We start from the raw sequence: 112,270 nt of genomic DNA on the forward strand, positions 1-112,270 counted from the left end.
CGTGATGGCCCGGTCTTTGTGAGTCTCTGTCATTGGTCTGCTCCGCTACCTTGGTTGACGATGGGTTCTCATCATCGCTTATTGTGCCCGCTCGGGGTGTGTTGGAGGAGCGGGGCGGACCATTCCATTACCGTTCAGATCAAGAACCGCGCCCACGAACGTCAGGGTGCCGCCGTCACAAACTTCTCCACTACACTGCCGCAGCTCCACGCCGCGCTTGCTCAGGGGCTGCTCAAAGACCCCTACCTCTTCGACTTTCTGACGCTGGACGAACCCTTCCGCGAGCGCGAACTCGAAACCGGGCTGCTGACCCACATTCAGAAATTTCTGATCGAACTCGGACGCGGCTTTGCCTTCGTCGGCCGCCAATATCGGCTGGAGGTCAGCGACCGCGAGTTCTATCTCGATCTGCTGTTTTTTCACCTGCACCTGCGCTGCTTCGTCGTGGTGGATCTCAAGAAGGGTGACTTCAAGCCCGAATATGCGGGGAAGATGAATTTCTACTGTTCGGTCGTCGACGACCAGCTTCGTCACCAAGAGGACGCGCCAACCATCGGGCTCATCCTGTGTCAGACGAAAGACCGAATCCTCGCGGAATATGCCCTGCGCGACATTAATAAGCCGATTGGTGTTGCTGACTACGAGCTGACGCGGGCGTTGCCAGCGGAATTGGAGAGCAGCTTGCCGAGTATTGATGATATTGAGACGGAGCTGTCTTCAAGTATGAAAGATGAAGGTTGAAGGTTGAAGGATGAAAACAGATTGCGCTGACCCTTCAACCCTTATCCTTCAATCTTCATGCTTCTTCGAGAGGTTCGACCCCTTCGCCGACGCTCCCGGTGCGTTGGAGAAGACACCCATCGCCGAACAACGCCGCATCGTCGCCAAAGTGGACCAACTGATGGCTCTGGTCGACCAACTGGAAGCTCAACTCGACGCCTCCCGCACCAGCGCAGCGAATCTTCTCTCCGCCCTCGTCGCCGAACTCACCGCCGCCTGACCGCCCATGCCGCAATTTGAACGCTACCTCGGCATCGACTATTCCGGCGCGCAGACTCCCAGCAGCAGCCTCAAGGGCCTGCGCCTCTACGCAGCGACGCGCACGGAGCCGCCGGTCGAGATCCCACCGCCGCCGAGCCCGCGCAAGTATTGGACACGCAGCGGCCTCGCGCAGTACCTGGCGGAGCGACTGGCAGAAGACCGACCCACACTGGTCGGCATCGATCACGCCTTCTCGTTTCCATTGGCCTATTTCGAGGCTCACCAGCTGCCGCTCGACTGGCCGACCTTCCTCGAAGACTTCCAACGGCATTGGCCAACCGATCAGGACATCTATGTCGACTTCGTCCGCGACGGCGATGTCGGCCAAGGGGCGCTGCGTACCGGCAATCCCCGTTGGCGACGGCTGACGGAGGTGCGTGCCGGCACGGCCAAGTCGGTCTTCCACTTCGACGTCCAGGGTCAGGTTGCCAAGTCCACGCACGCTGGCTTGCCTTGGCTGCTGTCTCTGCGTCGGCAGCTCGGCGATCGACTGCACTGCTGGCCCTTCGACGGTTGGGAGATCCCGGAAGGTCGGTCAGCGGTGACTGAGGTCTACCCAGCCCTCTGGAAGCATGACTTCCCCACCGAGGGCGGCACCCCGGATCAGCACGACGCCTATGCCGTCGCCGCCTGGCTTCGTCAAGCCGACCTCGATGATCGCCTTGCAGGATTCCTCGCACCCTCCCTGACCCCTCCTGACCGCACCAAAGCCGAGATAGAAGGATGGATTCTCGGGGTGGGATAGGCATGATTATCCTGACATCTGTATCCATCCGCCGCTGACTCGATGTCTGCATTGATGTCTGCATTGATGCATGATGTCATCATCATCGACGCCAACATCAGGAGCTTCGCCATGCGTACCACCGTCACAATCGATGACACCTTGTATCAACAGGCGCTCGAACTTGCCGACCCGGACATGGACAAGGCCGAGCTGTTCCGCGAGGCCATCCGTACCTTCATTCGCGTGCAAGCCGCACAGCGGCTGGCTGCATTGGGTGGCGCGACGCCCGAGGTGTACACAGATGACGAGGCGGCTCGGCAAATGGTCGCCGTTCACGACACGCTGACGCTTTCTCGACAGGCATTCACTGACTTCGTGGCCGAATGCGAAGCAGCCAAGGAGCCTACCGAAGCCTTGCGTGCCTTGATGGCGCGAAACTGAATGGCGCCACCTATCCAGTTGCTGGATCGCCAGCATCGGCGTGACAGTTTCGATTGCGGCCACCCGTCACTAAACGACTTTTTGCAACGGCAGGCCGGACAGCAACATCGCCGTGGCTTTGGCAAGACCTATGTCGCACTGGCCGATGATGGACTCAGCGTGATCGGATTTGTAACGTGATGCGCCGCTCCAACTGCGCCAGCGCCTTGCAGTATGTCTTTCATACCCCAGTCCAGAACCGATCCAAGGCATCAAACAGCGCCTCCGGCTGCTCCCACTGCGGCAGCCCCAGATGCGGGGCGAGCGTTTCGTGCTGCCAGTTGGGCTGACGCGAGACCAGGTCGTCGAGTTCTTCAAAGGTGACGTAGGGATCGCGGTCGGCGATCGCCAACACCGGTAGCTTGGTCAGGCGGGCGTAGAGCTTGTCGACGGCGTTGCGGGTGAACAGCTGGGTCGAGAGGAAGATCAGCGGTGCGTAGCGGGCGCCTGGCTGGTGGGAGGTGGCGTAGGCGTAGTCGAGGAACGCCTGCGGTGGCTGGCCGCGGAAGGACTTGCCGAGGTAGTAGCGGATGCTGCGTTTGGAGGCGACCAGATCATAGAGTCCTTGGCTCCAGAGCGGTGCACCGAGCACGCCATGCAGGCCGCGACCGAGGCCCATCGGCGGTAGCGGCCGGCGGGAGAAGCCGGTGGGCGAGATCAGCACCAACGAGGCGACGCTGGCCGGCGAGCCGAGTGCAGCGCGCGCGGCGAACTCGGTGCTCAGTGACAGGGCGAGCAGATCCGCCGGCGCTTGCACCACGTCTTCGAGCAGGACGCGGATGGCGTTGGCATACAGCTCGGCGGAGTAGGGGCGATCGGCGCGCTCGGAATGGCCGAAGCCGGGCAGTTCGATGCTGTAGACCGGGCGGTGGCCGGCGTAATGCTCAAAGATCGGTTTGACCTCGTAGCTGCTCGGCGCGGCGTTGATGCTGTGCACCAAGACCAGCGGTCGACCCTCGCCCGCTGGGTCATGGTAGTAGGCGATGCGTCCGGCCTGGGCGGTGCGTAGCTCGGCCCGTTGGGCGTTGAGCGCCTCCGGTAAAGGCGGGATCTGGGGCGATTGGCTCATAAGGTATAGGCGCCTGTGCGCGGTTAGCGAGCGGCGAGCGGCGAGCGGCGAGCGTAGGACGGCGCTCAGCGCTGAAGCCCGCGGCACCAAATCGGTATAGGATACGCGCCTGACCTACGACTGTCCGCGCTGTACGAGGAGAACCGCATGAATCCCGAGAAGGTCGTCTTTGGATTCTTCATCCTGCTTGCCCTGACGCTGAACTTTGGCTTCGTCTACGGCGAGATCGACAATCCGGATCATCATCATGCGCTCGAGCTTGCTGTGGTGTTGGTGGTGAATCTGATCGCCACCGTGCTCAAGCTCGGCGATCGTTCTCAGATGGGCGCCGTGCTGCTGGCGACCAGTTTGGTGGCGATCCTGCAGTTGATTGCCGGGGCGGTGATCTGGACCATCGCCGCGCATGCCTCGGCGGACGGCTTCACCCCAGCCGTGCTGTCCAGTGTCGTCTCGCTTGCCGCGGGCGCCATGGTGGCCAACATCGTCTCGGTGATCCTGCTGATCATCGAAACCACCATGCTGCGACGCTAAGCGGCTGAGACGAGAACTCAGCCAGCGGGGTTTGCGCTTGGATAGCGTCATCTTTCTCATCCTCCGGCGCATGCGTGCGCCGCTGCTCACGCTGATCGTGCTCTATTCGGTCGCGATCATCGGGCTCGTGCTGATCCCTGGACAACATCCGGACGGTAGCCGCTGGCATCTGAGCATCTTCCATGCCTTCTACTTCGTCAGCTACATGTCGACGACGATCGGCTTTGGTGAGCTGCCGGAGGCATTTAGTGATGCGCAGCGCATCTGGGTCACGGTCTGTATCTACGCTACGGTCACCGGCTGGCTGTATTCGGTCGGCTCGATGATCGCGCTGCTGCAGGACAAGGCGCTGCGCCGGACCATGGAGGAGCACCGTTTTGCCGGCCATGTGCGACGTATCAAGGAGGACTTCTATCTGGTCTGCGGTTATGGGCAGACCGGCAGCGGCCTGGTGCGGGCGCTGACTGAGCGCAGTCAACGGGCCGTGGTGCTCGACAATAATCCGGAGCGGATCGATCTGCTCAAGCTTGAATCGCTGCAAGAGTTCGTGCCCGCGCTGCGTGCCGATGTGCGCCGCCCCGATTCTTTGCTCTTGGCTGGGCTACGCAGCCCGTACTGTGCCGGCGTGTTGGCGCTGACCTCATCCAACGAGGTGAATCTGAAGGTGGCGCTGGCGGCCAAGCTGATGCATCCCGATGCCAAGGTGATTTGCCGCGCGGACTCGCATGATGTCGAGGCCAACATGGCCTCGTTCGGCACCGACCATATCTATGACCCCTTTGATATCTTCGCCCGCTATCTCAGTACCGCGATCGACTCGCCCTGCCTGACATCCTTGCAGGACTGGCTCGGCCAGCTGCACAGTTCGATGTTGCCTGAGCCCATCTACCCGCCGGCCGAGGGGCTGTGGATCATCTGTGGCTATGGTCGCTTTGGCAAGGCGCTGTATTCCCAACTCGCCGCGCAGGGGGTGGAGCTGATTGTGGTCGAGATGGAGCCGGAACGCACCGGCCTGCCGCCGGGGGCTCTGATCAAGGGGCGCGGCACCGAGGCCGTCACCTTGGAGCAAGCCGATATCCATCGCGCGGTCGGCATCATTGCCGGCACCGATAATGATGCCAACAATCTGTCCATCATCATGACCGCAAAGGAGCTGAACCCGAACCTGTTCACCGTGGTGCGGGAGAATCAGCTGATGAATGAGGAGCTGTTCCGAGCGGTGGATGCGGATATCCTGATGCATCCGAGCCTGATCGTGGCGCAGCGGATTCGTATCCTGCTGAGCGCCCCGCTGCTGACCGAATTCGTGAGTCAGGCAGACAGGGAGCCTGATAGCTGGTCTTGCGAGCTGTTTAGTCGCATCGTCGCGCTAGCGGACGAACGTCCGCCGATCCTTTGGGAGCTCAAGGTGGGCGAGACCTTCGGGCCGGTTGCCAACCAGCTGACGGGCCAAGGTCAGGAGCCGAGCTTGCAAGACCTGATCCGCGATCCGCGCAACCGCGATGATCCGTTGGCGGCGATCTGTTTGATGCACACCCGCGGCTCGCACTGCTGTGTGCTGCCCGACCTCAGCCAGCGCTTACGCGTCGGCGATCAACTGCTACTCTGCGGTCGGCCTGAGGCGCGTGACTGGATGCAGTGGACGCTCAACAACCCCGACGTGCTGACCTATGTGGTGACCGGTGTCAGCCTGCCGCGGGGTAGCCTGTGGCGCTGGCTGCAGCGGCGCCAGTCCTGATTGCAACGCATCACCGAGAGGTGGCCGGAATGAACGAGCTATTGCAGCGTCTCGATCAAGATCATCGCCGACTCGAGCAGCTGCTTGGGCTGCTCGAGGGGTTGCTCGATGAGTTTCGCGATGGGCTCGAGCCTGACTACGAGCTGATGTGCGAGCTGATGGAGTACCTGATCGACTATGCCGATCAGGTGCATCATCCCAGCGAAGACCTGATCTTTGCCCGCGTACTGGCGCAGCAAGGCCCCGGACACGCGCTGTTGCAGCAGCTGATGCAGCAGCATCAGGGGTTGGGGCAGCTCAACCGGCGATTTAAGGAATCGCTGGAGGGGATCGTGCACGAGGCGGTGTTGCGCCGTGAGGATGTCGAGCGTCGCGGGCGCGAGCTCATCACGCAACTGCGCGAGCACTTGCGGCTTGAGGACGAGCAGGCGTTTCCATTAGCCCTGGCCTGTTTGTCGGCGGCTGATTGGGATGAGCTGCTGGCGGCGGCGCCGGATGTGCAGGACCCGGTCTTTGGGCAGGATGATCCGCTGCGATTTCGGGCGATTCTGCGTCAGCTCAAGGGCTCGCAGGAGGCCTGACAGCCCAGTAGCGCAGCCCCTTGTGGGTTGCGCAGTGGCTGAGGGCTTTGACGATAATTGCGCAATCCGGTTGAAACCCGGCTCGGCGCGCGCCAATCTGTGGACTTGGTGATAGAGATCAGGGAAAACGCGCACAACCCATGGGACCCCGATGAAATATAAGAGCGTCGTCGGCTTTGAACACGACATGTCAGAGCACCTGGGCGTGCTCATGTTGAACCTTGGTACCCCGGAGGCGCCAACCCCGACGGCCGTCCGCCGTTATTTGGCTGAATTTCTCAAAGATCCGCGTGTTGTCGAGATACCGCGGCCGATCTGGTGGTTGATCCTGCATGGGGTGATTTTGCGCGTGCGCCCGAGCCGTTCAGCCAAGGCCTATCAAGCGGTTTGGACCGACAAAGGCTCGCCCCTGCTCGATGTCGCTCGGCGGCAGGCTGCTGGGCTGCAGCCCCTCCTCAGTGAGCGACTCGGTGGCCGGGTGCATGTCGAGCTTGGTATGCGCTACGGCAAGCCATCGGTGCCCGAGGCCCTCAGTCGGTTGAAGAGCCTGAACGTGCGTCGGTTGCTGGTACTGCCGCTGTATCCCCAATACTCGGCCACCACCACGGCCTCGACCTTCGATGCGGTCACCAATGAGCTGACCACATGGCGTTGGCTGCCCGAGCTGCGCTTTATCAACCATTACCATGACGAGCCAGGCTACATCGACGCGCTGTGCGATAGCATTCGTGCTGCCAGGGCCGAGCATGGCGAGCCGGAGCGACTGCTGTTCTCGTTCCATGGCATCCCCAAGCGCTACTTCATGGCTGGTGATCCCTACCACTGCCATTGTCATAAGACCGCGCGCCTGGTCGCCGAGCGCCTGGGGCTAGAGGATGACCGCTGGATGGTCTCGTTCCAGTCGCGGGTGGGTCGCGATGAGTGGCTGCAGCCCTACACCGACGAGACGCTGAAGCTCTGGGGGGCGGATGGCGTCGAGAGCGTGCATGTGATCGCGCCTGGGTTTTCGGCGGATTGCCTGGAGACCCTGGAGGAGATCGATGTCGAGAATCGCGGTTACTTTATCGATGCCGGTGGTAAGGAGTATCACTACATCCCCTGCCTGAACGATGATCCGGCGCATCTGGAGATGCTGGCCGGACTGATCGAACGGCATTGCGGCGGTTGGCCGGAGGTCGAACGGCTTGCTCGGGCCGAGGCGGCCTGAGGCCAGATCGCCTCGATCTCTCGGCGCGGCAACATTGCAAACCCGGTTGGCGTCCGCACCTGAATCGGCAGACTAAAGCCGTTACGGAGTTGCCGACCGATGGAACAGCATCCGCTGCCGACCGAGATCAACCTGCACCAGAAATCCCGCATCCTCGAGATCGCCTACGACGACGGTGCGCGCTTTCGACTGCCCTGTGAATACCTGCGCGTCTATTCGCCCTCCGCCGAGGTGCGTGGCCATACGCCCGACCAAGCGAAACTGCAGGTCGGCAAGGAGGAGGTCAACATCACCGATCTGCAGCAGATCGGCAGCTACGCGGTGAAGATCGTCTTCGACGATAAACACCGCTCTGGCCTCTACGACTGGCAGTACTTGTATAAGCTCGGCCGCGGCTGGCAACCATTGTGGTTGGATTATCTGAGCCGACTCAGTGATGTTGGCCGCAAGCGCAGCGCGCCGGACCCGTTCGAGGTCTTGCGCGAGCGTGGCGAGGTGCCCTCCGAGCTGCCTGCAGCGAACCAGGTCAGCCAGCCGTCAGGGGCCTGATGGCGCTGTCAGCGCAGCGGAATCTGTTGGACATGCGTGCATTGTGGGTACAAATCGGCAAGCATGCGCACGAGCCGCGGTGACAGATTGTGATCAAGCAGGAGCCTCACAGGCTCGGTATCGCCATGAGGCGACGCTCGAAGTCCGCGGCGAACGCCAGCGCCGCGCGGATGTCTGCCGGCTCCAGCACCGGAAAATCCGCAAGAATCTCAGCCTCGCTCATCCCTGATGCTAGATAACCCAAAATATCGTATACGGTAATCCGCAGGCTGCGGATGCATGGCTTGCCACCGCGCTTGTCCGGCTCGATCGTGATGCGATCCCGGTAATCCATGATGCGCCTCCTGCAACAGTGTAATGATTAGCGCGTATTAGGTGCTTGCGCCATCCCTAGCCTGACAGCATTAGGGCCAGAAGCCCTGATGACGCAGCGATCGCCAATCGCTGGGCTGGAACTGAGACCGATGCCAGCGCTCGAGGATACAAGCCGCTCAGCGCCCGCGACGACGCCCAGCCACCCGCAACCGCAGAGCATTCAGCTTGATGAAGCCGGTGGCGTCGCTCTGGTCGTAGGCACCGGCGTCATCCTCGAAGGTCGCGATCGACTCATCGAACAGGCTGTCGCTGTCTGACTGGCGGCCGACCACCAGCACATTCCCCTTGTAGAGCTTGAGCCGGACCTGGCCGTTGACCACGCGCTGGCTCTCATCGATGGCGGCCTGCAGCATCATCCGCTCGGGGCTGAACCAATAGCCGTTGTAGATCAGCGTGGCATAGCGCGGCATCAGCTCGTCTTTCAGGTGCGCGGCCTCGCGGTCGAGAGTCAGGGATTCCATGGCCCGATGCGCTTTGAGCATGATGGTGCCGCCTGGGGTCTCGTAGCAGCCGCGTGACTTCATGCCGACGTAGCGATTCTCGACGATGTCGGCGCGGCCGATGCCGTGCTCGCCGCCGATGCGATTGAGCTCGGCGAGGACCTCAGCGGGGGACATCGGCTTGCCATCGATGGCGGTGATGTCGCCGGCGCGATAGGTCAGCTCGATCTCCTGCGGGGTGTTGGGCGCATCGACGGGGTCGCGGGTCCAGCGCCACATGCCCGAGCCCGGCTCGACCCAGGGGTCTTCCAGGTCGTAGCCCTCGTAGGAGATGTGCAGCAGGTTGGCATCCATCGAATAGGGCGACTTGGTGCCGTCGCGCTTCTGCTCGACCGGTACGCCGTGCTCGGCAGCATAGGCCATCAGCTTCTCGCGTGAGAGCAGAACCCATTCACGCCAGGGGGCGATGATCTTGATGTCGGGCCTCAGCGCCAGCGCATTGATCTCGAAGCGGACCTGATCGTTGCCCTTGCCGGTGGCGCCGTGGCTGATCGTGTCGGCGCCGGTCTCGCTGGCGATTTCGACCAGGCGCTTGGCGATCAGTGGCCGCGCGATCGAGGTGCCGAGCAGGTATTCGCCCTCGTAGATGGCGTTGGCGCGGAACATCGGATAGACGAAGTCGCGCACGAACTCTTCGCGCAGGTCTTCGATGTAGATCTCTTTGATGCCGGCGGCTTCGGCCTTGGCGCGGGCCGGCTCGACCTCTTCGCCCTGACCGATGTCGGCGGTGAAGGTGACCACCTCGCAGTCGTATTCCTCCTGCAGCCAGGTCAGGATCACCGAGGTATCGAGCCCGCCGGAGTAGGCGAGGACGACCTTGTTCACGGATTCGCGTGCCATGGAAAAACGCCTCGTTTCAGTTTTAAGTCTGCGGTTAAAGGGGGTGCGCCGATGCTGTCCTGACCTGAGGGCATGGGTCGGCAAGTATTGGCAAGTATCGGCAAGTCGGACATCGATCGCCACTGAACCTGAATCTCACGCGATTTGAATCGCATGCGATTCAGTATCCGGGGTGGCGCCGCGCCATGAGCGTTAGGGCGCCAGTATACGCGTGCGCGGCGGCTTGCCGCAGGCAGCAAGGTGCCTCGGCGGTGCGACCGCGGCGCGGGCATGTTCACTAGATCTTCATCGCATGTGCATCCTCTCGCAACAAACACGCGAGACCATGGCCGCTACGTCATTTTACTGGGGCCTGAGCAGCATGAGCCAGGTAACACATCTACGGCCGTTGAAGTACCGGAGCATCTGGATCTCGGACGTCCATCTCGGGTTTCGCGGCTGCCAAGCCGAATTCTTGCTCGATTTTTTGCAAGCGACCGACTGCAAGCAACTGTACCTGGTCGGCGACATCATCGATGTCTGGGCGATGAAGAGCGGTCTGTTCTGGCCGCAGTCGCACAACAATGTGGTGCGGGCGATCTTGGACAAGGCGCGCGATGGCACCGAGGTGGTCTATGTGCCGGGCAATCACGACGAGATCCTGCGCGATCACCTGGGCTCGGAGTACGGTCAGGTGAAGCTGCGCGATGAGCTGGTGCATACCACCGCCGATGGTCGGCAGTTCCTGATCATGCACGGCGATAAGTTCGATCAGGTGGTGCAGAACGGGCGCTGGCTGGCGATGCTCGGTTCGCGGCTCTACGATCTGCTGCTCTCGGCCAATCATCGGTTGAATGCGTTACGGCGCCGGTTCGGCTTCGGCTACTGGTCGCTGGCGGCCTATTTGAAGCACCGGGTCAAGGATGCGGTCAACTATATCGGTAACTTTGAAGAGGCGGTGGCCGAGGAGGCCCGGCGGCGCGATGTCGACGGCATGATCTGTGGTCATATCCATCATGCCGAGATTCGCGACATCGATGGCGTGACCTACTGCAACTGTGGCGATTGGGTCGAGAGCTGCACGGCGCTGGTCGAGCATCACGACGGCACCATCGAGCTGCTGCGCTGGACCGACGCGCAGCAGGTGCTGACCTCGGAGCAGCCGCTGGCTCAGCCGCAGCCGGTCTCTCGTCCTGCTGCCGCTGCCGCCGCGGCTGCCATTATCGCGCGCGCCGGCTAGTCTTGATCTTCCGGGAGCATCAGTCGGTCTTCCGGCACTGGAGCGTCTGAAGTGGCCGCGGCAGCCACTCGGCTGCATCAATTGCATCAATTGCATTAAGGCGTCGCGCTGCGCTTAGCGACTGTCGCGGATTCAGCCCGGCAGGCTGTTGAGATAACGCTGCCAGTCGAATGCGGGGCCAGGGTCGGTTTTGCGCCCCGGAGCAATCTGCTCATGACCGGTGATCCGGTCGCGGGTGATGGCGGGATACCGAGTGCGGATCAGGCTTGTCGCCTCCGCGAGCCGTTCGTACTGGGCGTCCGAAAAAGCGACATCATCCGCTCCCTCTAGCTCGATGCCGATGCTGTAGTCGTTGCACTCTGGGCGCCCTCGGAACGACGAGCGTCCTGCATGCCAAGCGCGGCGTCCAAGCTCCACAAATTGCAGCAGCTCGCCATCCCGGCGGATCAGCAGATGCGCCGAGACCTGCAGTCCGGCAATGCTGGCAAAGAAGGGGTCGGCGCTGGGGTCGAGCTGGTTCAAGAACAGCTGCTCGATCCAGGGGCCGCCAAACTGCCCTGGTGGCAGGCTGATGTTATGGATGACCAGCAGGTCGGGCCCGATGCCTTCTGGGCGCTCGTTGGCGTTCGGAGAAGCGATCCAGCGTGCGATGCTCAGTCGGCCGGCCGCATCAAGCTTGGGGTCGGTCACATCGATCATCCGCTCATCACCCAGGTCCCAGGTTCATTACCCACCTTCATCACCCACCTTCATCACCAGCCTGCACTGAATCAATCGTTCTGCGCGGTCGCATTTAGTGATTCCAAAGTCCCGACTATAGGCGACAATTGAGGCCGCGCGCATGCCTCGGGCACGAGCGCAATAAGGACGCTGACCTACCTCAGTGCGCTCTGCCTGATCTCCTTGTTGCCCGTGCTTTTGATCCATGTGCTTGTTATTTCTACATGCCGAGGATCTGATCTCATGCCTACTGTTGTCCCTGTCTCCGACCCGAGTGCAGCGTCGTTGTCGCGATATCTGCCACCGCCAGCGCTGATCGAGGCGCAAGTCCGCGATGCCTTGGCCGAGGATGTTGGCGATGGGGATCTTACCGCCCAGCTGCTGCCGGTGGATGCGGTGGCGCGCGCAGAGGTCATGACTCGGGACGACGCCGTGCTCTGTGGCGTGGCCTGGTTCGATCAGGTGTTCCGTCAGCTCGATCCGTTGGTCGAGATCGAATGGCACGCGCGCGATGGTGAGCGGGTGTTGCCGGGGCAACTGCTCTGTTCATTGCGTGGGAATTTGCGCCAACTTCTGACCGGTGAGCGCACCGCGCTCAACTACCTGCAGCTGCTGTCTGGTACCGCGACCCGCGCCCGACGCTATGCCGATATGGTGGCGGGGCTGCCGGTGCGCATCCTCGACACCCGCAAAACGCTACCCGGTTTGCGGCGGCAGCAGAAATATGCGGTTGTCTGCGGCGGTTGCGACAATCACCGGATGGGCCTCTTCGACGCGATCCTGATTAAAGAGAACCACATCAGTGCGGCGGGATCGATCCGTGCGGCGATCGCTGCAGCAAGGCGACTGGCTGGGGATGCGCCGGTCGAGATCGAGGTCGAATCGCTGGATGAGTTGAGCGAGGCCTTGGACGCTGGGGTCGAGCGTGTGCTGTTGGATAACTTCGGCTTGCCCGAGCTGCGACGGGCAGTGGAGTTGACGGCGGGGCGTTCGAGGTTGGAGGCCTCTGGTGGCATCACCCGGGATCGGCTGCGGGTGATCGCGGAGACCGGGGTCGACGATATCTCGGTTGGAGGTCTGACTAAGCACGTTGAGGCGGTCGACCTTTCCATGCGTTTACGCTCAGCACCGTTAGCCTGAGCCATGTTGTCGGGGGCGCGTGATGGTGTGTCGGCTGTCCCGGTGTGCCGCTGCGCAATGTTGGGCGTGCGAGCCCTCTATTTGTCATGTCTATCGAGGTGGGGAATGTGATAGGCATTACTGAATATCAATTTTAGAAAACGCTAATATAATTAACTCCGTTGTCGCAGCACATGCGGCGACGCTTGCAACCCAGACAAAATCGAATTCGGAGAAATTAGATGAAAAAGCTTGCTACTGCCGCAGCCGTTGCCGTGCTTCTTGGTGTGTCCGCTTCTGCCAGCGCATGGTGGGGTGGTCCTGGTTACGGTGACCGTGGATACGGCAATGGTTGGGGTGACGGCATGGGCGACATGTTTAGCGACATGTTCGGCGATGGCTACGGCGACTTCAACATGAGCATGAGTGGCGGTGGTCGTGGATATGGTCGTGGGCGTGGTTACGGCTATGGCCGCGGCGACGGCTACGGCTACGGTAGCGGCTACGGCAACCCCTACTACGGCGGCTACGGCGCTCCTTACTATGGCGCCCCTTACGGCGGTGCTCCTTACGCAGCCCCGTATGGTGCCGCGCCATATGGTGCGCCAGTCGCTCCTGCTGCGCCTGAAGCCAAGTAAGCTGAGCGTTAAGCCAACTTAACGGCCCCGAATCCGGCGGCCGGCCTCAAGGTTGAGGTCGGCTGCCGGATTTTTTGCGTCTGACGCTCAGGCCCGCAGATGCGAATTTGGTTTGCCTGGCCGCGGCCCGTTTAAGCGACCAACAACAGGCTGCTGTAGGCAAGCGCGAGTCCGATGGCGGATGCAACGATGACGTCGCTCGGATAGTGCAAGCCGAGCACAACTCGTGATGCCGCCACCAGTAGGGTGAACGGGATCAAGAGCCAACCCAACTTCGGATAGTAGAAGAGCGCGATGGTCGAGTAGTTGACCGCGTGCAGCGTATGCCCGGATGGAAAGCTGAAGCGATCTAGCGGTGGGACGCTGGCAGCAATGTCGGCCGCGTAATGGCAGGGCCGAACTCGTCGGGTATAGCCCTTAAGGCTTTTGTAGAGGACGAGCGCAACCCCGCTCGTTAACAGCATGTGCAAAGCCGCTTTGAGTCCGTCGATGCCGTCAACGATTGGCAGTATGGCCATCAAGCTGTACCAGAAGACACCGTTCCCGAGCCGGCTGATCAGCGCAAAGGGATGTAACAGCCAAGGGCGTTGATGGGCCTTGCTCCAACGTCGACAGACGGGAGTTTCTAACTCATTCAGCAGTCGCAGGAATGGGTTCATGGCGCTCACCCTGGTTGCTGGCGCAGTCGATCACTGAGTATAGATGGTGTTCAAGGTCTCTGATCACACGGTCCCAGCTCAGCGATTCCGCTGTTCGCCGGGCTTCTTGTCCAAACAGCCGCAGTCGCGTGCGATCACTGGCGGCCTGTTCTGCGCGCAGAAGAAAGGCCGCGCGATCGCCCATCACCACACTATAGCCGTTTCGGTCATCGTGCAGGTGCTCGCGAGCAGCCGCATAGTCGAATGCGAGTGCTGCGACGCCGCTGGCTAGCGCTTCGGTGAGGACGTTGCCGAAGGTTTCGGTGAGACTCGGGAAGACGAACAAGTCGGCCGAGGCATAGTGCGTGGCCAGTTCTTCCCCCACCTTGGCGCCGGTGTAGACATGGTGGCCATGCTGGCGGCGCAGATGCGCGAGTTCCGGCCCATCGCCGACCAGGACACACCGACTGTTGGGCTGAACACGCTGAATGCGCTCGAAGGCCTCGATCGCAAGGTCGATGTGCTTTTCTGCGGCGATTCGCCCGACATAGAGCGCAACCAGCGTCTCCTCACTGCAGCCCCAGGATGTGCGCAGCCTCTCGCTGCGATAATGTGGCGAAAAACGCTCGGTGTCGACGCCACGGCTGAGCACATGCAAGTTCTTGAATCCGGCAACGGCAAGGTCGTCCCGCAGCGCTTGAGTTGGCACCAGCGTCGCTCCGGATCGGTTGTGGAAGCGCCTCAGGATATCGATGATCGGCCGCATCAGCAGGCCAACACCGTAATGGCTGCAGTACTGCTGAAACTGGGTATGGAAGCCGGTGAGCGTGGGGATGCCTTGACGTGCAGCGACCTGGAGGGCTGCGTGACCGAGCGGGCCTTCGGTGGCAATGTAGACCGCGTCCGGTCGCGCGTCGCGCCACCGACGATGAATCTTGCCCAGTGCTGGGAGGCCGAAGCGCAGCCCGCGGTAGCCAGGCAATGGCAGGCCGCCGACGAGCAGTTCGGTAGGCCCTGGTAGCCGACTGCGCTCGGTATTGCCGGCGCCTGATCGCTGTCGATCGGCGGGCTGACGTGGTCTGACCAAGCTGACCCGATGCCCTCGGCGCTCGAGCCCGCGTGCGATCTGCGCCAAGGTATTGGCGACGCCGTTGATCTCTGGCGGGTAGGTCTCTGTGACCAGCGCGACGTGCAGTTTCGGCTGCGCGATTGGCGGCTGTGGGCTCTGGGCGTCGGCTTTGGGCGTCGTCATCGGCGTTTTTCCTCGCCGGCACGCCGCCGGGCGTTGGAGCGATCTGCGGCGACTGTGATGCCAAGGGCCTGCGCAATCTGGGACTCGCAGTTGGCGGCGAGCGTGCGCCGGTCCATGTTCGCGCCGGCGATGATCTCGAGGAAGTGCACCTCGACCTCAGTCTGAGGTTGGCAGAGAACGCGCCACAGATGTCCGATCAGTGTGTCGTCATCGATAAAGGGTGCGATGAGGTCAGGGCTGTGATTCGAACCGTAACGGATCGCAACCGGCTGCACATCGATCCCGGGTTGTTGCGCTGCGGCAAGCAGCCGCGGGTGAAAGCGCCGCAGTTGGTGGCCATCGCTGGTGGTTCCTTCCGGAAAGATGGCGACCGCCTGTCGCTCGCGGACCTGTTCAGCGATGCGTGCGATCAGATCAGCGGTTTGGTTGCCGCCGCGCTTGATGAAGAGTGTTCCGATCTGAGCCGACATCCAACCGATCATCGGCCAGCGGCGCACCTCTGACTTGGAGAGGAAATTGATCGGCGCGATTGACCCGAGAACCGGGACATCGAGCCAGGAAATGTGGTTGGCGACCAGCAAGGCGTGTTTCGCTGAGTATCCCTGAACGCGGATCTTGAGTCCGAGCATCGGCGTGAGCCGCTGGAACCACCAGCGAACGATGATCGGACGTGTGTTGTTAATGCTGCCGATGCCAATCGTACGCCAGAGTGCCAATCCGAGAACGATGAGTGCGCCAAACAGCAGATGCCCGCCGATTCCGACGGCGCGAACCGTCGCTCGTAGGCTGCCCGGGTTTGGTCGAGCCATCTGCGATTCCTAGATGCGCTCCAGAAAGTGCCGAGCGTAGCTCGGGTTGAGCGAGCGCATATCGAGCAGCATCAAGACATCGGCGACCTCAAAATCGGGGTCGCGGCAGGGCTCGCCGCAGGCAACGGCGCCAAGGCGTACGTAGCCCTTGAGCAATGCCGGGAGGGGTGCGTCTAGCACATCGGTAGCGCCGACACCTGTCAGAAGCGGGACTCGGGGAATGACTTGCATGGTTTTCGGTGCCATTGCCTGGCGACGTAGGCGGTTCATGATGGCGGCGGCTTGGCAGTCGTTCTCGCCGAGGGGAACGCTGGCGCAGCCAAACAGGTAGTCGACCTGGTGTTGCTGAATATACTGGGCAACGCCTGACCAGAGTACCGCAATGACGGAGCCGTGGCGGCATTCATGAGAGACGCAGGTGCGGCCAAGCTCTAACAGGCGGCCGGGCAACGACGGGATGATGCCAAGCTCGAACTCGCTCTCGGAATAGAAAGTGCCGATCCGTTCAGCGCCCTGGTTACTGAGCAAGCGCGTGCAGCCGACGACGCGGTTGGTTTTGGTCTCGCGGACCAAGAGATGCTCGCAGAAAGCGTCGAATTCATCGATATCGAGCCCATTTTCGCCGGCTTTGAGCTTAGCGCCAAGCTCTTCGCCAAAGACTTGGTAGCGCAGTGCTTGTGCTTCTCGAACGGCCTCCGGGGAATCGGCTAGCTCGACGAAAAGACGCTCACCGCGTTTGAAACTAAGCGCAGGTGCACTTGCTCCCATGTTCGCTCCGACCATCACTACGGGGTAACTTATCAGTCTAGCGGAGGCAGATGTCGATCCAATGGCGCCAGGATGACAGGTCGATGACAGCACGGATCTGGCCGTGCTCTGCTGGCCGTGCTCTGCTGGCAGCGCTTTGCCGTCAGTTGCGCAGTGATCGGATCGGCCAACCACGCTCACGGGCGATGGCGGCCAGGCGCTCGTCAGGATCGATCGCGACCGGGAAGTCCACCGTCTCGAGCAATGGCAGATCATTGATCGAGTCGCTGTAGAAGACGCTGCCGCTCAAGCTTGCCGCATGCGCATCCAGCCACTGACGGAGGCGCTCAACCTTGCCTTCGCGAAACGCCGGTGTGCCGACGGTTTGGCCGCTATAGTGTCCGTCAACCAGGGCGGGCTCGGTTGCAATCAGGTGTTCGATGCCGAACCGCTCGGCAATGGGCGCGGTGACAAAGGCGTTGGTCGCGGTAATGATCATGAGCGTATCACCGTTGCTTCGGTGCTGCTCAACCAGGGCATGTGCCGCTGGCAGCATGATCGGCTCGATGCGCTCGCGGATGAAGGCTTCGCGCCAGCGCTCGAGCTGTTCGCGAGGGTGTTGGCTCAGGGGCGCGAGCGAGAAGCGCAGAAAAGCGTCAATATCAAGCCGTCCAGCGCGGTAGTCGTCGTAGAACTGCTGGTTGGCTCGCTCGTACTGTTCGCCGTCGACGACGCCGAGGTCGATGAGGTGACGCCCCCACAGGTAATCGGAATCCCCGCCGAGCAGTGTATTGTCAAGATCGAAGATGGCAAGAGGCATGGCTTGGCCTTAGAGACAGCTTGGCTGATGAGGCTGCGATTATCTCGGATTTGGCCATACTCTCGCCTGGCTTTGGCGCCGGCATGGCCCGGAATGGTCTGCGCTGAGTCTGAATCAGGGTCTGAATGGGGGGCAGAATCGGGTGGTAAATGCGTTAGCAGGTGTGGGCTAGGGAGGAAATGGAGTCTCTGTGGCCCTTCGCGGGATTTGAAGCTGCTAGGCAGATTGTGGAAGAATGCCAACGAAACTCAAAAAGGTACAGCAACTTGATCGACGGGGACGGTTTCCGGCCAAACGTCGGCATCATCTTGAGCAACGCAGACCGTCGCCTGTTCTGGGGGCGCCGTGTCGGGCAAAACGCGTGGCAGTTTCCACAGGGTGGGATCAAGTCCGACGAGACACCGCTCGAGGCGATGTATCGCGAACTGGAGGAGGAGGTCGGCCTGTTGCCAGGACATGTCAAGGTCCTTGGCTGCACGCGAGGCTGGCTTCGCTACCGCTTGCCCAAGCGCTTTATCCGGCGTCACTGCGGTCCGATCTGCATTGGCCAAAAGCAGGTGTGGTACTTGCTGAGGGTCCAATGCGGGGAAGGTGACTTTTGCCTAGATCGCAGTGAAAAGCCTGAGTTCGATGCCTGGCGCTGGGTCCGCTACTGGTATCCGGTACAGGATGTCGTCTACTTCAAGCGCCGCGTCTACGAACGTGCGTTGCACGAGCTGGCGCCGCTGCTCTATCCGGATGGCGTTCCGGCAGTCGATACCATGGCTCCGCAGGTCCAACAGGGTAGCCGCGGCTATTTGCGCCAGCGCCGGCGTTAGCTGAGGTTCTTACAGGCCGCCTGCCTCATTACTCGGGCGCGATCTCGGGCGCGATGAGCGGGAGCCCCTTGCCGGGGTTGAGGATGCCGTTTGGATCAAACTGCGCCTTGATGGCGCGCATCAGAGCGAGTGCGGGTGGGTCGATCTCGCGGTCGATGAAGTCCCGCTTCTCGAGCCCGACCCCGTGCTCACCGGAGAGGGTGCCGCCAAGCGCGACGACGCAATCGAAGACGCCGGCCAGGCAGTCGGCTGCGCGTGCCATCTCATCAACGTCGTCTGGATTGACCAGCAGGTTGACATGGATGTTGCCGTTACCCGCATGGCCGAAGTTGACGATGCGGATGCGATACTGGTGCGCGAGCTGCTCGAGGGTATCGATAAAGGTCGCGATCCGGGAGACCGGCACCACCACGTCTTCATTGATCTTCTTGGGTGCGACATGCCTCAGCGCCGGAGAGAGGGCCTTGCGGGTGCGCCAGAGTGCGGCGATTTGTTCGCGATCGCGGGCGACGCTGAGGTCGAGCAGGCCGGGATTGCGGGCCGCTGAGGCGACGGCATCGGCGGTGGCCGAAACGCAGTCAGCCGGTCCGTCGACCTCGATCATCAAGAGCGCACCCGTGTCGGCGCTGACGCCGAGGTCGGAGTATTGGCGCACCATGTCGATCGCCGCGGCGTCCATGAATTCCAGGGCGCAAGGTGTGATCGGCTGCGCCATGATGGCCGCCACCGCGTCCGCTGCGGCGTGGATATCGCGATAGGTTGCCCGCAGGGTTTGCTTCGCCTCCGCCACAGGGGTGAGCTTGAGCGTCGCTTCAGTGATCAGCGCGAGAGTGCCCTCGGAGCCGATGATCAGGCGGGTCAGGTCATAGCCGACCACGCCCTTGGTGGTGAGGACGCCAGCGCGAATGCGCTGGCCGCTGCCGGTGACTGCCGCTAAGCCTAGGGTGTTCTCGCGCGGGGTGCCGTATTTGACTGCGCGCGGGCCGGCTGAGTTGTAGGCCAGGTTGCCGCCAATGGTGCAGATCGCGGCACTGGTGGGGTCGGGCGGCCAAAAGAAGCCGTGCTCGCCCAAGGCGCGCTGCAGGGTCTCGTTGACGACCCCTGGCTCGACCACGGCGAGTCGGTTGGCCGGGTCGATGCGCAGGATACGGTTCATGCGCTCGAAGGCGATGACGATGCCGTTGCGCTCCGGCACCGTGGCCCCGGTGGTTCCGGTGCCGAGCCCGCGCGCGGTAACGGGAAAGCTGTGTTGGTTGGCGAGTTGAACCAGCGCCTCGACTTGCTCCGCGTTGCTGACGAAGGCAACCGCTGCGGGCAGACCCTGGCGGCGACTATTGTCGTAGCCGTAAGGCCAGCAGTCGCCTGGGTCAGTCAGAAGAGACTTTGGGCCAACAATCGCGGCCAGGCCCTGGATGGCGGACTGATTAAGCGCCATCAGTGTGTGTCTGCGCTGTCGAATCGGTTGCTGATGGGCTGCTCGATAGCGATTTCGGCTCGATATATTCGAACAACTTGACGACGCGGACGACGCCGGGCAGTCGGCGTACGACCTCGGTCGTGGTATCAGCCTCTTCACGCGTGACCAGGCCCATCAGATAGACAATGCCGTCTTCGGTGACGACCTTGACGCGGGTTGCGTCGAACCCCTTGACGCCTCTGCCACCGCCGATCGCGATCTTGGCGCGTGAGGTGATTAATGCATCCTGGCTCTCTTGCGTGAGCGAGATCGGCGGTCCGATGTGAACCTCATCGTAGACCTTGGTGACCTTTGGTAGCTGACTCACGATCTCGGCGAAGCGCCGCTTCACCTCAGCGCTGTCGGCTTGGCCGGTCAGGAGCACCTGGAAGTTGTAGCTGGTGATCGAGATACGGCTCGCCTGCTCGACCTCCGGGGTCTGGTAGAAGAGGTGTTTCGCCTTGATCTCGATCATCTCGTCGTCGAGCACGGTACTTGCTGACCGGCGCTCATGCAGGACCGAGGCGCCGTATGCGGTTCCGACCACTGCCGCCGGCGCGCAGCCCTGGAGTAGCGGGGTTAGGCCGATGGCTGAGGCGATCAGGAGCACTCGAATCAGATTAGGAGCTGGCAGCAAAGGCATGACGAATCCATTGAATGGCGCCGGCGCCATCGATGGCGATGACGTCAAACCGGCATGGCAGATTGATCGAGTGGCGTTGAAGATAATAGGCCGCAGCCGCGGTGAGGCGCGCTTGTTTGCGTGGGTCGACACTTGCCGCAGCGCCGCCGAAACGAGCGGATGCACGAAAGCGGACTTCAACAAACACCAGTGTCTCGCCATCGCGCATCACCAGGTCCAGCTCACCGCGCTTGCAACGCACATTGCTGGCGACATGGTCGAGGCCTTCCCGCTCCAAATAACTACGGGCTTGCTGCTCCTGATAGTCGCCGAGCCGTTTGCGCCAGGGTGTTGCCTTAGTGGTCAAGATGGCGGTCAAGATCGAGCGCTTGACGTGCGGGCTGGTTGATGACCGTGCATGCGTTCAATCGCCACTGGCTTCAGGTTCGACAGCGTCGATGCGCTCTGCAGTGGCCACCCCCGAACTGGTGAAGCGCGCCAGCGTCAACTGTCGCTGCACATGGCCGCGCGAGTCGACGCTCAGGCCACCGGTCTCGCCGGGAAAGAAGGTCCCAGGCTGGCGGCCCATCTCGCTAATGCGCGGGCTGAGCCGATAGGCGTCGATGCCCATCGCATAGAGTCTCGCAAGAGGACCGCTGACGTCGCCCAGAGTTCCTTGCAGGGCTTGACGTGAGAGTCTATCGGAGCGTTGCTGGTCGAGCAGCCAGGGGATGTCGACGAAGTAGAGGCCGGCCAAGGTTTGATCTCGCGAGGGATTGAATGCGCCATCGTAGACGTGCGAGGTCGCGATGACGGGGACCTCGACCCCCGTGAGCCGCAGTGCTTGCCAAAGTGAGGCGACATTCTCAGTTGTGGCGACAAGGAACACCACCTGCGCCTCGCTGTTGGCCACAGCTTCGGCCGCGTTGCTGACTGAGCCATAGGTTGGCTGTGCGACGAGGGTGCCGCCGAGCGCCCGCCACTGGCTGCGGAATGCATCGGCCATGCGTGAGCCCCAGGGGCTCTGGGGATAGACCAGTGCCGCGCGCTTCAGCCCCCCTGAGAAGGCGTAGTTGGCGGCGTTCATGGCCTCGTCTTCCGGGGCGAGCGAGAGTTGGTAAAGGTTCGGCGTCGTCGCACCGCTGGCGCGGTTGAGGGCCAGAGTCGGTACCGGCAGTGCGCCTTGGCGGGCAAGCGCGGTCACGGATGATTTCTGTAGCGGCCCAATCACCAGGCTGGCGCCGGCGTCGACATCCTTTGCGTATGCTGAGGCGCTATCTGTCCCAAAGCTTAGGCTGGGGCGGGTGCCGCTGCGATCGGCTTCGTAGGCGGCCATGATGCCGTCTTTAATGGCTCCGCCTGCAGCGCCAAATTGTCCGCTGGTTGGCAGTAGAACCAGTGCGTTGGTGCCAGCAGCGTAGCCGCCTGCGAGCGTCGCGAAGTAGGCATCATCAAGTCCGGCAAGCGCGGGATGGCTCGAGCGGTTCTTGCCCCACCAGGATTTGAGGCTGGCATTGAGCTCCGGGGTGGCTGTGCTCTGCCCAGCGAGTAACTGTGCGAGTTCAATCCAGCCGCGCATGCGTCCTTTGGCGGTTTTTTCGGCCTGCGCGAGACTCGTCTTACTGAGACTGCTCAGGGTGAAGAGTAGCGAGACTTGGTTGTCCATGCGTGCATCGGACGAGGTGAGCAGCCGGTCGAGCTGATCGAGCTTCTCGGCGGCCCGCACGGGCGCTTTGTTGAGTCGATAAGCCGCTGCTAGGGAGCCGAAGTATTGCGTTTTCAGCTCCGTTGTCAGTGCGCCCGGGTTGACGCGATCGAGGGTGCTGATCGCCTCGGCCGCGCGGCCTCGGCTGAGTGCGACATCGGCCTGCAGCAGCAGTGCGGCCTGGCGTTGCGAGGCGGTTAATGCCGCTTGATCGAGTGCCAACAGGATGCGGCTTGCGCGCTGTGCGTCACCGGCCCGCAGCAGTGCTTTCGCTGCTTCGATCTCGAGCTGTTGGCGCGCTGGCGGTGCGGTGGTCTTGGCTAGGGCGAGATAGGCGTCAGCCGCCGCGCCAGGTTGGTCGTCGCGCTCCAATTTGCGGGCTTCCGCGAGCGCATTTGGCGGTAGGCTGTCGAGTAAGCGGTTGGCGTCTTTGACGGGGTCTATCGCGCAGCCAGCGATCAGGCTGGCACCGATGATCAAGGCTAGGACGGCAAACCGCGCGGTTGAGCTGATTTTCGCGTGCAGCGATCGCGGCAGCGTCCGGGGTTGCGAGGCGCGATGCACATGAGCCTTCGCCTTTGCTTGGGGACTCGAGCGGTCTTGACGCATCGTTGTTGGGGTGAGTTGCTGGGACTGTCGACCGAGGTGATGAGCGGGCATCATTGACTCCGAAGATGAAACCGATGGGGTCGAGCCGAAGCGAGAGACTGCGCTTCGGCAGCATACGTCGTGTTCATGGTGATCAGCCATCGCGTGCACTGACCTCCATGGGTAGGGCGAAATGGTTTGAGCTAAATGGCCTGAGCAAGGGATAATCACCAGCCCTTTTCGTCGAGCATCGCGCGCAGATTATTGTCGAGGGGCAAGCTGAGGTCGGCTGTCGCTAACACCATGGAATCCTTGGTATTGACGACGCGCGCGCTGATGTAGACGCGATTTGAGCCTACGGCATAAGTGCCCATCAAAATCGAGTTGGCGGAATAGGCGGCATTGAGACGTTGAACCTCGCGCGTCAGAATCAGCTCGCCGAGCTTCTCCTCAACAAAAAGACTGTCGCGCATCTTGACCTCGCGCATGCGAATGCCAGCCTGAGAGAGTGCGGAGGCAAAGAGCTCTGAGCTGATGCGCCCGAAGGTGGAGGAGGCTCTCAGGTTATTGATATCGACAAAGGTTGACGCGATCATCGGGCTATATTGCGCCAATTCGGGCTGGACGCTGATCAGGCGTTTCGCGGCGTCAGTGATCTCGGCAGAGAGATTGGCTGGCTGTACGTTTTGATAGTAGGTGACCGGAGGGTTTCTGTTGGTGCTCGGGATGCAGCCTATCAGCAGCAGGCCGAGCAGGATCGCCAGTAGGCTCATCCACGCTCGGTGAGGGGTCAGGAGCGATGCTTGGCTCATTGTTGATCCCTTACCATTGGTTGTCTAAGGGTATACGGGGTATTGGCTTGGGTTTTGGGGCCCGCGGTGGATCATAATGTCGACGGTCGCCCTGATTGATGTAGTAGATGTTAGATGAGGAGTAGAGGACGCGTTCGTTATCCGTGATCTTGGTGGTAATGATGACCTCTTCTTGACTCACGGAGGTCCAGCTGCCGCTGGTGACATCGGCGCCCGCGACCGGTGGTACCAATGCCAGTGCGGCATTGCTCGAGGGGGCTACGAGCACAGAGATGCCGGTGGCAAGGGCGGCTAAGGTGAGCGTCCCGGGGTATGGACGAATGAAGCCACGGTCGCTGTGGTTGATCACCTCGACGTCGAAATCGACCGTGGCGGCGCCTCCTGGCTCCTTCTGAACGATCGCTCCGCCTGAAACGAGCTCACTGGTGAGGAGCGAGCGGTATCCGCGGGCGAACTCACCGCGGCTGTGATCGGTGTGCTTTGGCAGGTATAGGGGTGTCGATCGCAGATGAGGCTGTTGCAGTATGCCCGTCGCTTCATATTCGGCAAGCACCTGCCAATGGTGAGCGGCTTGCATGCGCTGTTGCTCGCTGTACGGGTAGGTCTTAGCCATCGGAACCTGAGCGGCGTTGGTGTAAAAGCAGCCGCTCAGGTTCAGACTGATCGTGCTAACGATCGTATTAACGATGGCAAGATGGGCGAGTCGCGATAAGGCCACCAGCATCTCCTGTTGGCTGGGTCGAGTGCCCAGGCTTCCATACCTGGATTCCTAGGCCCCTAGTGAAGAACATACAGTGTGCAGGCTGCGTGTACGCTTGTCAGATAAAAACCACGAGGCCGACGACTAGGGGGATGATTTGACTGGAATACTATACGTGGTAGCGACACCGATCGGCAATCGAGAGGACCTGAGTCCGCGGGCCCAGGCGGTTCTGGCCGAGGCCGATGTGATCGCCTGTGAGGACACCCGGCACAGTCGTCCACTGCTCGCGGCATTCGGCATTGCTGGCGAGCTGTTGTCCTATCATGAGCATAACGAGGATCAGGTGGCTCCGCGCCTGCTGAGGCGACTGCGAGCGGGTGAGACGATCGCCTTGATCAGCGATGCCGGCACGCCGCTGATCAGTGATCCCGGGTTCTTGTTGGTGCGAGCGGCGCGTGAAGAGGGCGTTCGGGTTGAGCCGATCCCGGGTCCCTGTGCGGCGATCTGCGCCTTGTCGGCGGCCGGCTTGCCGAGCGACCGCTTCTTGTTTGTTGGCTTCCCGCCACGTACGCGTCCTCAACGTCTGGTCTGGTGCCAAGGTTTCGCCAAAGAGCCGGGTACCCTGATCTGTTACGAGAGTGCTCGCCGTGCCGCAGCGACCCTCAGCGATCTCGCCGAGGGCTTGGGCTCAGAGCGGCGCGCCGTGGTCGCGCGGGAGCTGACCAAGCGCTTCGAGACCTTTCTGATGGGGCGCATCGCTGAGCTTGCTGAGCAGGTGGCCGCAAGCCCTGAGCACCAGCTTGGCGAGATGGTGATCATGATCGAAGGCGATCCGCGCGTTGACGATGAGCGTGATCGCGCTGAGCAAGCGCGGGTGTTGGGCATCTTGGCGGCGGAGCTGCCGTTGAAGCAGGCGGCGGCACTCGCCGCGTCGATCACCGGGGGGGCGCGGAATCAGTTGTATAAAGCGGCCTTGAGGACGCGAGATCAAGCTGATTAGCCACTTGAAAATGGACATCAACTTTTTCGATTTGAGCAACACTGTAGGGCGATGATTGGGAGGTAGGAAGTTAGAGAGCGACTTAAGGTGACCTCCTGAGGCAGCGACTTGCACGGACTGGCCAGGTTGATTTGGGCAATGGCCAGTTCGGGCGCAAAACGCTAGACTGTCAATTGGGAGTCGGCTGGACAGTCGCGGCTTGGCGCATGCGTCAGGCGGAGGAAAGTCCGGGCTCAACAGGGCAGGGTGCCAGGTAACGCCTGGGGGGCGAGAGCCTACGGAAAGTGCCGCAGAAAACAAACCGCCAACCCCGCGCGAGCGGGCGGTAAGGGTGAAAAGGTGCGGTAAGAGCGCACCGCGTCCGTGGCAACACGCGACGGCAGGGTAAACCCCACCCGGAGCAAGACCAAATAGGGGAGCGAGCAGCTTTGGCTGCGACATGCGGCCCGCATGGGCTCCCGGGTAGGTCGCTTGAGGCGCGGGGTGACCCGCGTCCCAGATGAATGACTGTCCACGACAGAACCCGGCTTACAGGCCGGCTCCCTACTTTACTGCGAACAGCGCATGCGGCTTAAAATCGAGCGTGCTGAGGCATGGCGTCATTTCCGTGCGCCGTCGTGTCGGCCTTCGACGAGCTGCCACGACGCAAAGGGGCTTTTCGGCTGTTGCGTGCTCAGGTATAATGGTGTGTTACGTCACGTGGAAATCGCGTCGTGCTTTGTCTCGATGCGCCACGACATCGGTTTTCTCAACGCGAGCATTTTGGATCAATAGCGATGGTCAAGATTCGACTCACCCGTGGTGGCGCCAAGAAGCGTCCCTTCTATCAGATCGTCGTCACCGACATGCGTAAGCCACGGGATGGCGGCTGCATCGAGCGTCTGGGCTTTTTCAATCCCTGCGCGACTGGAGGTGAAAGTCGCTTGCGCGTCGACCGAGCGCGTGCTCAGCACTGGCTCGATCAAGGTGCGCAGCCGTCTGAGCGTGTTGCCAAGCTCCTGAAGGACGCGGCTAAGCAGGCTGAGGCTGCCGTTGCGGCCTGAGTATTGACGTCGATTGCTGACGTGCCGGTTGCCAACAGGCAATGACAGGTAGCGCTGAAGCCTCGGACCCCGCTGCACCCAACAAGATCGTCCTTGGTCGTATCCTCGGCGTCTATGGTGTGCGCGGATGGCTGAAGATTTTTTCCGAGACCAGCCCACTCGAAAACATCTTCAGCTACTCGCCCTGGCTGATTGATGGTGACGAGCAGCAGGTTGTGACTTGGCGAAACCAGGGTAAAGGTCTCGTTGCGCAGCTTCAGGGCTATGACGATCGCGATCATGCGCGGACCCTGACCGGTAAAGCGATCGCGATTCGACGTGATCAGCTGCCGCCGCCATCGCCGGATGAATTCTATTGGATCGATCTGCAGGGGCTGCAGGTTGAGACGCGTGAGGGGGTTGCGCTCGGGCAGGTGAGCCATCTGATCGAGACCGGCTCCAATGATGTGATGGTCGTGCGCGGGGAGCGCGAGCGCCTACTGCCGTTCGTCTGGGGACAGTTCGTGCTCGATGTCGATTTCGAGGCAGGGCGTTTGTTGGTCGATTGGGACCCCGAGTTTTAACGGCCAAGCCAGCGAATCGGCCCGGCTGAGCGGAAGCGATGCGGTTTGATGTCATCACTCTGTTTCCGGCGCAGTTCGCCGCCCTGACCGAGGAGGGAGTCGTGGCGCGGGCGCTGCAGCGGCAGCTTGCCCAAATCCACCTACACACGCCGCGCGATTACACCACGGACGTCCATCGTACCGTCGACGATCGCCCGTACGGCGGTGGGCCGGGCATGGTGATGCGCTATACCCCACTGCGGTTGGCGATTGAGGCGGCCCAGGCGGAGGCTGCCGCTGAGGGTGTGCAGAGTCGCGTCGCCTACCTGTCGCCGCAGGGCGAGCGCCTTGATCAGCGGCAAATCGAGCGGATCAGCGCGGCCCCAGGCTGGGTGTTGGTGGCGGGTCGCTATGAAGGTGTGGATGAGCGGCTGATTGAAGATTGTGTCGATGAGGAATGGTCGATTGGCGACTATGTCCTCAGCGGTGGCGAGCTTGCGGCCATGGTGGTGATGGATGCGGCGATTCGGCTTCTGCCAGGCGTGCTCGGGCATGCGGATTCGGCGCGCCAGGACTCACACTCCAGCGGACTGCTCGACTGTCCCCACTACACCCGGCCGGAGACGATCGGCGATCGCAGCGTGCCAGAGGTGCTGCTGAGCGGCGATCATCAGGCGATTGAACGTTGGCGATTGCAGCAGGCATTGGGTCGCACCCGGCAGCGGCGCCCTGACCTGCTACAAGGGCGAGGCATCAGTGAGGTCGAGCAGCGACTGCTCGACGACTATCTTCTGGAGGCGGCACGGTCGCGGCCGCGCGTCGGATCGGAACAGAGTGAGTAATGACATGAGCAATATCATTCAGCAAATCGAGCAAGAGCAACTGCGCCCATCGGTGCCTGAATTCGCGCCAGGTGACACCGTGGTGGTGCAGGTGCGTGTCAAGGAAGGCGAGCGCGAGCGTCTGCAGGCATTTGAGGGCGTCTGCATTGCCAAGCGCAACCGCGGCCTCAACTCCGCGTTCACGGTGCGCAAGATCTCGCATGGCGAAGGCGTGGAGCGCGTCTTCCAGACCCACAGCCCGTCTATCGCTGACATCAAGGTCAAGCGGCGTGGTGACGTGCGTCGCGCAAAGCTTTATTACCTGCGCGGCCTCACCGGCAAGGCCGCTCGAATCAAAGAGAAGGTCTGAGTCGCGCTCGGCGATGGTTCTCGCAGCGCGGCAAGCGGTGTCGGGCGATTGCGGGCGGCTGCGGTTAGCATCCGTCGTCGTTTGACCGATGGCGGCGAGCTTTTACTGGTACGACTACGAGACCTGGGGCAGCGACCCGGCGCTCGATCGGCCCTGTCAGTTTGCGGGTCTTCGAACCGATGCTGACCTCAATGTGGTCGGTGAGCCGTTATTGCTGTTCGCCCGGCCGGCGGCTGATCTGCTGCCGCAGCCGGAGGCCTGCTTCGTCACGGGTATGACGCCGGATCAGGCGCTCGAGCAGGGTCTCCCTGAGGCTGAGTTCGCCCGCTTGATCCAGCAGGCGCTGGCCACGCCTGGCAGCTGTTCGGTCGGCTATAACAGCCTGCGGTTCGATGATCGAGTCAATAACTGGTTGTTCTACAGGAACCTGCTCGATCCCTATGCGCATGCATGGCAAAACGGGAATTCGCGCTGGGACTTGATCGACGTCTTGCGGCTGGCGCACGCGTTGCGGCCGCAAGGCATCCAGTGGCCGGAGCGTGAGCCCGGCGTGACCTCCTTCAAGCTCGAGGCGCTGACTGCCGCCAATGCCATCGAGCATGTCGGTGCTCATGATGCGCTGGCTGATGTGCGGGCGACTCTGGCGCTGGCGCGGCGGCTGAAGGCAGCGCAGCCGCGGCTTTTTGCCTACGCGCTAAATCTGCGAGACAAGGCCTATGTTGCCGAGCTGTTGGCCAGCGGTGCGCCATTGCTGCATGTTTCGGCGCGCTACGCGGCAGCGCAAGGCTGTATTGCGCCCGTGCTCAAGGTTGCGACGAACCCCAGCCAAAAGAACCAGGTGATCTGTTTCGACCTACGCCAAGACCCGGCGCAACTGCTGGATCTGTCGGCCGAGGCGCTGCAGCAGCGCTTGTTCACGCGCCGCGAAGATCTCCCCACCGGGGTCGAGCGGTTGCCGGCCAAAGGGGTGAAGATCAACGCCTCGCCCATGCTGGCGCCGCTGAAGACCTTGACCCCTGACGCCGCCGCACGCTGGCAGATCGATCTAGAGCAGGTTGCCGTGCATGCGGCTCGCGCTGACCAACATCGGCGCGAGATTGCTGAGCGTCTGGGTCGAGCCTTCTCGGCTCAGCCGGCGCTACAATCTTCGGCTGATCCTGAGCGCATGCTCTACACGGGCGGATTTTTTTCGGATCAGGATCGGCGGCTGATGGATCAGCTCGGACGCCTGACGCCGTCTGAGCTGGCTCAGGCGCAGCCGCGTTTCGAGGACTCGCGCTTGCCGACGCTGCTGTTTCGGATGCGGGCGCGCAGTTGGCCTGAGACGCTGAGCGAGGATGAGCGCGAAGATTGGGATGCCTGGCGTTTCGAGCGCTTGACCGAGCCGCACGCCGGCGCCTCGATCACGATCGATGACTATGAGGCCAAGCTTGCCAGCCTGCGCGCAGAACGCGTCGGCGATGAAAACGCCCTTGCTCTTCTCGACCGGCTCGAGCGTTGGGGCGAGCATGTGATGACGGCTGAGGGGGATTGAGCTTCATTCAGCCCTCGAGAGGCTTGCGGGGGCCGCTAGGATTGTTTATCCTAGGCGGTCTATCTTTTTACTGACGACTCGCTGGGAGCGACCGTGATGACAACCCAAAGCGCAAAGCCGGCTGAAGTTCGGCGAGCTTGGTACTTAATTGATGCCGAGGGCAAGACACTTGGTCGGCTCGCCAGCGAATGTGCACGCAGGCTCCGCGGCAAGCATAAGCCCACCTATACCCCGCACGTCGATACCGGTGACTTTCTCGTGATTGTCAATGCCGAAAAGGTGCGGGTGACCGGCAATAAGATGAGCGACAAGATGTACTACCGGCATACCGGATACATCGGAAACCTCCGCTCGGCGAGCCTGGAACAGATGCTGGACAAGCACCCAGAGCGGGTCATCCAGTTTGCTGTTAAAGGCATGCTGCCGCGTAATCCGCTTGGCCGCGCGATGATCAAGAAGATGAAGGTCTTTGCTGGTCCAACGCATCGCCATGCGGCACAGCAGCCTCAGCCCCTCGAGATCTAACGCCACCGGGTTGCGCTCGCTGGCGTCTGGCCGCGCTACCCTGAAGCACTCACTTTGATCTTCTGGGTGGCAGAGCAACAGGATCGCTCGCTCGAGCGGATATCAGACACTCAAAAATAAGACTCTCGGAAACCTGAACCATGGAAAAACAGTACGCCACAGGGCGTCGCAAAAGCTCCTCGGCGCGCGTGTTCCTGAGCACGGGCTCCGGGCAGATCAACGTCAACGGCCGACCGCTTGATGAATACTTTGGTCGCGAAACCGCTCGGATGCTCGTGCGACAAGCGCTCGAAGCCGTCGACATGGTTGATCGCGTCGACATCAAAGCGACGGTGACGGGTGGAGGCTCGAGTGGTCAGGCCGGCGCAATCCGGCACGGTATCTCACGCGCTCTGGTCGGTCATGACGAGCGCCTGCGCTCGCCGCTGCGCCGCGCCGGCTTCCTGACTCGCGATGCTCGTGAAGTAGAGCGGAAGAAGGTTGGTCTGCACAAGGCACGTAAGCGTCCGCAGTTCTCCAAGCGTTAAGCAAGGTCATACCCTGAAGCAATTCCTTCATCAGTGGGGATTGCTACAGGTGATGAGCATGACGGTAAAGCAAGTGCTTGACCTACAAAGTTTGCGACAGGCGATAAGCGGTAGCAACATCTGCGGTGAGTTTCGCCACATTCGTTAATTCATCCAACGTCTTTTGGGGGATCGTCTAGCGGCAGGACTACGGACTCTGACTCCGTCAACCAAGGTTCGAATCCTTGTCCCCCAGCCATATTTAGCCCGCGGTAATGCGGGCTTTTTTGTGTTTATGCCATGCGCACAAAAATGCCCAGCGTGATGCTGGGCATGAGTTGCTGTCAGGATCAACCTCTTTCCCGGGTGATCCTTAGGCGGTGGGCCGCGTTGGCGTTTAACCTGCGAAGTTCTCAGTAACAAAATCCCAGTTGATCTTGTCCCAGATGGCTTCGAGGTACTTCGGCCGCGCGTTGCGGTAGTCGACGTAGTAGGCGTGCTCCCACACATCAACGGTTAGCAGCGCGGTCTTGCCGTCTGTCATCGGCGTGCCGGCGTTGGAGGTGTTCATGATCTCGACGCTGCCGTCGCTGTTCTTGACCAGCCAGGTCCAGCCGGAGCCGAAGTTGGTGGCGGCTGACTGGCTGAACTGCTTCTTGAATTCGTCGAAGCTGCCGAATTTGGCGTTGATTGCATCGGCAACTGGGCCCTTAGGCTCGCCGCCACCGTTGGGGCTTAAGCAGTTCCAGTAGAAGCTGTGGTTCCAGACCTGTGCCGCGTTGTTGAAGACGCCGCCGGACGAGGACTTGATGATCTCTTCGAGTGACTTGCCGTCGAACTCGGTCCCTGGAACCAGATTGTTGAGGTTGTTGACGTAGGTCTGGTGATGCTTGCCGTAGTGATAGTCGATGGTCTCGGCAGAGATCACCGGCTCGAGGGCGTTCTTCTCGTACGGAAGGGGTGGAAGTTCGTGTGCCATACTGACTCTCCTGGCTCGTTTTGCTAGGGATGGGTGAATGAAGTGCTTGCGGTGAAAACGTAGGCCCGAGATGGGGGATATCAAGGAGAGAAACTTGATGGCGGAGGTAACAAGCTGATGTGTGGCATCTGTGGAGAACTGCGTTTCGACGGTGTGCCGGCGGATCTGGGCGCCATCGCTCGGATGATGGAGCGGCTACAACCGCGCGGACCCGATCATGGCGGTAGCTATGGCGATGGCGCGGTCGCGCTCGGGCATCGGCGGCTTTCGATCATCGATCTCTCGGCACGCTCTAACCAACCGATGGTCGATCAGGGACTCGGGCTCGCGCTGGTGTTCAACGGCACTATCTATAATCATCCCGAGCTGCGCCGCGAGCTGCGCGACAAGGGCTATAGCTTTTTCTCCGACGGTGATACCGAAGTCATCCTCAAGGCCTGGCATGCTTGGGGTGAAGGCTGCGTCGAGCGGCTGCATGGGATGTTCGCGTTCGCGATCTGGGATACCAACCGCCGCCAGCTCTTCCTCGCGCGCGATCGCTTTGGGATTAAACCGCTCTATTGGTGCGAGGCCAATGGTCGGCTGCGTTTCGCCTCGACCACCCAGGCGCTGGTTGCGGCGGGTGGGGTTGGCGCCGGGATCGATCCGGTGGCGCTCCACAATCTGTTCACGCTGCATGCGGTGGTGCCGGCACCGCGCACCATCCTCAATGATGTGCGCAAGTTGCCGCCGGCGCACTGGTTGCGCATCGACGCCGATGGGCGCCGCACAGAGCGGCGTTACTGGCAGCTGGACGCGACCCGAGGCGCGAGCGGATCGGGACTACCGAGCAGTGATGCCGAATGGATCGAGGCCATCCATGAGGCGCTCGAGCAGGCAGTGCGCAAGCGCCGCGAGATCGCTGACGTGCCGGTTGGCGTGCTGCTCTCGGGGGGGCTCGACTCCAGCCTGCTGGTCGCATTGCTCGCTGAGCATGGCGTCAGCGATCTGCACACCTTCTCGGTCGGTTTTGAGGACACTCCGGAGGAGGCTGGCAGCGAGTTCGAATACTCTGATCAAGTCGTCGAGCGTTTTGGGACCCACCACCATCGCTTCCAGGTGCCGAACGATGAGGTCCTGCGTCGCTTGCCCGAGGCGGTCGATGCGATGACCGAGCCGATGTTCGGCCAGGATGCGGTCGCCTTCTATCTGCTCGCCGAGCAGGTCTCGCGCGAGATCAAGGTGGTGCAGTCGGGGCAAGGGGCCGACGAGGTCTTCGGCGGTTACTTCTGGTACTCGCGGATCGCCGCTGAGACCGAGGGTAGCCCGACCGATCGCGTGCGTCGGCACTACTTCGATCGCGATCACGATGAGTACTTGCAGATGGTCGCTCCGGCTTATGCGGGGGCGGATCATACTGCTGCCTTGGTGGCTGAGCGCCTCGCCGAGTCCGGCGCCGATGAGCTCATCGATGCGGTCCTGCGGCTCGATGTCACCACCCTCATCGTTGATGACCCGGTGAAGCGGGTCGACAACATGACCATGGCCTGGGGGCTTGAGGCGCGTGTGCCCTTCCTTGACCATCAGCTCGTCGAGCTTGCTGCCCGTTGCCCACCGGAGCTAAGACTGCGCGATGGCGGCAAGTATCCGCTCAAGGCCATCGCGCGCGGGCGGTTGCCGGATGCTGTGATCGATCGGCCCAAGGGCTATTTCCCGATGCCGGCGCTCAAATATGTGCGCGGGGCCTTTCTGGACTTCATGCGCGACATCCTCAACTCCCAAGCCTGCCGCGAACGTGGGCTTTACCGCCGCAGCTACATCGAGCGGCTTCTGGATGAGCCCGACCAGCATCACACCCGCATCCAGGGCAGTAAGCTCTGGCATGTCGCCTTGCTCGAGTACTGGCTGCAGCGTCACATCGATGGGTGCTAGTGCCCCCTTGCCCACCGGTCATGGGCCTCTGAGTGCGTCCATCCGAGTCGGCGCTGGAGATGGTTTGACTGCAGTTTGCCCTGAGCAGAAACGCGGGCGACCTCAAGATTGCGGCTTCGCATGGCGCAGGCCTCTGCGCCTTGATAAGCGCGGCAGCTATCCCGACCTTGGCCAGACCTAACACCCAGTATTCGACGAGGTATTGCGATGGATGTCATCGAGCGTATCGACCAGCAGGTCAAGGGCCATCCGGCTGTCATCTACATGAAGGGAACCCCGCAGATGCCGCAGTGCGGTTTCTCGATGCGCGCTTCACAGGCACTCGGTGACACCGGGGTCCCCTTTGCTTATGTGAATGTGCTTCAAGATCCAGAGATCTTCGAGAACCTTCCGCGATACGCGGACTGGCCGACCTTCCCACAGATCTACATCGACGGCGAATTGGTCGGTGGCTGCGATATTACCCTAGAGCTAGCGGCCAGCGGCGAGCTGAAGACCATGATGGAATCGGCCGCTTTGAAGCAAGAGCAGACGGCAAGCTAGACTGCCACCTAGGCAAGTAACGGTCTGAACACTAGCTGCACAGGTGGAGCATGCGCAGCGGTTCCAACAATCGCGCGGGCCAGCAGTTCAGCTGGTTTGTGAGCCGTTCCCAAGGTAGCCCGCTGCGCTCGAGTGATCCATCTGCATGGGATCTAAGATTTCGCGTTGATCAGGCCTAGACCATCAAGCCCCCGCTGAAGGGGGCTTTCAGATTGAGCGCATCAGGATCGCATCAGGATATGGTTGCCGCTCGCCAGCGATTGACGATGGTGCAAAACAACCGCGCCGTCTGCTCGGCATCATAGATCGCGGAATGGGCGGCACTGTTATCCCAACCAAGCCCAGCGGCCTGAGCGGCCTTTGCGAGGACGGTCTGTCCGTAGGCCAAACCGGCGAGTGAGACCGTATCGAACACGCTAAAGGCATGGAACGGGTTGCGCTTATAGTCGTTCCGATCCACTGCCGCTTTGACGAAGCCGAGGTCGAAATGTGCGTTGTGTCCGACCAAGATGGCGCGATTGCAGCCATGCGATGCAACGGCCTTGCGAATCGGGTCGAGAATCTTTGGTAGGGCGTGCCGCTCGGCTAGGGCATCCCGCAACGGATGCTCCGGGTCGATCTTGTTGAATGCCAGGGCACTTTGGTCGAGCTCGGAGCCGAGGAAGGGTAGGACATGACAGGCGTGGGTTGCGCCTGGCGCCAACCAGCCGTCGGCGTCCATCCGAATCATCACCGCGGCAATCTCGAGCAACGCGTGACGCTGGGGGTCAAAACCCGCGGTCTCGACGTCGACAACGACTGGTAAAAAACCGCGGAAGCGGCCGGCGATCCCCTTCTGCGCTGTATCTTGGTCTTGGTTTTCCATACTGGCAGCATAAGAGGGTTGCCGGCAAAAGCCAAACGTTGGAAGACTTGGGTCTGGTGGATGAGGTGAAGACGAGCAGGTGAGGAGAGCAGGTGAGGAGAGCAGGTGAGGAGAGCAGGATGCGCGAAAATATGAACGGCTCGGCTTTGGTGATGATCATGGAGAGCGGTGCGCAGTTGAGGCGCGGCCTGCTGAGCCGGCTCGGGCGTTGGCTGGTGCTGGTGATCCTCTGCGGATTCCTCGCTGAGACCGCCCTCGCTGAGCCTTGTTGCGAGCAGGGACTCCTGTTTCGTCTAGACCCAGAGGCGAGTGTCCAGCCGTCGAGCTGGTTGTTCGGGACCATGCATAGTGATGATCCGCGCGTAACGCGCTTGCCGGCGCCGGTGCTTGCCGCCTTCGATTCGGCGCTAGGGGTGGTGTTAGAGGTGGTCCCTGACGCAGCGATGCAAGAGGCGTCGCGTGCAGCCATGCTGTTGAGTCCAGACGAGCGCCTCTCCGAACAGTTGCCACCTGCGCTCTATCAGGAGATCCTCACCGCGCTGGCCGAGCGTGGCATACCACAGGCAGCGGCTGAGCGGCTCGCGCCTTGGGCGATCTTGCTGGTCCTCAGTATGCCTCCGGCGAGTACCGCTCCGGTCCTTGATCTCGTGCTGTATCAACGTGCAGTCGAGTCGGGCAAGCCGGTCGTGGGGCTCGAGACCATCGCGGAACAGCTGTCCGTGTTCCAGGCGCTCAGTCTCGAGGATCAAATTGTATTGCTCGAATCGACCCTTCGTGACCGCGCACAGCTACCGCAAGTCTTTGCGGCATTGCTGAATGCCTATCTTGACGGCGATCTTGCGACCTTGATGAAGCTTGGGCAGACCCTGGCGGCCGAAGATCCCGAGATCGACGCGCGTCTGCGCCGAGCGCTGATTGACGATCGCAATCGGCGCATGTTCGAGCGGCTGGCTCCCATCCTCCAACAGGGAGGTCGGTTCATTGCCGTGGGCGCGTTGCATTTGCCTGGTCCCGGTGGATTGTTGCAGCGCCTGCAGGCGGCAGGCGTAGAGGTTACGCGCGTTTACTGATGCTCAGCTGAGCCGGAGCGCTGTGCTAACATCGCATTCGAGTCATCGCGGTGTTCGATGAGATGCGGGAGTCCGGTCTATGCATAGAGTGCGCCTTCTTCGCCCCCTGTTCCTGGCGCTCTTGGCGGCGTCATTGGTGGGGGGCTGTAGCTCGATCCCAAAGGAGCAGCGCGATCCACGCGATCCTTGGCAGCCCTATAACCGGGCGATGTTCAAGTTCAACACCGACTTCGATAATGCCTTCTTCAAGCCAGTGGCTCAGGGCTATCAGGCCATCATCCCCGAGCCAGTGAACCACGGCATCACCAACTTTTTCAACAACATCGCCGATGTGACCTCGGCGGTGAACAATGCGCTCCAGTTCAAGCTCTCGCGTGCTGGGAGCGATGTCGGCCGCGTGGTGGTGAATACCACCGTGGGCCTGGTCGGCTTCATCGATGTCGCCACCAATGTCGGCATCCCGAGCTACAAGGAAGACTTCGGTCAGACACTGGGCTACTGGGGGATCGGCGACGGCCCCTACTTCGTGATGCCGATCTTGGGTCCCAGCTCGGTGCGCGACACCGTTGGCTTTGCCGGCGATGTGGTGATCGACCCGTTCTTTAGTCTGGAGGCGGATGAGATCTACTGGGGCTTCGTGGTGGTGCGGGCAATTGACGTTCGGGCCGGACTGCTTGCCGCCGGCGATCTGATGGATGAAGCCGCGCTCGATCGCTACGTTTTCGTGCGCGATGCCTATCTGCAGCGACGCCGTAACCTCGTCCATGATGGCAATCCGCCAGAGGACCAAGACTACGATCTGTTCTGGGACGAGGACCTCATCGACGAGTAATCGCAGGGGCGTATCGGCTCGGCGATCTCTGTGCGCTGCGCGCGCGATGTTCAGTCAGGAGCAGCCGCTGACCAAGCGAGATCGGGTACTCCGTATCGGCAATCCGATCCGCTCGGCAAGCCGCTGGTCGAGTTAGTTCGAGCTACTCGAGCTTGACGACTTCTTCCCACCCTTGCCTCGACAATAGCCGTTGACCTGTACGCCATCCTTGCGCTTATAACTGTCTACCCAGGTACAGGCGTCTTGACCTTCGCAGGTGGATTTTTCCATCCCTTTGCATTCGGCTGAGAGTGCCGATTGGGAGGCCAGCGTTAGCGCTCCCGTTATCGTGAGCATTGCAAATAAACTGACGGGGCGACTGGGCCTTTTCATCACTTCGTCTCCTCTCTATCCACTGAGTCCACGCTTGGCGGACGTTATCAGACAGGTTCCTAGGGCGGCCTCGGGAGCCACAATACCGAGGATAACCAGCCTCTAGGCGCATGCGCAACTCATCAATGGCCTATGAGTCCTGAAGTGACTGCGGTTGTCTTCTCTGCTCGACGGTACTCCTGTGCGCTTGGACGGTCATCATGACACCGAAAATCGGCCGCTGCGGACTGAGCAATCGCTCGTAATCTCACGGCCGATTCGTCACCGGTGATGGTGAGTATGTCGGCCAGGATCGTGTTCGCGCGAGATGCTATCGCGACTGGCTGGCGAGGTCGGCGGGCGAACAGTCGGCATGCGGCTGCGCGAGCCTAAGGTAGGCCTGGTGCAGGCGCTCGACCTGTGGCCAAAGGCTGGATGGATCGCCGCTGTTATCAATCCAGTCATCAGCCGCAGCAAGGCGCTCGGCGCGACTGACCTGGCTGGCGATAATGCGTTGAATCTGATCGGGCGCCAGACCGCTGCGCTCCTGCACACGCGCGATCTGCATCGCTTCCGGCAGATCGACGACCAGCACCCGGTCGACCAATGATTGCTGGCCGGTCTCCAGTAGGAGCGGGATCATCAGCAGAGCGTAGGGGCCGCTGATCGCTGCGGTCTCGGCAAGCATGTCGGCGCGGATCAAGGGATGCAGGATGCCCTCTAGGCACTGGCGCGCGGCCGGGTCGGCGAAGACCTGCTGTCGCATCCGCGCGCGATCGAGGGCGCCTGTCGCATCGACCATGTCGGCGCCGAATGCGGCGGCGATGGCCGGTAGTGCCTCGCCACCCGGCCCGGTCAGACGATGCGATATTGCGTCGGCATCACTGACTGTGACCCCAAAGGATGCAAATTGATCGGCAACGGTACTTTTCCCGCTGCCGATTCCGCCTGTGAGCGCAACCCGATAGGTCATGGGTGTCAGGCCAACCCCGACCAGCGCAGATAAGCGCCTGTGATGGCATCGCCCCAGAGTAGGCTGACCCAGCCGGCAATAGCCAGGAATGGCCCATAGGGAATCGGTTGTCCAGCCTGCTGGCGTCCGCTTGCAATCAGTAAAACACCGACAATCGCGCCTGGCAGCGCCGAGAGCAGGATGATCTGCGGCACGGCTTGCCAGCCGAGCCAGGCACCAAAGAGCGCCAACAGCTTGAAGTCCCCGCGCCCCATACCCTCCTTGCCGGTCGTGATTCGGAAGGCCTGGAACACCAGCCACAGCAGCAAGTAGCCTGCCGCAGCGCCGAGAATCGCCGAGGTTGGATCGGTGAAGGTGCCGCCCAGACTCAGCAGCAGGCCGAGCCACAGTAGCGGCAGGGTCAAGCTGTCCGGCAACAGTTGCGTATCGAAGTCGATGATCGCGAGTGCGATCAGTCCCCAGGTCAGGATCAAGGCGGCGAGCGCCGCAGGGGTCGGGCCGAGCTGCCAGACCACCACCACCGACAGCACGGCGGTGAGTGCCTCGACCAGTGGATAGCGGATCGAGATCCTCGCCTCGCAGGCGCGACAACGGCCACGCAAGCGCAGCCAGCTGAGGATCGGGATGTTATCGAGCGGTCTGATGGCGGTGCCGCAAGACGGGCAGTGCGAGCCAGGCCGTGAGAGGCCGAGGCGGGGCGCCGTGGCCCTCTCTGCGGTCGGCGGCGGCTGCGATGTCGCGGCTGCAGGCGCGGGAGCAGGCGCGGGAGCAGGTGTGGGAGCAGGTGTGGAAGCATCTGGCCGCGACGTGGCTAGGCTGTCCATGGCTAGGAGTTCGGCGCATTCCTCGCGCCATTCTTGCTCCATGATGCGCGGGAGACGCAAGATCAGCACGTTGAGAAAGCTGCCGACGGCGAGACCAAATAGCGCCGTGGTCAAGTAGAGCAGCGCAGGTGCTTGCTCGAAGAGGCTGATGAGCTCGCTCAAGTGAACGCCCCCCCGGCTTCGCTTGCTTGTTCCAACACGCGCTTGAGATGCATCGCTCAGACCACGGCCGCGAGCTTGAAGATGGGCAGGTACATCGCGACCACGAGGCTACCGACGAGGCCGCCAATCACCACCATGATGAGCGGCTCGAGCAGGCTGCTGAGGGCGTCGACCGCATTGTCGACCTGTTCCTCGTAGAAATCAGCGGCCTTGCCAAGCATGGCGTCTAGCGCTCCGGACTCTTCACCAATCGCCGTCATCTGGATCACCATGTGTGGGAAAACATTGGCCTGACGCATCGCCAGTTGCAGGCTTTGGCCGGTGGCGACTTCGTCGCGCATCTTGCTGACTGCGTTGGCGTAGACCACGCTGCCAGTGGCGCCTGAGACCGAGTCCAGCGCGTCCACCAGGGGAACACCGGCGGCGAACATGGTCGACAGTGTGCGTGCATAACGGGCGACAGCGGCCTTATGCAGGATGGGACCGATCACCGGCAGTCGCAGCGCAGTCCGGTCGACGGCATCGCGGAACGCCTTCGAGCGTTTGAAGGCGTAAATCATCGCATAGACCAGCGCGGCGATCCCGGCCGCAATGAGCCACCAGTAGTCGCGCAAGAAGTCGGACATCGCGATGACCAGCAAGGTGAACGCCGGCAGGTCGGCGCCGAAGCTCGAGAACAGGTCTTTGAACTGCGGGATCACGAAGAGCATGATCACCACGGTGACGATGATCGCGACCAAGATCACCGCTGCCGGGTAAAACATCGCCTTCTTGATCTTGCCTTTGATCGATTCGGTCTTCTCCTTGTAGGTCGCGATCTTATCCAGCAAGACATCGAGGACGCCGGCTTGCTCGCCGGCCGCGACCAGGTTGCAGACCAGGTCGTCGAATTGGAGTGGAAACTTACGCAGTGCCGCCGCCATGCTTGTGCCGCTTTCGATATCGCCCTTGATGGTCAGCAAGAGCTCCTGCATCGATGGGTTATCGTGTCCGCGACCGACGATATCGAACGACTGCACCAATGGCACGCCGGCGGCCATCATGGTCGCGAGCTGGCGGCTAAAGACGCTGATATCGGCGGCAGTGATCTTCCTTTTGCCGCTGCCGAACAGCGGTTGCGGCTTCTTGCGGACCTTGGTCGGGCTGACACCCTGACGCCGGAGATCGGCGCGGGCTAAGGCGAGACTCGATGCGCGCAGATCACCTTTGACGCGGGCGCCGCGACGATCGATGCCCTCCCACAAAAAGACGGCGGCCCTCTCCGGCTCATTTTTTTGCGGCTTCTGTCTCTGCTTTTGTTTCTGCTTCTGTTTCTGCTGCTGTGCCGTCGTAGCAACCATCGCGTTCAGTCTCGGGTAATGCGGTTTAGCTCGAGTAGGCTAGTGATGCCGTTTTTGACCTGGCGGAGTCCCGATTGGCGCAGGTCCAGATAACCTTCCTGAGCGGCTTGTCGGGCAAGATCGAGCGAATTGCCGCCTTCCATAATGGTGCGCCCCATCGCCTCGGAAACCTCGACCACTTGGAAAATGCCGACGCGTCCTTTATAGCCCTCGGTACAGCGTTCACAGCCGACCGCTTTGTAGAGCGTGAGACCGTCATTGATCTCTTGCTCGGTGAAACCCTCCGCCAGGAGCGCCTCACGCGGGAGCTCCTCAGCTTCTCGGCAATGGAGGCAGAGCTTCCGCGCAAGTCTCTGCGCCATGATAACCAGCACGGAGGAGGCGATATTGAAAGGCGCGACACCCATGTTCGCGAGTCGGGTCAGCGACTGCGGCGCATCGTTGGTGTGCAGCGTTGAGAGGACGAGGTGGCCCGTCTGAGCGGCCTTGACCGCAATTTCAGCGGTCTCGAGATCTCGGATCTCGCCCACCATCAGAATGTCCGGGTCCTGGCGAAGAAAGGCGCGCAACGCGGCTGCGAAGGTCAGGCCCGTCTTGGCGTTCATGTTGACCTGGTTGATGCCAGGGACTTGGATCTCGACGGGGTCTTCAACGGTCGAGATGTTGACGCCGATCTCATTGAGGATGTTGAGTGCCGAGTAGAGGGTCACGGTCTTGCCAGACCCCGTGGGTCCCGTCACCAGTATCATCCCGTAGGGCCGGGCGATGGCACGCAAGAAGATCTCTTGCTGCTTCGGCGACATGCCGAGGTTGTCGACGCCAACGGTGCTACCGGCCGAGTCGAGAATACGCAGCACGACCTTCTCGCCGTAGAGTGTCGGTAAGGTGTTAACGCGGAAATCGATGTCGTGCGAATAGCCAAGCTTGAGCTTGAGTCTGCCGTCCTGCGGTATTCGGCGCTCGGCAATATTCATGCGCGACATCACCTTCAGGCGTGCGATCAGCCGGTTGGCGATGTTCAGCGGCGGATTGGCGACTTCGTGCAGCACGCCATCCTGGCGAAAACGGATACGGAAGTAGCGTTCGTAAGGCTCGAAATGGACGTCTGAGGCGGCGGCATTGATGGCATCAAGCAGGATCTTATTGACGTATCGCACCACGGGTGCGTCATCGACGTTCGGGTCCGCGTCATTGTTTTCGGCGTCATTGTCGGCACCATCGGCCTTGCCAAGATCGGCATCGATGAGGTCAGAGAGCGTTGTGTCCTGAGCTTGTAGCGTTTTGTTGATCGCGTTGGCGAGTTTGTCGTCTTCGACGAGTATGGCGCTGACGCTGAGGTCGGTATTGAACCGGATCTCGTCCAGTGCCCGATCGTTGGTCGGATCGGAGACGGCGACGAACAGACGGTTGCCACGGCGGAACAACGGTAATGCGCGATGCTTGCGAACGAGGCGCGCATCAACCAGGTCCATTGGCACGTTGAGCAGGTCGACCGCGAGGAGGTCGACCAGCGGCACGCCAAATTCCTCAGAGGCGGCAACGGCGATTCGATGGCTATCGAGGACCTTTTGCTCGACGAGGTATTGAACGAAGGGTTGGCGTCGGCCATTGGCTTCAGCCTGCGCCGTCTGCGCCCGTTTTTCCGATAAGAGCCCATCCTGCACCAGACGTCGCGCCAGCCCGGCGGGATTGATGGTGGGCGCTTCGGTCGCCATGGTGCAGTGCAGGCTGGTCCCTATGTTTGCTTGGTCAACGGCTAATATTGAAAGCGAGTCTCACGTTGTTAGCAACCAGACCGTTATCCTTTTGCTCGCTCTCATTGAGATAGAATTCGAGGATGGTCTCGCGATTCATCAGCATCTCCTCGGTCACCTCCTCCGCAATCTCATTGGCGTGACAGAAGACGCTGACATAGGGCGACTCAGGCTCGCGCGGATCGGTGATCCACAGGTCCGGAGAGATATCTTGGATGAAGCGGAGGAAGCCGTAGCCCTTGTCCGGGAACCATTTCGTGCAGACGCCGCGCACGCAAGAACCAGACTTGCCCCACTCATTGCGCGGCTCATAGGTAACCGGCAGTAGATCAGGGATCAGGAAGCCGGGCCAGAAGGCGTCGACCTCTTGCTGCAGGGCACGCGAGACATTCTTGAATCCAATCAGCTCGACGCGGCAGCCGCGATTCTGCAAGGCCTCGACCACCTGGAGGAAGTCGCCGTCTCCAGTGACGAGGATCACCTGATCGAGCTTCTCGGCCTGGAGCATCGCATCGACGGCCATGTCGAGGTCGGCATTGGCCTTCATCGAGACGTTGCCGGCCTCATCCGTGTAGCGGCGCACGTACTTGACAGTGATCTTCCAGCCGAAGTCACGCACCATCTGCTGGTAGCCGCGGCTCTTCTTGGCGTATTCGGGGTCTTCGCGCGCGCGCTCGGAATCGTAAGAGATATAGGTATTGAGGCGTTGCAAGATGCCGCCCTCACGCCCTGCGAAGCGTCGCAGGATGTCGTAGCGCATCTGATAGCCACCGTTGTAACGGACATTCTCGGCGTCGACATAGACGCCAACTCGCTGACATAAAGGCAAGGAGGTTAACCTCGTGGGGGCTGAGCGCCCAACTGGAGTCCGTTCGGGATGGGAAGCGTAAGTGAAAATGAGGATTGGTGATGGATGACTGCCAGGAGCGGTGCTTTGCACCGCCCCTGTTCTCGGACTCTGTGTTACAGATTGGCTCGGTTGTCGATCAGTTCTTCTACCACAGCCGGATCGGCGAGGGTTGAGGTATCGCCAAGCGTGCTGATCTCATTGGCGGCGATCTTGCGCAGGATGCGGCGCATGATCTTACCGGAGCGGGTCTTTGGTAGCCCCGGTGACCACTGGATGATGTCGACGGTGGCGATCGGGCCGATCTCGGTGCGCACCAGCTTGACCAGCTCTTTCTTCAACTCATCGCTCGGCTCGACGCCGGCCATGGTGGTGACATAGGCGTAGATGCCCTGGCCCTTGATGTCGTGCGGATAGCCCACCACCGCGGCCTCGGCGACGGCATCGTGCAAGACCAGCGCGGATTCGATCTCGGCGGTGCCGAGCCGGTGACCGGAGACGTTGAGCACGTCATCGATACGACCGGTGATCCAGTAGTAGCCATCGGCATCGCGCTTGGCGCCATCGCCGGAGAAATAGTAGCCGGGATACTGCTTGAAGTAGGTGTCGATGAAGCGTTGGTGATCGCCATAGACGGTGCGCATCTGGCCGGGCCAGGGCCGGGTGATGACCAGCGCGCCCTCAGCCTCGCCTTCGAGGATGGTGCCAGTAGTGGCATCAACCAGCGCGGGCACCACACCGAAGAAGGGTTTGGTCGCCGAGCCAGGCTTGGTCGGCGTGGCGCCGGGCAGCGGTGTGATCAGATGGCCACCCGTCTCGGTCTGCCACCAGGTATCGACGATTGGGCAGCGCTCGTCGCCGACCACCCGGTGATACCACTCCCAGGCCTCGGGATTGATCGGCTCGCCAACGGTGCCGAGGATGCGCAGGCTCTTGCGCGAGGTCTTCTTGACCGGCTCCTCGCCGGCACGCATCAGCGCGCGGATTGCCGTGGGCGCGGTGTAGAAGGTGGCGACATTGTGCTTGTCGATCACCTGCCAGAAGCGTGACATATCCGGATAGTTCGGGATGCCCTCGAACATCAGCGAGATGGCGCCATTGGCCAGCGGGCCGTAGACGATGTAGGTGTGCCCAGTGACCCAGCCGACATCGGCGGTGCACCAATAGACCTCACCCTCGCGATAGTCGAAGGTGTACTTGTGCGTCATCGCCGCATAGACCAGATAGCCGCCGGTGGTGTGTAGCACGCCCTTCGGCTTGCCGGTCGAGCCTGAGGTATAGAGGATGAACAGCGGGTCCTCGGCGTCCATCGGCTCCGGCTCGCACTCGGCGGAGGCATCGGCCATGGCGTCGTGATACCAGAGGTCACGACCCTCATGCCAAGCCACCTCGCCGCCGGTGCGACGCACGACGATGCAAGTATCGATACTCGGACATTCCTCGAGCGCCTTATCGGCATTCTTCTTCAGCGGCACGTGGCGGCCACCGCGTACGCTCTCATCCGAGGTGATCAGCAGCCGGCATTCCGAGTCCTGGATGCGATCGCGCAACGAATCCGGCGAGAAACCACCGAAGACGATCGAATGCACCGCACCGATGCGGGTGCAGGCCAGCATCGCAACTGCGGCTTCCGGGATCATCGGCAGGTAGATGCAGACCCGATCGCCCTTGCTGACGCCGCGCGCCTTCATCACGTTGGCGAGCTTGCAGACCTCGGCATGCAGTTCGCGATAGGTGACCTTGCGATCTTCCTCCGGGTTGTCGCCTTCCCAGATGATCGCAACCTGATCGCCACGGGTGGCCAGGTGTCGATCCAAGCAGTTCTGCGACACATTGAGCTTGCCGCCCTCGAACCAGCGGATATGCACCTCGTCCGGGCCATAGCTGTAATCCATGACCTTGTTCCACTTCTCGAGCCAGGTCACATGCTTCTCCGCATGCTCGGCCCAAAAGCCCTCGGGATCATCGACCGAGCGCTGATACATGCTGCGATAGCTTTCTTCGTCGATTAGCGCTTCGGCGGCGATTTCGGCGGGGACAGGGTAGATCTTGGAATCCGACATAATGTTGAGTCCTCCTCTGGGCGGCTCTGCGGTGTCCGTTCCGCTTGTTTGGGGTTGATTTGTTTTGGCTGGATGGTTGACCGAATACTTAACCGATGGAGTCTAAACCCTCAGCCGCAGCGCTGCCAGATCAGCGGTCAGTGCGCTCGGCTAGGGCCACGGTGTAATGGGCACCCTGCTTGAGCTTGTCGTAGTTGCCGAAGACCTCTTGTAGATTGCGCTTGATGAACGCGCGCAAGCCGCTGATCGTAACCAGATAAAGCTGGCCGCCGGGGCGGAGACGGGCGTGGGCATCGTGCAGCAGGATCGAGAGCAGCTCCTTGCCGACCTTGGCGGGTATGTTGCTCGCGATGAGGTCGAAGCGGGCCTTAGGTGGTACCTGATCGAAACCGTTGCTCAGTAGGCTGCTGGCGTTCGCCAGATGGTTCAGCGTCGCGTTGCGCTGGGCATAGTCGACCGCGACGAAGTCCTTGTCGACCATCAGGGTCTGGCCTTGGGGTGTCAATGCCGCGAGGGTCAGCCCGATCGGACCATAGCCGCAGCCGAGATCGAGGCAGTCTGCAGTCGGCTCGACCTTTAGATGCTGCAGCAGCAGGCGGGTGCCCTCGTCGATCTCGCGCGGCGAGAACAGACCCCAGGTCGATTCGAACCTCAGCCGGTGTCCGCGCAGCTCGGCCTCGAACTGGATTGGGGTGCGGAGGGCTGCGAGTTGGTCAGGGGCAAGCATCTGGCGGACGATCCAATCAGTGAAAAGCGCCTAGTCTACAGGGCTATGTCGCGTGGGCGTTGGTTAGACTAGGGGATTGGCTTGTTCAATTCGGAGGGGTTCGATGTCCGATCTCGCTGGCCAGCTCGAGATCCGTCTTGACCAACGCAGTGGCGCTGTCGCGATCGGCTCGAGCCGCCCGGTCACTGCCGCGCGAGTCTTTGCAGGTAAGTCGCCCGCCGAGGTGGTGCGTCAGCTGCCTACGCTGTTTAGTCTTTGTGGCACCGCGCAGGCAGCGGCCTGTACAGCGGCCTGCGAGCAAGCACTTGGGCGGCAGCCGAGCGCCGCGGTCTTGGCTCGACGTCGGGCATTGGTGCAGGCTGAGACGATTAAAGAGCACCTGTGGCGGTTATTGCTGGACTGGCCAAAGATGCTTGAGTGTAAAGCTGAAGCAATGGGAAATATCAACGCCAACGCCAACGCCAACGCCAACGCCAACGGAAGCAGTAAAAGCAGAGGCAACGGCAAGGGCAACGCCGGCGCTGGAGCCAACGCTCGAGCATCGACCTTGGCCTTGCCGACTGCGGCGTCTGCGATGCCGCGGGTCATGCAGGCCTTCATGGCGCTCCGTCAGGCCCAGCAGGCGGTAGGCGACCCATTTTCATTGGACGAGCAACAGGCTGAGCGGGGCGCTGCCGCCGAGATTGATTCCAGCAGGCTGCTGGACTTGGTTGCCGATCAGGCGCTAGAGGCGGCGCCTGCCGATTGGCTGCACGCGGTGGATCGTCTAGCCACCTTGCAACGCTGGTCGGAGCAGACCGGGACGCCGGCCGCTGGCCTGGTGCGTGCCTTAGTGGCACAGGGGCTGGCTGGCTGTGGTGCGAACTCAGTTCTAAGGCTGCCGGACTCGCCTTGGCAACAGCTCGCCTGGTCACTGGCGAGTGTTGAGGCCGATGCCTTTATCGCCGCGCCACAGTGGCGGCAGGAATGCGCGGAGACTGGCCCCTTAGCGCGCGTTGCTGCGCAGCCGCTGATTGCTGACCTGCTCGCGAGGCATGGCAACGGCTTGCTCACCCGGCTAGCAGCGCTTTTGGTCGATTTAGCGCAGAGCGCCTGCAGGCTGGAGGTGATGCTCAGCACGACGGTCGAAGGTGCCAGCAACACGGCTCGGTCATGGGTCGCAAACTCAGCAACCCTAGAGCCACAGGCCGAAGCTATTTCAAACGTCGATCCGGAAAACTCGCGGTTGCAAGACCTTGGTCGAACGGCAATGTCGGCAAGCTTTACCGCTTCCGGTGAGCCTAAATCAGTGCTAGCAAACAAGGTGATGGCGGGCGATACCGGAATCGATGTTGGCGCGGATGTCGGTATGAACGATGGCACTAGTCCAGACCGAGACCCCAGACTCGGCATCGGCACTGGCACTGGCACTGGCGTTGGCTCCGCCGAAGCCGCCCGTGGCTTGCTCGTGCACCGGGTCACCATGATCAATGGACGCGTGGAGCAATATCAGATTCTGGCGCCGACAGAGTGGAATTTTCACCCGCAGGGCGTCGTCGCCCAGGGGCTCACTGCGATCGCGCGCAGCGGTGCCGAGGGGGCGGAGCTGGAGCGGCTGGCGCGACTCTATATCACCGCGGTCGATCCCTGTGTCGACTACAAACTTTATGTATCCTGATCACCACTCACCACTCACCACTCACCACTCACCACTCACCACTCGTCACTCAGCCCGCATCGGAGCACCGCTTATGTGTCTTGCCATACCCGCCCAGATCCTCGAGATCGATCAGGCTGCCGATACCGGCATCGTGTCGCTCGGTGGCGTCCGTCGGCCGGTCTCTCTAGCGCTGATCGACGATGCCGATATCGGTGACTTCGTGCTTGTTCACGTTGGCTATGCCTTGAATAAGATCAGTGCCGAGGAGGCCGAGCGCACCCTGGCCATGATGCGCGAGATTGGCGAGCTCGCGGAACAGGCGGAAGAGCTCTCCGCGGCTCAATCGGAGATCAACCGATGAAATATATTGACGAGTTCCGCGATGGCGCACTCGCCAAGGGGCTTGCAAGGAGCATCGCCGCCGCAGCCGATACTGGTCGCACCTATCGCCTGATGGAATTCTGTGGTGGGCACACCCATGCCATCTATCGCTATGGGGTGCAGGATCTGATGCCAGCGAATGTGCGCTTTGTGCACGGCCCCGGCTGTCCGGTCTGCGTGCTGCCGATGGCGCGCATCGATCAGGCGATTGCGATGGCCGTCGAACATGGCGTCACGCTCTGCACCTATGGCGATCTGATGCGCGTGCCAGCCAGCGAGCGCAACAGTCTGCTCAAGGCCAAGGCGGGCGGGGCCGACATTCGGATGATCTATTCGACGCAGGATGCGCTGGCGATTGCGCGCAAGGCGCCGGAGCGTCAAGTCGTGCTGTTCGCGATCGGCTTCGAGACGACGACGCCGCCGACCGCTGTCGCGATCAAGAGCGCGCGCGCTGAAAGGCTCGAGAACTTCTCGGTGTTCTGCAACCACGTGCTGACGCCGCCGGCGCTGGCGACGATTCTGACTGCGGCGGGTGAGGGGGTGGTGCAGCTCGACGGTATCCTCGGTCCTTCACACGTCAGCACCGTCATCGGCAGCCGGCCGTATGAGTTCGTGCCGGCGGCGTTCGGCAAGCCGGTGGTGATCGCCGGCTTCGAGCCCCTGGATGTGATGCAGAGCGCACTGATGCTGATCCGCCAGATCAACGCTGGCCAGGCGTCGGTCGAGAACCAATACACTCGCGCCGTGACCCGCGACGGCAACCCGAAGGCCCAGGCCCTGATGGCCGAGGTCTTCAGCCCACGCGAGACCTTCGAATGGCGCGGGTTGGGTTTCTTGCCGGCGAGTGCGCTACGGATTGCCGGTGCCTATGCTGAACTCGATGCCGAGCAGCGCTTTCCGGTCGCGCCCAGCACTGGCCGCGAGATCAAGGGCTGCGAATGCCCGAGCGTGTTGCGCGGCGTGATGGAGCCGACCGATTGCAAGCTCTTTGGCAGCGTTTGTACACCGGAGAATCCAATGGGGGCCTGTATGGTGTCGTCAGAAGGGGCCTGTGCGGCCTATTGGAGCTACGGACGCTTCAGGGCGCCAGCCAGTCAGTCTGCCGTCGGGACTGGCGCCGGATCGAGCGTGGCTGCAACGATGGCGGCGCCGGCGAACCTGCCTACCGCGAGTGCTCCAACCCGACGTGATTCGGCGGTGAGCGCCTAATGACTGCTCCGCTCAATCCATCCTCGGCTCAGGGCCAATCGGTTCAGGACCCATCTGCTGAGCAGTCCAGCACCTCCGTCTCGGCCTTGACGCCAGCACAGGCATCAGCGCCAGCAGCGCGCCGTTTCGCCGGCCGGCTCGACATCAAGCACGGCACCATCGACATGAGCCACGGCAGTGGTGGCCGCGCCATGGCGCAGCTGATTGACGAGCTGTTTCGTGTGCATCTGGATAACCCGCTGCTCGCGCAAGGCAACGATCAAGCGCTGTTCACCCCGCCGCCCGGGCGCTTGGTCGCCAGCACCGACGGCCATGTCATCTCGCCGCTGTTCTTCCCCGGCGGAGATATCGGCGCGCTGGCGGTGCATGGCACCGTCAACGATGTTGCCATGGCCGGCGCCCGCCCGCTCTATCTGACCGCGAGCTTCATCCTCGAGGAAGGGCTACCGCTGGCGGATCTCGAACGCATCGTCGCCAGCATGGGTGCGGCGGCGCGCGCGGCCGGTGTGCAGGTCGTCGCCGGTGATACCAAGGTGGTTGAGCGCGGCAAGGGCGACGGCTGCTTCATCTCCACCACCGGTATCGGCGTCGTGCCGGACGGCATCCAGATCTCCGGTGATCTGGCGCGACCTGGCGATGCCATCCTGGTCAGCGGCAGCATCGGCGATCATGGCGTGGCCATCCTATCGAAACGCGAGAACCTCGGCTTCGAGACCGAGATCGTCTCCGACTGTCAGGCCTTGAACGATCTGGTCGCGGTGATGATCGAGGCGGTGCCGAGCATCCACTGCCTGCGCGATCCGACCCGCGGCGGGCTGGCGACGACGCTGAATGAGCTGGCGTTGCAGTCGCGGGTTGGTATGCAGATCCGCGAGCCGCTGATCCCGGTCCGGCCTGAGGTCAGTGCTGCCTGCGAGCTGCTTGGGCTCGATCCGCTCTATGTGGCCAATGAGGGCAAGCTGATTGCGATCTGCCCTGGGGATCAGGCCGAAACGCTACTCGCCGCGATGCGCGCCCATCCGAAGGGGCGCGACGCGGCGATCATCGGGCAGGTGGTCGAGGACGCGCATCATTTCGTGCAGATGGAGACGGCCTTTGGTGGCAGTCGCATCGTCGACTGGCTAGCGGGCGAGCAGTTGCCGAGAATCTGCTGAGCCAAAGCTGCTAGACGCCACGTCGTGGCGCAAAACCTCCGCGAACCTCCGCTCGCCTTGTCGGGCCTTAGAAACTGTCCATCAACTTCTTCCCGATTTGAGGATCAGTGTTGGGCGATCATCGGGAAGTAGAAAATGGACGGCCACTTAGTCATTCTTGAGTCCAAACACCCGGCGAAGCTCTTTTAGGGCGTTGGTGTTGTTCTCAATCTCGATGATCCCCTGGCCTTCCTCCGGAATCGAGAGCTTCAACACCTCGAATGCGGGTACCTCGCTGGCCGGCGGATGCGCAAGGCCTTCCTCGCGGGCGGTGGCCCAGCGCGCAACCAGCGCGATGCTGGCATAGTCGGGCTCTGCGGCGCGATAAGACCAGTTGTTGCTGTTTTCGGCCACCTTGATCATGTCCGCGCCCAAGCCCCAATAGCTGATGACGAGCACGCCAATAATGCCGCGCAGCTTTGCCACCATTTCATTCAGCTGCACCGTACCGGCGTATTCTGGTCGCTTGTCGATAAAGCGAATGATCGGCACTGCGCCGATGTTGGAGATCAGGCCGGCGAGCAGCGCCCGTTCCGGATTCAACAGTTTGAGCTCACTGGAGATGAGCTGACTGAACACCGCGCAATGAACGCTCTCAGACCAAACCGCGAGCATGGCGTCACGGCTCTGCTTGCGTCGTGCGGTGAAGGCTTGACGAAGGGCGAGGTTCGTCGTCAGCTTGCGTGTATTGTCGAAGCCAATGCGGATAACCGCATCGCGCACCGAGGAGATCTCCTTTGTGGCGCGAAAAATCGGGCTATTGGTGGTATGCAGGAGTGCGCCGGCGACGGTGCCATCGCTTTGAATGAGCTTGGTCAGCTCCTCAATGCCGACGTCAGGGTCTCGGGTCAGCTGCTGGATCTGCAAGGCGACTTCCGGGCGCGCCGGCAGCTCGAGGCAATTGGCGTCGATCAGCTCATAGAGCTCGCCGAGAAAATCGCTCTCGACATCGTCGAGCTCGATGTCGCTGACCTCGAGTGCGGTATCCACCTCGAGTGCCTCAAGTGCCTCGAGTGCATAGACCGGCAAACGCAGTAATAAACAGGTGGTATCTGCTAGCACCAAATCGTCGTCGCTGCCCGCGTGCTCGAACAGCTCGACGGGTGCACTCAGGCCGAGGCAGCTATCGATCTGACGCTCAACGCCATCGTAGCGGCAAAGCGCATGGCCATCGGCCAGGAAGAGCCTGAGCGCATGCAGATCGCGCCGATAGATCCGCCAGTTCGGCTCGACCGGAATCAGCTGGCATTGATCGGCGAGCTGCTGCAGCTGTATCTCCGACAGCTCGCTTGGCAGGCTGAGCTGAGCCAGCAGCTCAACAATGTCCGGATGTTTCGGCATAGAGGTCTCCTAAGCAACGGTGCAAAAACAACCTGAGCAGTGGGTTGGCCCCCGGCGACTGGCCCAGCCACCATTGTTCAGTCCGACCTGTGTAGCCGACCTGTGTCGGTCGTTTTTGCAGCGTTACGAACGATCATGGCGCGACGCCACAGCGGAAGATGACGTGCGTGAGATTCAGGTCAACGCAGTGAGCTCAGCACGCGCACCAAATTCATGCTGGCCGTAAAGAAGTCGTCGCTGGGATGGGCTTTGCAATGGTTTAGGGTGCGCCGCATCAGGGTTTCGATGCCGGAGCCGCTGAGCACATCTTCATCGAGTGCGAGGCTCAGCCCGGAGACGAAGCCTGCTGCCCAATCTTGGTAGCGCTGGTACTCGGCTGGGTTGCCAGCATCGGCTGCAGCACTGGCTTGCTCATACTCGGTGCAGCTGCGGACGCCGTAACCCCAGAGCGCAGGATTCAGGGCGAACGCGTTCGGGCTGATGCAGGCAACCAGCAGAGCCAGCGCGATGGCACGTGCATGTTTATTTCTAGGGCGGCTTGAATCATGCCGAGCTGCTAATATTTGGCCCTTTGCGCCTGCATCCTGCGGGCCCCGCAGAGGTCGGCACCCTCGATGCGCCTGTTGATGATCTCGGATGTCTACTTTCCTCGCGTCAACGGAGTCTCGACGTCGATCCAGACGGTTGGGCGCGAGCTCGTCCAAAAGGGGCATCAGGTCACGCTGATCACGCCCAGCTATGGCGCTGAGCGCGACGTTGTTTCGGACCCGTTTGAGGTCATCCGCATCCCCTCGCGCTACCTGCCGTTCGACCCCGAAGATCGCATCATGCGTTGGGGGCGGCTGCCGCAGCATCGAGCGGGATTGCGCGCGCAGCGCTTCGACTTGGTTCACATCCACACCCCTTTCATTGCCCACTACGCAGGTCTTGCATTAGCCCGTTGGCTCAAGCTTCCAGTGGTGGAAAGCTACCATACCTTCTTCGAGCAATACCTGGATAAGTACATCCCGCTGGTGCCCGGGGCCTGGCTGGGCTACATCGCGCGGCGCTTCTCCGCTGCTCAATGCAACGACGTCGATGCGCTGGCGGTGCCCTCCCAGGTCATGCTCGAGGTACTCAAGCGCTACGGCATCCAGGCCCCTGCCGAGGTGGTGCCGACCGGGATCGATCTCGAGCAATTCGGACAGGGCGATGGCGCGCGCTTTCGCCAGCGCTGGGGCATCGCCCCCGACCGGCCGCTGCTGGTGCATGTCGGGCGCCTCGCGTTCGAGAAGAACTGCGACTTTTTGCTGCGCATGCTGGTCCAGGTCAAGGCCGAGATTCCCGACATCCTCTTGGTCATCGCTGGCGACGGCCCCGCGCTCAAGCGCCTGCAGCGCCTGCGCGACCAGCTCGGGCTGCAGCAGCAAGTCCTATTCACCGGCTACCTCGCCCGCGATGGCTCGCTCGAAGACTGCTATCGTGCCGGAGACGCCTTTGTCTTCTCTTCGTGCACCGAGACCCAAGGCCTGGTGCTACTGGAATCCATGGCCCTGGGTACGCCCGTGGTCGCGCTCGCCGAGATGGGCGCAGGCGAGGTGCTGTGCGACGGTGAAGGCTGCCTGATTGCCAAGCATGACGAGCGCCATTTTGCCCAGCAGTGCTTGCGCCTGCTGCGCGAGCCGACGCTACGCGCGCAGCTCTCAACGCGGGCCCACACCTATGCCCGCAGCTGGTCGGCGCCGGTGCTCACCGAGCGCCTGATCGCGTTTTATGCGCGTACCTTGCATCGGGCTGAGGTCGCAAATCAGCCAGTGAACTGTGACGAAGAACCTGTTGTCGATCTCGGGGACGGTTGAAGGGTAGACGCCGCCGGCATGTAGGCTTACGTAGAAGCGCCGGAACGGCGATGAGCTGCTAATATTTAACGTTTTGCGCCTGCGATCTGCGGGCCCCGTAGAGGTCGAAACCCTCGATGCGCCTGTTGATGATCTCGGATGTCTACTTTCCTCGCGTCAACGGGGTCTCGACGTCGATCCAGACGGTTGGGCGCGAGCTCGTCCAAAAGGGCCATCAGGTCACCCTGATCGCGCCCAGCTATGGCGAGGCGACGCAAGACCCGTTTGAGGTCATCCGCATTCCCTCGCGCTACCTGCCGTTCGACCCCGAAGACCGCATCATGCGCTGGGGCCTGCTGCCAGCGCATCGAGCCGCCTTGCGCGCACAGCGCTTCGACCTGGTTCACATCCACACCCCCTTCGTGGCCCATTACGCCGGGCTCGCGCTGGCCCGCTGGCTCGCGTTGCCGGTGGTCGAAAGCTATCACACGTTCTTCGAGCAATACCTGGATAAGTACATCCCGCTGGTGCCCAGTGCCTGGCTGCGCTACGCTGCGCGGCGCTTCTCCGCCGCCCAATGCAACGACGTCGATGCGCTGGCCGTGCCCTCGCAAGCGATGCTCGATGTGCTGACCCGCTACGGCATCCAGACCCCCGCCGAGGTGGTGCCGACCGGGATCGACCTCGGCCAGTTCAGCCAAGGCGACGGCGCACGCTTTCGCCAGCGCTGGGGCATTGCCCCCAGCCGCCCACTGCTGGTGCATGTCGGGCGCCTCGCGTTCGAGAAGAACTGCGACTTTTTGTTGCGCATGCTGGTCCAGGTCAAGGCCGAGATTCCCGACATCCTCCTGGTCATTGCCGGTGATGGCCCCGCGCTCAAACGCCTGCAGCGCCTTCGCGACCGACTCGGGCTGCACGAGCAGATCTTGTTCACCGGCTACCTCGCGCGTGACGGCGCGCTCGAAGACTGCTACAGCGCCGGTGCCGGCTTCGTCTTCTCCTCATGCACCGAGACTCAAGGGCTGGTGCTGCTCGAGGCCCTGGCGCTCGGCACGCCGGTCGTTGCGATTGCCGAGATGGGCACCCGCGAGGTGCTGCGCGATGGCGCAGGTTGCCTGATCGCCGCACATGAAGAGACCGACTTTGCCCAGCAATGCGTGCGGCTGCTGCGCGAGCCTGGACTGCGCGCCGAGCTCTCAGCGCGCGCCCGCGCTTATGCCCGCAGCTGGTCGGCGCCAGTGCTCACCGAACGCCTGCTCGCGTTCTATGCGCGTACCCTGCATCGCGCTGAGATCGCCAACGAGCGCGCAGGCTGTCGCTCGAGGAACATCGCTGATGCAGCGCCGGTGCACGCTGCCGGACTTGAGCCGTTAGACTCAGAACCCGAACCTAAGCGGAGCCCTTCATGACGACCAATGATGTGATCGACGCCTTTGAGCTGCTTGACGATTGGGATGCGCGCTATGAGTTTATCGGTGATCTCGCGCGCCAACTCGTGCCACTGGCCGACGAAGAGCACCGCGATAGCAATCTGGTCCCAGGGTGCAACACGCGCACATGGCTTACGGCCGACCCTGAGCCTGCTGACCCGGCGCACATCGAATACCGCGCCGATGCTGAGACCTCGCTGGTGCGGGGGCTAGTGGCACTGCTGCTGGTGCCGTTTCAGCATCAGACGCCCGCGCAGGTGCTGGAAACCGACCCCAGCGACTACATCGCCCACCTCGGCCTCGCTGAGCATCTCAGCGCAAACCGGCGTGCGGGCATGGAGCATTTTCTCGAGCGTGTCTACCAACTTGCGCGTGCTCAGCAAGCGGCCAACAGTGCCTGAAGGCCCAGCCAGGCGGCTGATATTTAACCGCTGATGGCCGCGAGCACGCGGTCGAGCCGCTCGCGAACCTCGCTTGCAAGCTCCTGAACCTTGGGATTGTCAACCAGTGTTAGGACCGTCATCGGGTCCATGAACAGCACATGAACAGTGCCATCTGGGTCCTGCCTCACGACGACATTGCAGGGCAGCAGCGCACCAATGTCAGGCTCGGCGCTAACGGCCTGGTGTGCGAGCTGCGGGTTACAGGCGCCGAGGATTCGATAGGGCGGCTGCTCGACGCCGAGCTTGGCGTTCAGGGTCTTGGCGACATCGATATCGCTGAGCACGCCAAAGCCCTCAGTCTTCAGCGCCTCGGTCACGCGTGCGATGCTGTCGTCGAAGCTGGTACTGACCTTGGCTGAAACGCTGTACATGGCGGAAGTTCCTCTGGGTGTTGGGTTGCGGTGCTACTGACTCGGCACCTGTTTTTAACACAGAGAGTTGGTGACGGCGCTCGGCAATTCCGAGGCTGAAGGCGTTCAGTTTGCCGGGAGCGGGGCGAGGCGCCTCCCGAGTGGTCCCCGAACCCAGCGCGGATCGAAGCCGCAGCGAAGTATTGATGCAGTCAGTGTGCCGAGTTTGGCCGGCAAGGGTTGCGAGGTGCTGCCGACTTGACGCACATTGCGCTCGAGCACCTGCTAATCGTCTATTTCCGGCGTCGCGGAGTGCGCGCCGGTCCACATCCAGAGCTACCCTGAGGGGAATCTATGTCACCTGAGCGCTCAGGTTCGATCTCTGCACGATCCCATCTTGCCGCGCCGGCTGGCCTGATCTGGGGTTTGCTGCGTCCGCTCTTGTTCCGTCTTGACGCGGAGCAGGCGCATGGGATTGCACTGGCACTGGCGGCGCGTTGGTCGAAGGCGTTCAGCGGCCAACTTGCCGCGTCGGACCTGGCACGGGCGCCGGCCTTCAATGTCGACGCGATGGGGCTGAGTTTTCCAAACCCGGTTGGGCTTGCGGCTGGGCTGGATAAGGATGCCGAGGCGGTTCCCTTGTGGCAGCGGCTGGGCTTCGGCTTCGTTGAGGTCGGTACGGTCACGGCCTTGCCGCAGCCTGGTAATCCGCGGCCCCGCCTGTTCCGGCTCCCTGGCGATGCGGCGTTGATCAACCGCATGGGGTTCAATAATGCGGGTGCGGAGGCGATGGCGGTGCGCCTGACCCGGCTGCGCGAGCGGGCGTTGCTGCAGGTTCCGCTTGGGGTCAACCTGGGGAAGTCGAAGGTGACGCCTTCAGAGCAGGCTGCCGCGGATTACCAGCGCAGCAGTGCCTTACTCGCCGAGCTGGCGGATTATCTGGTCGTCAATATCTCAAGTCCGAATACACCGGGGCTGCGGGATCTCCAAACCGTGGAGCAGGTGCAGGCGCTGGTGGAGGCGGTGCAGGGGCCGAATCAGCGGCTCAGCCAGCCGCGCCCAGTGCTGCTGAAACTGGCGCCGGATCTGGCCGATGCCGACGCGATCGCCTGTGCCGAGGCCGCGATTGCAGCCGGATGTGCGGGGCTGATCCTGACCAATACGACGATCCGCTTCGACGGCCTCAGCGGTTCGACCGAGGGCATGAGTGGTGGCCTCTCTGGGCGGCCAGTCTTTGCCCGCAGTACCCAGCTCTTGGCCCTGGTGCGCCAAGCCCTCGGCCCCGATCCGGTCTTGATTGGCACGGGCGGCATCTTTACGCCAGAGGATGTGGTCGCGAAGCTCGAGGCGGGGGCCAATCTCGTGCAGCTCTACACGGGATTGATCTATGGTGGGCCGGGTCTTGTGCGGCACTTGCTGCGCACGCTCGAAGTGCGCCCTCGGTGACAGCCTGATACTGGAGGCGAGTGCGCTTCGTCCCTACATCCACCGTAACGCCGGAAGATGACGATGCCCCGACCATCGGCAGCGGTTGCTTCCCTGTGACCACTGGCTTGATGAGGAACCTTTGAACCGATGACACAAACATCCGGAGACGCACAGGATGCAGGATCGACCACAAATCAAGACCGCGCTGCCTAAGCGGCGCTACCAGATTGGTGACCACACGGCGACCATACTGGGCGAGATCGAGACTGATGATGATCACCGCTATCGGTTCATCTTGGCGCTGGTGCCGATGGGTGAGCAGGAGCCGGTGCTCTACGTCACCAGTCAGCAAGCGCCGGCGGATCGTCGTGGAGAGGGCGCCTATGATTTGCGCGTGATCAGCGCGAGCCTGACCGACGTGCTCGATACGGCAGACCGCTGGGAAAGCTTGGATCAGTTCGCAGACCAGGCCATCGATCTCGCGCAGCAGGTGCTCGGGTTGCGCAATCAACAGGTGATCAAGCTCATGTGAGTTCGGCGAATGCCTGTCGATCGGGCTGCAGTGATCGCTCAGCTCGTCTGATGGCCCGTCGCAGTAACGCCGCACACCGGCCTAAGCGACAAAAACCGCCAAACGCCCCCCGGCTGCGGCGCGTTCTTTTGCGCGCATCCTTCCGCTGCGGTTCTAGGGTATGTCGATTCAATTGGATACCGGTGTTGTCTGCATGATACTCAAGCCTTGTGACGGCTGTACTCGATGGCGCGCTCGCCCGCGCGCTCGCCCGCGCTTGCTACTCCAAGCATCAGCGCGCTGGCTCCTGCTCGGGGTGGCCCTACTACTCGTCGGCTGCGGCCCAGGCTCGGAGCAGCGCGTGCTCGCCTTGCGTGGCGCGACCATGGGGACGACCTATAGCCTGCAGATCGTCGAGCCACCCGCGGGTCTTGATCGTGACGCCCTTGCGCAGCAGGTCAGCACACAGTTATCAGACATTAATGGCCTGATGTCGACCTATCAGCCGACCTCGGAGCTCTCGCGCTTCAATGCGAGCAGCGTGACCGACTGGTTCCTTGTCTCGCCGGAGCTGGTGGCTGTGGTCGGCGCGGCGCAGGCGGTCAGCGAGGCGAGTGCTGGGGCCTTCGATATCACCGTTGGGCCACTGGTGAACCTCTGGGGCTTCGGGCCGACATTGACGGCTGATGTCCTGCCAAGCGCGGCTGAGCTTCAGGCCGCCAGGGCGCGCGTCGGCTGGCAGCAGCTCGATGTCCAGCTGCAGCCTCCCGCGTTGCGCAAGGCGCGACCGGATCTCTATGTGGATCTCTCCGCCATTGCTAAGGGCTATGCGGTGGACCGAGTGGCTGCGCTGATCGAATCGGTGGGCGTCGACAACTACCTGGTCGAGATCGGAGGCGAGCTGCGCGGGCGCGGCATCAATGGTCGTGGTGAGCCCTGGCAGATCGCGATCGAGCGCCCTGAGACCAGTAAACGGGCGATGTTCCGCGTTGTGGCGTTGCGCGACATTGGGATGGCGACCTCTGGCGACTATCGCAACTTCTTTGAGGTCGATGGCGCGCGCTATTCCCACACGATCGATCCAGCGACCGGACGCCCCGTCGGCCATCGACTGGCCTCGGTGACGGTCCTGGCCGATCAGGCCATGGAGGCCGATGCCTGGGCGACGGCGCTGCTGGTGCTCGGCCCCGAGCGCGGCTTTGAGCTGGCCGAGCGGTTGGGGCTGGCTGCGTTTTTTATCGAGCACGCCCAAGATGCGCCTGGTGAGGAGTCCTTCGTCACCCAGGCGACCACAGCCTTTAACCGGCTGAGCACTGCACCTTGATCGCCTCATCCCGATCGCCTCATCCTGATCGCCTCACCCTGAGCGCCGTATCCGCGTCTCGGGTGTCTGTTTGCTCGTACAGCCCTTCTTCCGCTGCATGCTTCGGTCTACACTCTCGGGCAGTGTTCGGTGGCATTGTTCGGTAGCGATTAGGAGAGGGCGATGGTATTTCGGCTCGGCAAGATCTCTGCGTTGCTTGCGCGAGGACTCGCGCTGTCGATGATGGTTGCCTCGATGGCGATGGCGCTACAGACCTCTGCCACGACAGGCGATCACGCCGCTGATTCGACCCTAAGGATTGCGCAGGCTGGTGCCCAGGCGGAACTGGCTCATGAGGCTGCCACCCAGACTGCCGCCCAGCCCCAGCCGCCCGCCACCCAGACTGCCGCCAAGCCCGCCGTCAAGCAGAACGGCGACGAGCCTCAGCGCCGACTGGTCGTGATCCGCGGAGCCGACTACTTCGGCCACGACTACGACACCCTGCAGGAGGTTGGCCTCGATGACTGCGAGGCCGCCTGCCTAGCCGATGAGCGCTGCCGGGCGTTTACCTTCAATCGCAATGCCGGTTGGTGTTTCCTGAAGTCGAGCTTCGGCGAGCTGCGCGCCTTCGATGGCGCGGTCTCGGGCTATATCCAGACGGGTCCGCTCGAGACCGGTGACCAGCGCGCTCAACGTCGCTCGGAGCTGGCGTTTCTGCCGATCGGCTATCGCGACGAGGCCGATGAGCTGCGCCGACGTATTGCCGATGCTGAAGATCAGAGCGGCGCGGGCGGCGGCCTCGACGAGATCCGGGGCCAGGCCGAACAAGCCCTAGCGGACAACGACCCGCGCGCGGCAACCGCCCGCTACCGGATCGCGCTGCGGCTCGCCCCCGATGACGTTGGTCTCTGGCAGCGCCTGTCCGAAGCGGCAATGGCCGTCCAGACCAACGATTGGTCCGAGCGCCGGCAGGTCCAGCAGGAGGCCACCGCAGCTGCAATCAACGCCTACCTGAGCGCGACCGAGGTCGGCGAGCGCGCACGCACGCTGGCGCTGATCGGGCGCTCGCTCGAGGCGCGCTCGGCCTGGCGCCCGGCGATCCGTGCCGAGCGCGCCTCCCTCGCGCTCGTCGATGATCCGGCCTTGCGCGCGCGGCTCGACCAGCTGGTGGCCGAGCACGGCTTTCGCATCATCGACCATCAGGTCTCGTCCGATGCACGCAACCCGCGCATCTGCATCCGGTTCTCCGATCCACTCGCGCGCGACGGCGTCGAGCTGGCCGATTATCTCGAGCTTGATGTCCCAGGGCTGGCGATCGAGCCCGAGGCCGAGCAGCTCTGTATCGACGGTGTCGAGCATGGCGAGCGTTACCGGATCAGGGTGCGCGCCGGGCTGCCGGCCAACGATGGTGAGCGCCTGGCCAAGCCGGTGACGCTCGAGGTCTATGTGCGCGACCGCTCGCCCTCGGTGCGCTTCCCCGGCCGAGCCTATGTCTTGCCGAGCGGCGGTGCGGCGGCGCTGCCGGTGGTCACCGTCAACACCCGCCTGCTGGACGCCGCGCTCTATCGGGTGGGAGATCGCGCCCTCGGCGGTTTCCTGAACGATGAGACCCTGCTCGCCCAGCTCAGCGCGTATCAGACCGATGACATCGCGGAGACCAGCGGCGAGCGGCTTTGGAAAGGCCAGATCGAGACCCGCTCGGAGCTGAATCAAGAGGTCACCACCTCGGTGCCAGTAGCCGAACTACTCGCGGGGCTGAGCGATGGTACACAGACAGGGTCGGCCACTCAGGGACTCAGGCCCGGCGCCTATATCCTGACCGCGCGCCCAGCCGATGCCCTCGCGAGCGATGATCAGGCAACGCAATGGTTTGTCGTCTCCGACCTAGGGCTGACGGCGCTCTCGGCTGATGATGGCCTGCATGCCTTCGTGCGCTCACTCTCAAGCGCCGAGCCGCTGGCGGATGTGCGGCTCCAGCTGCTGGCGCGGAATCAGCAAGTCCTTGGCGAGGCCAAGACCGACGCCCAGGGCCATGCCCGCTTCGAGCCGGGTCTGCTGCGTGGTCAAGGGGGTAACCGGCCAGCTCTGTTAGTCGCCGAGGGGGAGGACACCGATTACGGCTTCCTTGACCTAAAGGCGAGCCCGTTCGACCTCAGTGATCGCGGCGTCAACGGTCGCCCGGCAGCGCAGCCGATCGACACCTATCTGGTCAGCGAGCGCGGGATCTATCGTCCCGGCGAATCGGTGGTGCTGACCGCACTGACCCGCGATCCGCGTGCCGATGCCGTCACCGGGGTGCCACTGACCTTCGTGCTCAAGCGCCCCGACGGCGTTGAGCAACAGCGAGCGCTGATCCAGGACCAAGGCCTTGGCGGCTATCAGCTGCGGCTGCCGCTACTCAAGGATGCGATGCGCGGCACCTGGCAGGCCGAGGCCTATGCCGATCCCAAAGCCGAGGTGCTGGCGCGGACCAACTTCCTAGTCGAGGACTTTGAGCCCGAGCGATTGGACTTCAGCGTCGAGCCATCGGCACCAGCGCTTGATCCGGCCGCGCCGCCGAGCCTGAGCATCGATGCGCGTTTTCTCTATGGCGCTCCGGCCGCGAATCTGGAGGTCAGCGGGATGACACGAGTGACCCTCGCTGATGGTCTAACTGACTGGCCGGGCTGGCAGTTTGGCCTCGCGAGCGAAACAGTCGAAGATCGCAGCGAGCCGCTCCCCGGCGCTGAGACCGATGCCGCGGGCCAGGCCCAACTCGGCGTCGAGCTGCCAGTGCTGGTGGCGAGCACGCGGCCGTTGCAGGCGCAGATCGATGTGCAGGTGCTCGATGGCGGCGGCCGCCCGGTCGAGCGCAATCTGAGCTTGCCGGTCCTCGATCAGCGCGCCCGGGTCGGCATCAAGCCGCTGTTCGAGGGGGCGGTCGATCAAGGCAGCAACGCGCGTTTCGCGGTGATGGTGCTCGGCGCCGATGGCGCGCCGATGGCTGCCGATGGGCTGCGCTGGACCCTGTCTCGGGTGCAGACCTCCTATCAGTGGTATCGCACCGACGGTGATTGGCGCTACGAGCCGATCGTCAGCCGCACCCGCGTCGCCAGCGGCGATCTGGCTGTCGGCGCTGATCCAAGCGCGCTGGCGCAACTTGAGGCGCCAGTTGATTGGGGCGGCTATGAGCTGCGAGTCGAAGGTGCTGCTGGCAACGCAGTCAATGCGGGCAATGCGGGCAATGCGGGCAGCAAAATGAACGAGCGCGGCGCGGGTCACGATGGCAACCAGCGCAGCAATCGCGACAGCCTGAACGCGGTTCGTGAGGGCCGAGCAGACGGCCCCTTGATCCCCGCGAGCTTCGGTTTCGAGGCCGGCTGGTACGTCGCGCCCAAGGCCTTCGATACCCCTGACGTCCTCAAGGTCTCACTCGACAAGCCCGAGTATCGGATCGGCGAGCAGGCGCAGGTGCGGCTCGAGCCGCGCTTCCCTGGGCTGGCGTTGGTGATGGTGATCGGCGGTGATGGGCTGGTCAGCATGCACCCGGCTGAGGTGCCGGAGGCCGGCACCAGCGTTGCGGTGCCAGTGACCGCGGACTGGGGGCCGGGCGCCTATGTCACCGCGATCCTCTATCGCGGTATGGACCTGCAGGCGCGGCGCATGCCGCGGCGGGCGATCGGCCTGCACTGGGCCGGCGTCGATCCGCAACAGCGCCGCTTGGCGCTGGCCCTCGACGCACCGGAGCAAGCCCGTCCGCGCGAGCCGCTCAACCTTAGCGTTCAGATCGAGAATCTGGCGCCGGACGAAGCCGCCTTTGCAACCCTCGCCGCGGTCGATGTCGGCATCCTCAACCTGACTCGCTTCAAGTCCTGGTCGCCAACCCAGTGGTATTTTGGCCAGCGTCGCCTGGGTGCTGAGCTGCGCGATCTCTACGGACAGCTCATCGATCGGATGCAGGGCGAGCCGGGGCGGCTGCGCACTGGCAGCGGTGCCGGCCAGCTGATGTCGTTCGAGGGGCCACCGCCGAGCGAGGCACTGGTCGCCTTCCAGACCGAGCCGCTGCGGCTGAGCGCCGATGGGCGAGCCGAGGCGAGCTTCGATCTGCCCGACTTCAATGGCCAGGTGCGGCTGATGGCCATGGCCTGGTCCGCCACCGGCATCGGCCAGGCCGCTGCCGATGTGCTGGTGCGTGATCCGATCGTCGTCAGTGCCGCGATGCCACGTTTCCTCGCGCCTGGTGACCGTTCGCGCATCCTGCTCGAACTGGCCCATGTCGAGGGTCCAGCGGGGCCGATCGAGGTCTCGCTGACCAGCAATGGCAACGCGCTGCGGGTCGAGAACGACGGCACGCCGATGCTGCTCGAGATCCCCGAGCAGGGTCGCGCCCAACTCGCCTTTACGCTTGAGGCGCTCAGCGAAGTCCCGGCCCCGAGCGACAACGAGCTCCTGATCCGCTTGGTCACCCCAACTGGTGAAGAGCTGACGAAGCAGCTGCTGCTTGGCGTCCGCAACCTCGAGCCCGCGGTTGCGCGCACTCAGTCCATCCTGCTTGAGCCCGGGGCGCCACCCTTCCAGCTACAGACCCTGTTGGCCGAAGACACTGGCCTGCTGCCCGGCAGCGCCTCCTGGTCGTTGTCGATCAGTGGTGCCGGCGCACTCGACGTACCGGGTCTGCTCTGGTCGCTGGACCAATATCCGTTCGGCTGCGTCGAACAGCTCACCAGCCGCGCGCTGCCGTTGCTCTACCTGGATCAGATCGCCTCCAGCGCTGGCCTCACCGCAGACGGCGCTGCGCTCCAATCTGCGCTTAGACGCGATGCCGGCGCCAACGCTCGCCTGCCTGCTGACGCCGAAGGTGCCAGCGCCAGCGCCAGCGCCAGCGCCAGCCTGTCTACTGACGCCGGCGATGCCGATGCCAGCGCTCGCCTCCCTACTGACGTAGGCGCCGACGATGCCAGCGCTAGCCTGCCAGCTAACGCCGACGATGCCGGTGTGCCCGCCCGCATCCGCAAAGCGATCGCCGAGATCCTCGCCCATCAGTCCTCGACCGGAGGCTTTGGGCTCTGGCAGCCGGGTCCGGGCGACCTCTGGCTCGACGCCTATGTCACCGACTTCCTGACCCGTGCCCGCGAGCAGGGTTACCAGGTCCAGTCGACAGCCTTCAACAACGCACTCGACAACCTGAGCAACCAGCTCAGCTATGCCGCAGACTTCAAGGACGGCGGCGAAGGCATTGCCTACGCCCTCTCTGTGCTGGCCCGCAACGCCCGCATTCCAGTCGGCGATCTGCGCTACTACCTCGAGACCAAGCTCAATGCCTTCGCCACACCCATGGCGCGCGCCCAGCTTGGCGCCGCACTCGCGCTCTTCGGCGAGACCGAGCGCGCGGCCACCGCCCTGCGCTCGGCCCAGACGCTCTGGGAGCAGCAGCCCGCCAGCACAAGCTGGCGCGCCGATTTTGGCTCCCACCTGCGCGACGGCGCCGCCCTACTCAGCCTCGCCGCCGAGGTCGGCGGCAACGCCATCGACATCAGCGCCCTCGGCAGCCAGCTCGAGCGCGTCTGGGCCAACACCGACTACCCCAGCACCCAAGACCAAGCCTGGATGCTGCTCGCCGCCCATGCCCTGATGGAGGGTGCAGCCAAACCTCGCCTCAGCGTCAACGGCCAGCCCCGGGATGGCGCCTTCTTCCGCCGCGGCCAGCTCACCGACCTGACTTCTGAGCCCGCCCAGGCGAACGATGCGGCGGCCGACGTCGGACTCGCTCTCGAGATCGTCAACGCCGTACCCGCGCTCGCGATCGCCAACGCCGGCGATCGCCCACTCACCGCGATGTTGACCCGAAGCGGAATCCCCCTAGTACCAGCGCCAGCCGGCGGCAACGGCTACAGCATCGAGCGCAGCTACTACGACCTCGACGGCCGCCGCCTCGACCCGGCCCAGTTCACGCAAGGCGATCGACTTGTCGCCCTGATCACTGTCAGCGCCGACCAACGCCGCGCCGCGCGCCTACTCATCAACGACCCACTGCCCGCCGGCTTCGAGATCGACAACCCCCACCTACTGCGCTCCGGTGCCATCGAAGGCCTACCCTGGCTCAACCTGGTGACAGAGCCGGCCCATGTCGCCTTTGGCAGCGACCGCTTCGTCGCCGCTGTCGACCGCCAGCGCAACGACCCCTCGAGCTTCCAGCTTGCCTATGTCCTTCGCGCCATCTCCCCAGGCCGTTTCGCGCATCCAGCCGCCCAAGTCGAAGCCATGTACCAACCCAGTTTCAGAGCCCGCACCGCCTCAGGCATCCTGAGCATCACAGCCCCAGAATGAACCAAGCCGGCTGCCAACACCGACAAGGCAGGCTAGCCAAAGCCGGGCGCAAGGAGCCATCTCGGCTAGCCAGAGCCGGGCGCAAGGAGCCACTTCGGCTAGTCGGAGCCGAGCGCAAGGAGTCATCTCGGCTACCCCGACCCGAGCGCAAGGAGCCACCGAGAGAGGGCGCCGGGGTCGGGTGGTGCCGCTCGGGGGTGTGCGCCGCAAGGATGCGGCGCTCAAGCCTACAAGGATGTATTCACGGCGTCCCCCGAGCGGCACCACCCGACCCCGGTGCCCGGGCAGCCACGCAAGCGCCTGATACAACCAACAGCAGAGCCGTAACAACCGCCAAGCAGCCTCCAACCGCTCAAGGGTTACCGATCGCCTCATACCAGCGAACACTCGGACCCGCCGCCCGTTCAGCCACGCAAGCGTTAACCAGAATCGCCAGCATTTCCGCCAAATCGACATCGTGCTAAGCGTCGCCGACCGCTACCTCCTCACCGAGATCACCAAGGTCTTCTCGGCCATCATCCTGACCCTACTCATGGTCATGGTCAGCATCCTCCTACTGCGGACCCTCGAAGACGTTAATCTCGGCGCCCTCAGCAACAACGCCGTGCTGCACTACCTGGGCCTACAGATACTGCGCGACACCGCCAGCCTGTTGCCACCAGCCTTCTTCATCGCCGCACTCGTCACCCTCGGTCGGCTCGCGCGCGACAGCGAACTCATCGCCTTTGGCGCCTGCGGCTTCGGACCGCTCAGACTCTACCGGGCATTCCTGCTGTTCGCACTCCCGCTCTCCGTCGTAACCGGCTGGTTCGCCCTGATTGGCCAACCCTACGCCTCACTGCAACTGCAAATCATCGAAGATGCCAAGAGCGAGCCCTCTACCCAGGTCGCAGGTCTGCGCGCCGGGCGCTTCTATCTGCAAGAAGAGGGCAACATCACCTTCTATGCCGCGCGCATTGACGATCAGAATCGCTTTAAAGACGTCTTCATTCAGGACCGACGCGCTGAAAAGCCGCGCCTGGTGCTCAGCAACCGCGGTAGCTATCAGCGTGACGCCAACACCGGCGAGCAGCGTATCGTCCTCGAAGAAGGCCGGCGCTACGATGGCATCCCCGGCACTGCCAACTATGACTTCGCCGAGTTCGATCGTTACACCTATTTTCTCGAGCCAGAGGCTGAGGTCGATGTTGAGAGACGCCGACGCGCCGCGCTTCCGACACGCGATCTGATCGGCTCTGATTCCTTGCTGGATCGGGCCGAGCTGGGCCACAGGCTCTCAGCGCCCGTGGCCATCTACGTGCTCGCGCTACTGGCGATCCCACTCACCACCCTGTCGCCACGACAACGCGGCACTGGCCGGCTGCTGCTCGCCTTCTTGACCTACTTCGCGTTCTTCAATCTGCAGCGTCTGGCCGAAAACTGGCTCGAGACCGGCGTCACCCCGGCCTGGATGGGTGTGCTCTGGTATCAGGCTGCCGTTCTATTGATGGTCTACTTGAGCCTGGCGCCCGGATCGTTTTGGCTGCAACAGATCCGAGACAAGATCCGAGGCTAGTCTGCGCAATGCCCTCGAGCGCTGTTCGGCATCGCCGCGTGGCGCTGGTTCTGCTCCGGCGATACTCGGTAACGTGCGATACGCTCGCGCAAGGCTTGATCACTGAGCGGTTCTTGGCGAGCCTCCCACCGTTGCTCGATGTCCTGTGACCTCGGCGTCTGCGTTGATGAGTCCTGCGATGCATCCTTTGCTGAGCCCTCTAGATCGGGCAGGGCATGACTCTGGAGCAATCGCTCCGGTTTCTCGGGGGGCGAGACATCCTGAAGGTTATCGTGAAACAAGTGCTTCATTGCTCTGTGTGGCGACGCGCTAGGCATCTGAGCAAGATGACGCACGACGGCGAGCAGCCCAGGCCCCGGTCTCGCAAGCTGATGCGCCGTTTCTGCGGCGTTGGCCGTGGCCGCGCTAGGGCAGGCCGTCTGGTGGACACCGGCGACGCCGGTCGACGTCAGTACAACGCTAGCTGCGGCGACAGCCCATAGGGCTTCGCGCAGGCGCTGGGTCGCGATCTTGGTTGCGGACACTGTGCGTCTCCTGTGGCGGTGGGGAAGTGGTGGCGGGCCCGACATCGGTACATCGGTGCGTCGGGGCGTTGTCGAGATATGCCTGAACAAAACTTGGTCGAAGGCCGCAGCGGCACCATATCCTCAGTCCGTAGACAGTGCCTATTAGAATCGCCAACCGATGACTCATGTCGAAGCTGTGGGATTTTGACCAAGGTTTGAAATGAAATTAGGCGTTACCGATGCTGCTGTCAATGGTAAATTTCAGATTTTACATAGACAAAACCTTTTCAAAGGAGGTGTGGCCTTGACAGAGCCCGAGCATTCGTTTGCCGCTCAGACCTATCGGATTGGCGCAGTCGCGCGCCTGACAGGTATTCCACCCGATACCTTGCGTGTCTGGGAGCGGCGTTATGCGGTGGTGGAGCCGATCCGATCTGAAGCGGGCACTCGCCTGTATTCGGCGGAAGACGTAGGCCGCTTGACGCTGATAAAGCGGCTGGTCGACAACGGCGACGCGATCAGCCATGTCGCGCCGCTCACGCTGCCGCAGCTACACGAACGCTCGCGCGGTCTCAGTTTGGCCCCAACCGTCGAGGGTGACCTGCCACCCTGTCGGGTTGCGGTGTTGGGGCCCACGCTGCCGACCTTGTTGGCCCGAGATAGCGAGCGCGCAGCCGTGTTCGAAGACGGTGTCGAGCTGGTGGGCGCGTTCGAAGACGAGCATCGCTTTCGGCGTGCCGCTGCCGACCTGAAGATCGATCTGCTGGTGCTCGAGCGCCCGACCATCCAGCTCGACCGCATCGCACAGATTACCGATCTACTCACCGAGTCTGGTGCAACCCAGGGACTCGTCGTCTATGGCTTCGCGCCGCGTTCCGCGGTGGAGCGGCTCGAGGCGCAGCGCATCGTCGCCAAGCGTGCGCCGGTCGATGCGGCCGAGCTCGTGCGCTGGTGTGCAGCATTGCATGGTAGCGATAAGTTTCCTTCGCCTGAGGCGATCCTCGAAGGCGTTGACCTAGCGTCGCCGATTCCTCGTCGGCTCTACGACAATACGAGCTTGGCGCGCATTGCCACCGCCTCGCCAACGGTGCGTTGCGAGTGCCCCCACCATTTGGTCCAGCTGGTCTCGAGCTTGGTCGCCTTTGAGCAGTACAGTCGCGAGTGCGAGAACCGCAATGCCGACGATGCCGCCCTGCACGCATTCCTCCATGCGGCAACCGCGCGCGCCCGGGCGACAATGGAGGCGGCATTGGCGCGGGTGGTCGAGGCAGAGGGGATCGATATCAGATGAGGCCCGCCTGCTGCTAAACTTCGCCTTCGAATGATCGGCTTGGCTGTCTAATCCTCATGATCTCGCTCCTCGACTATGGTGCCGGCAATGTGCGCAGTCTGCGCAATGCGATTTCGAAGCTCGGTTTCGAGCTGACCGATATCCGTCGACCGGACGACATCCTCAACGCTGAATATCTGATCTTTCCCGGCGTCGGGGCCTTCGGGGCAGCCATGCAGCGGCTCAATGCCCTGGGCTACACCGAGCCGTTGCAGGAATACCTCGCTGCGGATCGGCCCTTTCTCGGCATCTGCATCGGGCTGCAGAGCCTGTTCGAAGGCAGCGAAGAGTCTCCCGGTATCCCTGGGCTAGGCGTTATCCCGGGTGTTGTGCGGCGGTTCTCTGAGCGCCGACTCGCGGTACCGCACATGGGCTGGAATGGCCTGCGGCTGCAGCGCGACAGTGCCTTGCTGTCGGGCCTAGAGCAGCAGCGCTTCTATTTCGTGCATTCTTATCATGCGGAAGCGAACGCCGAGAATGCCCGCTGGGTCTTGGCTGAGACCGACTATGGTGGCGCCTTCGTCAGTGCGGTCCAGCGTGGTCGGGTTGCGGCGGTGCAATTCCACCCGGAGAAGAGCGGCCAGGCTGGGCTCGAGGTATTGGGGCGGTTCTTGGGTGGCGCGCTTGATCAGCCGTCACTGGCCGCTGCGGCAGGGCCGCCAACGCAGGTCGCCGCCGGCTCCGAGGATCGGCGGCCGTCGTTTGGCGGGAAAGGTGGCGAGCAAGACGGTGAGCAAGACGGCGAGCAAGACGGCGCCTTACCGACCCAGCTCACGAAGCGTGTCATTGCGTGTCTGGACGTGCGCAGTAATGACGCCGGAGATCTGGTGGTGACGAAGGGCGATCAGTACGACGTCCGCGAGTCCGGTGGCGAGGTGCGTAACCTCGGTAAGCCGGTCGAGCTGGCTCAGCGCTACTACGAGGAGGGCGCCGACGAGATCACCTTCCTCAACATCACGGCCTTTCGCGACTTTCCACTCGCCGATCAACCGATGCTCGAGGTCTTGCGGCGAACCTCCGAGAACGTCTTCGTCCCCCTGACCATTGGCGGTGGCATCCGCGCCTTCACCGATGCTGATGGCCATGTCTACAGTGCGCTCGATGTGGCCGGTGAGTATTTTCGCTCCGGCGCGGACAAGATCTCGATTGGCTCCGATGCGGTCGAAACGGTCGAGACCGTCCGCGCACGGGGTGGCGGCGACGGCAGCAGCGCGATCGAGGAGATCGCTCGGGTGTATGGCAATCAAGCCGTGGTGATCTCGGTCGACCCTCGGCGCGTCTATGTGCCGTCGCCAGAGGCGACCGAGCGAACCGTCATCGAGACCGCGATTCCGGGGCCGAACGGCGAGCGCTACTGCTGGTTCCAGTGCACGGTCAAGGGCGGGCGTGAGGGTCGGGATGTGGACGCGGTGGAGCTGGCACGTGTTTGTGAGCAGCTCGGCGCCGGCGAGATCCTGCTCAACTCGATCGATCGCGACGGCACCGGCAGCGGCTTCGATTTGGAACTCATCGAAGCGGTGCGCTCCGCAGTGAGCATCCCGGTGATCGCCTCGAGCGGCGCCGGTCGGCCGGAGCATTTCTCTGAGGTGTTTGAGCGCACCGGTGCTGAGGCGGCGCTTGCTGCCGGGATCTTCCACCGCCGCGAGGTGCCAATTGCAGCGGTCAAGGCGCAGCTGAGTGCTGATGGCATTCCGGTTCGAGACTAGGGACTGTGCACTGGCCGGCATCTGGGCTTGGGCATGATCCTGAGCATGGGCATGGGCATGGGCATGGGCATGGGCATGGGCATGGGCATGGGCATGGGCATGGGCATGAGCATGGACATGGACATGGACATGGACATGGGCAGGGCCTTGAGCCTGGGCAGTGTCCTAGGCGGTTGGCGCCCGCAGACATGGGCATGAGCAGTTGGCGGCATCTGAGCGTCGCGTTCGTCTTGAGTGTTGCGAGGGTGACGTTTTGCTGCAAGCCGACGCTTAATCGGGTGGCGAATTGGCTGAACTGGCTTCGCGCCTCCGGATGGCGGTTTTCGACCGCTGATCGGCTCTCCAAGCCCGGCCTGCTGTTGGCGGTCTCTTGGCTGACGATACTGCTGCTCGCTGGCTGCGCGGGTCTGCCAGACGGTCGTCAGCGCCTGCCAGCGGGGATCGACGCGGATGAACTCTTGAGCGAGATCGCCGCCTGCCATCTGCTGCGCGTGGTGCAGAACGGAGATCGTGCGGCCACCGACGCAGTGGTGATTGCGGCGTTGGATCAGTACGGGTTCGAGGTCGAGCAGATGATCGCGCGTGCTAACTACCTGGCGCGGATCGCGGCGGCTCGCCCCTCACAGCGCGATCAGATGGTTGAGATTGCCCGCAGCGCCTGCGCTCATCTTGTCAGTCTCACCGGCGCAACCTCTGGTCTGGTGCGGTTCGATGAGAACGGCGGCGTTGATCGGACGTGGCTGATCGTCGATGGCGAGATCAACGATGGCTTTGCGGATAAGGTCATCGCGCGGCTGCGTGCCGAGCGGGCCGTTGGCTTGGTCATCAATAGCCCGGGCGGCTCGCTCTATGAGGCACGGCGGCTAGGACGCTGGTTGCGCGAAAACGGCATTCCGGTCGGCGTCGATGAACTCTGCACCTCGGCCTGTGTCGATGTGCTGGCTGGCGGCATCGAGCGTTACGTCACCGCCAATGTTCGCCTCGGTATCCACCAGAGCAAGGTTCCCGCGCACCTCAGCAGCCATGAAGGCGGGCAGCTCTCGGTGGTGAGCGCCGCCCTCTATCTACGTGAAATGGGGATCGATGACAGTGTTGCCCTGGCGGCAGCGGCGGTGCCGAACAACAAGATGTACTGGATCTCGCTCGGTGAGGCCCTCGACACTGGGTTGGTGACCAAGGTCGTGGCCGGCTTCTGATCGGCTGTAGAAACGCTCACCCTCTTAGTCGATCGGCTCCTCGAGCAGGTCATCGGGCTCGAGCAGCGCTTGGAATTGCTCGACCGTGTCGGCGACGGCGTCGGTCTTGAAACGGGCGATATGGAACAGTGCCTCACCCTCGGTGATCAGCGGCAGATTCATGCGGCCGATGACGATACCCGCGGCGGGCGAAGTGACCGCCTCTTCGCCGTTGCCGAAGGGGTCAGCGACGGTGGCGAGCCGCTCGCCCTTCTCAACCCAGGCGCCGAGTGGGCGGGCAAACCGCAACATGCCGCTGGTATGAGCGCGGGCCCAAACGCTGGAGCGGGCGATCATCGGTTGATGCGGTGAGCGCTGGCGTCGACTGCTGTCGCGGATCATCCCGAGACGGCGCATGACGCCGAGGATGCCGCGCACGCCGGCGCGGATCGACAGCTCATCGAAGCGCAGTGCCTCGCCGGCCTCATAGAGCAGGACCGGCACATCAAGCGCAGCCGCCGCAGCGCGCAGCGAGCCGTCGCGAACATCCGCGTCGAGGATCACGGGGGCGCCGAATGCGCGTGCGAGGTCAGCGATCCCGATCTCTTCAACCCGGGCGCGGATCTGCGGTAGGTTCTCACGGTGCGCGGCGCCGGTATGTAGGTCGATCCCAAGGTCGCTCTCGGTGACGATCTCGCTCATCAATGTGGCCGCGAGTCGGCCGGCGAGCGAGCCGCCCTCGGAGCCGGGAAAGCTGCGATTCAGGTCGCGCCGATCGGGCAGGTAGCGCGAGTGGCGGACGAAGCCGTAGACATTGACCACCGGCACCGCCAGCAGGGTACCGCGCAGCGAGCGCAGCGCGGTGCTGCTGAGCAGGCGGCGAATGATCGCGATGCCGTTGATCTCGTCGCCATGCACGGCGGCGGTGATGAACAGCCGCGGCCCTGGGCGGCGACCGTGCAAGACATGCACCGGCAGCACCACCGGGTTCTGGGTGAACAGGATCGGCAGTGGGAGGTCGATGCGCGCGCGCTCGCCCGGGCGCACCAGATGACCGCCGATGCGTATCCCCGCCGGGTGTGCGCTAGCCCTTGCCACGGGTGCGCGTCTTGCCAGCGAGGGCGTCCTTCTCGATAAAAGCGATCATCTGCCCGGCGACATCCTTGCCGGTGGCCGCTTCGATGCCTTCCAGGCCGGGGGATGAATTGACCTCCATGACCACAGGGCCGTGGTTGGAGCGCAGCACATCGACACCGGCCACATTCAGCCCCATGATCTTGGCTGCGCGGACTGCCGTGGAGCGCTCTTCCGGTGTGATGCGAATCAGCTCAGCGCTGCCGCCACGGTGAAGATTGGAGCGGAACTCACCCGGTTTCGCCTGCCGGCGCATCGCCGCGACCACCTTCTCGCCGATCACAAAGCAACGGATATCGGCGCCCTTGGCCTCACGGATATATTCCTGCACCAGGATGTTGACCTTGAGGCCGAGGAAGGCCTCGATCACGCTCTCGGCGGCCTGGCGGGTCTCAGCGAGCACCACGCCGATACCCTGGGTGCCCTCGAGCAATTTGATCACCAGCGGAGCGCCGCCGACCATCTTGATCAGGTCCTCGATATCGTCCGGGGTATGGGCGAAGCCGGTGATCGGCAGGCCGATGCCACGGCGTGAGAGCAGTTGCAATGAGCGGAGCTTGTCGCGGGCGCGGGTGATCGCGACAGACTCATTCAGCGGGTAGACGTTCATCATCTCGAACTGACGCAGCACCGCGGTGCCGTAGAAGGTTACCGAGGCGCCGATACGTGGGATGACTGCATCGAATCCGGTCAGCTGCTCACCTTTGTAGTGAATCGAAGGCGCGTGCGAGGTGATGTTCATGTAACAGCGCAGCACGTCGATCACGCGCGCCTCGTGGCCTCGCTCGCGTGCGGCTTCGGCGAGCCGGCGCGTCGAGTAGAGCCTCGGGTTACGTGAGAGGATGGCGATCTTCATCTCATCTCCAGGGTTGGGTGGATGGCGGCCGGGCTTCAGCGCTGCGTGCTGACGCCGTGCGGCGCGAATGATGGTCTTGGGGCGTGCTCCTATGCGCTCGAGCCTTCAACGCCGGGCTTTGGGTGCTCGTCGCGAAAGGTTTCGATCAATAGGATCACGACGCCGATGCTGATCGCGCTGTCAGCAACGTTGAAGGCCGGCCAAGGATTGAAGAGGCGCATGGGGATCAGTGGCAGATACACCTGAATGAAGTCGACCACGTGTCCGAAGACGACACGATCGATCAGGTTACCGATGGCGCCTCCGATGATCAGCGCTAAGCCAGAGGCCAGTAGCCACTTGCCGGGCTGTAGCCTGACCAGCCAGGCCACCAGGACGACTGTGATCAGGAGCGCGAAGCCAGCAAGCAGCCAGCGTTGCCAGCCGCCGGCGTCGGCGAGAAAGCTGAAGGCGGCGCCCCGGTTGAACAGGAGGGTCAGATTCAGGTTGGGCAGCAGTTCGAGCACTTGGTAGGGGGCGAGCATGCTCAGCACCAGCCACTTGCTGGCCTGGTCCAAGAGGATCACGACAACGGAGAGCCATAGCCAGTGTTTCATCGGGAGCGAGCGATCTTTTGCGCGAAAAGCCCCTTTTCAGGAGCGAGAATTCAGGACGCGATTTGAAAACCGGGGCCTGAGACTGTTAGGGTACGAAGGTTTTTGTATGGCCTTAGACTCGATTGGGGCCCGCAATCCATCCCTTCGGAGCGGACAAAATGCGAGATCTTTACAAGACCGACTACGAGGTCGGGCAAGACAATATCAGAACCTGGGGCATGGATATGCACAACCCAGTCTTCATCATTTCCAGCATCTTGGTGCTGCTGTTCGTGATCGGTACCCTGATCTTTCCCAGCGAGGCCAAGCAGGCGTTCGATGGCTCCAAGGGCTGGTCGATCGACAACTTCGATTGGCTGTTCCTGGTCGCCGGGAACATCTTCGTGCTCTTCTGCCTGCTGCTGATCGTGCTGCCGGTCGGCAGTATCCGCCTTGGCGGGGTTGATGCGAAACCGGAGTTCTCGCTCATCTCCTGGTTCGCGATGCTGTTCGCGGCCGGCATGGGCATCGGGCTGATGTTCTGGAGCGTGGCCGAGCCCGCCGCCTACTTTAGCGATTGGTGGGGGACGCCGCTCGGGGTCGCGCCGCGCACGCCTGAGGGTGCTGACCTGGCGATGGGCGCCACCATGTTCCACTGGGGCCTGCATCCCTGGGCCATCTACGCCGTGGTGGCGCTCTCGCTGGCCTTCTTCAGCTATAACAAGGGGCTGCCGCTGACCATCCGATCAGCCTTCTATCCGTTCATCAAGGATCGTTCCTGGGGCTGGTTCGGGCACGTCATCGATGTCGTCGCGGTGATGGCGACCATCTTTGGTCTGGCAACCTCCTTGGGCTTCGGCGCGCAACAGGCTGCTGGCGGGCTCGGCTATCTGTTCGGAATCGATAGCGGGATCAATACCCAGATCGCGATCATTATTGGCGTGACCTCGATTGCGATCATTTCAGTGGTGCGCGGGCTGGATGGCGGCGTCAAGTTGCTCAGTAACATCAACATGCTGCTGGCACTGGCGCTGCTGCTCTTCGTGATTGCGGTTGGCGTTGGGCTTGGCATCTTTAGTGAGATAGCGCGCACCGCTGGCGCCTACGCCGAGAACATCATCCCGCTGAGTAACTGGATTGGGCGTGAGGACGAGAAGTTCTACAACGGCTGGACGGTGTTCTACTGGGCCTGGTGGATCTCCTGGTCGCCGTTCGTTGGCATGTTCATCGCTCGCGTCTCCAAGGGGCGCACGGTGCGTCAATTCCTGGTCGCGGTGCTGCTGGTTCCAACCCTCGTGACTGTGGTTTGGATGAGCGCCTTCGGCGGTGCTGGAATCGATCAAATGCAGGCTGGCGTCGGCGAGCTCGCCGATGGGGTCGGCGAGGTCTCGCTGGCGTTGTTCCAGATGTTGGCCAATCTGCCTTGGGCCATGTGGACGTCATCACTCGCGATCGTGCTCGTGCTGGTCTTTTTTGTCACCTCATCAGACTCCGGCTCCTTGGTGATCGATAGCATCACCGCCGGCGGTAAGCTCGATGCGCCGGTGCCACAGCGCATCTTCTGGGCGACGATGGAGGGGTTGATCGCGGGTGCGTTGCTGTTCGGGGGCGGCGCCGATGCGCTGGGTGCCTTGCAAGCGGCGGCGATCACCGTGGGTCTGCCGTTCACGCTGGTACTGTTGGCGATGTGTCTCGCGCTCTACATGGGGCTGAGCCATGAGCGGCGCTACGTGCTTGGTGAAGGCCGCAGCGCCAAACGCGATGCGGCAACCGCCGAAAGTAGCGCCTAGCGCGCTCTTGCGGGTCGGCTAGCGTCAGTCTGACTGCTGCTGGCTGAGCCATCGGGGAGCAAGGCGCGGCCTCGACCGCGCCTTGCTCGTGCTGGCTCGCTTATTCTGGCTCGCCCGTGCTGGCTCGCCTCAATCAGCGAAGATCTCATCGAAGAAGCGCTGCATCCGCTGCCAGGAGCGGGTATCGGCCTGCGGATCATGCTGCAGGTTCTCGAGGCCATAGTCGCCGGCGTTCGGGTTGGTGAAGCCGTGGCGCGCGCCGCCGTAGATGTCCATCTCCCAGTTGGCTCCGGCCTCTTCGAGCTTGTTCTGGAAGTTGCTGACGACCTCGGGCGCGACGAAGCTATCGGCCTGACCGTGCAGGATTAGGATCTCAGGCTTGATCTTGCCAATACTTTCTTCAGGGGCGGCAGGAAACGAGCCGTGAAAGCTGACGATGCCGTCGAGATCGGCGCCGCCATAGGCCATCTGCAGGACGGTGCCGCCACCAAAGCAGTAGCCGATCGCAGCAATCTGCTCCGCATCCACATCAGTAGCCGCCTTGAGCTGCGCCAGTCCCGCATCGGCGCGCTGACGCCAAAGCTCGGGGTCGACGGTGACCTCTTGCATCCACTCCTTGGCCTGAGCAGGCTGGTCGGTGACCTGATCGTTGCCGTACATATCGGCCGCGAAGGCGACATAGCCCAATTCAGCCAGCATGCGTGCGCGCTGTTTGGCGTAATCGTTGAGGCCCCACCACTCATGGATAACGAGGATGCCAGGGCGATCACCTTCGATCGCATCATCCCAGTACAGATGGCCAGTGAGCGGGACGCCTTCGTCCTCGTAACTGATGGCCTTGGTTTGCACCGCGGCCTGAGCGGCGCCGGAAGAAGCCAGGCCGACAGCCAGGCTGACAATAAGGCCGGCAACAAGGCTGGCGGCAAGGCTGACAGCAAGTCCCGGGACAGGGCCGGTGGCGAGCCTAGGCAGGTGGGCGAGATGATGATTCGGGCGCATGCAGGGTCTCCTGAGTGGTTTCGGGGGTGTTTGTGGGTGCGATGACTGCGTGCCGGCAGCGAAATCCAGGGCTAGGGCCAGGGCCAGCGTTTGGCTGCCACCGCCGTCGTTGCGACCATAGACGCATCGGCGACTAGACGACAAGCGTCGAGCGCAGGCGGGGGCTTGGGCGCTCAACCCGGTTTTCATTGGGGTGGTGGCAGGGTAGACTCAAGCTCCCGCAGCGGATGAATCCTGCAGAACCATCGGCGGCAGATCGAAGAGTCCGCGCGCTACCTGCACCTCAGCCCGCTTGAGCGAGCCGCCGCGCGGCCTAAGCCAAAACCGCGGCTAGGCTTCCATCTTTCCCATCCCGAACGCAGTATCGCGATGAACGACACCCAGCCCTTATCCGGTTCCGAGCGCGATATCGCACTCTTCGCCACCTTGCTCGGCGAGGTCCTGCGCGAACACAGCCGCAAGCGCGTGCTCGTGGTGGTGGAGCGCCTGCGCGAGGGCTTTCTGACGCTGCGCGAGCAGGACGACCCTGAGCTACGCGCGAAGCTGATGAAGCGTATCAACGGGCTCGACTCGCAGACCCTCGCCGAGGTGATCCGCGCCTACACCATCTATTTCAGCCTGGCGCATCTGGTCGAAGATGTGCACGCCTATCTGAACCGGCGCTCGCTGGTCAGCGCCGGCGGTCGGCTCTGGCGCGGCTCCTTCGATCATACGCTGCGCCAGTTCCATGCCGACGGTGTCGATGCAGCGGGGCTGCAGCGGTTGCTGAACGAACTCGCCTATCTGCCGGTCTTCACCGCGCACCCCACCGAGGCCAAGCGGCGCACCACGCTGGAGACCCATCGACGCATCTTCCTGGCTGCCCTCGACCTGCACCGGCATAAGCTCAATGAGGAAGAGCAGCAAGACCGCCTTGGCCAGATCCTGAGCGAGATCCAGGTGCTCTGGAAGACCGATGAGGTGCGGGTGCACAAGCCGCAGGTGACCGATGAGGTCAGGCAGGGGCTGTACTTCTTCCGCGAGTCGCTGTTCGAGACCGTGCCGCAGGTGTACCGCAACCTGGAGCGTGCGGTTCGGCGTCTGTACGGCAGCAACAGCGGCGTGCTGGTGCCGAGCTTCATCGGCTTTGGCTCCTGGATCGGCGGTGATCGCGATGGCAATCCCTACGTGAAGCCGGAGACCACCGAGCTGGCGGTGCGCATGCACTGCGAGCTGGTGCTCGAGCATTACATCGCGCGGGTGCGGCGGTTGACCCGCATCCTCAGCCATTCGAGCTTGCTGGTGCAGCCCTCGACGCCGTTCCTCGATGCCCTCGACGATGACGAGGATTACTGGCTGCATACCATGCGCCAGACCCATCGGCGCTATTTTCATGAGCCCTATCGACGCAAGCTGTTCATCGTTCGGCATCGGCTGGAGACCACGCTGGCGCGGGTGCGGGCGCGGATCGATGATGACCAGAGTCCGGAGATCCTGCCCGAGGGCTATGCGCACGAGGGCGAGCTGCTCGACGACCTCTACCTGATCCGCGACTCGCTGATCAGCCACGGCGACGCCAATGCCGCCGATGGCGAGCTGAAGGATCTGCTGCGCCTGGTCGAGACCTTTGGCTTCCATCTGGTGCATCTGGATGTCCGCCAGGAGTCGACGCGCCACACCGAGGCGGTGATCGAGCTGTTCGCGCGTCAGCCCGGTGCACCGCTCTATCATGCCTTCAGCGAGGAGCAGAAGTTGCTGGCCTTGGCCGAGGCGATCGGCCATCCGCATCCCTTCCATATCGATAAGGGCACGCTAACGCCTGAGACCCGCGAGACGCTCGAGGTGTTCGAGTCGATGGCGCGGATGCGTGCTGAGATCAGCGAGCAGGTCTTCGGCGCCTACGTGATCTCGATGACGCATAGCGCCAGCCATGTGATGGAGGTGATGCTGCTGGCGCGCTTGGCCGGGCTCGCCGGGCAGACCCCGGACGGTTGGTTCTGCCATCTGCGCATCTCGCCGCTGTTCGAGACCATCGAAGACCTGGCGCATATCGATTCCGTGATGTCGGCGTTATTCGACAACTCGACCTACGCGGCGCTGCTCAAGGCCTCCGGGAATCTGCAGGAGGTGATGCTCGGCTACTCGGACTCCTGTAAGGACGGCGGCATCCTCGCCTCGGCCTGGAATCTTTATGAGGCACAAGAAAAGATCATTGCTCTCGCCGAGGGGCGCGGCGTCAAGTGCCGGCTCTTCCATGGTCGTGGCGGCACCATCGGTCGCGGCGGTGGCCCGACCCATGAGGCGATCCTGTCGCAGCCGGAAGACACCGTGCACGGGCAGATCAAGTTCACCGAGCAGGGTGAGGTGCTCTCCTATCGCTATGCCAACCCAGAAACGGCTCTCTATGAGCTGACCATGGGGATCAGCGGCCTGATGAAGGCGAGCCGCTGTGTGATCGAGCCGCCGATCAAGCCGCGCAAGGATTATCTCGGCATCATGGAAGAGCTGGCGCGGCTCGGCGAGGCGCACTACCGCGGCCTGATCTGCGACACCCCGGGGCTGCTGGACTATTTCTATGAGGCGACCCCGGTCGACGCGATCGCGCTACTCAACATCGGCTCGCGGCCTTCGCATCGGAAGAAGGCCGACCGCTCGCTGGGCTCGATCCGTGCCATCCCCTGGGTCTTCGGCTGGGCCCAGGCACGGCATACCCTGCCGGCCTGGCTCGGCATCGGCAGTGCGATCGAGCAATGGCGACAAGGAGACCTGGAACGCTTGGCGAAGCTGCAACGGATGTATCAGGAATGGCCGTTCTTCCGTGCGATCTTGAGCAACACGCAGATGTCGCTGTTCAAGGCCGAGATGCAGATCGCCCATGAGTACGCGCAGTTGATGCCGGATCAGGCGCGTGCCGAGGCGATCTACCGGGCGATCGCCGATGAATATCAACGCACCCTGACCCAGGTGCTGAACGTGGCTGGCCTGCATGCGGTGATGGAGGAGACGCCCGAGCTGCAGCTCTCGCTGGCGCGGCGCAACAGCTATCTCGACCCCTTGAACCATATCCAGATCACCCTGCTCGAGCGCTATCGCAACGAGCCGAACGAGGAGGCGCGCAAGGAATGGCTCGATCCACTGCTGCGCTCGATCAACGCCATTGCCGCTGGCATGCGCAACACCGGTTGATGGCTCTGCTCAATGTGCTCGTTTCACGCTGATCAGGCTCACAAGCTAAGATTGCAGGAGCCGCATGAGCAGATCCGTCACCGCGGTCGCGAGCAGGAGCAGGTCCGCCAGCAGCGGCGCTATCAGCCGTTCTATTGCGAGGAGAACATCTGGTGGCTCTGCGCCGAACCGCCGCTAGGCGTCCATATCGAGCTGGTGATCTTTGTCGCGAGTCTCTCTGGGATCTGCCCGATCGCGGAGCAGCAGGCTGGCGCGGCCGATGGCGTTGCTTGGTGGGATTACCATTGCATTGCGCTCGATCAGGAGCGGCGCATCTGGGATCTGGATACTCAGTTGCCGCAACCGGTGGCGGCGCGCATCTGGGTCGCGCACAGCTTCCCCCGGGCGGCCGCATGGCCGGCCCCGCTGCGGCCCCTGTTTCGGCTGGTCCCCAGTGCAGACTATCTGCGGGATTTTTCCAGTGATCGGCGTCACATGCGGGACGCTGTTGGACACTGGCTCCAGCCACCGCCGCCCTGGCCCTGTATTGGGGTTGGAGACAGCGCTGATGCCAAGGCCAGTACAAGGACGGATTCGAAGGTGGATCTGCGGTACTATCGAGATTTAAGCGCGTCTGATGGGCCGGGGATTGTGATTGATCTTGATGCATTTTTAGCGATCTATTGCGCAGATGAGGGTGCCGTCCATGGTCCAAGAATCACGTAAAATCTATCAGTTGAAGGTCGCGCTCAAGCAGACTAAGCCGCCGATCTGGCGACGCGTCCTAGTGCTGAACAGAACCCCGCTTGCAGACTTGCATGCGATCCTGCAGGCCCTGATGGGGTGGACGGATTCTCATCTGCACCAATTCATCGTAGAGGGTCAATACTATGGCGCACCAAGCCCTTACGATGATTTTATGGAGATGGCGGACGAGCGACAATATCGGCTTGATCAACTCCTAAAGAAGGAAAAGGCGTCAATGATCTACGAGTATGATTTTGGCGATGGCTGGAATCACAAGATCACGTTGGAGAAGATCCTGCCTTTCGACCAGGCGCAACGGTTGCCACAGTGCCTCAAAGGCAAGGGGGCTTGTCCGCCTGAGGATGTTGGCGGAGTCTGGGGTTATTACGCATTTCTGGATGCATTGGCCAATCCTGAGCATCCCGAGCACGATGAATTGAAGGAGTGGATTGGTGGCGATTTCGACCCCGATGAACTCGATCTGAACGATATCAATTCGCGACTCTTTTTTCAGCAGATGGATAGCCCGCAAGTCTGATTGCGAGCCTTGCTGTCAGGGCGGCGCCGGATGCTCATTCCTGGGGGCTCATCATGGCTGCGCATTGAGTGGCGACTTCGGTCTTGGTCCTTGGTCTGCTTGCGAAGGCCATGTTTATTGATGGCTTTCATCTAAGTTTATCTCTGTCATCTGCAGTTTCTAGGATCAACCAAGCCCTAGGATCAACCAAGCCCTAGGATCAACAAAGCATAGTGGTCAATCATCATGTCTGAGCTGCTCTATAAGGCAAACCCTTCGATCTGGCGCTCGCACCCCTTTGGCGCCCTCGTTGCCTGGGTGCTGATACTCTTGGGGGCAGTCATCGCCTTCACCGGGGCGATCCCTTTTCTGCCTGAGCCGACGCAGCCGATTCAATTGCCAGAGGGCTTCGACCTGCGCTGGGTGGGTTATGGTCTGCTGGCGATTGGCTGCTTCCAACTACTGCGCTGGTGGCTGGCCACGCTGATGGATCAGCTCGAGATCTATGAGCGCGAGCTGGTCTGGACCCATGGTCTGCTGAGCAAGGAGTACACCGAGATCAACATGGGCTCGGTGCGCACGGTGCGCATTGGGCAGTCGTTGTTCCAGCGTATCGTTGGTGCTGGCGACCTGCAGATCTTTACCGCTGGTGATGAGCCAGAGCTGACCATCCGCGGGCTGCCGCGGCCGCAGGAGATTCGTCAGCACATCAAGGGATACAGCGCTGGTGATGAATAGCCTGTCGCAGTCCCCTTGCGCTTTGCTTACGGCCCCCACGATGCCGCTCATTATAGACTCAGACTCTCTCATGGCCCTGGTGATTGCGCCGATTGCGTTTCTGAGGCTCGCTCATCATCCCGCGGCCGATGGCTGCCGATTGGGCTTGCCACCTGACTGGCCAATGTGGCGACTCATCGCTGCTGTCCTGGCCTTGTTGAGCTTCGGCACGACCTTTGCTGACACCGGCGCGCTGGATCGGATCAAGGCCGCGCAGACCATCCGCATCGCCTACTCGCCAACGGCCTATCCGATCTCGTTCAAGGATACTGAAGGTGTTCCGCGCGGCTACTCAGTCGATCTATGCCGGCATATCGTCACCAGCGTGCAGCAGGCGCTCGGTCTCGACGCGCTCGAGATCGCCTGGATCGAGGGCAATACGCCGCGCCGGGTAGCCGCCGTTGCCAATGGCGAGGCTGACATTGAATGCGGCACCACCACCATGAGCCTAGCGCGGCAGCGCCAGGTCGATTTCTCCAATGTCGTCTTCGTCGAGTCTGGCGGGATCTTGGTCAAGAGTGATCGCGGTCTGCGCGGGCTCGCCGATCTCGCCGGCCGTAAGGTTGGTGTGGTGCCGGAGACGACGACTGAACGCCGCTTGCGCCCAGCGCTGAGCGAGCAGGGTATCGAGCTAGAACTGCTACCGATCCGCGATGCTAAGGACGGGCGTGATCGGCTGATGGCGGATGAGCTGGACGCGGTTGCCGGCGACCGCTTGTTGTTGATCGGCCAGGTGGCGGATACCGGCAAGGCCGAGGACTTTGCCATCGTGGATGCGAATTTTTCGGTCGAGCCCTATGCCTTTGCGTTGCCGCGCAACGATGCCGATTTTCGGCTGGAAGTCAACCGTGGCCTCGCTGAGGTCTATCGCAGCGGTGAGATCGATCAGATTTTCCAGCGTTGGTTTGGTGAGGACTCGGCGCCGACGCGGCTGCTCGAAACGATCTATTTCATCTATGGGTTTAGCGACTGATCCTGAGCCGTTCCTCGGGTGAGCGCGAGCCGTTGATTCACGTGAATCTCGAGCGCGGCATTGTCCGGGGTGGGGCGCTGCGCCATGCGCGTTAGGCTGGGCGCAGCGATTCAGCTCAGCCGCGGCTCAGCGGCTTTGCGCTGAGCGGGCTCTAGGTATCGCACGACCTGATTGGTGGGCCGCAGCTGCTTGCGAAGCGTCTGCACCCGCTCAATGCTTGATCCTGCTTTGACGAACGTGACGATCTCCGCGGCCGGACAAGGCTTGCAGAAGTAATAGCCTTGTACGATGTCGCAGCCGGCGTTGATCAGATACCGCACCTGCAGCTCGGTCTCTACGCCCTCGGCGACGGTCTCTTTGCCCATGCTCTTGGCCATCCCGATGATGGTGCGGACCATTGCCCAATCACGCTCCTGCTCGACGATATCAAGCACGAACTTGCGATCGATCTTCAGCGTGCTGAAGGGCAGGTGCTTGAGGCGCGAGAGTGAAGACTCACCGGTACCAAAGTCGTCGATCGAGAGCTCGAAGCCGGCGCCGACCAGATGCCGCCAAAACTCGGCGATCTCCGGCTCGTCGCGCATCGCGGCCTCGAGGATCTCGAATTCTAGATCCTGTGGGTCGATGCCCGACTCGCGCACGGTTTGTAGCAACAGCTTCTCGAGCAATGACGGCTGGAAGAAGCCGACATCGAGATTGATCGATATCCGCCCGACGCTCAGCCCCTCGGCTTGCCACTGCTTGCACTGGCGGCAGGCCTCTTGGAGCACCCATTCGGTGATCGGCTGCATCAGCCCCGTCTCTTGCGCAACCGCCAAGAAGCGACCAGGGCTGAGCAGTCCCTCGCTGGGATGCTGCCAGCGCACCAACGCCTCAAGGCCAACAACACGTCCGTCAACCAAAGAGACCTTGGGCTGATAATGCACGCGGAACTGGCGCTTCCTGAGCGCATTGCGCAACGCCGACTCCAGCTCGAAGCGGCTGTTGGCATCATCGTCGAGGGCCGCGGTGAAATACCGATAGCCATTGCGTCCCTGTGCTTTGGCCTGCAATAAGGCGGCATTCGCACATTTGATCAAGGTGGCGCTGTCCTGCCCATCCTTGGGGAACAGCGCAATGCCGATGCTGGCACTGACGTCAACCCGCTTACCAGCGATCTTGATGGGATGACGTAAGGCGGCGAGCAGGGCGTGCGCTGTGTGTGACGGGGCTGCCGGGTGCTCCAGGCAGCGCATCATCAGTCCGAATTCATCGCCTCCGCAGCGCGCTGCACAGTCGGTTGGCCCAAGAACCTGCTGTATACGACCAGCAATCTTCTTCAACGCTTGGTCACCAGCGGCATGGCCGAGTGAATCATTGATTCGCTTAAAGCGGTCAATGTCGCAGAGCAACAAGGCAAACTGGCTCGCAGACGCCTGCGCTTGACTCAGCTCTTCTTCGAGTGCCTCCAAAAAGGCATTGCGGTTATAGAGACCGGTGACTTGGTCGAAGTAAGCCAGCTCATGCAGCCGCGCCTCTTTGGCGCGGAGCTCGGAGATGTCGTTGAAGACGCCAACGAAGCCGACAATCTCTCCTGACGGGTCTCGTACCGCATTGATCTTCAGCCATTCAGGAAATTCCTCGCCGTTTTTGCGCCGATTCCAGAGTTCGCCCTCCCAATGCCCCCGCGTGAGTAGCTCGTGCCACAGTCTTTCATAGAACGCCTTGTCCTGACGACCTGAGGCGAAGATGCTAGGATTCTTGCCGAGCACCTCGTCTTCGCGATACCCGGTAATGCGCGTCAGGGCCGCGTTGACGGCCTGGATACTGGCTCGCTGATCGGTGACGCAGACCGCCTCGGCGAGATGACGGAAGGCGACGTCGGCGGTCTGTAGCTTTTCCTTCGCCGCTTTTTCTGCGCGCAGATCTCGAAAGAGCACCACCGAGCCACTGAGCTCACCTTCGACGTACAGTGGCGAAGCAACCACACTCACCGGCAGTCGCTGCCCATCGCGATGGCGAAAGACCTCGGTATCACTGCGGTACACCTCGCCACGTAAGGGTGCCTGCTGCACCGGGCATTCAGAGGCTGGGACATCATCGGGCTCGCCGTGCAGGTGGAACAACTGATGTGCGCTCTGCCGGCTGAGCTGATCTTGCGAATAGCCGAGCAGCTCCGAGGCGGCCTGATTCGAATACAGGATACGGCCATCACGATCCATCACATAGAGCCCTTCGGCCATGTGATCGCCGATGGTGCGAAGGCTCTGACGCGAGCTGATCCAGCGCCTTAATGTCAGTACCAAGAAGCCGAGCACCAGCGTGACGATGAGGAACAGACCGATAAACCAGTCGCGTTGTACCACGTATTCCGGCGTTTCGAGATATGACACGAATGAAGCCGCGATCTGGCCTTGGCTGTCACGGACCGGGAGCACCAGCACGGCCCAACATCGGCTGAGTCCAATGCAGGTATTGCGCGCGAAAGGGTCACCTCGTTCCATCGCTAGGTGGATACCCTGATCTGAGGCCAGATTGAGATCGAGGGCGGCCACCCATGGCGGCTTCGGTTCGACCAGGGTTGCATCGCGTAGCGAGCTCGTATCGTCCTCGACCAGGTAATCCGGGTGCAGGGGTGTCGTCTCGAACAACGCGAGCGCGCTGGGATGAGCGATTTTCTGCATGAGGTCGCGCCTCAGCAGGAGTCGGTTGGCGGATTGTCGGCCGGTCTGGTCGCTGCCGGACGCGGTGTCGCCTAATCGCTGAGCGGCCCTGCGCAACGCATCGAACGAGAGGCTGTAATCGACGACGCCGATGAACTGATCATCCTGGAACAGCGGATAGGCATACCGGTAGCCAGGATAGACGCGGCCATTCTCGAATCCTTGTGCGGCCTGCTGATTGGCAATGACTTCGGCCAGGATCGGGCGTTGCGAGGCAATGCGATCATCATAGAGATCGGGACGGTTGAAGCGCAGAAACGAGCGCCCGTCTGGCTCAACGAATTGCAGCACCCGCAGATCCTGTGATCGCAGCAGGTCATAGGTCGGCGCTAGAGCGCGATACAGGCTTCCACGCAGCGCGCGCCGCTCCTCAACCGAGGCCGAGGCGGCTTGCGCAAGCAGTTTGCGCACCGCCGGCACGTCGACGGACTGCAGGTTCAGTAAGGTGATCAGCCGCGCATAATCGTTGACGATATCCTCGTAGCTGCGCTCGAGTTCACTCCGATACAGCGTGAGCAGGTGGGTCGTCTCATTGCGAAAGACCATCCACAGCGTCCAGGCAAGGAGGGATTCCGCGAGCAAGAAGACTAGCAGCGCGATGACGCTCGCCCGCTTGATCCGTCGAAACGACCAGACCTTCATGGCCGTTGAACAGCCTGTAATCGAGCTTCCGCCAGTGGCGTCATCGGCGCCGCTGCTTCTGCTGGTCTTCCCGATGTACGCTGCAGCGAAGTGATGCGCTCTTCTGGTGGCAAGGGTGCTTCCGGAATCGGAGCACCTGGAATCGGCCAAGGCAGGTAACTCAACGCATCCGCAACTGCCGCGTAGTCACAATTTCTGGGCGCGACAATCCCGTGCCGGACCTGTGGCCCCCATGAGGCTGTCAGTTGCGCTAGGGCTGGCTTGTGCTCCAAGTCTTCTAGGCTTGCCAGCCCTTCCTGTAGTCGCGCAACCATCGCAGCCGACAAGGTGGCGGTGTTGGCGACCAACGAGAAACCTGGCCAGCGCTGACTCTCGGCGATCGGTTCCAGATTCAGGTGTGCATAGCGCTGGGCGATGGCCGTCTTGACGCCCGCCACATCGAAACGGCCCCGAACGACGCCCAGCGCTGCATTGGCGTGGTTTCCGGCATAGGTGAACTGATTGGTATCGCCATCGAGGCGTCGGCCAGCAGCGCGCAGCATCTCCGAGACCGCCAGCCAGCCGCAGGTCGAGTAGGGTTGCGTGAGTCCGATGCGTTTGCCCTGGATTTCAGATGGAAACAGGCTGTCATCAGCGTAGGCCACCAAGGAGCAGGTGTAATGTGGGGCGCCATCGGCTTCGCGGAAGCAGCCCAAGGGCTGGGCATGGCTGTGATCGCGCTGCAGGATGGCGAGCGGCAAGGGGCCAAGGTAGGCCAGGTCGATCTCACCTTCATGGAAGGCGGTGAGCAAATCGCCATAGTCACGGAAATGGGTCCACTGAATCGATACCTCGGCCTGTTCGGCCAGGAAGTCAATCAGTCCGCCGATCTGCTCGTGGATGATCTTTGGGTCTTCGAGCGGAAGCGGCGCGAAGCGCAGCGGTTGTGCTGCAGCCATCAGCGGCAGCAGCCAACACAGGAGACCGATAACGAGGAGGACTCGAAGCCGCGACGAATGACAGTTCCCCTCTGAGCGCATGACTGAGGCCCCTGCTGTTTTCGATCATTTTTTCTTTAATAAGCAGATACTTATCTGCTTATTAAAGAAAGCATCCGGGCAAGCTGGAGGCTAGTCCAGGTAGGGTGGATTAGCAAGGCGCCCGGCGTTAGAGACGATCGTGGGATTGAGCTGTGGCAGGGTCAGTGTGCGTTCTTGGCGAGGTGAGAGTCCGGTGGAAGCTGGTGGGAGCCAGGTGGGAGCCCGGTGGGAGCACGATGTGCTTCAGTGCCGGTTGCTTGGGCGCAGGGGCTTGGGCGTAGGGCTCGAGCGCAGGGCTTGGGCAGGGTAGCGCCGCGCCATGATCGTCAGTTGTCTGGACCGGCGCGCCTTGGCGACAGGCTGTCAGTCTGCCTCGAGCGTTTGAAACTGTAAGGCTGCCAACCGCGCGTACAGGCCGCCGTCGGCAAGGAGTTGCTCGTGTCGGCCGCTGGCGACGATGCGCCCTTGATCCAAGACCAGGATGCGGTCGGCATTGCGGACCGTCGCCAATCGATGCGCGATGACGATACTGGTGCGTCCTTGCATCAGGTGCTCAAGGGCGTCCTGTACCAAGCGCTCGCTCTCGGCGTCGAGGGCGCTGGTGGCCTCGTCGAGCAGCAGTACGGCGGGATCGCGAAGGATGGCCCGCGCGATGGCGATGCGCTGGCGCTCGCCGCCGGAGAGGCGTACGCCGCGCTCACCGAGGAAGGTTCGGTAGCCGTCTGGTAGCCGCTGGATGAACTCATGCGCGTGCGCGGCTCGGGCCGCGGCCTCAACGGCCGCTGCATCGGCCTCCAGCCCATAGCGGATGTTCTCGATGGCATCGGCGCCGAAGATCACCGGGTCTTGCGGAACGATGACGATCTGGCGGCGGAAGTCGGCCGGCTCCATCGCGCGCAGATCGATGCCGTCGAGCCGCAGTACCCCCTGCTGAGGATCATAAAAGCGCAGCAAGAGGTGGAACAGCGTCGACTTGCCGGCCCCGGACGGACCGACCAGCGCGATCTGTTCGCCAGGCGCGATCTCGAGATCAATCTCGGCGAGGGCGGGATGCTCGGGGCGTGATGGATAGGTAAAGCTCAGGCGCTCGGCGCTGACCTGACCCCGAACCGGCATTGGCAGCGGTTGCGGGTGAGCGGGTGGGGTAATCGCTGGCTCGGTCTCGAGGAGCTCCATCAAGCGCTCAGCGGCGCCAGCGCCACGCAGCAGTTGGCCTGCGATATCCGATAAGGCGCCAACGTTGCCGGCGACCAGGATGGCGTAGAACAGGAAGGCTGAGAGCTCGCCGCCGGTGATGCGCCCAGCCAGCACCTCGCGGCCGCCGAACCAGAGCACGACGCCGATCGCGCCGAAGGTCAGCAGGGTCACCAGTGTGCTCAACAGCGCGCTGGCCAGCGAGCGCTGCATCGCCGTACCGAAGGCCTCCTCGACGCGCTCGCCGTAGCGTGCGCGATCGATCGGCTCGTGACAGAAGGCCTGTACCGTGCGAATCCCGTGCAAGCTTTCGTCGACATAGGCGCCGACATCGCCGATCCGATCCTGACTGAGCCGCGACAACCGTCGCACCCGGTGGCCAAGCACCCAGGCTGGGACCAGCACCAGCGGAACCCCGAGCAGGACCAGCTTGGTGAGCTGCGGACTGGTGATCGCGAGCATGACCAGGCTGCCGACCGTGAGCAGCGCACTGCGCAGGCCCATCGCGAAGGTCGAGCCGACCACTGTCTGCAACAGCGCGGTATCGCTGGTCAGTCGTGAGATGACTTCGCCGGTGCGGGTGGTCTCAAAGAAGCCGACGTTGAGCGCCAAGGCACGCTCAAACACGGCTTGCCGCACATCGGCGACGATCCGCTCGCCGAGCCAATTCAGCAGCCAGCTACGCAGTCCGACGGCGCCGCTCAACAGCACCACGACTAGCAAGAACAGCAGCAAGGCTCTGTTCAGCGAAGCCGGTGAGCCATTGGCCAGGCCGCTATCGACCACATGGCGAATCACCTGGCCAAAGGCCAACAGCGCCCCAGCGGCGAACAGCAAGGCCGCGACGGCCAGCAGCAGACGGCCGAGATAAGGACGCCCGAAGCCAAGCAAGCGGACCAGTGGTCGCAAACGGCGACTCCGCGGCCGATCGAGAGCGTCGGCTGACGAGGGAGAGGATCGCATGAGGTGCTATCCGTGGCTCGAGGCGGTGCCTTGCGCTGTCAGCATGGGCAATGCGCTCGGATCAAGAAGGGCCGCCGCGGCCTTTAGCTAGCGCTGATTGTCGGACGCGGCGGGCGAGGTCAGGCTGCGGGTGGGTACTCAGCGTGCAATCGCTGCCCCTGTGCTGACGCTGATCCGGGATTAGGTCCGGAGAAGATCGTAGAGCCTATCCTTGAGCAGCAAACGTTCTTTCTTAAGCTCCTCGATGGTTTCGTCGGCAACGGGTGTGCCGAGCTCCTCGAGCTTGCGAACCTTCGCATCCAGCGTGTCATAAGAATCCATGAGCTCGGAAAAGGCAGAGTTGCTCGCGCGCATCTCGTCAATCTTGCCTTCGAGCTCCGGAAACTCATGGAGCACATCGTGAATTTCTCCAAGCATCGGCTTGTGAACCTCCGGAACGGCACCGCTTCAACGGCGGTGCTGATGTCTTATTGAATGGGTGATGGACGGGCCACAGCACGGCGTTTACCTACGCGCACAAGACCCTCCTCAGAATTGTAAACCAGCGGTCATGAACTGCCCTTGGCTGGGGCGGAAAAACCTGATCTGAGTTAGCAAAAATGCAGGAATTTTGGTCAAGTGTCGCGTGACTTTCCCACGGTTATCGGTTGCTAGGCTAGTTTGCGCCAGCATCCATCGCCTTGATCACCGCGTCGGTGAGGTCGCCATCCTCGTCGAGATAGACGACGCCGGCTTGGTTCGCCTCGAAGACCGCGTCGATCTTTCGCTTCTTAGCGACGCTGATCACCGCATCGCGGGCGGGCTTCAAGATCTTCTGGCCCTCCTGCTGCTGGGCCTGCGCGAGCTGCTGCTGGATCTTTGCGAAGTCCTGTTCGAACTGCTTGATCCGACCGATAATCTCCTCTTCGGTCTTTTCGACTTGAGCGGTGCTCATCAAGGGTTTGTCGCGCTCAAGCTTCTGTTGCAGCTGGCGGATGGCGGCCTCTTCTTCGGCGAAGGCTTGTTGTTCGTCACCGAACCGCTCTTGCAGATTGGCCTGAGCCGTCTTGCCGAGCTGGCTTTCCTCCAAGACCCGCTGCATGTCGACATAACCGATCTCGCTGGCCAAGGTCGGGGTGGCGATGGCCAATGGGATTGCGATCAAAAGACCGAGGATGGAAAAACGGTGATTCATGGCTGAGCTCCTAGGGGGCTGGACGGATGGGCCTCCTGTCATGCTGGAAGCCGCGGCTGTGGCGCGTAATTGTATACCGCTTGCCGCGCATCAAGTGCTTCGTCTGCTGGCAGCGCGACCAGGGATGGGCCTGAGTGTTCGTGCTCAGCGCAGCCATTGGGCCCGGATTTGGCCGAGCGGCGACCGGATGGCGCGGAAACTGGGCGTAGGCGTTACAATTCAAGGTTACTTGATATCTTGCTGCTGACGGGCCCTGGGCTCGCGGTGCCGGAGGTTGGAACGCATGGCGGGCTCCCTACAGGATCAACTGGTGAAGGCCGGGCTGGCGACCGAGCAGCAGGCCCGGAGCACCAAGTCGAAGAAGCGTAAGCAGAAGCGCTCTGGAGCCCAGCCTCCGGACGCCGCCCAGCGCCAGCAGGCGGCTGAGGCTGCCGCCGAGAAGCGCAAGCGCGATCAGGAGCTGAATCGCCAGCGCGACGAGGAGGCGAAGCGTAAGGCTGAGCAGATCGCGCTTTGGCAGCTGGTGCGCGATAACCGAATCGCGCGCTCGGTGGCCGATACCGCCTACAATTTCACCGACGGCAAGGCCTTGAAGCGACTCTACGTCAGCGCTGCCCAGCATCGCGATCTGGTTGCTGGGGGCCTAGCCATCGTGCGTCATGACGATTTCTACGAGCTGGTTCCGGCGGCCGTCGCCGAGCGTCTCGCGAGCGCCGAGCCGGCGTTGGTACTGGTGCATAATCAGCCAGAGTCGGAGGACGGCGATGACGAGTATGCCGATTTCAAGGTGCCTGACGACTTGATGTGGTGATCCCGGTTGGTGATCGCCGCTGGTGATCGCGGCTGGTGATCCCCTCATCTTTTGGAGCTGAAGCCCGATGGCGGAAACGACTGAAAAGCGTCTCGCGTTGCTGATCGATGCCGACAACGCGCAGGCATCGGTCATCGATGGCCTGCTCGAGGAGGTTGCGAACTATGGCACCGCGCAGGTCAAGCGTATCTACGGCGATTGGACGCGTCCGAATCTCGGCGGTTGGAAGGAGGTGCTGTTGCGACACAGCATCCAGCCGCGCCAGCAGTTCGCCTATACCAAGGGCAAGAACGCGACCGATGCGGCGATGGTCATCGATGCGATGGACCTGCTGCATAGCGGCGGCTTCGATGGCTTCTGTCTGGTCTCGAGCGACAGTGACTTCACACCGCTGGCGGCGCGGATTCGGGAGTCAGGCCTTCGGGTCTATGGGTTTGGCGAGCAGAAGACACCAGACGCCTTCGTCGCTGCTTGCGATAAGTTCATCTTCACCGAGTTGCTCAAGGGCGAGGGCGCTGCGACCAAGTCGCCGAAGCGGCTCGGTACCAAGGAGCTGCGCGCCGATGCGCGGTTGGTGACGCTGATGCGGCGTGCCGTCGAAGACACGGCCGACGATGACGGCTGGGCCGAGCTCTCGAGCGTCGGCAACACCATCAACAAGCGGGCGCCGCAGTTCGATCAGCGCAGCTACGGCTATGCCAAGCTCAGCGAGCTGATCAAGGCGACCAAGCTGTTCGAGGTGCAGGCGCGGCTGATCGGCGACGGGCCAAGTAAGCACTACTACATCCGCGATACGCGCGCGGTCGAGGGCGATTGAGTCGGCGCGACCAGTCGAAAATCCGAGCAATCGACAACCCGAGCAGTCGACAACCCGAGTTGGCCGCCCTGCGCAGCTGCCTACTTTCTGCTCCCCGATGATTGCCTTAGCGTGGTCCTCAAATCGTTAAGGAGTTGATGGACAGTTTCTTGGCTCCATGCTGATGACACTGATCGATACCCACTGCCATCTCGATGTTGACGCATTCGATGTCGATCGCGCCGAGGTCTTGGCCGCTGCGCGGTCTGTCGGCGTGGAATCGATCGTGGTACCCGGGATCGATGCCGCGGGCTGGGATAAGCTGCTCGGGATCTGTGCGAGCGACGCTGGGCTCTATCCCGCGCTTGGCCTGCATCCGGTCTATCTGGAGCGGCACGCCGACGGCGATCTGGCCGCACTCGAGCAGCGCTTGGCCACCGCCAAACCGGTCGCGATTGGCGAGATCGGGCTCGATTTCCATGCCAAGGATGCTGACCGTGATCGGCAGCTGGCACTCTGCTGTGCCCAGCTCGCGATCGCTCGTGAGGCGCGGCTACCGGTGCTCTTGCATGTGCGCAAGGCGCATGAGGAGATGCTGCGGCTGTTGACTGAGACGCCGGTGATTGGCGGCACGGCGCATGCGTTTAATGGCAGCCTGCAGCAGGCGCAACGCTATATCGACCTCGGCTTCTGTATCGGTTTCGGCGGCATGCTCACCTTCGAACGCTCGAGCCGCCTGCGCCGCCTGGCCGCCGAGCTGCCACTCGAGGCGATCGTGCTCGAGACCGATGCGCCTGATCTGACTGTCGCCTCGCACCACTATCAACGCAACAGTCCGGCTTATCTGCCCGAGGTCGCGCAGGCCTTGGCGGCGGTGCGCGGTGAGGAGCCTGTTCGGATTGCTGCGCAAACGACCGCCAACGCGCGCCGACACCTCCTCGGGTGATGCGCGGGTGAAGGCGCTAGAGCATTTGCCCATGAGCGCCACGAACAATACAGAATGCGGCAGAAGACGAGCACGGAACAGTGACGTGCCTGCCGGCTGCTGCCGAGTAGGGAGGTGATTTGATGTCAGAGGATGAGGCGCTGGCGACGACTGGCGCACCGGCTGGGCTCTCCGAGCGCACGCGCATCCTGATCGGCGATCAGGGTGTCGAGCGTTTGCGCGCCGCGCGGGTGTTGGTCGCCGGGCTCGGTGGTGTCGGCTCCTATGCGGCTGAGGCGCTGGCGCGTGCCGGCGTTGGTGAGCTGATCCTGGCTGATTGCGATACGGTCGCTGCGTCTAATATCAACCGGCAGCTCTGTGCGTTACAGAGCACGCTCGGCGAGCACAAGTCCGAGGTCATGCGTCGGCGCGTCCTCGATATCAATCCGGCCTGCCAGGTGACCCTGATCCAAGCGTTTCTCGCTGCCGATGAACTGCCATCGCTGATTGCCAATGGTGGCTACGATCAGGTCGTCGATGCGATCGACAGTCTGAATAGCAAGCTAGCGCTGCTGAGTACTGCGGTTGATTCGAGCACGCCGCTCGTCAGTAGCATGGGTGCTGGCGGCCGGATTGACCCGGCCCGGATTCGCGTCGGCGACCTGATGGATAGCAACGGCTGCCCGCTAGCCCGTAAGGTGCGCCAGCAACTACGCAGGCGCGGTTACGGCCGAGGCATTACCGCGGTCTGGTCAGACGAGCCACCGCGTCCTCCGCTTGCGCCTGAGCCCACGTCGCGAGGTCGAGCGCGAGCTGTTAACGGCACCATCAGTTATCTACCTGGGCTCTTCGGTTTGACCCTGGCTGGGTTGTGCGTGCAGCGGCTTTTGCAAGTCGAGGAGCCTGGTTGATGAAAAAGGGCACAGCCTTGCACAACCTTGCACAACACTGCGCAACGATACAGCGGAAATGATCTGATCTGCTGGGCTAATCCGTTTCAGGGTTCGGTCCCCTGATCACTCCCTGATCACTCCCTAATGCCGAGCTCCCGCTCGATCTCCTCACCAGCACGCAGACTGAGTTCGACGCGCCGGTTGCGGGCCCGCTGCTCGGCCGTGTCGTTCGGCTCTAGAGGGCGCGTTTCGGCATGCCCGAGGACGATTAGGCGCCACGGCTCAAGGGTTGGGTTCTTGAGGAGAACATTCGTCACCGCGGCAGCTCGCATCGCCGAGAGATCCCAGTTGCTTTGGAACCGCTGGCTGTTGATCGGGACATTATCGGTATGGCCGTCGACTGCGATATAGCCAGGCATCTCGCTCAATTCGCTTGAGAGCGCCTCGAGCAAGGTCTCGAAGGAACCGCTGATCTCGGCCGATCCTGACGGAAAACTCCCTTTTTCATCGATGCGGATGATGATATCCAGCCCATCGCGCTCGACGGCCACATTGCCGCCCGTCTCGACCTCGCGAATGGTTTCGGTCAGTCGCTCCTGAAGCTCGCTGAGTCGCTCAACGACGCGGGAGTCGATCTCGCCTGAGGCGAGCGTGGGTTTTTCAACACTGGTCTTTTGGCGAATTTCCTCGAACGGGATGGGCTCGACGCGACCCGGCGTAAACTCACGCATGATTGGGCTAGTGCCCATCGGGATCGCCTCTACTGGGACGTCCCGTTGCACACCAAAGGCCTTGGAGAGCTCGCCGGCGAGGCGTTTGAAGCGGATCGCATCGATTTCCGCAAACGATAGCATTAGCACGAAGAAACAGAGCAATAGGGTCATCAGGTCAGCATAGGTCACCATCCAGGATGGTATCTTGGAGCACTTAACGCGCTTCTTAGACATTGCCGGCCTCGTCGCTTGTCTCCGCCGCCTGATCTGCATCGGCGTCGTTACGCTTCTCCCTGCGCTCTTGGGACAGGTAGGTCATCAGCATCTGCTCGACAATCCGGGGGTTGCGGCCCTGTTGGATGGCGAGCAGGGCGTCGGTCCAGAGCGATTGCAATTGTTCTTGATGCAAGGTCCGGAGCTCTAGCTTCTCGGCAATCGGGGTCGCAATCACATTGGCAATCAGCACGCCGTAGAGGGTGGTCAGCAGGGCGACTGCCATCGCTGGCCCGATCGAGGCCGGGTCCGACATGTTCGACAGCATGTCCACCAGGCCAATCAGGGTTCCGATCATCCCCATTGCTGGTGCGACATCGGCAAGCAGCGTGAATGCGCGGGCACCTGAGCGATTGCGCTCTAGTGTCAGCAAGCGCTCTTTGTCGAGCACCTCCCTGAGCATGTCCGGTGCGTATCCATCGGCCAGCATCTGCAGCCCTTGAGCGAGGAATTTCGAGCTGCTTTCATGATCCTCGAGCGCAAGGAGGCCGCTCTTGCGTGCGACCTTGGCGATATCGAGCATCTCGTCGATGGTCGATTCAACGTCCGGTAAGCTGGACTTAAACGCCTTGACGGCCGCTTTCAATGCATTGCGTGCCTCCGAAAAGCTCATCTGCGAGAGCACAATCAGGATGCTACCGCCAATAACGATGAGCAGGCTCACTGGATTGACGAAGACCAGCGGCGAACTTCCAAGCGATATTGCCGCTACGATCATGATCGTGGCGCCGAGCATCCCGATAATGGTCGCCAAGTCCATGTTATAGCCTCTTTAGGTCAACTGCCCGAACGGTGTGTTTTACTGGGATGAGCGCGGGAGTGCAATGGAGGCGCTGCCCGCGGTGGGTGATGATACCTCTTTTTCGTCGACTTTAAGGCGATTGCCGGAAAAGCGCTTTCCGAATGGTGCGGGATTGTCGTTTGCCATCAAGGCGTCTCGTCGGGAGCATCGCCGGGCGATGTGGCTGACGACCCGACGCAGCAGGCGAGCGAGAAGACGAGCGAGAAGACCATCGAAAAGACCAGGAAGGCAGGGTGCGCTTTGCGAGAAATCGCCTAAGGGCAGGAGCGCTGTCGTAAGCCGGCCGGTTGCCGTGGAGCCGAAAAAGATGGGCTCAATATCACGCTGAGGTGGACATGGTCAACCGAGCCCACTCCGCGCGGGGAGTGGGCTCAGCTCATCTGCTTGAGCTGATCTGGCTCAGCTCACCTTGATCTCGATCGCCTCGCCCGTCTCCGGGTCCGAAAGGTGGACTGCACAGGCAATACAGGGGTCAAAGGAGTGGATAGTACGCAAGATCTCCAGCGGCTGATGCGCATCATGCAGCTGGGTGTTGTCGGCTAACGCTGCCTCGTAAGCACCGGGAATGCCAGAGGGATCGCGCGGGCCAGCATTCCAGGTCGAGGGCACCACGGCCTGATAGTTCGCGATCTTCTCGTTCTCGATCACGATCCAGTGCCCAAGCGCCCCGCGTGGGGCCTCCATGTAGCCGGCGCCGCGGGCCTGCTTCGGCCAGCTGGACGGCTCCCAGAGGGCATCATTGAAGGTCTGGGTATCACCGGCGCGGATGTTGGCGACCAAGGCGTCGTACCAGGTCTGCATGGCATCGGCGACGATCTTCGATTCCAGCGTGCGGGCGGCGGTGCGCCCGAGCGTCGAGAACAGCCCCTCGACGGGTAGGCCCAGGGTGGTCAGTGAATAGTCGACCAGCTCCTTGGCCTGCGCATGCGCCGGTGCACTACTGTCCGCATAGAGCAGCAGCATGCGCGCGAGTGGCCCGACCTCGACCGAGTTGTTGTTCCAGCGTGGCGATTTGAGCCAGGAGTAGCCGTCGTCGACATTGAGCTGCTTGTAGGGAGGCTTGGGACCGCCGCGGTCGTCGTAGTCGAGCTTGGTCTCGCCGTCATACGGGTGCAATCCGGCCTGCTTGCCGTCCTTGTAGTCGTACCAGGCGTGGGCAACGAACTCTTGGATCTCGCCCTCCGCGTGCAGATCGACCGGATGGATCGTGCTGAGATCGCGGTTGAGGATGGCGCCGCGCGGGAACAGGAGATCGGATAGGTCGCTGCTGTCCGCGCTCGAGCCGCTGTAGGGTAGGTCGCCGTAGCAGAGGAAGTTGCCGAGGCCTTCACCCTTCTGCGCCCAATCCTTGTAGAAGCCGGCGATGGCCAGGGTATCCGGAATGTAGACCTGTTCGACGAAGGCCTGCATGTTCTTGATCAGATCCTGGACCTGAGACAGCTTCTTGGCGTTGATGGCCGAGTCCGAGTTCAGGTCGATCGGCGAGCCGACGCCGCCGACGATGAAGTTCGGATGTGGGTTCTTGCCACCGAAGATCGCATGCAGCTTGGCCACCTCGCGCTGCCAGCCCAGGGCCTCGAGATAATGCGCGACTGCCATCAGGTTGGCCTCGGGCGGCAGCTTGTAGGCCGGATGGCCCCAATAGCCGTTGGCGAAGATGCCGAGCTGGCCACCGTCGACGAAGGTCTTGAGCCGCTTCTGGATATCGCTGAAGTAGCCGGGCGACGACTTGCCCCAGCTGCTGGTGCCGAGATCAGCCGCGGTCTTGGCGCTGATCTGCTGCGCGAGCTGCGAGGTCGCGGCTGGGTCGGCACTGAGCGCCGAGACGACGTCCACCCAGTCCAGCGCATGCAGATGATAGAAGTGCATCACATGGTCATGGATGTACTGGGCGCCGATCATCAGGTTGCGGATCAGCTGCGCGTTCGGCGGGATCGGATAGTTCAGCGCATCCTCGACTGAGCGTACCGAGGCAATGCCGTGCACCAGCGTGCAGACGCCGCAGATGCGCTGTGCGTAGGCCCAGGCGTCCCGCGGGTCGCGCCCGCGCAGGATGATCTCGAGTCCGCGCACCATGGTGCCGGACGAGTAGGCCTTGGCAATATCCTGCCCGTTCATCTCCGCCTCGATGCGCAGATGACCCTCGATGCGGGTAATGGGGTCGACGACGACGCGCTCGCTCATGATTCTTCAGCCTTCTTGTTCTCGACCTCTTTCTCGACCAGATGATCGGCGATGATCTCGGTCAGCCCGACCACGGGGATGTCCATGTTGAACTCCTCTAGGCCCTCTTCGAGCTGGGTGCGGCAGGTGGCGCACATGGTCACCATGCGCTCGGGCTCGACCTCCTCGATCTGTGCCTTCTTGCGCTTGAACGCGGCCAGCTTCAGCGGCTCGGCACGCTCGTTGGAGCTAACGCCGCCGCCGGCACCGCAGCACCACTGAAATTCACCGTGCTCTTTGAGGTCGACGAAGTTGCTGGCGACCAGATCCATCAGGCTACGCTGCTGCTGCACCACGCCGCTCTTACGCGCCAGGTTGCAGGGGTCATGCATCGACAGGCGGTCCATCTCCTTGCCCTCGGTCTTGATGCGGCCGTCGGCGCGCAGCTGATCGAGCACCTCGATGATGTGGTAGACCTTGAACGGATAGGCGCGCTTGATCGCGTTCGGGCCTTCCCAGCGGATCGCCGTGTAGGCATGGCCGCACTCGGGGCTGATGACGTTCTTGACCTGCAACTGCTCAGCGGCATCGACGACGCGCTGCACCAGGGTCGCGGCGATGTCCTTGGAGCCGATCTGGATGCCGGCGTTGGTCGCCTCGAAACAGGTCTTGCTCAGGGTCCAGCTGACACCGGCGTGGTCGAAGATCTTGGTGATGGCTTCCAGGTATTCGGGGAAGTTGATGATCTCCATCGATGACAGCAGCACCAGATAGTCGGCACCTTGCTTGTCGATCGGTACCTCGAGGCCGGTGGCGGTCTCGACATGCTTGATCTGGACATCCAGTGTCTTCCACTGCAGGCCCATCGGGCTGCCGGTATTCACCGCGCGCACTGAGGCAGCGACCAGACCTTCCGGTGAATGGCCGGAGGCGACCATGCCCTCGCGCGCCTTGCGGATCATGTAATGGATATCGTTGCCGACCGGGCAGACCATCGAGCAGCGTCCGCACATGCTGCAGGAGTCGTAGAGCAGTGGCTCCCACTCCTCCAGCATCTCGTCGGTGATCAATGGCTTTGGCGCGCGCCCGAGCTGGGTGTCGACGCGATCTTTGACGGTCTTCTTCAGCTTGCCCCAGAGGGTGAATTCCTGCTCCCAGAGCAGCCGCATCGGCTCCAGTTTGTGGATCGGCGTGTACTTCGGGTCGCCGGTCTCGACGAAGAACGGGCAGGCCTGGGCGCAGAGGCCGCAGTGCACGCAGCTCGAGAAGAAGGCCGCAACCGGCGCGTCGATCTCCTCGCGCCAGGCATTGAGCCCGCGCTCGACGGAAAATGAATGGGTACCCTGGGTCATGATTGAATCCCCTTGCGGCCGAAGATGGCGCCGTTGTAGTAGCGTGCAACGAAGGCGGTAAAGATGTGCGTGAGCTTGGTGAACGGCAGCACGATCAAGAAGATCTCGACGGTGAAGATGTGCAGCCCAAGTGCTAAGGGATAGGGATTGATCAGTCGGTGGTAGGCCAAATAGCCGGTCAGCACCGGCAAGAAGGTCACCGTCCAGATCAGGTAGTCCTGCGGTGTGCTCAGAAAGCGCTTCACCGGATGGGTCAGGCGATGAATCAGCACGGCGACCAGGCCGAGCAGCGTGATGGCGGTGACCGCGTCAACCACTGGGTTCGGCAGCCCCGGCCAGCTGACCCCGAGCGTGCTCTTGATCAGCTCGATGTGTGGGATAAACAGCAAGAGGGCGATCACGAATCCAACGTGCCAGAGGGTGCCGGGGTCTGGGTTGAAGCGCCGGTACATCGTCTTCAGGCCCGGAATGACCTCGTTGCCGCGCGCCGCGGCATAGTTATGGGCGCGGCCGAGGGCGAAGATCTCGAACAGCCGGATCAGGATGCCGAGCGCGAAGATTGCGATCGCAAGACTGAACAGCGGCCCCTTGGTCAGGAGGAGGAAATCCATCGGCGTCATCAGAGTTTCTCCTCTAATTGATCGGCGGTGACCTTGTCGTGATGCTTGACGGCCTGCTTGCCCTGGTTACGACTCATCAGGCCCGCGCCGACGCCGACCGCGGCGCCGACAGCTCCCGCGGTGAGCAAGACATCACCGGGTGAGCCGGTCGGCACCGAGAGCGCCTTGTAGAAGCCGCCAGCATCCCAGAAATCGGGCTCGGAGCAGCCGAGGCAGGGATAGCCCGCCTCGACCGGCCAGCTGGCGCCGCCGTTCCACTTCATGGTCGCGCAGGCGTTGTAGGTCATGGGTCCCTTGCAGCCGAGCCGGTACAGGCACCAGCCGGCCTTGGCGCCCTCGTCGTCGAAGGATTCGGCAAACTTGCCCTTGTCGTAGAACGGCCGACGATAGCAGCGATCGTGGATCGACTGGCCGAAGAAGGCGCGCGGGCGGCCATATTCGTCGAGCTCGGGCAGGGTGCCGAAGGTGAGGAACTGCGCCAGCACGCCGGTGATGACCATGGGCACGGGCGGGCAGCCGGAGACGTTGATCACTGGCTTGTCCTTGACCAGGTCCTGCACCGAGACGGCGCCGGTCGGGTTGGGGTCGGCCTTCGGCAGACCGCCGAAGGCGGCACAGGTACCGACCGCAACCACCGCGGCGGCGCCATCGATGGTATCCATCAGCATGTCGTAGTTGCTGATGCCGGCGATGGTCGAATAACCCGGGTTCGCATTGGGGCCGGGTAGGGAGCCGTCGACCACCACTAGGTATTCACCGGCATTGGTATTCATCGCCTGCTCGCGAGCATGCTCGGCGGCATCGCCCGCCGCAGCTTGCAAGGTGTGATGGTAGTCCAGTGAGATCACATCGAAGATCAGGTTCTCGACCGTGGGCGAGAAGCTGCGGGTCAGCGACTCTGTGCAGCCGGTGCATTCCTGAAAGGAGAGCCAGATGACGGATGGCCGCCGCGCCTTTTCCAGCGCCTGTGCAATCGCTGGCGCCATGCTGGGTGGCAACGCCATCATCGACGCCGTCGCGGCGCAGAATTTGAGAAATCCACGGCGTGACACCCCGTGCTGGCGCAGGCTTTCGCCTAAGGTCTTCGATGTGGCCATCGTTTCTCCTGCCATTGCTGGAATTCAGCGGTCAGTGGCGGGACTCAGCCGCCGGATCGGCCGCGGTTGCGGACGCAAGTGCTGCGTCGAGCGCGGCCAACGAATCAGTGATGTCGGCGCGCTGGGTGCGCAGCATCTGGGGAACCTCGTCGATCTCGATCTGCAGTGCGATGCGCTCGCCCTCGACATTGGCGTAGTCGAGCACCCAGACCCCAGGAAAGCGGGTCTCCCAGACGCGGGTGGGGCCGAGCGCGTCGATGGTGGCCTCGACCTCGCCGCGGCCAAGCAGCGCCATCAAACGCGCTTCGTCGCCGGGGCCGAAGGGTATCGCGGCGAGATCAATGCGGGTCGGCTCAGCGCGCTCAGCGAACCGAGCCAGCGCATGGCGGATCTCATTGAGGATGGGCAGCGCGTTGCCGAATTGCTGCGGTTCGGCTTCGGGCTGCTCGATATGAATTGGAATGCCGGCGAGTTCCGCCATCAGGCTCCTCCATCGGTTGGCTCTTATGTTAGTCAGCGCTTATTCAGCCGTGTTTGACCTATCGCACCCTTTGTCGCAACTGCGCTAATAACCCTGCTGATTCCTGCGAAATCTCATGGCCTGGATAACCAGCCTGTGATTTATGCGGTGGCTTGTGTCAGCAGTCCTGGCTCGCCGCGCCTTCAGCTGCAGAGATCTGCCCCACTACGGCGCGAGCGCGGGTGAGGCCGCTACACGGAACTGCAGGCCATCATCGCCATCCCCGCCACGGCGTGAGCGCAGGCGATGCTTCTGTTGATGCTTCTGTTCTCGGCAGTTAGGCAGCCGCAGTGTTGCGCCAGCGTTGCAGCAACGCCTGGATCTGGTCGACGACCTCAGGCACGGCTGCAGCCACCGGCGGGGTGAGTTGATCCCCCCAGTCGACCTGTTGCGGCTCGATACCGATCAAGGCGCGTTGGCTGGGCAGCGTGTCCGTGAGTCGAGCGATATCGAAGAGATCAGCGAGGCTGACCTCGTGCACGCTCTTTGCGTGTGTGCTGAGCTGGCGGTCCATGGCCTCGCCTTCGAACAGGCGCACGGTGCCTGGTGGATCGCCCATCGCGGCGGCATCGACAACGATTAACCGCGCCGCATCGCCAATGGGGCCGGCCAAGGTGAAGCTAAGGGTACCGCCGTCATAGAGGTTGAGGTCGGGGTCGGTGGCGGCGATCGGCTCCAAGGCCTGCAAGACAACCGCGCCGACGGCCTCATCGGTGAGCAGGATGTTGCCAAGTCCGAGGATCAAGGTACCTGTGGCGGGCATGTTGGCGGCTCCTGTCGCTGGTGTGTTGGGCACTCTGGTCGTCAGCGAGTGCGTGAAATGGGCTCATCGGCTCGGGCATTGATGTAAGCCGCTTGCGATGGCCCCTGCCCGCGGCTTAGCCTCAACGCATTGCGACATGATGATGGAGGCGGTCCCGTGTGCATGGGTATCCCGATGCAGATTCTTGAGATCAATGGGTTTGGCGCGCGCTGTGAGGCCAAGGGGGTCGAGCGCGAGGTGAGCCTGTTGATGCTCGACCCGGAGGAGCTGGCGGTCGGGGATTTCGTCGTCATCCATCTCGGCCACGCGATCGAGAAGATCTCGGCTGAGCGTGCCGCTGACGCCTGGTCGGTGTATGACGAGATGCTTGCGGCTGAGGCCACTGCCGCCGGGGCTGAGCAGCGGTGACGGCAGTGTGGGCCGCTGGCGAGATCAATCCGCGCTGGCGAACTCGCCGGCAATCTCGTACTGCCGTTTGACCTCGTCGAGGTGGGCGTTGCCTTCCCCCTCGACCAACTCGCAGTTGTTGGCCATGCGTGCATGCATGGCCGCCTTCCAGGCCCGGTTGGTCTTGTTGTCTGGGAGCATGCTGTCGGGGGTCAACGCCGCGGCAACGGCGGCGGCAACGAAATGGTCGCCTTGAGCGAGCCAGTCGGTGTCTTTGCCGCAGTCGGTATAGGTCTTGGTCGACCAGGCCTTGGCGCCGCGATAGGCGTCTTCGAGTTCCGATTCGGAGGCATCGGGGCGCAGTCCGATCTCGATGGCCCGCTTCACCCGTTCATCGCGGCTCAGGTGGATGAGGCTCTGCGCAAACCGCAAGCCGAGCAGGCGTTGTTGCTCGACGGAGAGCTGCTCGAGCAGATCACGAAGCGCTTTGTCGTTGCTGATGGTCGCCATGAGGGGTCAGTCTCCTAATGTTCTTGTCGTCGCCTACTATCTTGCCTCGACCACCTACACCGCATTGACGTGAATCACAAGCCTATGAAGCGAACCGTCTTCTTCGTCTCCGAGAGCACCGGCATCACCGCCGAGACCCTCGGTCATAGTCTCCTCTCGCAATTCGACAGCGTCGATTTCGAGCAGGTCTACATGCCGTATATCAACACCGAGGCACGCGCGCGCGCGCTGACGCAGCGATTGCATGAGGCTGCGGAGCGTGACGGTGCCCGCCCTTTGGTCTTCTCGACCATGCTCGATGCCAGTATCGCCGCGATCCTGAGAGAAGGCGATTGCTTTCACCTGGAGCTGTTCGAGCAGTTCGTCGAGCCGCTCAGTCAGGAGCTCGGTGTTTCGCCGAGTCGCGAGTCTGGGCGCAGTCATGCGATCACCAAGCCCAGCATGTATACCAAGCGCATCGAGGCGATCAACTTTGCCATGAGCAATGACGACGGCATGCGTCCGGACAACTTCCGCCACGCGGACGTGGTCTTGGTCGGGGTCTCGCGTTCCGGCAAGACGCCGACTTGTCTCTATCTGGCGATCCACTATGGACTGCGCGCGGCCAATCACCCGCTCACCGAGGACGATTTCGAGCGTGAGGCCCTGCCGCCCGAGGTCTGCGCCGTGAAAGAGAAGGTGTTCGGCCTCACCATCGAGGCGAGACGGTTGCATCTGATCCGTGAGGAGCGACGGCCGGGCAGCGAGTATGCGTCACTGGCACGCTGTCGCAACGATATCCGTCTGGCGCATGAGATGCTGGGCCGGCTCGGGGTGCCGGTGCTGGATACCACCAGCCAGTCGATCGAGGAGATCTCGGCACAGGTGCTGCGCGGTCTTCGCAATTCCGGCCAACACTGACGCGGCCATTGAGATCAGGCTGCCGAGCGCCGATAATGCCGCGCTTTCATCGAAGCCTTGCTCAGCCAGCTGACCGCTGGCGCCGAGATGCAGATGCGCATGCGGGGGGCTGACGCAGGCTGGCCGACTCGCGCGAGTTCATGGCAGGTCTTAAGCGGCGCGCACAAGCGGGCGCTGGCCGAAGCCCTGCACTGAGCCCCCTGAATCGAAATTACCCGGAAGCGACTGTATGAAGCTCGGTATTCCAAAAGAGACGCTCGCCGGCGAACGGCGCGTCGCGACCACGCCCGAGGTGGCGAAGAAACTCGTCGCCAAGGGCTTCGAGGTGCTGGTTGAGGCTGGCGCTGGCGTAGCGGCACATTACAGGGATGCGGCCTACACCGAGGCCGGGGTCCAGGTTGTCGAACGCGATGCCTGTTTCTCGGCTGACCTTGTGCTCAAGGTGCGGCGGCCGAGTGACGATGAGGCGCGTGCGGTCCGTTCTGGCAGTGTCTACATCAGCCTGGTTGAGGGCTGCGGCGATGATCCGCTGCTCTCACGCATGGTCGAGAATGGCGTGCAGGTGCTGGCGATGGAGCGGATGCCGCGCATCTCACGCGCGCAGTCGATGGACGCACTCTCGTCGCAGAGCAATATTGCCGGCTATCGGGCGGTCATCGAGGCGGCGTCTCACTACGGACGCTTCTTCCCGATGATGATGACCTCGGCCGGATCGGCCAAACCGGCGCGTTTGGTGGTGCTCGGGGCGGGTGTTGCCGGCCTGCAGGCGATCGCGACCGCGCGCCGACTCGGCGCCGATGTGCTCGCCTACGATGTGCGTCCAGAGACCAAAGAGCAGATCGCCTCGCTCGGCGCCAAGCCGATCGAACTCGATCTCGGTGAGAGTGGCGCGGGCGAGGGCGGCTACGCGAAGGAACTGTCTGACGAGGCCAAGGCCCGCCAGCAGCAATTGCTCGGGGACGAGTTGGCCAAGGCCCATGTCATCATCACCACTGCGCTGATCCCCTGCCGGCCAGCGCCTGAGCTGATCACCACTGAGGTGGTGGAGCGGATGCGAACCGGCTCGGTGATCGTCGACCTTGCGGCTGCCAATGGCGGCAACTGCAAGCTCTCAGAGCCTGATCAGGTCATCGACCACCAAGGCGTGATCATCGTTGGCCATACCAACTATCCGTCGATGGTTCCGGCCGATGCCAGCGCCTTCTACGCCAAAAACCTCTCGAATCTGCTGGAGATCATGGTCGAGCCCTCAGACAGCGGTCCGGTGCTCCGGGACCTGACCGAGGATGAAATTACTGCGGCCATGCTGATCGCGCGCTGAGTCGGCAAAGCGCTGAGGCAAGTTTCCACCAACGCCGATGCTGAGCCGTTAAGCCCGAGCGAGAAGAGCGGCCCTAAGCGTCGGACGAGGTTTTCGCCACTCGCCACTCGCCACTCGCCACTCGCTACTCGCTACTCGCCACTCGCCACTCAGCACCTGCCATTCACTACTTTAACGGAGTCCCCCGGATGTCTGAATCCATCCTTGCGCTCTATGTCTTCGTGCTCGCCTGCTTTATCGGCTACTACGTGGTCTGGGGTGTCACGCCGTCACTGCATACGCCCTTGGTGGCGCTGACCAATGCCATCTCCGGTATCGTGCTGGTCGGGGCGCTGCTGGTGACCGGGCTCGACGAGGCCGGCATCGGCGCCTCCTTGATTGGCTTCATCGCCGTATTGCTCGCAAGCATCAACGTCTTCGGTGGCTTTCTGGTGACCCATCGGATGCTATCGATGTTCAAGAAGAAGCAGAAAAAGGGCTGATCACTCATGGATCTGACGCTGTCTCCCACCGCCCAGGCGCTGGCCTATCTGGCCTCGGCGATCCTGTTCATCTTTGCCCTCAAGGGCCTGACTCATCCAGCCACGGCCCGGCGCGGCAACCTATTCGGCATGCTTGGCATGGCCATCGCCATTGGTGCGACCCTCGGCGGCGCCGAGGTCCAGGGCTACTGGTTGATCGGTATCGCCGGCGTTATCGGAGCGGTGATCGGCATCGTGTTGGCGTTGCGCATCCAGATGACGGCGATGCCGCAGTTGGTGGCCGCACTGCACAGTTTTGTCGGCATGGCCGCGGTGCTGGTCGCCATCGGCACCTTCATCAATCGCGCCCAGGCCGGCACGCTGAATTCCCTGCTCATGGGTGAGCTCTCGGCCGGCATCGTCATTGGCGCGATTACCTTCACCGGTTCGGTGATCGCCTTTGCCAAGTTGCAGGGGATCATGTCCGGGGCGCCGATCAAGTTCCTGGGTCAGCATGCGCTGAACGCGCTGATCGCCATCACCACCATTGCGCTGGCGGTACATTTCGCGAGCACCGGCAGCTGGGTCTCGCTGGTGTTGATGACACTCTTGGCCTTTACCCTCGGCGGCACCCTGATCATCCCGATCGGCGGCGCCGATATGCCGGTGGTCATCTCGATGCTGAACAGCTACTCGGGCTGGGCGGCGGCGGCGACCGGCTTCACGCTGCACAACAATCTGCTGATCATCGTCGGCGCGCTGGTTGGCTTCTCCGGTGCCATCCTCTCGTTCATCATGTGTCGGGCGATGAACCGCAGCATCATCAACGTGATCTTCGGCGGCTTCGGAACCGATAGCAGCGGTAGCGGCGGCGCTGGCGCGGTCGCGTCCGAGAAGGGCGTTAAATCGGCCTCGGTCGAGGATGCGGTGTATTGGATGGAGGATGCCAACCGCGTCATCGTGGTGCCCGGTTACGGCATGGCCGTAGCCCAGGGTCAACACGCGTTGAAGGATATGATGGAACTGCTGCAGGCGCGGGATGTGGAGGTGAAGTTCGCCATCCATCCGGTCGCGGGTCGGATGCCGGGCCACATGAACGTGCTGCTGGCCGAGGCCGACATCCCCTACGATCAGGTCCTGGAGATGGACGAGATCAACCCGGACTTCCCGAGCACCGATGTGGTGCTGGTGGTCGGCGCGAATGATGTCGTCAACCCCGCGGCCAAGGAGGATAAGACCAGCCCGATCTACGGCATGCCGATTCTGGATGCTGGCAAGGCGCGGCAAGTCTACTTCCTTAAGCGCTCCATGCGTCCGGGCTACTCAGGCGTCGATAACCTGCTGTTCTATCAAGACAACACCTCGCTGATCTTTGGCGATGCCAAGGATACGATCGAAGGCATTGTCTCGTCGCTGAAGGGTGGTGGGCACTGAGCTGACCGGGCTGAAGCTAGAGACCGGGGACTGCCTTGTGAGGGCAGTTTCCCCGGCTTTCTTCAGTTGCTTCCGGCCAAAAGACCGGTTCGAGGCTCAGCTTAGAAACCGTCCATCAACTTCTTCCCGATTTGAGGACCAGTATTGGGCGATCATCGGGAAGTAGAAAATGGACGGCCACTTAGTCTGCAGCTGTGGCTAAACCGGTGTTGCTCGTCGGCTGTTGCTGTCCGCCTGATGATGGACAACTGCTCAGCGAATCGCCGCTCATCGCGGTGACGAATCTGACTCAACCCTGGAGCTTCACCTTGAGCAGGTCGTTGACCTGCTGTGGGTTGGCCTTGCCCTGGCTCTGCTTCATCACCTGGCCGACGAAGAAGCCGAAGACCTTCTCCTTGCCAGCGCGATATTGCTCGACCTGCTGCGGGTTGGCAGCGATGATCGCATCGATCATCTGCTCGATGGCGCCGCTGTCGGTGATCTGCTTTAGGCCCTTGGCCTCGATCACCTGATCGGCGTCGCCTTCGCCGGCCCAGATCGCCTCGAACACCTGCTTTGCGATCTTGCCGGAGAGGGTGTTGTCTTGGATGCGCTTGATCAGCCCGGCGAGCTGCCCGCTGCTGAGCGGGCTGTCGCTGATCTCGAGACCCGCCTTGTTCAGTGCCGCGGCTAGGCTGCCGTTGATCCAGTTCGCAGCGAGCTTGGCATCGCCTGTGTGATCGACTACCTGCTCGAAGTAGGCCGCCGTGGCGCGGCTGCTGGTGAGCTGAATGGCGTCCGCGTCGTTGATGCCGTAAGCGTCGCGGAAGCGATGTCGCATCGCATCGGGCAGCTCGGGCAGATCGGCGGTGGCCTCCTCGACAAAGGACTCGTCGAGCTCGACCGGCAACAGATCGGGATCGGGGAAGTAGCGGTAGTCGTTGGCCTCCTCCTTGCTGCGCATCGAGCGCGTCTCGTCCTTGTCGGCATCATAGAGCCGGGTCTCCTGAACCACCGTGCCGCCGTCCTCGAGCAGCTCGATCTGGCGCTCGATCTCGAACAGGATCGCCCGCTGCAGGAAGCGGAAGGAGTTGATGTTCTTGATCTCGGCACGGGTGCCAAAAGGGGCGCCGGGACGACGCACCGAGACATTGGCATCGACCCGAAACGAGCCCTCCTGCATGTTGCCGTCGCTGATGCCGATCCAGCGCACCAGCTGATGGATCTTACGCGCGTAGGCCACGGCCTCTTCGGCCGAGCGCAGATCCGGCTCGGAGACGATCTCCAGCAGCGGGGTGCCGGCACGATTGAGGTCGATCCCAGTGAGACCGCCACCGGCACCCGAGAAGGTTTCATGCAGTGACTTACCGGCGTCTTCTTCAAGATGCGCGCGGGTGACACCGATGGTCCGCTGCGAACCATCGTCGAGAACGATCTCGAGCTTGCCTTTGCCGACGATCGGCAGCTCGTACTGGCTGATCTGGTAGCCCTTGGGCAGATCCGGATAGAAGTAGTTCTTGCGCGCAAAGACCGAGCGCGGCGCGATCTCAGCACCGATCGCGCGCCCAAACTGCACCGCTCGCTGCACCGCGCCTAGGTTCAGCACTGGCAGCACCCCCGGCAGGCCGAGATCGATCGCGCAGGCCTGGGTATTCGGCTCCGCACCAAAGGCGGTGGAGGCACCGGAAAAGATCTTCGATTCAGTCGCGAGCTGGGTATGGATCTCCAGCCCGATCACGGGTTCCCATTGCATGCGGATTCGGTTCTCGTTGGGGGCTTGCCGCGCTCGTGCCACGGAACGGGGCGGCCGGCGTCTGGTTGCGGATGACGCTGCATTCTAGCCCAAGACGACCGGGAAGCTCGCGACAGGAAAGCCAGCGTATGAAAAGCCAGAGGCAAGGCGCCGCTACCTGAAGCTGACCGACAACGTCAAAGCTGGCAAGCAGCCGCGCCTGCAGCCGGAGATGGCCAAGCGCCGGGGCGATGAGCTGAGCGCGCGGTTGCAGCAGCGCACTGCCGAGCTGAACGCGATGAAGACCGTCGTCTCCAGCACCCCGGTGGTGATGGCCGGCGCGCTGGTGATCCCGCAAGGACTGCTCGCCGCGCGCAAAGGCGAGACAGCGCCCTTAGCGGATGCGAAGGCCGATGCCGAGGCACGCGCCCGCATCGAGCGGATCGCCATTCAAGCGGTCACCGCCGCCGAGATCGCGCTCGGCCATCAGGTCAAGGACGTCAGCGCTGAGAAGTGCGGCTGGGATCTCACTGCCCGTCCGCCACAGCGCCCCGACGGCTCATTGCCGCCCGATCGCCATATCGAGGTCAAGGGTCGCGCCAAGGGCCAGACCACCATCACGGTTAGCCGCAACGAGATCCTCTACGGGCTGAATCAGGCCGAGCAGTTCATTCTGGCGATCGTGATCGTCGATGGCGAGCAGCCCGAGGGGCCGTTTTACTTGCGCAATCCGTTTAGTAGCGAGCCAGATTTCGGGGTGGCCAGCATCAACTATCGTCTGGATGAGCTGCTGGCGCGGGCCGTTGCCCCAGATGCGCTAGACTGTTGAGACAGCTGGAGATCCTGCCGTTGCTCGACGACGAGCTTTGACCGATTGAATCACATTTCCAACGTCTGCTGAAAAAGAATCAGCTGGCTGAATGTTTGAGGTAATAAGCACATGACAAATCTTAGCGTGCAGATTCCTGATCAGGCCGCAACTGCACTGGCTGGATTAGCGAGGTCTCGTGGTCAGACTCCAGAACAAGTGGTTGCCGCACTTGTGGAGCATTATCTCGAAGATGCTGAGGATCTGGCTGATGCAACCATGACCATCAGATGCCTGCCGGGCGGCGAAGAGCCTTATCTCTCGGCGGTCAGCGACACGCTCGGGGAGTGGAACAGCGCAGAAGACGAGGAGGCATGGCGTGAGCTATGACCGCTATGCGGTGGTGCGCGTACCCTTTCCCTTTACCGATAAGACCGCAAGCAAGCGCCGCCCCGCCTTGGTCATCTCCGACGAACAGGCGTTTAATGCGCCGTCCGGGCACCTGGTGCTCGCCATGATTACGACGGCAAAACGCTCAAGCTGGCCGCTCGATGTGTCGTTGGATTCGCCCAGAGAGGCCGGTTTATCTGTTGCGTCCATTGTACGGATGAAATTGTTCACGCTGGATCAATCACTGATTCTCGGGCAATTGGGCCAATTATCAGCAACAGATGCGGCCGTTGTTCAAGACCGGCTGAAACGGCTCCATGCCTTTGCAACATAAGCGATGACCATCAAATCCCCAAAAAAGCTGATCGAGGTCGCCCTACCGCTCGACGACATCAACGCCGCCATAGCGCGCGAGAAGTCGATCCGCCACGGGCACCCGAGCACCCTGCATCTCTGGTGGGCACGGCGACCGCTGGCGGCAGCGCGGGCGGTGATCTTCGCGCAGATGGTCAACGACCCCAGCTATCAGCAGGACGGCGGCTTCAAATACGGCGTCAACAAGCAAGAGGCCGAGATCAAGCGCGAGAAGCTGTTCGCCATCATCCGCGATCTGGTCAAGTGGGAGAACACCAACAACGAGGAGGTGCTCGAGCGCGCCCGTGAGGCCATCCGCGAAAGCTGGCGGGAGACCTGCCAGTTGAACCGCGACCATCCGCAGGCCGCCAAGCTGTTCAATCCGGACAAGCTCCCCGCCTTCCATGATCCGTTCGCCGGCGGTGGTGCGCTGCCGCTGGAGGAGAGGAGTGAGTTGAGAGGAGTCAGGAGTGCGTGTGATGCATTATCGGGAGGCGATTGTTTGGCAGAAGGCGATGTTGGCGGCGAGGGAGGTTTATCGTCTGGTACCGAGGTTGCCGAGAGAGGAAACGTACGGGATGCGCTCGCAGATCACGCGCGCGGCCGTCTCGATTCCAGCGAACATTGCCGAGGGTTGGACGGGAGAGTCGGATCGGGAAAAGATGCAGTTTCTAGCGATTGCTCAAGGGTCGCTCGCGGAGACCGAGACACTGCTGACACTCTGCGAGCAGATCGGTTGGTTTCCGGAGCAACGCCTCCTGGAGCGCCATCGTCGCTGCTTCCTACGAGACCAGTTCGCAGGGTGAGCAGATCGGCTTGGTGCTGTGAGGGCATCCAATGATTATTGAATCAATCCGGCTTAAAAACTTCAAGAATTTTCACGATGCCCGCATCGACGATCTCCCACCCTTTTGTGTCATCGTCGGGGCCAACGGCTCGGGGAAATCGACCCTATTCGATGTCTTTGGCTTTCTCAAGGATTGTCTGACCTTCAATGTCCGTCAGGCGCTGCAGGCACGTGGAGGCTTTCATGAGGTCATCAGTCGCGGCGTCGATCAACGTGAATCAATCGAGATCGAGCTGCGCTTTCGGATGGAGATTGCCGATGTCGAGCGTCTCGTGACCTATTTGCTTCAGATCGGACTCGATGAGCGTCAGCCGGTGGTGAGACGCGAGATCCTGAGATACAAGCGCGGACGCCATGGCTCAGCATTACATTTCGTTGACTTCGTCAACGGGGTGGGCTCGGCGGTAACGAATGAGGAGGCTTTCGATCAGCAGGATGATGCACTTGAACGCGAACAGCAAACTGTCGCCCGCGATGCCCTAGCGATTAAGGGCCTCGGGCAGTTCGAGCGCTTCAAGGCGGCGAATGCCCTGCGTCAACTGCTCGAAAATTGGCATGTCTCCGATGTCCATATCAATCTTGCCAGAGGCAGTAAAGATGCGATTGGGGAATCAAATCATCTCTCAGTGACCGGCGATAACCTCCAGCGCGTTGCGCGCAATCTGTTTGAGAACGACCCGGAGCGCTTTGCCAAGATCGTCTCG

109 protein-coding genes, 1 tRNA gene, 1 other RNA gene and 1 pseudogene (1 of these 112 cut by a window edge) are annotated in these 112,270 nt (G+C 62.3%); 65 read left to right on the forward strand and 47 right to left on the reverse strand.

What is annotated here, in order from left to right; genetic code table 11:
• The 5 genes from CKO42_RS01065 to CKO42_RS01085 all read left to right on the forward strand — a co-directional run.
• A partial coding sequence (locus tag CKO42_RS01065) for a PDDEXK nuclease domain-containing protein (RefSeq protein WP_200236989.1) occupies positions 1–741 on the forward strand: 741 nt, incomplete at its 5' end.
• 10 nt (positions 742–751) lie between these two features.
• Entirely contained in the window at positions 752–1,000 is a 249-nt protein-coding gene (locus CKO42_RS01070) for a restriction endonuclease subunit S domain-containing protein (RefSeq protein WP_200236992.1), read from the forward strand.
• A gap of 6 nt (positions 1,001–1,006) precedes the next feature.
• Positions 1,007–1,786, forward strand: coding sequence for a hypothetical protein (locus tag CKO42_RS01075; protein ID WP_200236996.1), 780 nt, complete (start codon positions 1,007–1,009; stop codon positions 1,784–1,786).
• Between the two features lie 54 nt (positions 1,787–1,840).
• Positions 1,841–2,209, forward strand: a complete 369-nt coding sequence (locus CKO42_RS01080) for a type II toxin-antitoxin system VapB family antitoxin (protein WP_207148625.1) — start codon at positions 1,841–1,843, stop codon at positions 2,207–2,209.
• Entirely contained in the window at positions 2,210–2,389 is a 180-nt protein-coding gene (locus tag CKO42_RS01085) for a hypothetical protein (RefSeq protein ID WP_200237002.1), read from the forward strand.
• Between the two features lie 40 nt (positions 2,390–2,429).
• Here CKO42_RS01085 and CKO42_RS01090 read toward each other — a convergent pair whose 3' ends face one another.
• Positions 2,430–3,317 carry an alpha/beta fold hydrolase gene (locus tag CKO42_RS01090; RefSeq protein ID WP_200237005.1) on the reverse strand — a complete coding sequence of 296 codons (888 nt, stop codon included), beginning with the start codon at positions 3,315–3,317 and terminating at the stop codon, positions 2,430–2,432.
• A gap of 147 nt (positions 3,318–3,464) precedes the next feature.
• Between CKO42_RS01090 and CKO42_RS01095 the strand changes: the two genes are divergently transcribed.
• The 5 genes from CKO42_RS01095 (at position 3,465) to CKO42_RS01115 (ending at position 7,923) form a co-directional block, all read left to right on the forward strand.
• On the forward strand, positions 3,465–3,848 hold the full coding sequence (locus CKO42_RS01095) for a DUF6394 family protein (RefSeq protein WP_200237009.1): 384 nt from the start codon (positions 3,465–3,467) through the stop codon (positions 3,846–3,848).
• Positions 3,849–3,885: 37 nt separating this feature from the next.
• The gene (locus tag CKO42_RS01100) at positions 3,886–5,586 is read left to right on the forward strand and encodes a potassium channel family protein (RefSeq protein ID WP_200237013.1); all 1,701 of its coding nucleotides are present in this window, start codon (positions 3,886–3,888) and stop codon (positions 5,584–5,586) included.
• A gap of 29 nt (positions 5,587–5,615) precedes the next feature.
• Entirely contained in the window at positions 5,616–6,167 is a 552-nt protein-coding gene (locus CKO42_RS01105; RefSeq protein WP_200237016.1) for a hemerythrin domain-containing protein, read from the forward strand.
• Between the two features lie 151 nt (positions 6,168–6,318).
• A complete protein-coding gene (gene hemH / locus CKO42_RS01110; RefSeq protein WP_200237019.1) occupies positions 6,319–7,374 on the forward strand; it encodes a ferrochelatase in 1,056 nt (351 codons plus the stop codon).
• Positions 7,375–7,473: 99 nt separating this feature from the next.
• Entirely contained in the window at positions 7,474–7,923 is a 450-nt protein-coding gene (locus tag CKO42_RS01115; protein ID WP_200237025.1) for a gamma-butyrobetaine hydroxylase family protein, read from the forward strand.
• A gap of 8 nt (positions 7,924–7,931) precedes the next feature.
• Here CKO42_RS01115 and CKO42_RS28420 read toward each other — a convergent pair whose 3' ends face one another.
• From CKO42_RS28420 to CKO42_RS01130, 3 genes are all read right to left on the reverse strand, one after another.
• Positions 7,932–8,033 carry a DUF5615 family PIN-like protein gene (locus CKO42_RS28420; RefSeq protein WP_200237029.1) on the reverse strand — a complete coding sequence of 34 codons (102 nt, stop codon included), beginning with the start codon at positions 8,031–8,033 and terminating at the stop codon, positions 7,932–7,934.
• Positions 8,030–8,257, reverse strand: coding sequence for a DUF433 domain-containing protein (locus tag CKO42_RS01125; protein ID WP_200237034.1), 228 nt, complete (start codon positions 8,255–8,257; stop codon positions 8,030–8,032). The genes CKO42_RS28420 and CKO42_RS01125 overlap by 4 nt, the downstream gene beginning before the upstream one ends.
• A gap of 157 nt (positions 8,258–8,414) precedes the next feature.
• The gene (locus CKO42_RS01130) at positions 8,415–9,638 is read right to left on the reverse strand and encodes an argininosuccinate synthase (protein ID WP_200237038.1); all 1,224 of its coding nucleotides are present in this window, start codon (positions 9,636–9,638) and stop codon (positions 8,415–8,417) included.
• A 361-nt stretch (positions 9,639–9,999) separates the two neighbouring features.
• On the opposite strand from CKO42_RS01130, the gene CKO42_RS01135 reads away from it, so the two are divergent.
• On the forward strand, positions 10,000–10,857 hold the full coding sequence (locus tag CKO42_RS01135) for a UDP-2,3-diacylglucosamine diphosphatase (RefSeq protein WP_200237043.1): 858 nt from the start codon (positions 10,000–10,002) through the stop codon (positions 10,855–10,857).
• Positions 10,858–10,989: 132 nt separating this feature from the next.
• Here CKO42_RS01135 and ampD read toward each other — a convergent pair whose 3' ends face one another.
• On the reverse strand, positions 10,990–11,556 hold the full coding sequence (gene ampD / locus CKO42_RS01140) for a 1,6-anhydro-N-acetylmuramyl-L-alanine amidase AmpD (protein ID WP_200237047.1): 567 nt from the start codon (positions 11,554–11,556) through the stop codon (positions 10,990–10,992).
• Between the two features lie 264 nt (positions 11,557–11,820).
• Here ampD and nadC point away from each other — a divergent pair, with 264 nt between their 5' ends.
• Together nadC and CKO42_RS01150 are read left to right on the forward strand one after the other, a co-directional pair.
• Positions 11,821–12,717 (forward strand): carboxylating nicotinate-nucleotide diphosphorylase, encoded by an 897-nt coding sequence (gene nadC, locus CKO42_RS01145; protein ID WP_200237051.1) that lies wholly within the window; start codon positions 11,821–11,823, stop codon positions 12,715–12,717.
• Between the two features lie 221 nt (positions 12,718–12,938).
• The gene (locus tag CKO42_RS01150) at positions 12,939–13,334 is read left to right on the forward strand and encodes a sulfur globule family protein (protein WP_200237054.1); all 396 of its coding nucleotides are present in this window, start codon (positions 12,939–12,941) and stop codon (positions 13,332–13,334) included.
• 131 nt (positions 13,335–13,465) lie between these two features.
• Here CKO42_RS01150 and CKO42_RS01155 read toward each other — a convergent pair whose 3' ends face one another.
• From CKO42_RS01155 to CKO42_RS01175, 5 genes are all read right to left on the reverse strand, one after another.
• Positions 13,466–13,993, reverse strand: a complete 528-nt coding sequence (locus CKO42_RS01155; protein ID WP_200237058.1) for a phosphatase PAP2 family protein — start codon at positions 13,991–13,993, stop codon at positions 13,466–13,468.
• Positions 13,965–15,224 carry a glycosyltransferase family 4 protein gene (locus CKO42_RS01160; protein ID WP_200237061.1) on the reverse strand — a complete coding sequence of 420 codons (1,260 nt, stop codon included), beginning with the start codon at positions 15,222–15,224 and terminating at the stop codon, positions 13,965–13,967. The genes CKO42_RS01155 and CKO42_RS01160 overlap by 29 nt, the downstream gene beginning before the upstream one ends.
• Positions 15,221–16,033 carry a lysophospholipid acyltransferase family protein gene (locus CKO42_RS01165; RefSeq protein ID WP_200237064.1) on the reverse strand — a complete coding sequence of 271 codons (813 nt, stop codon included), beginning with the start codon at positions 16,031–16,033 and terminating at the stop codon, positions 15,221–15,223. The genes CKO42_RS01160 and CKO42_RS01165 overlap by 4 nt, the downstream gene beginning before the upstream one ends.
• A gap of 9 nt (positions 16,034–16,042) precedes the next feature.
• Positions 16,043–16,801: a GNAT family N-acetyltransferase gene (locus CKO42_RS01170; protein ID WP_200237067.1), complete on the reverse strand. Its 759-nt coding sequence runs from the start codon at positions 16,799–16,801 to the stop codon at positions 16,043–16,045.
• Positions 16,802–16,943: 142 nt separating this feature from the next.
• On the reverse strand, positions 16,944–17,600 hold the full coding sequence (locus CKO42_RS01175) for a histidinol-phosphatase (protein ID WP_200237070.1): 657 nt from the start codon (positions 17,598–17,600) through the stop codon (positions 16,944–16,946).
• A gap of 266 nt (positions 17,601–17,866) precedes the next feature.
• On the opposite strand from CKO42_RS01175, the gene CKO42_RS01180 reads away from it, so the two are divergent.
• Positions 17,867–18,418: an RNA pyrophosphohydrolase gene (locus tag CKO42_RS01180; RefSeq protein ID WP_200237073.1), complete on the forward strand. Its 552-nt coding sequence runs from the start codon at positions 17,867–17,869 to the stop codon at positions 18,416–18,418.
• Between the two features lie 28 nt (positions 18,419–18,446).
• Here CKO42_RS01180 and CKO42_RS01185 read toward each other — a convergent pair whose 3' ends face one another.
• The 6 genes from CKO42_RS01185 to CKO42_RS01210 all read right to left on the reverse strand — a co-directional run bounded on the left by CKO42_RS01185 (position 18,447) and on the right by CKO42_RS01210 (position 24,319).
• Entirely contained in the window at positions 18,447–19,853 is a 1,407-nt protein-coding gene (locus CKO42_RS01185) for an FAD-binding oxidoreductase (protein ID WP_200237076.1), read from the reverse strand.
• A complete protein-coding gene (locus CKO42_RS01190; RefSeq protein ID WP_200237079.1) occupies positions 19,843–20,517 on the reverse strand; it encodes a BON domain-containing protein in 675 nt (224 codons plus the stop codon). The genes CKO42_RS01185 and CKO42_RS01190 overlap by 11 nt, the downstream gene beginning before the upstream one ends.
• Positions 20,495–20,863 carry a YraN family protein gene (locus CKO42_RS01195; RefSeq protein ID WP_242479040.1) on the reverse strand — a complete coding sequence of 123 codons (369 nt, stop codon included), beginning with the start codon at positions 20,861–20,863 and terminating at the stop codon, positions 20,495–20,497. The genes CKO42_RS01190 and CKO42_RS01195 overlap by 23 nt, the downstream gene beginning before the upstream one ends.
• A 57-nt stretch (positions 20,864–20,920) precedes the next feature.
• A complete protein-coding gene (locus CKO42_RS01200) occupies positions 20,921–22,861 on the reverse strand; it encodes a penicillin-binding protein activator (RefSeq protein ID WP_200237084.1) in 1,941 nt (646 codons plus the stop codon).
• Positions 22,862–23,016: 155 nt separating this feature from the next.
• A complete protein-coding gene (locus CKO42_RS01205; protein ID WP_200237088.1) occupies positions 23,017–23,562 on the reverse strand; it encodes a FlgO family outer membrane protein in 546 nt (181 codons plus the stop codon).
• Positions 23,563–23,611: 49 nt separating this feature from the next.
• The gene (locus tag CKO42_RS01210) at positions 23,612–24,319 is read right to left on the reverse strand and encodes a hypothetical protein (RefSeq protein ID WP_200237091.1); all 708 of its coding nucleotides are present in this window, start codon (positions 24,317–24,319) and stop codon (positions 23,612–23,614) included.
• 157 nt (positions 24,320–24,476) lie between these two features.
• Between CKO42_RS01210 and rsmI the strand changes: the two genes are divergently transcribed.
• The 10 genes from rsmI to CKO42_RS01260 all read left to right on the forward strand — a co-directional run bounded on the left by rsmI (position 24,477) and on the right by CKO42_RS01260 (position 30,904).
• Complete coding sequence (gene rsmI / locus CKO42_RS01215) at positions 24,477–25,304, forward strand: 16S rRNA (cytidine(1402)-2'-O)-methyltransferase (RefSeq protein ID WP_200237095.1); 828 nt, start codon at positions 24,477–24,479, stop codon at positions 25,302–25,304.
• 176 nt (positions 25,305–25,480) lie between these two features.
• Positions 25,481–25,851, forward strand: an RNA gene (rnpB, locus tag CKO42_RS01220) — RNase P RNA component class A.
• A 229-nt stretch (positions 25,852–26,080) separates the two neighbouring features.
• Positions 26,081–26,347, forward strand: coding sequence for a 30S ribosomal protein S16 (gene rpsP, locus CKO42_RS01225; RefSeq protein ID WP_200237098.1), 267 nt, complete (start codon positions 26,081–26,083; stop codon positions 26,345–26,347).
• A 41-nt stretch (positions 26,348–26,388) separates the two neighbouring features.
• On the forward strand, positions 26,389–26,910 hold the full coding sequence (gene rimM, locus CKO42_RS01230; protein WP_200237103.1) for a ribosome maturation factor RimM: 522 nt from the start codon (positions 26,389–26,391) through the stop codon (positions 26,908–26,910).
• A 38-nt stretch (positions 26,911–26,948) separates the two neighbouring features.
• Positions 26,949–27,731 carry a tRNA (guanosine(37)-N1)-methyltransferase TrmD gene (gene trmD / locus CKO42_RS01235; RefSeq protein ID WP_200237108.1) on the forward strand — a complete coding sequence of 261 codons (783 nt, stop codon included), beginning with the start codon at positions 26,949–26,951 and terminating at the stop codon, positions 27,729–27,731.
• 4 nt (positions 27,732–27,735) lie between these two features.
• A complete protein-coding gene (gene rplS, locus CKO42_RS01240; RefSeq protein ID WP_200237111.1) occupies positions 27,736–28,080 on the forward strand; it encodes a 50S ribosomal protein L19 in 345 nt (114 codons plus the stop codon).
• An 88-nt stretch (positions 28,081–28,168) separates the two neighbouring features.
• A complete protein-coding gene (sbcB, locus tag CKO42_RS01245; RefSeq protein ID WP_200237112.1) occupies positions 28,169–29,614 on the forward strand; it encodes an exodeoxyribonuclease I in 1,446 nt (481 codons plus the stop codon).
• A 96-nt stretch (positions 29,615–29,710) separates the two neighbouring features.
• Entirely contained in the window at positions 29,711–30,139 is a 429-nt protein-coding gene (gene rplM, locus CKO42_RS01250) for a 50S ribosomal protein L13 (protein WP_200237113.1), read from the forward strand.
• A 140-nt stretch (positions 30,140–30,279) separates the two neighbouring features.
• A complete protein-coding gene (gene rpsI, locus CKO42_RS01255; RefSeq protein WP_200237114.1) occupies positions 30,280–30,666 on the forward strand; it encodes a 30S ribosomal protein S9 in 387 nt (128 codons plus the stop codon).
• 164 nt (positions 30,667–30,830) lie between these two features.
• Positions 30,831–30,904 (forward strand) — tRNA-Gln (locus CKO42_RS01260).
• Between the two features lie 138 nt (positions 30,905–31,042).
• Here the strand turns inward: CKO42_RS01260 and sodB are convergent.
• The gene (gene sodB / locus CKO42_RS01265; protein ID WP_200237115.1) at positions 31,043–31,624 is read right to left on the reverse strand and encodes a superoxide dismutase [Fe]; all 582 of its coding nucleotides are present in this window, start codon (positions 31,622–31,624) and stop codon (positions 31,043–31,045) included.
• Between the two features lie 117 nt (positions 31,625–31,741).
• Here sodB and CKO42_RS01270 point away from each other — a divergent pair, with 117 nt between their 5' ends.
• Both CKO42_RS01270 and grxD read left to right on the forward strand, forming a co-directional pair.
• A complete protein-coding gene (locus CKO42_RS01270; protein ID WP_200237118.1) occupies positions 31,742–33,535 on the forward strand; it encodes an N-acetylglutaminylglutamine amidotransferase in 1,794 nt (597 codons plus the stop codon).
• A 207-nt stretch (positions 33,536–33,742) separates the two neighbouring features.
• Positions 33,743–34,078 carry a Grx4 family monothiol glutaredoxin gene (gene grxD / locus CKO42_RS01275; protein WP_200237121.1) on the forward strand — a complete coding sequence of 112 codons (336 nt, stop codon included), beginning with the start codon at positions 33,743–33,745 and terminating at the stop codon, positions 34,076–34,078.
• A gap of 232 nt (positions 34,079–34,310) precedes the next feature.
• Here the strand turns inward: grxD and rnt are convergent, their stop codons facing one another.
• Positions 34,311–34,943 (reverse strand): ribonuclease T, encoded by a 633-nt coding sequence (gene rnt / locus CKO42_RS01280; protein ID WP_200237124.1) that lies wholly within the window; start codon positions 34,941–34,943, stop codon positions 34,311–34,313.
• A 119-nt stretch (positions 34,944–35,062) separates the two neighbouring features.
• On the opposite strand from rnt, the gene CKO42_RS01285 reads away from it, so the two are divergent.
• Together CKO42_RS01285 and CKO42_RS01290 are read left to right on the forward strand one after the other, a co-directional pair.
• The gene (locus CKO42_RS01285) at positions 35,063–36,013 is read left to right on the forward strand and encodes a TraB/GumN family protein (RefSeq protein ID WP_200237127.1); all 951 of its coding nucleotides are present in this window, start codon (positions 35,063–35,065) and stop codon (positions 36,011–36,013) included.
• Between the two features lie 79 nt (positions 36,014–36,092).
• On the forward strand, positions 36,093–36,845 hold the full coding sequence (locus tag CKO42_RS01290; RefSeq protein WP_200237129.1) for an MlaA family lipoprotein: 753 nt from the start codon (positions 36,093–36,095) through the stop codon (positions 36,843–36,845).
• A gap of 682 nt (positions 36,846–37,527) precedes the next feature.
• Here the strand turns inward: CKO42_RS01290 and coaE are convergent.
• From coaE to CKO42_RS01325, 7 genes are all read right to left on the reverse strand, one after another.
• Positions 37,528–38,169, reverse strand: coding sequence for a dephospho-CoA kinase (gene coaE / locus CKO42_RS01295; protein WP_200237131.1), 642 nt, complete (start codon positions 38,167–38,169; stop codon positions 37,528–37,530).
• Between the two features lie 5 nt (positions 38,170–38,174).
• On the reverse strand, positions 38,175–39,155 hold the full coding sequence (locus CKO42_RS01300) for a prepilin peptidase (RefSeq protein ID WP_200237135.1): 981 nt from the start codon (positions 39,153–39,155) through the stop codon (positions 38,175–38,177).
• A gap of 56 nt (positions 39,156–39,211) precedes the next feature.
• Positions 39,212–40,495: a type II secretion system F family protein gene (locus CKO42_RS01305; RefSeq protein ID WP_200237138.1), complete on the reverse strand. Its 1,284-nt coding sequence runs from the start codon at positions 40,493–40,495 to the stop codon at positions 39,212–39,214.
• 5 nt (positions 40,496–40,500) lie between these two features.
• The gene (gene pilB, locus CKO42_RS01310; protein ID WP_200237141.1) at positions 40,501–42,210 is read right to left on the reverse strand and encodes a type IV-A pilus assembly ATPase PilB; all 1,710 of its coding nucleotides are present in this window, start codon (positions 42,208–42,210) and stop codon (positions 40,501–40,503) included.
• Positions 42,211–42,244: 34 nt separating this feature from the next.
• Positions 42,245–43,078, reverse strand: coding sequence for a LabA-like NYN domain-containing protein (locus CKO42_RS01315; RefSeq protein WP_200237146.1), 834 nt, complete (start codon positions 43,076–43,078; stop codon positions 42,245–42,247).
• A gap of 134 nt (positions 43,079–43,212) precedes the next feature.
• Positions 43,213–45,159: an acetate--CoA ligase gene (gene acs / locus CKO42_RS01320; RefSeq protein WP_200237152.1), complete on the reverse strand. Its 1,947-nt coding sequence runs from the start codon at positions 45,157–45,159 to the stop codon at positions 43,213–43,215.
• Positions 45,160–45,289: 130 nt separating this feature from the next.
• Complete coding sequence (locus CKO42_RS01325; protein ID WP_200237157.1) at positions 45,290–45,886, reverse strand: class I SAM-dependent methyltransferase; 597 nt, start codon at positions 45,884–45,886, stop codon at positions 45,290–45,292.
• Between the two features lie 103 nt (positions 45,887–45,989).
• On the opposite strand from CKO42_RS01325, the gene CKO42_RS01330 reads away from it, so the two are divergent.
• From CKO42_RS01330 to hypE, 4 genes are all read left to right on the forward strand, one after another.
• Positions 45,990–47,543, forward strand: coding sequence for a nickel-dependent hydrogenase large subunit (locus CKO42_RS01330; RefSeq protein WP_200237162.1), 1,554 nt, complete (start codon positions 45,990–45,992; stop codon positions 47,541–47,543).
• A gap of 73 nt (positions 47,544–47,616) precedes the next feature.
• Complete coding sequence (locus CKO42_RS01335; RefSeq protein WP_200237165.1) at positions 47,617–47,886, forward strand: HypC/HybG/HupF family hydrogenase formation chaperone; 270 nt, start codon at positions 47,617–47,619, stop codon at positions 47,884–47,886.
• Positions 47,883–49,115: a hydrogenase formation protein HypD gene (gene hypD / locus CKO42_RS01340; RefSeq protein WP_200237168.1), complete on the forward strand. Its 1,233-nt coding sequence runs from the start codon at positions 47,883–47,885 to the stop codon at positions 49,113–49,115. The genes CKO42_RS01335 and hypD overlap by 4 nt, the downstream gene beginning before the upstream one ends.
• Positions 49,116–49,279: 164 nt before the next feature.
• Positions 49,280–50,269, forward strand: a complete 990-nt coding sequence (gene hypE / locus CKO42_RS01345; protein WP_200237792.1) for a hydrogenase expression/formation protein HypE — start codon at positions 49,280–49,282, stop codon at positions 50,267–50,269.
• A gap of 147 nt (positions 50,270–50,416) precedes the next feature.
• Here the strand turns inward: hypE and CKO42_RS01350 are convergent, their stop codons facing one another.
• Entirely contained in the window at positions 50,417–51,649 is a 1,233-nt protein-coding gene (locus CKO42_RS01350) for an HDOD domain-containing protein (RefSeq protein ID WP_200237171.1), read from the reverse strand.
• A gap of 614 nt (positions 51,650–52,263) precedes the next feature.
• Here CKO42_RS01350 and CKO42_RS01355 point away from each other — a divergent pair.
• From CKO42_RS01355 to CKO42_RS01365, 3 genes are all read left to right on the forward strand, one after another.
• Positions 52,264–53,487: a glycosyltransferase gene (locus tag CKO42_RS01355; RefSeq protein WP_200237174.1), complete on the forward strand. Its 1,224-nt coding sequence runs from the start codon at positions 52,264–52,266 to the stop codon at positions 53,485–53,487.
• Between the two features lie 116 nt (positions 53,488–53,603).
• On the forward strand, positions 53,604–54,875 hold the full coding sequence (locus CKO42_RS01360) for a glycosyltransferase (RefSeq protein ID WP_200237177.1): 1,272 nt from the start codon (positions 53,604–53,606) through the stop codon (positions 54,873–54,875).
• Positions 54,872–55,297 carry a SufE family protein gene (locus CKO42_RS01365; protein WP_200237180.1) on the forward strand — a complete coding sequence of 142 codons (426 nt, stop codon included), beginning with the start codon at positions 54,872–54,874 and terminating at the stop codon, positions 55,295–55,297. Before CKO42_RS01360 ends, CKO42_RS01365 begins: the two co-directional genes overlap by 4 nt.
• Before the next feature lie 23 nt (positions 55,298–55,320).
• On the opposite strand, the gene CKO42_RS01370 is transcribed toward CKO42_RS01365, so the two are convergent.
• Positions 55,321–55,710: a DUF302 domain-containing protein gene (locus CKO42_RS01370; protein ID WP_200237182.1), complete on the reverse strand. Its 390-nt coding sequence runs from the start codon at positions 55,708–55,710 to the stop codon at positions 55,321–55,323.
• A 333-nt stretch (positions 55,711–56,043) separates the two neighbouring features.
• Between CKO42_RS01370 and CKO42_RS01375 the strand changes: the two genes are divergently transcribed.
• From CKO42_RS01375 to lptF, 5 genes are all read left to right on the forward strand, one after another.
• Positions 56,044–57,135 (forward strand): quinone-dependent dihydroorotate dehydrogenase, encoded by a 1,092-nt coding sequence (locus CKO42_RS01375; protein WP_200237185.1) that lies wholly within the window; start codon positions 56,044–56,046, stop codon positions 57,133–57,135.
• Between the two features lie 157 nt (positions 57,136–57,292).
• Positions 57,293–57,649, forward strand: a complete 357-nt coding sequence (locus CKO42_RS01380; protein ID WP_200237188.1) for a hypothetical protein — start codon at positions 57,293–57,295, stop codon at positions 57,647–57,649.
• A 256-nt stretch (positions 57,650–57,905) separates the two neighbouring features.
• Positions 57,906–58,952: an FAD:protein FMN transferase gene (locus tag CKO42_RS01385; protein WP_242479041.1), complete on the forward strand. Its 1,047-nt coding sequence runs from the start codon at positions 57,906–57,908 to the stop codon at positions 58,950–58,952.
• 162 nt (positions 58,953–59,114) lie between these two features.
• Positions 59,115–65,237 carry an alpha-2-macroglobulin family protein gene (locus tag CKO42_RS01390; RefSeq protein ID WP_200237198.1) on the forward strand — a complete coding sequence of 2,041 codons (6,123 nt, stop codon included), beginning with the start codon at positions 59,115–59,117 and terminating at the stop codon, positions 65,235–65,237.
• 457 nt (positions 65,238–65,694) lie between these two features.
• Positions 65,695–66,792, forward strand: a complete 1,098-nt coding sequence (gene lptF, locus CKO42_RS01395) for an LPS export ABC transporter permease LptF (protein ID WP_200237204.1) — start codon at positions 65,695–65,697, stop codon at positions 66,790–66,792.
• Here the strand turns inward: lptF and CKO42_RS01400 are convergent.
• Complete coding sequence (locus CKO42_RS01400) at positions 66,789–67,316, reverse strand: hypothetical protein (protein WP_200237207.1); 528 nt, start codon at positions 67,314–67,316, stop codon at positions 66,789–66,791. The two genes, lptF and CKO42_RS01400, sit on opposite strands and share 4 nt — an antisense overlap.
• Positions 67,317–67,602: 286 nt before the next feature.
• Here CKO42_RS01400 and CKO42_RS01405 point away from each other — a divergent pair, with 286 nt between their 5' ends.
• The 4 genes from CKO42_RS01405 to CKO42_RS01420 all read left to right on the forward strand — a co-directional run bounded on the left by CKO42_RS01405 (position 67,603) and on the right by CKO42_RS01420 (position 71,530).
• Positions 67,603–68,589: a MerR family transcriptional regulator gene (locus tag CKO42_RS01405; RefSeq protein ID WP_242479042.1), complete on the forward strand. Its 987-nt coding sequence runs from the start codon at positions 67,603–67,605 to the stop codon at positions 68,587–68,589.
• Positions 68,590–68,645: 56 nt separating this feature from the next.
• Positions 68,646–70,334, forward strand: a complete 1,689-nt coding sequence (hisF, locus tag CKO42_RS01410; protein ID WP_200237213.1) for an imidazole glycerol phosphate synthase subunit HisF — start codon at positions 68,646–68,648, stop codon at positions 70,332–70,334.
• A 33-nt stretch (positions 70,335–70,367) separates the two neighbouring features.
• The gene (locus tag CKO42_RS01415; RefSeq protein WP_200237216.1) at positions 70,368–70,532 is read left to right on the forward strand and encodes a hypothetical protein; all 165 of its coding nucleotides are present in this window, start codon (positions 70,368–70,370) and stop codon (positions 70,530–70,532) included.
• An 80-nt stretch (positions 70,533–70,612) separates the two neighbouring features.
• Complete coding sequence (locus tag CKO42_RS01420; protein WP_338034827.1) at positions 70,613–71,530, forward strand: COG3904 family protein; 918 nt, start codon at positions 70,613–70,615, stop codon at positions 71,528–71,530.
• Positions 71,531–71,554: 24 nt separating this feature from the next.
• Here CKO42_RS01420 and CKO42_RS01425 read toward each other — a convergent pair whose 3' ends face one another.
• From CKO42_RS01425 to lspA, 3 genes are all read right to left on the reverse strand, one after another.
• Entirely contained in the window at positions 71,555–72,607 is a 1,053-nt protein-coding gene (locus CKO42_RS01425; protein WP_200237219.1) for a succinylglutamate desuccinylase/aspartoacylase domain-containing protein, read from the reverse strand.
• Positions 72,594–73,499, reverse strand: coding sequence for a 30S ribosomal protein S6--L-glutamate ligase (gene rimK, locus CKO42_RS01430; protein WP_200237222.1), 906 nt, complete (start codon positions 73,497–73,499; stop codon positions 72,594–72,596). The genes CKO42_RS01425 and rimK overlap by 14 nt, the downstream gene beginning before the upstream one ends.
• A gap of 89 nt (positions 73,500–73,588) precedes the next feature.
• A complete protein-coding gene (gene lspA, locus CKO42_RS01435) occupies positions 73,589–74,095 on the reverse strand; it encodes a signal peptidase II (protein ID WP_200237226.1) in 507 nt (168 codons plus the stop codon).
• A gap of 158 nt (positions 74,096–74,253) precedes the next feature.
• On the opposite strand from lspA, the gene CKO42_RS01440 reads away from it, so the two are divergent.
• Positions 74,254–75,864, forward strand: coding sequence for a BCCT family transporter (locus tag CKO42_RS01440; protein WP_200237232.1), 1,611 nt, complete (start codon positions 74,254–74,256; stop codon positions 75,862–75,864).
• Between the two features lie 129 nt (positions 75,865–75,993).
• Here the strand turns inward: CKO42_RS01440 and CKO42_RS01445 are convergent, their stop codons facing one another.
• Positions 75,994–76,863, reverse strand: coding sequence for a dienelactone hydrolase family protein (locus CKO42_RS01445; RefSeq protein ID WP_200237238.1), 870 nt, complete (start codon positions 76,861–76,863; stop codon positions 75,994–75,996).
• Between the two features lie 369 nt (positions 76,864–77,232).
• Here CKO42_RS01445 and ppc point away from each other — a divergent pair, with 369 nt between their 5' ends.
• The 5 genes from ppc to CKO42_RS01470 all read left to right on the forward strand — a co-directional run bounded on the left by ppc (position 77,233) and on the right by CKO42_RS01470 (position 83,021).
• Complete coding sequence (ppc, locus tag CKO42_RS01450) at positions 77,233–80,028, forward strand: phosphoenolpyruvate carboxylase (RefSeq protein ID WP_200237242.1); 2,796 nt, start codon at positions 77,233–77,235, stop codon at positions 80,026–80,028.
• Positions 80,029–80,079: 51 nt separating this feature from the next.
• Positions 80,080–80,733: a protein N-terminal glutamine amidohydrolase gene (locus CKO42_RS01455; RefSeq protein ID WP_200237257.1), complete on the forward strand. Its 654-nt coding sequence runs from the start codon at positions 80,080–80,082 to the stop codon at positions 80,731–80,733.
• Positions 80,714–81,292: a plasmid pRiA4b ORF-3 family protein gene (locus CKO42_RS01460; protein WP_200237269.1), complete on the forward strand. Its 579-nt coding sequence runs from the start codon at positions 80,714–80,716 to the stop codon at positions 81,290–81,292. The genes CKO42_RS01455 and CKO42_RS01460 overlap by 20 nt, the downstream gene beginning before the upstream one ends.
• A gap of 225 nt (positions 81,293–81,517) precedes the next feature.
• Positions 81,518–82,009 carry a PH domain-containing protein gene (locus tag CKO42_RS01465; RefSeq protein ID WP_200237299.1) on the forward strand — a complete coding sequence of 164 codons (492 nt, stop codon included), beginning with the start codon at positions 81,518–81,520 and terminating at the stop codon, positions 82,007–82,009.
• A gap of 163 nt (positions 82,010–82,172) precedes the next feature.
• Positions 82,173–83,021, forward strand: a complete 849-nt coding sequence (locus CKO42_RS01470; protein ID WP_200237303.1) for an amino acid ABC transporter substrate-binding protein — start codon at positions 82,173–82,175, stop codon at positions 83,019–83,021.
• Between the two features lie 110 nt (positions 83,022–83,131).
• On the opposite strand, the gene CKO42_RS01475 is transcribed toward CKO42_RS01470, so the two are convergent.
• The 5 genes from CKO42_RS01475 to CKO42_RS01495 all read right to left on the reverse strand — a co-directional run bounded on the left by CKO42_RS01475 (position 83,132) and on the right by CKO42_RS01495 (position 90,715).
• On the reverse strand, positions 83,132–86,365 hold the full coding sequence (locus CKO42_RS01475; protein WP_200237306.1) for a putative bifunctional diguanylate cyclase/phosphodiesterase: 3,234 nt from the start codon (positions 86,363–86,365) through the stop codon (positions 83,132–83,134).
• Complete coding sequence (locus CKO42_RS01480; RefSeq protein ID WP_200237309.1) at positions 86,362–87,303, reverse strand: PhnD/SsuA/transferrin family substrate-binding protein; 942 nt, start codon at positions 87,301–87,303, stop codon at positions 86,362–86,364. The genes CKO42_RS01475 and CKO42_RS01480 overlap by 4 nt, the downstream gene beginning before the upstream one ends.
• Before the next feature lie 444 nt (positions 87,304–87,747).
• Positions 87,748–89,541, reverse strand: a complete 1,794-nt coding sequence (locus CKO42_RS01485) for an ABC transporter transmembrane domain-containing protein (RefSeq protein WP_200237312.1) — start codon at positions 89,539–89,541, stop codon at positions 87,748–87,750.
• Between the two features lie 180 nt (positions 89,542–89,721).
• Complete coding sequence (locus tag CKO42_RS01490; protein ID WP_200237315.1) at positions 89,722–89,958, reverse strand: HP1242/YdcH family protein; 237 nt, start codon at positions 89,956–89,958, stop codon at positions 89,722–89,724.
• 238 nt (positions 89,959–90,196) lie between these two features.
• Positions 90,197–90,715 (reverse strand): OmpH/Skp family outer membrane protein, encoded by a 519-nt coding sequence (locus CKO42_RS01495; protein WP_200237322.1) that lies wholly within the window; start codon positions 90,713–90,715, stop codon positions 90,197–90,199.
• 283 nt (positions 90,716–90,998) lie between these two features.
• Between CKO42_RS01495 and CKO42_RS01500 the strand changes: the two genes are divergently transcribed.
• The 4 genes from CKO42_RS01500 (at position 90,999) to CKO42_RS01515 (ending at position 94,158) form a co-directional block, all read left to right on the forward strand.
• On the forward strand, positions 90,999–91,526 hold the full coding sequence (locus CKO42_RS01500; protein ID WP_200237326.1) for a DUF2058 domain-containing protein: 528 nt from the start codon (positions 90,999–91,001) through the stop codon (positions 91,524–91,526).
• Positions 91,527–91,593: 67 nt separating this feature from the next.
• Complete coding sequence (locus tag CKO42_RS01505; RefSeq protein ID WP_200237329.1) at positions 91,594–92,343, forward strand: NYN domain-containing protein; 750 nt, start codon at positions 91,594–91,596, stop codon at positions 92,341–92,343.
• Between the two features lie 163 nt (positions 92,344–92,506).
• Entirely contained in the window at positions 92,507–93,268 is a 762-nt protein-coding gene (locus tag CKO42_RS01510) for a TatD family hydrolase (RefSeq protein WP_200237332.1), read from the forward strand.
• 122 nt (positions 93,269–93,390) lie between these two features.
• Complete coding sequence (locus tag CKO42_RS01515; RefSeq protein ID WP_200237335.1) at positions 93,391–94,158, forward strand: tRNA threonylcarbamoyladenosine dehydratase; 768 nt, start codon at positions 93,391–93,393, stop codon at positions 94,156–94,158.
• A gap of 116 nt (positions 94,159–94,274) precedes the next feature.
• Here the strand turns inward: CKO42_RS01515 and CKO42_RS01520 are convergent, their stop codons facing one another.
• The 8 genes from CKO42_RS01520 to CKO42_RS01555 form a co-directional block, all read right to left on the reverse strand.
• Positions 94,275–95,087 (reverse strand): flagellar motor protein MotB, encoded by an 813-nt coding sequence (locus tag CKO42_RS01520; protein WP_200237339.1) that lies wholly within the window; start codon positions 95,085–95,087, stop codon positions 94,275–94,277.
• Positions 95,080–95,886, reverse strand: coding sequence for a MotA/TolQ/ExbB proton channel family protein (locus CKO42_RS01525; RefSeq protein ID WP_200237343.1), 807 nt, complete (start codon positions 95,884–95,886; stop codon positions 95,080–95,082). Before CKO42_RS01525 ends, CKO42_RS01520 begins: the two co-directional genes overlap by 8 nt.
• 441 nt (positions 95,887–96,327) lie before the next feature.
• Positions 96,328–98,112 (reverse strand): nickel-dependent hydrogenase large subunit, encoded by a 1,785-nt coding sequence (locus CKO42_RS01530; RefSeq protein ID WP_200237351.1) that lies wholly within the window; start codon positions 98,110–98,112, stop codon positions 96,328–96,330.
• Positions 98,109–99,443 carry a (Fe-S)-binding protein gene (locus CKO42_RS01535; RefSeq protein WP_200237355.1) on the reverse strand — a complete coding sequence of 445 codons (1,335 nt, stop codon included), beginning with the start codon at positions 99,441–99,443 and terminating at the stop codon, positions 98,109–98,111. The genes CKO42_RS01530 and CKO42_RS01535 overlap by 4 nt, the downstream gene beginning before the upstream one ends.
• Entirely contained in the window at positions 99,440–100,066 is a 627-nt protein-coding gene (locus CKO42_RS01540; RefSeq protein ID WP_200237803.1) for a hypothetical protein, read from the reverse strand. The genes CKO42_RS01535 and CKO42_RS01540 overlap by 4 nt, the downstream gene beginning before the upstream one ends.
• Positions 100,063–101,160 (reverse strand): hydrogenase small subunit, encoded by a 1,098-nt coding sequence (locus CKO42_RS01545; RefSeq protein ID WP_200237358.1) that lies wholly within the window; start codon positions 101,158–101,160, stop codon positions 100,063–100,065. The genes CKO42_RS01540 and CKO42_RS01545 overlap by 4 nt, the downstream gene beginning before the upstream one ends.
• A gap of 31 nt (positions 101,161–101,191) precedes the next feature.
• A complete protein-coding gene (locus CKO42_RS01550) occupies positions 101,192–101,641 on the reverse strand; it encodes a hydrogenase expression/formation C-terminal domain-containing protein (RefSeq protein WP_200237361.1) in 450 nt (149 codons plus the stop codon).
• 316 nt (positions 101,642–101,957) lie between these two features.
• Complete coding sequence (locus CKO42_RS01555; RefSeq protein ID WP_200237366.1) at positions 101,958–102,443, reverse strand: HyaD/HybD family hydrogenase maturation endopeptidase; 486 nt, start codon at positions 102,441–102,443, stop codon at positions 101,958–101,960.
• 156 nt (positions 102,444–102,599) lie between these two features.
• On the opposite strand from CKO42_RS01555, the gene CKO42_RS01560 reads away from it, so the two are divergent.
• Positions 102,600–102,851: a HypC/HybG/HupF family hydrogenase formation chaperone gene (locus tag CKO42_RS01560; RefSeq protein ID WP_200237369.1), complete on the forward strand. Its 252-nt coding sequence runs from the start codon at positions 102,600–102,602 to the stop codon at positions 102,849–102,851.
• Between the two features lie 24 nt (positions 102,852–102,875).
• Here CKO42_RS01560 and CKO42_RS01565 read toward each other — a convergent pair whose 3' ends face one another.
• On the reverse strand, positions 102,876–103,340 hold the full coding sequence (locus CKO42_RS01565) for a hypothetical protein (RefSeq protein ID WP_200237372.1): 465 nt from the start codon (positions 103,338–103,340) through the stop codon (positions 102,876–102,878).
• A gap of 84 nt (positions 103,341–103,424) precedes the next feature.
• Between CKO42_RS01565 and ppsR the strand changes: the two genes are divergently transcribed.
• The 4 genes from ppsR (at position 103,425) to CKO42_RS01585 (ending at position 107,456) form a co-directional block, all read left to right on the forward strand.
• On the forward strand, positions 103,425–104,240 hold the full coding sequence (gene ppsR, locus CKO42_RS01570; protein ID WP_200237375.1) for a posphoenolpyruvate synthetase regulatory kinase/phosphorylase PpsR: 816 nt from the start codon (positions 103,425–103,427) through the stop codon (positions 104,238–104,240).
• Between the two features lie 229 nt (positions 104,241–104,469).
• A complete protein-coding gene (locus CKO42_RS01575; RefSeq protein ID WP_200237377.1) occupies positions 104,470–105,561 on the forward strand; it encodes a Re/Si-specific NAD(P)(+) transhydrogenase subunit alpha in 1,092 nt (363 codons plus the stop codon).
• Positions 105,562–105,749: 188 nt separating this feature from the next.
• On the forward strand, positions 105,750–106,043 hold the full coding sequence (locus tag CKO42_RS01580; RefSeq protein WP_200237380.1) for a proton-translocating transhydrogenase family protein: 294 nt from the start codon (positions 105,750–105,752) through the stop codon (positions 106,041–106,043).
• A gap of 6 nt (positions 106,044–106,049) precedes the next feature.
• The gene (locus CKO42_RS01585; RefSeq protein ID WP_200237383.1) at positions 106,050–107,456 is read left to right on the forward strand and encodes an NAD(P)(+) transhydrogenase (Re/Si-specific) subunit beta; all 1,407 of its coding nucleotides are present in this window, start codon (positions 106,050–106,052) and stop codon (positions 107,454–107,456) included.
• A gap of 289 nt (positions 107,457–107,745) precedes the next feature.
• Here the strand turns inward: CKO42_RS01585 and gatB are convergent, their stop codons facing one another.
• Positions 107,746–109,188, reverse strand: coding sequence for an Asp-tRNA(Asn)/Glu-tRNA(Gln) amidotransferase subunit GatB (gatB, locus tag CKO42_RS01590; RefSeq protein ID WP_200237386.1), 1,443 nt, complete (start codon positions 109,186–109,188; stop codon positions 107,746–107,748).
• Between the two features lie 211 nt (positions 109,189–109,399).
• Between gatB and CKO42_RS01595 the strand changes: the two genes are divergently transcribed.
• The 6 genes and pseudogenes from CKO42_RS01595 to CKO42_RS01620 all read left to right on the forward strand — a co-directional run.
• Positions 109,400–109,996 (forward strand): protein NO VEIN domain-containing protein, encoded by a 597-nt coding sequence (locus CKO42_RS01595; protein WP_200237396.1) that lies wholly within the window; start codon positions 109,400–109,402, stop codon positions 109,994–109,996.
• A gap of 111 nt (positions 109,997–110,107) precedes the next feature.
• Positions 110,108–110,365, forward strand: a complete 258-nt coding sequence (locus CKO42_RS01600; RefSeq protein ID WP_200237401.1) for a hypothetical protein — start codon at positions 110,108–110,110, stop codon at positions 110,363–110,365.
• A complete protein-coding gene (locus CKO42_RS01605) occupies positions 110,355–110,699 on the forward strand; it encodes a type II toxin-antitoxin system PemK/MazF family toxin (protein ID WP_200237406.1) in 345 nt (114 codons plus the stop codon). Before CKO42_RS01600 ends, CKO42_RS01605 begins: the two co-directional genes overlap by 11 nt.
• A gap of 3 nt (positions 110,700–110,702) precedes the next feature.
• Positions 110,703–110,906 (forward strand): annotated as a pseudogene (locus CKO42_RS27050) (DUF1156 domain-containing protein); the annotation flags it as partial.
• A gap of 292 nt (positions 110,907–111,198) precedes the next feature.
• Complete coding sequence (locus tag CKO42_RS01615) at positions 111,199–111,525, forward strand: four helix bundle protein (protein ID WP_200237409.1); 327 nt, start codon at positions 111,199–111,201, stop codon at positions 111,523–111,525.
• Between the two features lie 31 nt (positions 111,526–111,556).
• Positions 111,557–112,270 carry the 5' portion of an AAA family ATPase gene (locus CKO42_RS01620; protein ID WP_200237412.1) on the forward strand. It continues 477 nt past the right edge of the window, so only the first 714 of its 1,191 coding nucleotides appear in the window; the start codon lies at positions 111,557–111,559; its stop codon lies beyond the right edge, outside the window.

It is taken from the genome of Lamprobacter modestohalophilus (assembly GCF_016583905.1).
Lineage (GTDB): Bacteria > Pseudomonadota > Gammaproteobacteria > Chromatiales > Chromatiaceae > Lamprobacter > Lamprobacter modestohalophilus.

Coding starts and splice junctions, on each gene's coding strand:
- CKO42_RS01070 (WP_200236992.1), top strand. CDS start 752: ATGAAAACAGATTGCGCTGACCCTTCAACCCTTATCCTTCAATCTTCA.
- CKO42_RS01075 (WP_200236996.1), top strand. CDS start 1,007: ATGCCGCAATTTGAACGCTACCTCGGCATCGACTATTCCGGCGCGCAG.
- CKO42_RS01080 (WP_207148625.1), top strand. CDS start 1,841: ATGTCTGCATTGATGCATGATGTCATCATCATCGACGCCAACATCAGG.
- CKO42_RS01085 (WP_200237002.1), top strand. CDS start 2,210: ATGGCGCCACCTATCCAGTTGCTGGATCGCCAGCATCGGCGTGACAGT.
- CKO42_RS01090 (WP_200237005.1), bottom strand. CDS start 3,317: ATGAGCCAATCGCCCCAGATCCCGCCTTTACCGGAGGCGCTCAACGCC.
- CKO42_RS01095 (WP_200237009.1), top strand. CDS start 3,465: ATGAATCCCGAGAAGGTCGTCTTTGGATTCTTCATCCTGCTTGCCCTG.
- CKO42_RS01105 (WP_200237016.1), top strand. CDS start 5,616: ATGAACGAGCTATTGCAGCGTCTCGATCAAGATCATCGCCGACTCGAG.
- hemH (WP_200237019.1), top strand. CDS start 6,319: ATGAAATATAAGAGCGTCGTCGGCTTTGAACACGACATGTCAGAGCAC.
- CKO42_RS01115 (WP_200237025.1), top strand. CDS start 7,474: ATGGAACAGCATCCGCTGCCGACCGAGATCAACCTGCACCAGAAATCC.
- CKO42_RS01125 (WP_200237034.1), bottom strand. CDS start 8,257: ATGGATTACCGGGATCGCATCACGATCGAGCCGGACAAGCGCGGTGGC.
- CKO42_RS01130 (WP_200237038.1), bottom strand. CDS start 9,638: ATGGCACGCGAATCCGTGAACAAGGTCGTCCTCGCCTACTCCGGCGGG.
- CKO42_RS01135 (WP_200237043.1), top strand. CDS start 10,000: ATGAGCCAGGTAACACATCTACGGCCGTTGAAGTACCGGAGCATCTGG.
- ampD (WP_200237047.1), bottom strand. CDS start 11,556: ATGATCGATGTGACCGACCCCAAGCTTGATGCGGCCGGCCGACTGAGC.
- nadC (WP_200237051.1), top strand. CDS start 11,821: ATGCCTACTGTTGTCCCTGTCTCCGACCCGAGTGCAGCGTCGTTGTCG.
- CKO42_RS01150 (WP_200237054.1), top strand. CDS start 12,939: ATGAAAAAGCTTGCTACTGCCGCAGCCGTTGCCGTGCTTCTTGGTGTG.
- CKO42_RS01155 (WP_200237058.1), bottom strand. CDS start 13,993: ATGAACCCATTCCTGCGACTGCTGAATGAGTTAGAAACTCCCGTCTGT.
- CKO42_RS01160 (WP_200237061.1), bottom strand. CDS start 15,224: ATGACGACGCCCAAAGCCGACGCCCAGAGCCCACAGCCGCCAATCGCG.
- CKO42_RS01165 (WP_200237064.1), bottom strand. CDS start 16,033: ATGGCTCGACCAAACCCGGGCAGCCTACGAGCGACGGTTCGCGCCGTC.
- CKO42_RS01170 (WP_200237067.1), bottom strand. CDS start 16,801: ATGGGAGCAAGTGCACCTGCGCTTAGTTTCAAACGCGGTGAGCGTCTT.
- CKO42_RS01175 (WP_200237070.1), bottom strand. CDS start 17,600: ATGCCTCTTGCCATCTTCGATCTTGACAATACACTGCTCGGCGGGGAT.
- CKO42_RS01185 (WP_200237076.1), bottom strand. CDS start 19,853: ATGGCGCTTAATCAGTCCGCCATCCAGGGCCTGGCCGCGATTGTTGGC.
- CKO42_RS01190 (WP_200237079.1), bottom strand. CDS start 20,517: ATGCCTTTGCTGCCAGCTCCTAATCTGATTCGAGTGCTCCTGATCGCC.
- CKO42_RS01200 (WP_200237084.1), bottom strand. CDS start 22,861: ATGCCCGCTCATCACCTCGGTCGACAGTCCCAGCAACTCACCCCAACA.
- CKO42_RS01205 (WP_200237088.1), bottom strand. CDS start 23,562: ATGAGCCTACTGGCGATCCTGCTCGGCCTGCTGCTGATAGGCTGCATC.
- rpsP (WP_200237098.1), top strand. CDS start 26,081: ATGGTCAAGATTCGACTCACCCGTGGTGGCGCCAAGAAGCGTCCCTTC.
- rimM (WP_200237103.1), top strand. CDS start 26,389: ATGACAGGTAGCGCTGAAGCCTCGGACCCCGCTGCACCCAACAAGATC.
- trmD (WP_200237108.1), top strand. CDS start 26,949: ATGCGGTTTGATGTCATCACTCTGTTTCCGGCGCAGTTCGCCGCCCTG.
- rplS (WP_200237111.1), top strand. CDS start 27,736: ATGAGCAATATCATTCAGCAAATCGAGCAAGAGCAACTGCGCCCATCG.
- sbcB (WP_200237112.1), top strand. CDS start 28,169: ATGGCGGCGAGCTTTTACTGGTACGACTACGAGACCTGGGGCAGCGAC.
- rplM (WP_200237113.1), top strand. CDS start 29,711: ATGACAACCCAAAGCGCAAAGCCGGCTGAAGTTCGGCGAGCTTGGTAC.
- rpsI (WP_200237114.1), top strand. CDS start 30,280: ATGGAAAAACAGTACGCCACAGGGCGTCGCAAAAGCTCCTCGGCGCGC.
- sodB (WP_200237115.1), bottom strand. CDS start 31,624: ATGGCACACGAACTTCCACCCCTTCCGTACGAGAAGAACGCCCTCGAG.
- CKO42_RS01270 (WP_200237118.1), top strand. CDS start 31,742: ATGTGTGGCATCTGTGGAGAACTGCGTTTCGACGGTGTGCCGGCGGAT.
- grxD (WP_200237121.1), top strand. CDS start 33,743: ATGGATGTCATCGAGCGTATCGACCAGCAGGTCAAGGGCCATCCGGCT.
- rnt (WP_200237124.1), bottom strand. CDS start 34,943: ATGGAAAACCAAGACCAAGATACAGCGCAGAAGGGGATCGCCGGCCGC.
- CKO42_RS01285 (WP_200237127.1), top strand. CDS start 35,063: ATGCGCGAAAATATGAACGGCTCGGCTTTGGTGATGATCATGGAGAGC.
- CKO42_RS01290 (WP_200237129.1), top strand. CDS start 36,093: ATGCATAGAGTGCGCCTTCTTCGCCCCCTGTTCCTGGCGCTCTTGGCG.
- coaE (WP_200237131.1), bottom strand. CDS start 38,169: ATGACCTATCGGGTTGCGCTCACAGGCGGAATCGGCAGCGGGAAAAGT.
- CKO42_RS01305 (WP_200237138.1), bottom strand. CDS start 40,495: ATGGTTGCTACGACGGCACAGCAGCAGAAACAGAAGCAGAAACAAAAG.
- pilB (WP_200237141.1), bottom strand. CDS start 42,210: ATGGCGACCGAAGCGCCCACCATCAATCCCGCCGGGCTGGCGCGACGT.
- acs (WP_200237152.1), bottom strand. CDS start 45,159: ATGTCGGATTCCAAGATCTACCCTGTCCCCGCCGAAATCGCCGCCGAA.
- CKO42_RS01325 (WP_200237157.1), bottom strand. CDS start 45,886: ATGCTTGCCCCTGACCAACTCGCAGCCCTCCGCACCCCAATCCAGTTC.
- CKO42_RS01330 (WP_200237162.1), top strand. CDS start 45,990: ATGTCCGATCTCGCTGGCCAGCTCGAGATCCGTCTTGACCAACGCAGT.
- CKO42_RS01335 (WP_200237165.1), top strand. CDS start 47,617: ATGTGTCTTGCCATACCCGCCCAGATCCTCGAGATCGATCAGGCTGCC.
- hypD (WP_200237168.1), top strand. CDS start 47,883: ATGAAATATATTGACGAGTTCCGCGATGGCGCACTCGCCAAGGGGCTT.
- hypE (WP_200237792.1), top strand. CDS start 49,280: ATGAGCCACGGCAGTGGTGGCCGCGCCATGGCGCAGCTGATTGACGAG.
- CKO42_RS01350 (WP_200237171.1), bottom strand. CDS start 51,649: ATGCCGAAACATCCGGACATTGTTGAGCTGCTGGCTCAGCTCAGCCTG.
- CKO42_RS01355 (WP_200237174.1), top strand. CDS start 52,264: ATGCGCCTGTTGATGATCTCGGATGTCTACTTTCCTCGCGTCAACGGA.
- CKO42_RS01360 (WP_200237177.1), top strand. CDS start 53,604: ATGCGCCTGTTGATGATCTCGGATGTCTACTTTCCTCGCGTCAACGGG.
- CKO42_RS01365 (WP_200237180.1), top strand. CDS start 54,872: ATGACGACCAATGATGTGATCGACGCCTTTGAGCTGCTTGACGATTGG.
- CKO42_RS01370 (WP_200237182.1), bottom strand. CDS start 55,710: ATGTACAGCGTTTCAGCCAAGGTCAGTACCAGCTTCGACGACAGCATC.
- CKO42_RS01375 (WP_200237185.1), top strand. CDS start 56,044: ATGTCACCTGAGCGCTCAGGTTCGATCTCTGCACGATCCCATCTTGCC.
- CKO42_RS01380 (WP_200237188.1), top strand. CDS start 57,293: ATGCAGGATCGACCACAAATCAAGACCGCGCTGCCTAAGCGGCGCTAC.
- CKO42_RS01390 (WP_200237198.1), top strand. CDS start 59,115: ATGGTATTTCGGCTCGGCAAGATCTCTGCGTTGCTTGCGCGAGGACTC.
- hisF (WP_200237213.1), top strand. CDS start 68,646: ATGATCTCGCTCCTCGACTATGGTGCCGGCAATGTGCGCAGTCTGCGC.
- CKO42_RS01415 (WP_200237216.1), top strand. CDS start 70,368: ATGATCCTGAGCATGGGCATGGGCATGGGCATGGGCATGGGCATGGGC.
- rimK (WP_200237222.1), bottom strand. CDS start 73,499: ATGAAGATCGCCATCCTCTCACGTAACCCGAGGCTCTACTCGACGCGC.
- lspA (WP_200237226.1), bottom strand. CDS start 74,095: ATGAAACACTGGCTATGGCTCTCCGTTGTCGTGATCCTCTTGGACCAG.
- CKO42_RS01440 (WP_200237232.1), top strand. CDS start 74,254: ATGCGAGATCTTTACAAGACCGACTACGAGGTCGGGCAAGACAATATC.
- CKO42_RS01445 (WP_200237238.1), bottom strand. CDS start 76,863: ATGCGCCCGAATCATCATCTCGCCCACCTGCCTAGGCTCGCCACCGGC.
- ppc (WP_200237242.1), top strand. CDS start 77,233: ATGAACGACACCCAGCCCTTATCCGGTTCCGAGCGCGATATCGCACTC.
- CKO42_RS01460 (WP_200237269.1), top strand. CDS start 80,714: ATGGTCCAAGAATCACGTAAAATCTATCAGTTGAAGGTCGCGCTCAAG.
- CKO42_RS01465 (WP_200237299.1), top strand. CDS start 81,518: ATGTCTGAGCTGCTCTATAAGGCAAACCCTTCGATCTGGCGCTCGCAC.
- CKO42_RS01470 (WP_200237303.1), top strand. CDS start 82,173: ATGTGGCGACTCATCGCTGCTGTCCTGGCCTTGTTGAGCTTCGGCACG.
- CKO42_RS01475 (WP_200237306.1), bottom strand. CDS start 86,365: ATGAAGGTCTGGTCGTTTCGACGGATCAAGCGGGCGAGCGTCATCGCG.
- CKO42_RS01480 (WP_200237309.1), bottom strand. CDS start 87,303: ATGGCTGCAGCACAACCGCTGCGCTTCGCGCCGCTTCCGCTCGAAGAC.
- CKO42_RS01485 (WP_200237312.1), bottom strand. CDS start 89,541: ATGCGATCCTCTCCCTCGTCAGCCGACGCTCTCGATCGGCCGCGGAGT.
- CKO42_RS01490 (WP_200237315.1), bottom strand. CDS start 89,958: ATGCTTGGAGAAATTCACGATGTGCTCCATGAGTTTCCGGAGCTCGAA.
- CKO42_RS01495 (WP_200237322.1), bottom strand. CDS start 90,715: ATGAATCACCGTTTTTCCATCCTCGGTCTTTTGATCGCAATCCCATTG.
- CKO42_RS01500 (WP_200237326.1), top strand. CDS start 90,999: ATGGCGGGCTCCCTACAGGATCAACTGGTGAAGGCCGGGCTGGCGACC.
- CKO42_RS01505 (WP_200237329.1), top strand. CDS start 91,594: ATGGCGGAAACGACTGAAAAGCGTCTCGCGTTGCTGATCGATGCCGAC.
- CKO42_RS01510 (WP_200237332.1), top strand. CDS start 92,507: ATGACACTGATCGATACCCACTGCCATCTCGATGTTGACGCATTCGAT.
- CKO42_RS01515 (WP_200237335.1), top strand. CDS start 93,391: ATGTCAGAGGATGAGGCGCTGGCGACGACTGGCGCACCGGCTGGGCTC.
- CKO42_RS01520 (WP_200237339.1), bottom strand. CDS start 95,087: ATGTCTAAGAAGCGCGTTAAGTGCTCCAAGATACCATCCTGGATGGTG.
- CKO42_RS01525 (WP_200237343.1), bottom strand. CDS start 95,886: ATGGACTTGGCGACCATTATCGGGATGCTCGGCGCCACGATCATGATC.
- CKO42_RS01530 (WP_200237351.1), bottom strand. CDS start 98,112: ATGAGCGAGCGCGTCGTCGTCGACCCCATTACCCGCATCGAGGGTCAT.
- CKO42_RS01535 (WP_200237355.1), bottom strand. CDS start 99,443: ATGACCCAGGGTACCCATTCATTTTCCGTCGAGCGCGGGCTCAATGCC.
- CKO42_RS01545 (WP_200237358.1), bottom strand. CDS start 101,160: ATGGCCACATCGAAGACCTTAGGCGAAAGCCTGCGCCAGCACGGGGTG.
- CKO42_RS01550 (WP_200237361.1), bottom strand. CDS start 101,641: ATGGCGGAACTCGCCGGCATTCCAATTCATATCGAGCAGCCCGAAGCC.
- CKO42_RS01555 (WP_200237366.1), bottom strand. CDS start 102,443: ATGCCCGCCACAGGTACCTTGATCCTCGGACTTGGCAACATCCTGCTC.
- CKO42_RS01565 (WP_200237372.1), bottom strand. CDS start 103,340: ATGGCGACCATCAGCAACGACAAAGCGCTTCGTGATCTGCTCGAGCAG.
- ppsR (WP_200237375.1), top strand. CDS start 103,425: ATGAAGCGAACCGTCTTCTTCGTCTCCGAGAGCACCGGCATCACCGCC.
- CKO42_RS01575 (WP_200237377.1), top strand. CDS start 104,470: ATGAAGCTCGGTATTCCAAAAGAGACGCTCGCCGGCGAACGGCGCGTC.
- CKO42_RS01580 (WP_200237380.1), top strand. CDS start 105,750: ATGTCTGAATCCATCCTTGCGCTCTATGTCTTCGTGCTCGCCTGCTTT.
- CKO42_RS01585 (WP_200237383.1), top strand. CDS start 106,050: ATGGATCTGACGCTGTCTCCCACCGCCCAGGCGCTGGCCTATCTGGCC.
- gatB (WP_200237386.1), bottom strand. CDS start 109,188: ATGCAATGGGAACCCGTGATCGGGCTGGAGATCCATACCCAGCTCGCG.
- CKO42_RS01595 (WP_200237396.1), top strand. CDS start 109,400: ATGGCCAAGCGCCGGGGCGATGAGCTGAGCGCGCGGTTGCAGCAGCGC.
- CKO42_RS01600 (WP_200237401.1), top strand. CDS start 110,108: ATGACAAATCTTAGCGTGCAGATTCCTGATCAGGCCGCAACTGCACTG.
- CKO42_RS01615 (WP_200237409.1), top strand. CDS start 111,199: ATGCATTATCGGGAGGCGATTGTTTGGCAGAAGGCGATGTTGGCGGCG.